Source organism: Paraglaciecola marina (assembly GCF_004360155.1).
GTDB classification, from domain to species: Bacteria; Pseudomonadota; Gammaproteobacteria; order Enterobacterales; family Alteromonadaceae; genus Paraglaciecola; species Paraglaciecola marina.
In genome coordinates, this window is sequence record NZ_SAIS01000001.1 from 288,358 (window position 1) to 403,700 (window position 115,343).

Annotated in this window: 90 protein-coding genes (2 of these 90 only partly in view); 44 read left to right on the forward strand and 46 right to left on the reverse strand. The window is 39.0% G+C overall.

Annotation, left to right across the window (positions count from 1 at the left end):
• The 8 genes from EOK74_RS07415 to EOK74_RS07450 all read right to left on the reverse strand — a co-directional run.
• A protein-coding gene (locus tag EOK74_RS07415) for a CPBP family glutamic-type intramembrane protease (protein WP_133469348.1) crosses the window boundary here: on the reverse strand, positions 1-410 show its 5' portion. It extends 253 nt beyond the left edge of the window; only the first 410 of its 663 coding nucleotides appear in the window; it begins with the start codon at positions 408-410; its stop codon lies off the left edge, out of view.
• Positions 411-426: 16 nt separating this feature from the next.
• Positions 427-726: a YciI family protein gene (locus EOK74_RS07420; protein WP_133469349.1), complete on the reverse strand. Its 300-nt coding sequence runs from the start codon at positions 724-726 to the stop codon at positions 427-429.
• A 55-nt stretch (positions 727-781) separates the two neighbouring features.
• Positions 782-1,600 carry a tryptophan synthase subunit alpha gene (gene trpA / locus EOK74_RS07425; protein WP_133469350.1) on the reverse strand — a complete coding sequence of 273 codons (819 nt, stop codon included), beginning with the start codon at positions 1,598-1,600 and terminating at the stop codon, positions 782-784.
• Positions 1,593-2,795 carry a tryptophan synthase subunit beta gene (trpB, locus tag EOK74_RS07430; RefSeq protein ID WP_133469351.1) on the reverse strand — a complete coding sequence of 401 codons (1,203 nt, stop codon included), beginning with the start codon at positions 2,793-2,795 and terminating at the stop codon, positions 1,593-1,595. The genes trpA and trpB overlap by 8 nt, the downstream gene beginning before the upstream one ends.
• Positions 2,796-2,860: 65 nt before the next feature.
• Complete coding sequence (gene trpCF, locus EOK74_RS07435; protein WP_133469352.1) at positions 2,861-4,246, reverse strand: bifunctional indole-3-glycerol-phosphate synthase TrpC/phosphoribosylanthranilate isomerase TrpF; 1,386 nt, start codon at positions 4,244-4,246, stop codon at positions 2,861-2,863.
• A 16-nt stretch (positions 4,247-4,262) separates the two neighbouring features.
• Positions 4,263-5,276 (reverse strand): anthranilate phosphoribosyltransferase, encoded by a 1,014-nt coding sequence (gene trpD, locus EOK74_RS07440; protein ID WP_133469353.1) that lies wholly within the window; start codon positions 5,274-5,276, stop codon positions 4,263-4,265.
• A 5-nt stretch (positions 5,277-5,281) separates the two neighbouring features.
• Positions 5,282-5,923 (reverse strand): aminodeoxychorismate/anthranilate synthase component II, encoded by a 642-nt coding sequence (locus tag EOK74_RS07445; RefSeq protein WP_133469354.1) that lies wholly within the window; start codon positions 5,921-5,923, stop codon positions 5,282-5,284.
• Complete coding sequence (locus EOK74_RS07450) at positions 5,923-7,521, reverse strand: anthranilate synthase component 1 (protein WP_133469355.1); 1,599 nt, start codon at positions 7,519-7,521, stop codon at positions 5,923-5,925. Before EOK74_RS07450 ends, EOK74_RS07445 begins: the two co-directional genes overlap by 1 nt.
• Positions 7,522-7,838: 317 nt before the next feature.
• On the opposite strand from EOK74_RS07450, the gene EOK74_RS07455 reads away from it, so the two are divergent.
• The 7 genes from EOK74_RS07455 (at position 7,839) to EOK74_RS07480 (ending at position 13,419) form a co-directional block, all read left to right on the forward strand.
• The gene (locus tag EOK74_RS07455) at positions 7,839-8,693 is read left to right on the forward strand and encodes a PHP domain-containing protein (protein WP_133469356.1); all 855 of its coding nucleotides are present in this window, start codon (positions 7,839-7,841) and stop codon (positions 8,691-8,693) included.
• Positions 8,694-8,748: 55 nt separating this feature from the next.
• Complete coding sequence (locus EOK74_RS07460) at positions 8,749-9,369, forward strand: L-threonylcarbamoyladenylate synthase (RefSeq protein ID WP_133469357.1); 621 nt, start codon at positions 8,749-8,751, stop codon at positions 9,367-9,369.
• Positions 9,370-9,383: 14 nt separating this feature from the next.
• The gene (locus EOK74_RS07465; protein WP_133469358.1) at positions 9,384-10,250 is read left to right on the forward strand and encodes a segregation and condensation protein A; all 867 of its coding nucleotides are present in this window, start codon (positions 9,384-9,386) and stop codon (positions 10,248-10,250) included.
• The gene (gene scpB / locus EOK74_RS07470; RefSeq protein ID WP_133469359.1) at positions 10,243-10,914 is read left to right on the forward strand and encodes an SMC-Scp complex subunit ScpB; all 672 of its coding nucleotides are present in this window, start codon (positions 10,243-10,245) and stop codon (positions 10,912-10,914) included. Before EOK74_RS07465 ends, scpB begins: the two co-directional genes overlap by 8 nt.
• On the forward strand, positions 10,914-11,774 hold the full coding sequence (gene rluB / locus EOK74_RS07475; RefSeq protein ID WP_133469360.1) for a 23S rRNA pseudouridine(2605) synthase RluB: 861 nt from the start codon (positions 10,914-10,916) through the stop codon (positions 11,772-11,774). The genes scpB and rluB overlap by 1 nt, the downstream gene beginning before the upstream one ends.
• A 416-nt stretch (positions 11,775-12,190) precedes the next feature.
• Complete coding sequence (locus EOK74_RS20820) at positions 12,191-12,367, forward strand: hypothetical protein (RefSeq protein ID WP_166638730.1); 177 nt, start codon at positions 12,191-12,193, stop codon at positions 12,365-12,367.
• 86 nt (positions 12,368-12,453) lie between these two features.
• Positions 12,454-13,419 carry an acyl-CoA desaturase gene (locus EOK74_RS07480; protein WP_133469361.1) on the forward strand — a complete coding sequence of 322 codons (966 nt, stop codon included), beginning with the start codon at positions 12,454-12,456 and terminating at the stop codon, positions 13,417-13,419.
• 121 nt (positions 13,420-13,540) lie between these two features.
• Here the strand turns inward: EOK74_RS07480 and EOK74_RS07485 are convergent, their stop codons facing one another.
• The 5 genes from EOK74_RS07485 to EOK74_RS07505 form a co-directional block, all read right to left on the reverse strand.
• Entirely contained in the window at positions 13,541-14,773 is a 1,233-nt protein-coding gene (locus EOK74_RS07485) for a PQQ-dependent sugar dehydrogenase (RefSeq protein ID WP_166638731.1), read from the reverse strand.
• An 89-nt stretch (positions 14,774-14,862) separates the two neighbouring features.
• A complete protein-coding gene (locus tag EOK74_RS07490; protein ID WP_133469363.1) occupies positions 14,863-15,492 on the reverse strand; it encodes a YiaD family glycine zipper/OmpA-like lipoprotein in 630 nt (209 codons plus the stop codon).
• A 256-nt stretch (positions 15,493-15,748) separates the two neighbouring features.
• On the reverse strand, positions 15,749-15,931 hold the full coding sequence (locus EOK74_RS07495) for a ketopantoate reductase family protein (protein WP_133469364.1): 183 nt from the start codon (positions 15,929-15,931) through the stop codon (positions 15,749-15,751).
• A 364-nt stretch (positions 15,932-16,295) separates the two neighbouring features.
• A complete protein-coding gene (locus EOK74_RS07500; protein WP_133469365.1) occupies positions 16,296-17,957 on the reverse strand; it encodes a lytic polysaccharide monooxygenase in 1,662 nt (553 codons plus the stop codon).
• A gap of 145 nt (positions 17,958-18,102) precedes the next feature.
• Positions 18,103-20,253 (reverse strand): cellulase family glycosylhydrolase, encoded by a 2,151-nt coding sequence (locus tag EOK74_RS07505; protein ID WP_239024042.1) that lies wholly within the window; start codon positions 20,251-20,253, stop codon positions 18,103-18,105.
• Positions 20,254-21,188: 935 nt separating this feature from the next.
• Here EOK74_RS07505 and EOK74_RS07510 point away from each other — a divergent pair.
• Positions 21,189-24,272, forward strand: a complete 3,084-nt coding sequence (locus EOK74_RS07510; protein ID WP_133469367.1) for a glycoside hydrolase family 9 protein — start codon at positions 21,189-21,191, stop codon at positions 24,270-24,272.
• Positions 24,273-24,379: 107 nt separating this feature from the next.
• Here the strand turns inward: EOK74_RS07510 and EOK74_RS07515 are convergent, their stop codons facing one another.
• From EOK74_RS07515 to EOK74_RS07525, 3 genes are read right to left on the reverse strand one after another with little or no spacing between them, the layout of a single operon-like run.
• The gene (locus tag EOK74_RS07515; RefSeq protein WP_239024043.1) at positions 24,380-25,279 is read right to left on the reverse strand and encodes a ketopantoate reductase family protein; all 900 of its coding nucleotides are present in this window, start codon (positions 25,277-25,279) and stop codon (positions 24,380-24,382) included.
• A 2-nt stretch (positions 25,280-25,281) separates the two neighbouring features.
• On the reverse strand, positions 25,282-25,983 hold the full coding sequence (locus EOK74_RS07520) for a TIGR01621 family pseudouridine synthase (RefSeq protein WP_133469368.1): 702 nt from the start codon (positions 25,981-25,983) through the stop codon (positions 25,282-25,284).
• 22 nt (positions 25,984-26,005) lie between these two features.
• On the reverse strand, positions 26,006-26,551 hold the full coding sequence (locus EOK74_RS07525) for an Hpt domain-containing protein (RefSeq protein WP_133469369.1): 546 nt from the start codon (positions 26,549-26,551) through the stop codon (positions 26,006-26,008).
• A 365-nt stretch (positions 26,552-26,916) separates the two neighbouring features.
• Here EOK74_RS07525 and gshA point away from each other — a divergent pair, with 365 nt between their 5' ends.
• From gshA to EOK74_RS07545, 4 genes are all read left to right on the forward strand, one after another.
• Complete coding sequence (gene gshA / locus EOK74_RS07530; protein WP_133469370.1) at positions 26,917-28,500, forward strand: glutamate--cysteine ligase; 1,584 nt, start codon at positions 26,917-26,919, stop codon at positions 28,498-28,500.
• Between the two features lie 93 nt (positions 28,501-28,593).
• On the forward strand, positions 28,594-29,238 hold the full coding sequence (locus EOK74_RS07535) for a transglycosylase SLT domain-containing protein (RefSeq protein ID WP_205964546.1): 645 nt from the start codon (positions 28,594-28,596) through the stop codon (positions 29,236-29,238).
• Between the two features lie 304 nt (positions 29,239-29,542).
• The gene (locus tag EOK74_RS07540; RefSeq protein WP_133469371.1) at positions 29,543-30,085 is read left to right on the forward strand and encodes a heme NO-binding domain-containing protein; all 543 of its coding nucleotides are present in this window, start codon (positions 29,543-29,545) and stop codon (positions 30,083-30,085) included.
• Positions 30,082-31,599 (forward strand): sensor histidine kinase, encoded by a 1,518-nt coding sequence (locus EOK74_RS07545; protein WP_133469372.1) that lies wholly within the window; start codon positions 30,082-30,084, stop codon positions 31,597-31,599. The genes EOK74_RS07540 and EOK74_RS07545 overlap by 4 nt, the downstream gene beginning before the upstream one ends.
• Here the strand turns inward: EOK74_RS07545 and nosR are convergent.
• From nosR to EOK74_RS07565, 4 genes are read right to left on the reverse strand one after another with little or no spacing between them, the layout of a single operon-like run.
• Positions 31,580-32,887, reverse strand: coding sequence for a response regulator c-di-GMP phosphodiesterase, NosR family (nosR, locus tag EOK74_RS07550; RefSeq protein ID WP_133469373.1), 1,308 nt, complete (start codon positions 32,885-32,887; stop codon positions 31,580-31,582). The genes EOK74_RS07545 and nosR overlap by 20 nt on opposite strands.
• Positions 32,877-34,541 (reverse strand): sensor histidine kinase, encoded by a 1,665-nt coding sequence (locus EOK74_RS07555; RefSeq protein WP_239024044.1) that lies wholly within the window; start codon positions 34,539-34,541, stop codon positions 32,877-32,879. Before EOK74_RS07555 ends, nosR begins: the two co-directional genes overlap by 11 nt.
• A gap of 11 nt (positions 34,542-34,552) precedes the next feature.
• The gene (locus tag EOK74_RS07560) at positions 34,553-35,380 is read right to left on the reverse strand and encodes a phosphate/phosphite/phosphonate ABC transporter substrate-binding protein (RefSeq protein ID WP_133469374.1); all 828 of its coding nucleotides are present in this window, start codon (positions 35,378-35,380) and stop codon (positions 34,553-34,555) included.
• A 24-nt stretch (positions 35,381-35,404) separates the two neighbouring features.
• Entirely contained in the window at positions 35,405-35,968 is a 564-nt protein-coding gene (locus tag EOK74_RS07565; RefSeq protein ID WP_133469375.1) for a response regulator, read from the reverse strand.
• 153 nt (positions 35,969-36,121) lie between these two features.
• On the opposite strand from EOK74_RS07565, the gene EOK74_RS07570 reads away from it, so the two are divergent.
• Positions 36,122-37,153: a hypothetical protein gene (locus EOK74_RS07570; protein ID WP_133469376.1), complete on the forward strand. Its 1,032-nt coding sequence runs from the start codon at positions 36,122-36,124 to the stop codon at positions 37,151-37,153.
• 24 nt (positions 37,154-37,177) lie between these two features.
• Complete coding sequence (locus tag EOK74_RS07575) at positions 37,178-38,932, forward strand: EAL domain-containing response regulator (protein ID WP_133469377.1); 1,755 nt, start codon at positions 37,178-37,180, stop codon at positions 38,930-38,932.
• A gap of 20 nt (positions 38,933-38,952) precedes the next feature.
• On the opposite strand, the gene EOK74_RS07580 is transcribed toward EOK74_RS07575, so the two are convergent.
• The gene (locus EOK74_RS07580) at positions 38,953-39,114 is read right to left on the reverse strand and encodes a DUF2986 domain-containing protein (protein ID WP_133469378.1); all 162 of its coding nucleotides are present in this window, start codon (positions 39,112-39,114) and stop codon (positions 38,953-38,955) included.
• Between the two features lie 40 nt (positions 39,115-39,154).
• The gene (locus tag EOK74_RS07585; RefSeq protein ID WP_133469379.1) at positions 39,155-39,661 is read right to left on the reverse strand and encodes a DUF3087 domain-containing protein; all 507 of its coding nucleotides are present in this window, start codon (positions 39,659-39,661) and stop codon (positions 39,155-39,157) included.
• A 245-nt stretch (positions 39,662-39,906) separates the two neighbouring features.
• Between EOK74_RS07585 and EOK74_RS07590 the strand changes: the two genes are divergently transcribed.
• The 11 genes from EOK74_RS07590 to EOK74_RS07640 all read left to right on the forward strand — a co-directional run bounded on the left by EOK74_RS07590 (position 39,907) and on the right by EOK74_RS07640 (position 56,980).
• Positions 39,907-40,803 (forward strand): sterol desaturase family protein, encoded by an 897-nt coding sequence (locus tag EOK74_RS07590; protein WP_133469380.1) that lies wholly within the window; start codon positions 39,907-39,909, stop codon positions 40,801-40,803.
• 351 nt (positions 40,804-41,154) lie between these two features.
• Positions 41,155-43,428: a CehA/McbA family metallohydrolase gene (locus EOK74_RS07595; protein WP_133469381.1), complete on the forward strand. Its 2,274-nt coding sequence runs from the start codon at positions 41,155-41,157 to the stop codon at positions 43,426-43,428.
• 343 nt (positions 43,429-43,771) lie between these two features.
• Positions 43,772-46,138 carry a TonB-dependent receptor domain-containing protein gene (locus EOK74_RS07600; protein ID WP_133469382.1) on the forward strand — a complete coding sequence of 789 codons (2,367 nt, stop codon included), beginning with the start codon at positions 43,772-43,774 and terminating at the stop codon, positions 46,136-46,138.
• A 74-nt stretch (positions 46,139-46,212) separates the two neighbouring features.
• Positions 46,213-47,253, forward strand: coding sequence for an alkaline phosphatase D family protein (locus tag EOK74_RS07605; protein ID WP_133469383.1), 1,041 nt, complete (start codon positions 46,213-46,215; stop codon positions 47,251-47,253).
• Positions 47,254-47,277: 24 nt separating this feature from the next.
• Positions 47,278-47,868 (forward strand): transcriptional regulator BetI, encoded by a 591-nt coding sequence (gene betI, locus EOK74_RS07610; RefSeq protein ID WP_133469384.1) that lies wholly within the window; start codon positions 47,278-47,280, stop codon positions 47,866-47,868.
• A gap of 1 nt (position 47,869) precedes the next feature.
• A complete protein-coding gene (gene betB / locus EOK74_RS07615) occupies positions 47,870-49,333 on the forward strand; it encodes a betaine-aldehyde dehydrogenase (protein WP_133469385.1) in 1,464 nt (487 codons plus the stop codon).
• On the forward strand, positions 49,333-51,003 hold the full coding sequence (betA, locus tag EOK74_RS07620; protein ID WP_133469386.1) for a choline dehydrogenase: 1,671 nt from the start codon (positions 49,333-49,335) through the stop codon (positions 51,001-51,003). Before betB ends, betA begins: the two co-directional genes overlap by 1 nt.
• 133 nt (positions 51,004-51,136) lie before the next feature.
• Complete coding sequence (locus EOK74_RS07625; RefSeq protein ID WP_133469387.1) at positions 51,137-52,354, forward strand: BCCT family transporter; 1,218 nt, start codon at positions 51,137-51,139, stop codon at positions 52,352-52,354.
• A gap of 433 nt (positions 52,355-52,787) precedes the next feature.
• Positions 52,788-54,902 (forward strand): polyribonucleotide nucleotidyltransferase, encoded by a 2,115-nt coding sequence (gene pnp / locus EOK74_RS07630; protein WP_133469388.1) that lies wholly within the window; start codon positions 52,788-52,790, stop codon positions 54,900-54,902.
• Positions 54,903-55,248: 346 nt separating this feature from the next.
• Positions 55,249-56,004 carry a hypothetical protein gene (locus EOK74_RS07635; protein ID WP_239024067.1) on the forward strand — a complete coding sequence of 252 codons (756 nt, stop codon included), beginning with the start codon at positions 55,249-55,251 and terminating at the stop codon, positions 56,002-56,004.
• Positions 56,005-56,191: 187 nt separating this feature from the next.
• Positions 56,192-56,980, forward strand: coding sequence for an enoyl-CoA hydratase (locus tag EOK74_RS07640; protein ID WP_133469390.1), 789 nt, complete (start codon positions 56,192-56,194; stop codon positions 56,978-56,980).
• A 99-nt stretch (positions 56,981-57,079) separates the two neighbouring features.
• On the opposite strand, the gene EOK74_RS07645 is transcribed toward EOK74_RS07640, so the two are convergent.
• On the reverse strand, positions 57,080-57,919 hold the full coding sequence (locus EOK74_RS07645) for a D-hexose-6-phosphate mutarotase (RefSeq protein ID WP_133469391.1): 840 nt from the start codon (positions 57,917-57,919) through the stop codon (positions 57,080-57,082).
• A 96-nt stretch (positions 57,920-58,015) separates the two neighbouring features.
• On the reverse strand, positions 58,016-59,011 hold the full coding sequence (gene gap / locus EOK74_RS07650; RefSeq protein WP_133469392.1) for a type I glyceraldehyde-3-phosphate dehydrogenase: 996 nt from the start codon (positions 59,009-59,011) through the stop codon (positions 58,016-58,018).
• A 244-nt stretch (positions 59,012-59,255) separates the two neighbouring features.
• Here gap and malQ point away from each other — a divergent pair, with 244 nt between their 5' ends.
• The 11 genes from malQ to rluF all read left to right on the forward strand — a co-directional run bounded on the left by malQ (position 59,256) and on the right by rluF (position 75,159).
• The gene (gene malQ, locus EOK74_RS07655) at positions 59,256-61,451 is read left to right on the forward strand and encodes a 4-alpha-glucanotransferase (RefSeq protein WP_133469393.1); all 2,196 of its coding nucleotides are present in this window, start codon (positions 59,256-59,258) and stop codon (positions 61,449-61,451) included.
• Positions 61,452-61,508: 57 nt separating this feature from the next.
• Positions 61,509-63,701: a 1,4-alpha-glucan branching protein GlgB gene (gene glgB, locus EOK74_RS07660; protein WP_133469394.1), complete on the forward strand. Its 2,193-nt coding sequence runs from the start codon at positions 61,509-61,511 to the stop codon at positions 63,699-63,701.
• Between the two features lie 3 nt (positions 63,702-63,704).
• A complete protein-coding gene (gene glgX / locus EOK74_RS07665) occupies positions 63,705-65,777 on the forward strand; it encodes a glycogen debranching protein GlgX (RefSeq protein ID WP_133469395.1) in 2,073 nt (690 codons plus the stop codon).
• 37 nt (positions 65,778-65,814) lie between these two features.
• On the forward strand, positions 65,815-66,213 hold the full coding sequence (gene msrB / locus EOK74_RS07670; RefSeq protein ID WP_133469396.1) for a peptide-methionine (R)-S-oxide reductase MsrB: 399 nt from the start codon (positions 65,815-65,817) through the stop codon (positions 66,211-66,213).
• Between the two features lie 310 nt (positions 66,214-66,523).
• A complete protein-coding gene (locus EOK74_RS07675) occupies positions 66,524-67,981 on the forward strand; it encodes a glyceraldehyde-3-phosphate dehydrogenase (RefSeq protein ID WP_133469397.1) in 1,458 nt (485 codons plus the stop codon).
• 98 nt (positions 67,982-68,079) lie between these two features.
• Complete coding sequence (locus tag EOK74_RS07680) at positions 68,080-69,207, forward strand: M14 family metallopeptidase (protein WP_133469398.1); 1,128 nt, start codon at positions 68,080-68,082, stop codon at positions 69,205-69,207.
• Positions 69,208-69,267: 60 nt separating this feature from the next.
• Positions 69,268-70,938, forward strand: coding sequence for an alanine/glycine:cation symporter family protein (locus EOK74_RS07685; protein WP_133469399.1), 1,671 nt, complete (start codon positions 69,268-69,270; stop codon positions 70,936-70,938).
• Positions 70,939-71,006: 68 nt separating this feature from the next.
• Positions 71,007-71,333 carry a zinc ribbon domain-containing protein gene (locus EOK74_RS07690; protein WP_133469400.1) on the forward strand — a complete coding sequence of 109 codons (327 nt, stop codon included), beginning with the start codon at positions 71,007-71,009 and terminating at the stop codon, positions 71,331-71,333.
• Between the two features lies 1 nt (position 71,334).
• Positions 71,335-71,628: a YeaC family protein gene (locus EOK74_RS07695; protein ID WP_133469401.1), complete on the forward strand. Its 294-nt coding sequence runs from the start codon at positions 71,335-71,337 to the stop codon at positions 71,626-71,628.
• A 22-nt stretch (positions 71,629-71,650) separates the two neighbouring features.
• Positions 71,651-74,425 carry a DUF349 domain-containing protein gene (locus EOK74_RS07700; RefSeq protein ID WP_239024045.1) on the forward strand — a complete coding sequence of 925 codons (2,775 nt, stop codon included), beginning with the start codon at positions 71,651-71,653 and terminating at the stop codon, positions 74,423-74,425.
• A complete protein-coding gene (rluF, locus tag EOK74_RS07705) occupies positions 74,425-75,159 on the forward strand; it encodes a 23S rRNA pseudouridine(2604) synthase RluF (RefSeq protein WP_133469403.1) in 735 nt (244 codons plus the stop codon). The genes EOK74_RS07700 and rluF overlap by 1 nt, the downstream gene beginning before the upstream one ends.
• An 11-nt stretch (positions 75,160-75,170) precedes the next feature.
• On the opposite strand, the gene EOK74_RS07710 is transcribed toward rluF, so the two are convergent.
• The 8 genes from EOK74_RS07710 to putP all read right to left on the reverse strand — a co-directional run bounded on the left by EOK74_RS07710 (position 75,171) and on the right by putP (position 84,065).
• Positions 75,171-75,593, reverse strand: a complete 423-nt coding sequence (locus tag EOK74_RS07710; protein ID WP_133469404.1) for a BLUF domain-containing protein — start codon at positions 75,591-75,593, stop codon at positions 75,171-75,173.
• Between the two features lie 89 nt (positions 75,594-75,682).
• A complete protein-coding gene (locus EOK74_RS07715) occupies positions 75,683-77,413 on the reverse strand; it encodes an SLC13 family permease (RefSeq protein WP_133469405.1) in 1,731 nt (576 codons plus the stop codon).
• A gap of 19 nt (positions 77,414-77,432) precedes the next feature.
• Positions 77,433-78,839 carry a sulfate adenylyltransferase subunit CysN gene (gene cysN / locus EOK74_RS07720; protein WP_133469406.1) on the reverse strand — a complete coding sequence of 469 codons (1,407 nt, stop codon included), beginning with the start codon at positions 78,837-78,839 and terminating at the stop codon, positions 77,433-77,435.
• A 2-nt stretch (positions 78,840-78,841) separates the two neighbouring features.
• Positions 78,842-79,630, reverse strand: coding sequence for a 3'(2'),5'-bisphosphate nucleotidase CysQ (cysQ, locus tag EOK74_RS07725; protein WP_133469407.1), 789 nt, complete (start codon positions 79,628-79,630; stop codon positions 78,842-78,844).
• A complete protein-coding gene (gene cysC / locus EOK74_RS07730; protein WP_133469408.1) occupies positions 79,630-80,226 on the reverse strand; it encodes an adenylyl-sulfate kinase in 597 nt (198 codons plus the stop codon). The genes cysQ and cysC overlap by 1 nt, the downstream gene beginning before the upstream one ends.
• A complete protein-coding gene (gene cysD / locus EOK74_RS07735) occupies positions 80,226-81,140 on the reverse strand; it encodes a sulfate adenylyltransferase subunit CysD (RefSeq protein WP_133469409.1) in 915 nt (304 codons plus the stop codon). The genes cysC and cysD overlap by 1 nt, the downstream gene beginning before the upstream one ends.
• Before the next feature lie 132 nt (positions 81,141-81,272).
• Positions 81,273-82,496, reverse strand: a complete 1,224-nt coding sequence (locus EOK74_RS07740) for an EAL and HDOD domain-containing protein (RefSeq protein WP_133469410.1) — start codon at positions 82,494-82,496, stop codon at positions 81,273-81,275.
• 57 nt (positions 82,497-82,553) lie between these two features.
• Positions 82,554-84,065: a sodium/proline symporter PutP gene (gene putP, locus EOK74_RS07745; RefSeq protein WP_133469411.1), complete on the reverse strand. Its 1,512-nt coding sequence runs from the start codon at positions 84,063-84,065 to the stop codon at positions 82,554-82,556.
• Positions 84,066-84,169: 104 nt separating this feature from the next.
• Between putP and EOK74_RS07750 the strand changes: the two genes are divergently transcribed.
• Entirely contained in the window at positions 84,170-84,601 is a 432-nt protein-coding gene (locus EOK74_RS07750) for a GNAT family N-acetyltransferase (protein WP_133469412.1), read from the forward strand.
• A 121-nt stretch (positions 84,602-84,722) separates the two neighbouring features.
• On the opposite strand, the gene EOK74_RS07755 is transcribed toward EOK74_RS07750, so the two are convergent.
• The 8 genes from EOK74_RS07755 to EOK74_RS07790 all read right to left on the reverse strand — a co-directional run bounded on the left by EOK74_RS07755 (position 84,723) and on the right by EOK74_RS07790 (position 93,104).
• Complete coding sequence (locus tag EOK74_RS07755; protein WP_133469413.1) at positions 84,723-85,430, reverse strand: DUF3379 family protein; 708 nt, start codon at positions 85,428-85,430, stop codon at positions 84,723-84,725.
• Positions 85,423-85,980, reverse strand: a complete 558-nt coding sequence (locus tag EOK74_RS07760) for a sigma-70 family RNA polymerase sigma factor (RefSeq protein WP_133469414.1) — start codon at positions 85,978-85,980, stop codon at positions 85,423-85,425. The genes EOK74_RS07755 and EOK74_RS07760 overlap by 8 nt, the downstream gene beginning before the upstream one ends.
• Positions 85,981-86,054: 74 nt before the next feature.
• Positions 86,055-87,782 (reverse strand): BatD family protein, encoded by a 1,728-nt coding sequence (locus tag EOK74_RS07765; protein WP_133469415.1) that lies wholly within the window; start codon positions 87,780-87,782, stop codon positions 86,055-86,057.
• A 2-nt stretch (positions 87,783-87,784) separates the two neighbouring features.
• Positions 87,785-89,686: a vWA domain-containing protein gene (locus EOK74_RS07770; protein WP_133469416.1), complete on the reverse strand. Its 1,902-nt coding sequence runs from the start codon at positions 89,684-89,686 to the stop codon at positions 87,785-87,787.
• Positions 89,683-90,681, reverse strand: a complete 999-nt coding sequence (locus tag EOK74_RS07775) for a vWA domain-containing protein (protein ID WP_133469417.1) — start codon at positions 90,679-90,681, stop codon at positions 89,683-89,685. Before EOK74_RS07775 ends, EOK74_RS07770 begins: the two co-directional genes overlap by 4 nt.
• Positions 90,674-91,171 carry a DUF4381 domain-containing protein gene (locus tag EOK74_RS07780; protein WP_133469418.1) on the reverse strand — a complete coding sequence of 166 codons (498 nt, stop codon included), beginning with the start codon at positions 91,169-91,171 and terminating at the stop codon, positions 90,674-90,676. Before EOK74_RS07780 ends, EOK74_RS07775 begins: the two co-directional genes overlap by 8 nt.
• On the reverse strand, positions 91,168-92,121 hold the full coding sequence (locus EOK74_RS07785) for a DUF58 domain-containing protein (RefSeq protein WP_133469419.1): 954 nt from the start codon (positions 92,119-92,121) through the stop codon (positions 91,168-91,170). Before EOK74_RS07785 ends, EOK74_RS07780 begins: the two co-directional genes overlap by 4 nt.
• Positions 92,122-92,147: 26 nt before the next feature.
• Positions 92,148-93,104, reverse strand: a complete 957-nt coding sequence (locus tag EOK74_RS07790) for an AAA family ATPase (RefSeq protein ID WP_133469420.1) — start codon at positions 93,102-93,104, stop codon at positions 92,148-92,150.
• A 339-nt stretch (positions 93,105-93,443) separates the two neighbouring features.
• On the opposite strand from EOK74_RS07790, the gene fadI reads away from it, so the two are divergent.
• Together fadI and fadJ are read left to right on the forward strand one after the other, a co-directional pair.
• On the forward strand, positions 93,444-94,754 hold the full coding sequence (fadI, locus tag EOK74_RS07795) for an acetyl-CoA C-acyltransferase FadI (RefSeq protein WP_133469421.1): 1,311 nt from the start codon (positions 93,444-93,446) through the stop codon (positions 94,752-94,754).
• A 10-nt stretch (positions 94,755-94,764) separates the two neighbouring features.
• On the forward strand, positions 94,765-96,909 hold the full coding sequence (gene fadJ / locus EOK74_RS07800; RefSeq protein WP_133469422.1) for a fatty acid oxidation complex subunit alpha FadJ: 2,145 nt from the start codon (positions 94,765-94,767) through the stop codon (positions 96,907-96,909).
• Positions 96,910-97,402: 493 nt separating this feature from the next.
• Here fadJ and EOK74_RS20825 read toward each other — a convergent pair whose 3' ends face one another.
• From EOK74_RS20825 to EOK74_RS07810, 3 genes are all read right to left on the reverse strand, one after another.
• A complete protein-coding gene (locus tag EOK74_RS20825) occupies positions 97,403-97,558 on the reverse strand; it encodes a hypothetical protein (RefSeq protein ID WP_166638732.1) in 156 nt (51 codons plus the stop codon).
• Positions 97,559-97,760: 202 nt separating this feature from the next.
• The gene (locus tag EOK74_RS07805) at positions 97,761-102,269 is read right to left on the reverse strand and encodes an EAL domain-containing protein (RefSeq protein ID WP_133469721.1); all 4,509 of its coding nucleotides are present in this window, start codon (positions 102,267-102,269) and stop codon (positions 97,761-97,763) included.
• A 186-nt stretch (positions 102,270-102,455) separates the two neighbouring features.
• Positions 102,456-105,218 (reverse strand): insulinase family protein, encoded by a 2,763-nt coding sequence (locus EOK74_RS07810; protein WP_133469423.1) that lies wholly within the window; start codon positions 105,216-105,218, stop codon positions 102,456-102,458.
• Between the two features lie 125 nt (positions 105,219-105,343).
• Here EOK74_RS07810 and sixA point away from each other — a divergent pair, with 125 nt between their 5' ends.
• A complete protein-coding gene (sixA, locus tag EOK74_RS07815; RefSeq protein ID WP_133469424.1) occupies positions 105,344-105,817 on the forward strand; it encodes a phosphohistidine phosphatase SixA in 474 nt (157 codons plus the stop codon).
• A 259-nt stretch (positions 105,818-106,076) separates the two neighbouring features.
• Here sixA and EOK74_RS07825 read toward each other — a convergent pair whose 3' ends face one another.
• Both EOK74_RS07825 and EOK74_RS07830 read right to left on the reverse strand, forming a co-directional pair.
• The gene (locus EOK74_RS07825; protein ID WP_133469426.1) at positions 106,077-107,369 is read right to left on the reverse strand and encodes an HlyC/CorC family transporter; all 1,293 of its coding nucleotides are present in this window, start codon (positions 107,367-107,369) and stop codon (positions 106,077-106,079) included.
• 58 nt (positions 107,370-107,427) lie between these two features.
• Positions 107,428-108,219: a cytochrome C assembly family protein gene (locus EOK74_RS07830; protein WP_133469427.1), complete on the reverse strand. Its 792-nt coding sequence runs from the start codon at positions 108,217-108,219 to the stop codon at positions 107,428-107,430.
• A 245-nt stretch (positions 108,220-108,464) separates the two neighbouring features.
• On the opposite strand from EOK74_RS07830, the gene ffh reads away from it, so the two are divergent.
• The 3 genes from ffh to EOK74_RS07845 all read left to right on the forward strand — a co-directional run bounded on the left by ffh (position 108,465) and on the right by EOK74_RS07845 (position 112,928).
• Positions 108,465-109,841: a signal recognition particle protein gene (gene ffh, locus EOK74_RS07835; protein ID WP_133469428.1), complete on the forward strand. Its 1,377-nt coding sequence runs from the start codon at positions 108,465-108,467 to the stop codon at positions 109,839-109,841.
• A 108-nt stretch (positions 109,842-109,949) separates the two neighbouring features.
• A complete protein-coding gene (locus tag EOK74_RS07840; protein ID WP_239024047.1) occupies positions 109,950-112,169 on the forward strand; it encodes a putative bifunctional diguanylate cyclase/phosphodiesterase in 2,220 nt (739 codons plus the stop codon).
• Positions 112,170-112,172: 3 nt separating this feature from the next.
• Entirely contained in the window at positions 112,173-112,928 is a 756-nt protein-coding gene (locus EOK74_RS07845) for a molybdopterin-synthase adenylyltransferase MoeB (protein ID WP_133469430.1), read from the forward strand.
• Between the two features lie 73 nt (positions 112,929-113,001).
• On the opposite strand, the gene EOK74_RS07850 is transcribed toward EOK74_RS07845, so the two are convergent.
• The gene (locus tag EOK74_RS07850; protein ID WP_133469431.1) at positions 113,002-114,294 is read right to left on the reverse strand and encodes an NAD(P)/FAD-dependent oxidoreductase; all 1,293 of its coding nucleotides are present in this window, start codon (positions 114,292-114,294) and stop codon (positions 113,002-113,004) included.
• A 302-nt stretch (positions 114,295-114,596) separates the two neighbouring features.
• Between EOK74_RS07850 and EOK74_RS07855 the strand changes: the two genes are divergently transcribed.
• Positions 114,597-115,343: the 5' portion of an aminotransferase class V-fold PLP-dependent enzyme gene (locus EOK74_RS07855; RefSeq protein WP_133469432.1), read on the forward strand. It continues 579 nt past the right edge of the window; only the first 747 of its 1,326 coding nucleotides appear in the window; the start codon lies at positions 114,597-114,599; the stop codon falls past the right edge of the window.

The window sequence follows — 115,343 nt, forward strand, 5'->3', positions numbered from 1 at the left end:
AAGAATACCCTATATAAAAATTCTTGTGGGTAAACTGAACACACAGCATAAAAAATACAGATCCCAAACCATAGGAAAGGGTTGCCAGTTACCACAGAAAATAAAGACTCAGGCATAGTTATGGTGACTAAAATTAATGAAACGATGACGAATATTAAAAAACGTAACCAAATCATCAAGGAGCCTGAGTAATGGCCAAAGTGCAATAAATGTTGCCCCTTTAATAACCCCATATTTTTACTTTGATAGATACAGTAAAAAATGCCACTGAGTACTAAGCAGAGTTTTAACCAAGTGGATATTGGTAATAATAATGAAGCTGGTAAACAAACAAATAACCAGCCTAACTCTAACCATAAAAAAGTATTAGAGGCGCAATTGTTGTTAGCCATTGCTACTGTATCTTTCAAGAGAGCTCAGATCCCCTTAGGGTAAAACTACTTTATAAGGCTTAACTACGACTTTTTCATAGACACCAGCTAGGGCATAAGGGTCAGTGTCAGCCCATGCTTTAGCTTCTTCTAAACTTGGGAAGTCGACTATAACTACTGATCCTGTAAAACCAGCTTCGCCGGGATCGTCGCTATCTATTGCTGGACATGGACCAGCCACAAGGACTCTTCCCTGGTCTGCTAATACTTGAATACGCTCTAGGTGGGCAGCTCGTGTTTTTTTACGTAGAGGTAGACTGTTTTCTACGTCTTCAGAATATATGACGTACCACATAATATTTCCTTAGTGTAAGCCCTTGAAGGTTTTATATCCTTAAGGGCGAGATTGATTATTTACTTGTTGCAGCTTTCATATTTGAAACAAAGGTTTTGAGCTTTTCTAACATCACTTCAGGTTGCCCTAAGTTTTCTGCAATAATATTTACCGTTGCTGAGCCAGAAATTGCACCTGCTGCGCCAGATTTTATGGCATCTGCTACTTGCTCTGGTGTTGAAATACCAAACCCAAGTAATGGGGGGGCAACCTTGTACTGGGCTAGCTTATTGATGAGGTCACTGGCAGGTATACTCACCGCGGTTTCAGCGCCTGTCACCCCAGCTCGTCCTAGTAAATAGGTGTAACCTTGTGACTTTTTACCAATTTCAGCTAGGGTTTCATCGCTGGCATTAGGCGGTGCAATTAATATTTGTTTAATACCAGTTTGCTCTGCAACGGCAATAAAACGGTCAGCTTCTCGTAGCGGTACATCGGCAATTAAAATGGAGTCAACACCCGCATCAGCAGCATCTTGATAGAACTTCTCGATGCCACGCTTGAGTACTAGGTTACTGTATAAAAGCAAACCAATTGGGATCTCTTTATCGGCTTCTCGCACTTTTTTAATCACCTCAAAACATTCTGTGGTTTTGATTTTGTGACTCAAGGCACGGATAGCTGCATTTTGAATGGTTGGGCCATCTGCAATGGGATCTGAGTAGGGGAAACCTAGCTCTAAGGCGTCTGCTCCACCTTCGATTAAGGCGTTGATAATATCGACTGAGGTATCTGCATCAGGATCACCTACCATTACGAAAGGAACAAAGGCACCTTGCTTATCTTGGTCTAACTTTTTAAACATATTGCTGTAGCGATCGATTGTATTAGTCATTATCTGCTCCTCCCGTAAAAGCATCGCCCAAGATACTGTGAACATGGGCTAAATCTTTGTCGCCTCTTCCTGATAAGTTGACCACAATTATGGTGTCGTCTTCTGCTTCATCAGCCATATTCAAACCATGTGCTAGAGCATGGGATGACTCAAGTGCTGGGATTATCCCTTCTTTACGTGACAATATTTGAAACGCAATTAAGGCCTCTTCGTCTGTTACCGACACATATTCAGCACGGCCAATATCAGACAAGTAAGCGTGTTGTGGCCCTACAGCTGGGTAGTCTAAGCCAGCAGATACAGAGTAAGACTCTTCTATTTGGCCGTCTTCATCTTGCATTATGTAGCTGTAAGCACCGTGTAAAATACCGGTAGTACCTTTCCCAAGTGCCGCGCCGTGCTCTTTGGTATGCACACCTTTACCAGCAGGCTCTACGCCAACTAGTCTTACGCTTGGTTCGTCGATAAAGTCAGCGAACATGCCAATGGCATTTGAACCACCGCCGACACAAGCGACAACTGCATCTGGCAAGCGACCTTCTTTCTCTAAAATTTGCGCACGGGTTTCTTCACCAATCATGCGATGAAACTCTCTTACTATGGTCGGGAATGGGTGAGGGCCCGCTGCCGTACCTAATAGGTAGTGTGCTTTGTCATAACTTGCAGACCAGTCACGCATCGCTTCGTTTACAGCATCTTTAAGAGTGCCAGAACCCGCAGTGACGGGAATAACTTCAGCGCCCATTAATCGCATTCTAAATACGTTCGGGGCTTGACGCTCAACATCTTTAGCACCCATATAAATACGGGCTTTTAAGCCCATTAAAGCACAGGCTAATGCCGTAGCTACACCATGTTGTCCCGCACCAGTTTCGGCAATAACTTCAGTTTTACCCATGCGTTTGGTAAGTAATGCTTGGCCTAAAACCTGATTGGTTTTGTGGGCTCCACCATGTAATAAGTCTTCACGTTTGAGGTAAAGTTTTACTTTAGGGTTGCTGACTAAATTACGGGTTAAGGTCATGGCTGTTGGGCGGCCAGCGTAATCTTTTAATAGGCCCATAAACTCAGCCTGAAACTCAGGATCTTTTTGAGCGTCAATAAAAGCTTGTTCAAGCTGGTCTAATGCAGGAATAAGTAACTCGGGCACATACATGCCTCCGTATTCCCCAAATTTACTATCTAAATGATTCATCTATTACTCACTTTAAATTTTGTAGTTTTTGAGACTTTCGCTTTGGCTACAGTCACAAATTGCACTTAATATTTTCTTAATTCACTAAACGCTTGGTCAATTTTTGTTTGCGCTTTAATACCCGGAGTGGTTTCAACTCCTGAGTTTAAATCAAGCATGGCAAGTCCATAATTAGCTGCTTGTTTTATATTGTCTGGATTGATGCCACCGGCTAAAACAATTTTAGACTTGTCGGTGATCCCATCTAACAATTGCCAACTAAATGTTTGGCCTGTGCCCCCAGATTGCTCTCCCACTTGGCAATCTAACAAGAAATAGTCGACGTTTTTTTCATGCATGTCTGGCAAGCTATCTTTTACCCCTTTAGCTATCCATATTTGGCAATTAGGATTTAATTGAACGCCTAATTGATCAATATACTTTTGGTCTTCTTTACCGTGTAACTGCACAGCTGCTAAGTTAAATTCTTTGGAATAACGCACCACTTTTTCTATTGGTGCATCTACAAATACCCCAACGTAGTTAAATGGCACAGCGTAAGTGATTTGTCTGGCCTGCTCTAAGGTAACGTAGCGCTTAGATTTTTCAGCAAATATTAAACCGGCATAGCTTGCTGGGCTGTCTTTTACCATTTTTGCACCCGACAAGCTGGTGGTACCGCAAATTTTTACTTTGCCATAAATCAACTGTTTAGTAGCTAGCTTTACATCCGCTTCTGCCATTAATGAGCTACCCACTAAAAAGCCATCAGCGATAGGAGCAAGTCTCAATACGTCTTGATGAGTGTAAATTCCAGACTCTGAAATGATCACATGATCATGCTTTGCATGTTCTTTGATAAGCGGAACTAAGCGTTCTGTGGTTGCTAAATCTGTACTTAAATCTCGTAAGTCGCGGTTATTAATACCGATGATTTTGGCTTTTAGTTGGCAGGCTCTTAGTACTTCTTCTTCGTTACTGACCTCTGTTAACACGTCTAGTTGGTAACGTTCAGCTAGGGTTGCAAGGCTGGTGTAATCTTCATCGCTTAAAACGGATAACATCAATAAAACTGCATCGGCATTATGATGACGAGCTAAATAAATTTGATAAGGCTCAATGAAAAAATCTTTGTTAATAACAGGTTGAGTAACGTTAGCACGGACATATTCTAAGTACTCAAACTTACCTTGAAAATACTTTTCATCTGTTAGTACTGAGATACAGGCCGCATAAGGACTGTAAGCCTGGATAATTTCATCTAGATTAAAGTCTTTACGGATTAATCCCTTTGAAGGAGATGCTTTTTTACACTCTAATATAAAACCAGCATTGGGCTGGGCTAGGGCATCATAAAAGCTTCTATCTGATGGGGTTAAATCATCAATAAAGGTTTCTAGAGGTAAATCTAGCTTACGTTGTGCAATTTCTTGTTGCTTGTCTAAAACGATTTTTTCTAATACGTTTGCCATCTACTTAAGTATCCCCTTACAAATTTTGGCTGATATCAGCAGATTGTTTAATGGTGGCCAATGGTAACTTTTGCTCCATGGCAGTTATGGCCATTTGCGCACCTAGGGCAAAGGAGTCTGCTTTACCGCAAAGTTTAAGTAGCGCACCGGTATTCATAGCTACGGCGGCTTGATGTGCTGGCTGCCCTTTACCGATTAAAACGTTTTCGATTAAGGTTTTGTTTTCTTTTGGGTCTCCACCTTTAATGGCCTCTAGTGGGTAGTTTTCAAGACCAAAATCTGCTGGTGATAAGGAATATTCAGATAATTCTACCCCGTTTACTTCTACCACCTGAGTATCGCCATGCAAAGCAAATTCATCTAAACCGCTACCATGGACAACAAGGGCTTTTTGGTAACCCAGTAATTGTAGGGTTTGCGCAAAGGGCTTTAATAATTCCGGAGCGTAAACACCAATTATTATATGGCTTGGCCTAGCTGGGTTTACTAAAGGCCCTAGTAAGTTAAATAAGGTGCGAGTTTTAAGTGTGGTTCGTACTGGCATGGCATGACGAATACCAGAGTGATAATTGGGGGCAAACAAAAAGCACAAGTTTGATGCATCAAGGCATTTACGTGCAGTATCTGCAGACATGGTGAGTTCAACATTAAAGGCTTTGAATAAATCGGCAGAGCCAGACTTGCTCGATACACTACGATTACCATGCTTTGCTACAGGTAAGCCACAACTTGCAGCAATAATTGCAGAGGCTGACGAAATATTAATGGTGTTATGACCATCACCGCCTGTGCCAACTATGTCGGCAAAGTCATAATCTGGACGAGGAAAAGCTCCAGCATTTGCGATTAAGGCATTAGCAGCACCAGCGATTTCGCAAGGTTGTTCACCTTTTATTTTTAGGGCGGTAAGCAAAGAAGATAAAACAATATCGTCCACTTGGCCTGTGACTACCTCTGAAAACACTTGGGTAACGTCATCTTGCTTTATATCTTGGCCTTTATATAGCTGTTCAAGAATAGTGTTGATCATCTGTTTTAAGCCTTTTCTTGAGTTAAAAATTGTATACTTTGCATAAGTAGTTGACTGCCATGGGAGGTCAGAATTGATTCAGGATGAAACTGAAACCCAAGCATTTTATCTTGTAAGTGCGCCACTGCCATAGGGATCTCTTCATAATTTGCTAATAGGGTAAGCTCTTCTGGCATTTCGCTGGCCATCAATGAATGATAACGAGCTACAGGCAATGGTTGCGGCATATCTGCAAACATTTTATCACCGCAGTGTTCTATAAAAGAAGACTTGCCGTGCATAACTTTATTGGCACGAATAATTTTACCGCCATAAGCTTCAACAATTGCTTGATGCCCTAGGCAAATCCCTAGCACTGGAAATTGACCCTTTACTAAATTAAGTAAGGTCAGCATTGAACCGGCTTGGGCTGGATTACCAGGCCCTGGAGAAAGCATTAACATAACTTGTTTGGTGTTGCCTTGTTGATCTTTTTCAAGAGCCTTTTGTTGCATTTTTTGCAAGATAAGTTGTGCTGGCACTGAGTTACGGTAAACGATCAACTCCAAGCCTAAGGTTCTTAGTTCATCCACTAGGTTGTAGGTAAATGAGTCAAAGTTATCTAATAAAAATACGCAAATTGGTTTTTGTGAAGTTGCAGTATTCATTACGCATCTCCTTGAGTCTGTGAGCTAGAGATAATAGCGCTAATAACGGCTTGTGCTTTGCCTCTGGTTTCATCTGCTTCAGATTGGGGATCTGAATCAAACACCACTCCTGCACCTGCTTGAATATATGCGGTGTTATTTTTAACAAAGGCGGAACGTATAACAATACAGGTATCCATATCACCATTGTTATTCAAATATCCCACAGCACCGCCGTAACTGCCTCGGCGCTCTTGCTCAACTTCTCGTATTAAGCTTGCAGCACTTACTTTGGGTGCACCCACTAAGGTGCCCATATTCATACAAGCTTGATAAGCGTTAAGGGCATCTAAATCGTCCCGTAATTGGCCAACCACTCGGGAAACTAGATGCATGACATGTGAATAACGGTCAACTTTAAGTAAATCAGTCACGTATCGAGTGCCAGGCTTTGATACCTTAGCCACATCATTACGGGCTAAGTCCACCAACATAATATGTTCGGCTCGCTCTTTTTGATCTTCTTGTAGGTTTAATTCCAAGCGGCAATCTAAATCTAAATCGATACTTCCATCGGCACGTTTTCCCCTTGGGCGCGTGCCTGCTATAGGATAAATTTCTACTTGGTTGGTTTGCTTGGTGTACTTCAACGCTGACTCAGGCGATGCACCAAAAATACTAAAGTCATCATCCTGTAAAAAGAACATGTAAGGACTAGGATTCTGCTTTTTTAATTCTCGGTAAGCGTCATGTGGATGAGGGCAGGGTAAACTAAAGGTACGAGACGGAACCACTTGGAAAATGTCACCGGCTAAAATATCTTCTTTTAAACGTATTACATCTTGCTTGTATTCTTCGTCAGACTTATTAACCCTTAAGCTGTTGGTGTCTATGGGGGCTTTAACCACCTCGGCAAGAGGCTTGATAGTGCTGAGCTTATGTTTAATCTGTTCTAAACGCTGACTAATCGTAAAAAAGTTATTACCAATGTTTTTACCACTAAAAACACTGCCAATAATATCGGTTTGTTTAGTTTGATGGTCGATTACCACTAGGCTTTCAGCAAGATAAAACACGAAATCAGGACAGGTATTAGCGCTGCCTCTTACATCGGGTAATTTTTCAAAGCTAGCGAGTAAGTCGTAAGCTAGCGCGCCTCCTAAAAATACCGCATTAGGATGGTTACGAATGGCAGTAATTTTATTGGTAATTAACCTAAGTACATCAAATACTGCAGGGGCTTTTAGGCGACTGTCTTCATCTAATTCAGCGTCTGCTTCGGGAAAGGTTAACGCCACCACTCCCGCTGCTGGGTCATAGTGATGGTTCACACCCACTGGGCAGTATTCATCAAACATGGGTAAAACGGCGTGGCCGTTATCTGTTAATGCTCGGCAAGTTACTACCGAACCATTGCACTCAAGTTTTACTGCTGCATCGACTAACAGTAAACTTTTTAGGTTGTCTTTACTGTTAATTTCGGCTGATTCAAGCAGAAGGTTATTCGTTTTTCCTTGGCACAAATACTGATACGCATGGAGAGGGTCAGCAATATAATCTGCTTGAATGACTAGGGTTTCTACTTTACCTGTCTGCTCTGTTAACTGGGCTAAACTCATTTTTTTAATTCGCTCTTAATTAGGCTTTACGATTTTTCTTGGCGAGCAGATGTAAAAAAGCCCGCATATTATACGGGCTTTCTTGGAAATTTATTTGCAAAAATACAAACACTCACAGCCCGTTAGTTCAGGTTGTGCCACCACCAAATGATTTGTGCTTGAATATTTTTCATTTATATCAGTTCTCTTACTGTTAAGTCTGCTAATCAAAGTCGAATCAGTGTAATATAACAATCTCGACGGGCTATAGAAGAAAACAAAAAGGCTTCTGTGTCAACACCCTAATTATTCTTTAATATAAAAAAGTTAATCACTCCATGAAAATCGACCTGCATAGCCACACTCATTATTCTGACGGTAAACTCTCCCCAGAAGAGCTCATTACCCGTGCTCATACCATGCAGGTGAACGTTTTGGCGATTACCGATCACGACACAGTTGACGGTATAAACCAAGCTATTGATTACCAAGCTCAACAAAAAAGAGAGATGCAAATATTGCCCGGTGTAGAGATTTCTACCTCTTGGCATAATTTTGATATTCATATTTTAGGATTAAATGTTGACCATACTGACCCACAATTTTTAGAGCGTTTAGAGCTCCAAAGCCAAGAGCGAGATAGACGAGCTCAAAAAATGTCAGACAAACTGGCTAAAGTGGGCATAGATAATGTATTGCAAGATGCCAAAACATTAGCTGGAGTAGGGCAGCTCACACGGGCTCACTTTGCTCGAGTATTAGTTGAACGTAATGTGGTTAAAGATTTTGATAGCGTATTTAAAAAGTATTTAGGCAAAGGTAAAAAAGCCCATGTAAAACCCCAGTGGATAAGCATTCAAGAAGCTATTCAATGGATACATGACGCAGGAGGCAAAGCCGTACTAGCTCACCCAGGTCACTATGACATGACAAGCAAATGGTTAAGGCGCTTAGTAGAAGACTTCACTCAAGGTGGCGGTGATGGTATGGAAGTGACCCATTCCCATCTTTCACGGGATAAAAAAGCGCTGTTAACTAGCCTTGCCGAAGAGCATAATTTACAAGCTTCAAGTGGTTCTGATTTTCATTATCCGAATCGTTGGACCGAATTAGGCAAAAACCTTTCGCTTCCCGAGCACCTTGTGCCAATATGGCATGATTGGGCGTTAAATAAACAACAGGCGGCCAGCTAATTAGGCTGTTTATCAACTAAGCAATACTGCTGTGATAGTAGAATAGGAGTTACCCATGAGTCAGTTTTTTTATATACATCCAGATAATCCTCAAGCACGTCTGATCAAGCAATCTTGTGAACTAATACACCAAGGCGCTGTGGTGGTGTACCCCACGGATTCTGGCTATTCAATTGGATGCCATATGAATGATAAGGCTGCCCTAGAGCAAATTTGTCGTATTCGTCAAATCGGTAAAGATCACAATTTCACGCTTATGTGCAGAGATATGTCAGAACTCTCGGAATATGCCCGAGTCGATAATACTGCATTTAGGATGATCAAAAATAATACCCCAGGACCTTACACCTTTATTCTTAAAGCGACTAAAGAGGTTCCCAAACGGTTACAAAACCCTAAACGTCGAACCATAGGTATTCGGGTACCCGATAATAAAATCGCCCTCGCTTTATTAGAAGAATTGGGAGAGCCCATGATGTCTACCACCTTAATTTTGCCAGATAGATTAGTTGCAGAATCAAACCCAGATGACATTCGAGACGAGCTTGAAAAACAAGTGGGATTGATAATCCATGGTGGATTTTTAGGGGAGCAACCCACCACTGTGATTGATTTATCTGAAGACGAAACCACTATTATCCGTGAAGGTAGTGGTGATTTAGCGCCTTTCATTTAAGACGCTTTTTATTTATGTCTGCTGATAACTCTTCATTTTCAAACCCTGATGGTGCAAATGAGCCTGTTCAACAGCCCTTGCCCCTTGCATTTATTAATGGCGAAGCCTTAGTTGAAAAACCGGAAGATTTATATATTCCGCCAGATGCCCTTGAGCTGATTTTAGAAGCATTTGAAGGGCCGTTAGATTTGCTGCTGTACTTAATTCGTAAGCAAAAGTTCGACATAGTGAATTTACCTGTATACCAAGTTACTCAGCAATACATGGAATATGTAGAGCTGATGAAAGATTTGAAGCTTGAACTCGCTGCTGAATATTTATTGATGGCTGCTATTTTAGCTGAGGTTAAATCACGGCTTTTATTGCCCAAAAGGCCTGATGCAGAAGACGACGAAGACGATCCAAGAGCTGAGTTAATTCGTCGTTTAAAAGAATACGAAAAAATAAAAGGTGCAGCACAAGAGTTAGATAATATTCCTCGCCAAGACCGAGATCTATTTAAAGCTAGCGCAAAGGCGGCAGAGTCTATTGAGGCAGTTAAAATACTGCCAAAGGTGAGTTTGCAAGAGTTGGTACTGGGTTTTCAATCAGCCATGCAGCGGGCCGAGGCTTTTGAACATCATCAAATAGAGAAAGAAACCCTATCTACCCGTGAACGCATGAGCTTTATTTTAGAAAAAATATCCTCAGACCATTACACAGGGTTTGATGAGTTATTTTACGCTAACGAAGGCAAAGCGGGTGTAGTGGTGACATTTTTGGCTATATTAGAATTAGCAAAAGAAAGCTTAATTGACCTAGTACAAGCTGAGCCTTATGCCAACATACATGTAAAAATCAGTACTGGTTCAGGGCAAATACAAGAAGGTGAACATGGCTAAAATATCCCGAGTACAACTTAAACAACTGGTTGAATCAGCCATATTTGTAGCCGAACAACCTTTGTCTCAAGAGCGTTTACAGCAAACTGTTTTAGAGGGTTTAGCCGTTAGTAAAACTATGCTTAAAGATGTGTTAGCCGAACTCAAGCTTGATTACCAAGCTAGAGGAATTCAGCTGGTGGAAGTCGCCACGGGTTACCGCTTTCAATCTATGGATAGTTTAAGCCCGTGGTTGAGTAAGTTGTGGCAAGAACAAGCGCCGCGATACTCAAGAGCTAGCCTAGAAACCCTGTCGTTAATCGCATATCGCCAGCCTATTACCCGGGGTGAAATCGAAGACGTGCGCGGCGTGTCTGTTAGTAGCCATATTATGAAAACCTTAAGTGAACGAGGTTGGATTAAAGTGGTAGGTCGAAAGGAAGTTCCCGGTAGGCCATCCCTATATGCCACCACTAAAGAATTTCTGGATTATTTTTCACTTAAAAGTTTGAGTGAGTTACCCAGTAGTGACGAATTTATCGCTTCACCAGAAAGCGAAGAACAGCGTAAGCAACTCTTAACCATGACCGAAGAGTCAAATACTGAAGAGTTGCCCCCAATAACTTCTGAAGACCCAGCAAAAGATTTGTCGGATGGATCAGAACAACCAGAGCAATTACATTAATGAGTGATAAATTACAAAAAGTCCTAGCCAATGCTGGCTTAGGTTCGCGCCGTGAAATGGAGCGTTGGATTGAAGCTGGCCGTGCTTCGGTAAATGGCAAGTTAGCCACCTTAGGCGATAGGGTAGAGCCCACAGATAAAATACGCGTTGATGGTAACCCAGTTAATACAGTGAATAACTCGCCAATTTGCCGCGTGCTCATGTACAACAAACCAGAAGGGGAGTTGTGTAGCCGTAAAGATCCTGAAGGGCGAGCCACAGTATTTGACCGCCTGCCTAATATTAAAAATGGCCGTTGGATAGCTGTAGGCCGTTTAGATATCAATACCAGTGGCTTATTGTTGTTTACCAATGATGGCGAACTTGCCAATCGCTTAATGCACCCTAAACACGAAGTTGAAAGAGAGTACTCGGTACGTGTGTTTGGTGAAGTAGAAGACATGATGTTAAAGCGTTTAACCGATGGCGTAAAACTAGAAGACGGTGAAGCCAAATTCACTCAAATAGTGAAAAAGCCCAGCGATGAAGAAAGCCAAAATAGTTGGTATAACGTGAGTTTATCAGAAGGGCGTAACCGTGAAGTTCGTAGACTTTGGGAGTCTCAAGGTTTGCAGGTTAGCCGTCTTATTCGGGTGCGTTATGGTGAGCTTGAGCTTAAAAAACGCTTGCCTCAAGGTGGATGGGTCGAATTGCCTTTACCTGACTTAAACACTTTGCGTAAAAGTGTGCAGCTACCAGAAGAAAAAGAAACCCTTATTAAAGTCGAGGCTGATAACAAGCTTGACCATGTTAAGTTAAGCCGTATGCGTAGGTCAGTTAAAAAACATCGTGTTAGGCAGGCTAATAAAAAACGAGGATAAGTGGTCTTTTACTTTTCGTAAGAGTAAAGCATTTGCTTTGCTCGCGGCAATCTCGGTAACTGTCCCTTAATTACCTTATCTTCCACCATCCATGTAAACCGCGATAGCTAATAATGCGGATAACAGTAAGATCTTGGTACTTTTCCGTTTTCCCCCAGCACGTTATTTGTAAGGAGGTAATAACTCTAGCCTGTACAGTAGGTTAGATAATGTGCTAAAAAAAAGTCTCATGTAGAAAGCAGGGGAAAAGCCGTGTTTAAACACGAAACTTTTCCGGATTTAAATATTGTTAGGTGCCGAGCATGCTTGAGGAGTTTCGATAAATTCTTTCAGAGATTAAGGTAGCACTAGCTCCTAAATGGGGAGCATGTGTTGAGCTAATTTACTATGAACATAGAGACTATATTGAAGATGTAATGATTGAAGTATTCGATACCGAGTACTCTTTTTCGAGTTATTATGAAACAACAGGAAAGTATTCTTTATATTTTGAAAGAAATGCGTCTTTTGAACAAGTAGCTAAGATAGTTGAACAAATAAATGAGTATCACAAAAAGCACAATGTTGATTTTGTATTACCCAGTGGCACCTAACAAATGCATTATTGAGGGAATTTTACTCACTGGTAAAGCGCTCTTAAAATCCCCATATGCAAAGCATTAGCAGCTTTGGGGTAGTCATGCACAATACGGATAGAGTTTATTCAAATGATGAACAAAATGCTATTAGTGGCGTTGTAAAATGGAAGCCAATTAAATCTATTTGGTTTTTGACTCATTTCTTAGTAACTATTTTAATTGCTCCATTTGTCTTATCTCTTTCTGCATTTTTAGTTTTTATAGTCCTAACTGCAATCACGTTATGTTTTGGGCATTCTCTAGGAATGCATCGGTTACTTATCCACCGCTCATATGAATGTCCGAAATGGATGGAGTATCTGTTCGTATATTTAGGTGTGTTGGTTGGCATGGCTGGCCCAATAGGAATGATGATTCAACATGACCTTCGTGATTGGGCGCAAAGACAAACTCAGTGTCATGATTATTTATTGCATGGCTCAAAAATACTAAAAGATGGATGGTGGCAATTAAATTGTGATCTTGTACTAAAACACCCTCCCGAATTTAATATAGAAAAATCGGTATCCTTAAATAAATTTTATCAATTCATAGAAAAAACATGGATGCTTCAACAATTAGTTTTAGCCATTCCCTTATTTCTTATTGGCGGTATATCTTGGTTAGTTTGGGGCGTTTCTGCACGAATTGTAATATCTGTCGGTGGTCATTGGCTCATTGGTTACTTCGCCCATAATAAAGGCGATAAAACTTGGGAAGTTGAAGGAGCTGCAGTACAAGGTCACAACATTAAAGTTGCGGGCTTCCTTTCAATGGGAGAAGCATGGCATAACAATCATCACGCATATCCAGGTTCAGCAATGTTGGGTTTGTATTGTGATGAACCTGATCCTGGTTGGTGGGTACTAAACGCTCTATATAATCTAAGAATAGTTAAAAATATTAAGTTGCCGAAGCAACTACCTGTTCGTTCAGAATTAGTGGCGCTTTCTGATAGTATAGATAATCGCGTTGAACGAGTACCTGAAGACTGCGAGATTGCAAAATTCATACGAAATGACAGCTAACATGCTAATTCAGCAGGACAAAAAAACAGGTGGTTTTGCTTCTGCGTCACTAATTTTAACCATTTTTTTATTGCTTCTGATTGGGGCGTTGCAAATCTATTGGAACGACCTATCGTATTTTTTAAGGTATAATTTGGTAGATAATGCCTTTGCTAAAGCCTGCCACATAAAGCTCTCCTTGATTATCTAGTGCAAACGTTGAGATATTACCTTGATCGGATAACAATTTAATGGGAGAGGTTAGGGCTGGGTACTTAGCAGCCCAGATACTGCCAGAAACAAAATCAGCATATATATAATGATTTTTGAGCTTTGCGTTTATATTGCCCTGGTATACATAGCCTCCGGTTATCGATTGGCCCTGTGAGCGTCCGTATTCAAGTTTAGGTAAAATTAGCTGCTCAGTGTTACATCGCGTTTTAGGCTTATAACAGTGACTTGCTTCCATTGTATTCCATCCATAGTTTTGTCCTTTGTCTATTATAGAAATTTCTTCATATTTATGTTGACCTACGTCGGCAACAATTAAGACGTCTTTCGCAAAAGAATAGCGCCATGGATTTCTTAAGCCATAGGCCCAAATCTCTGGTTTAAAGTTTAAATCGTTAACAAAAGGGTTGTCTTTAGGAATGGAATAGGGAACATCAATTGGTGTGTTTATATCAATCCGTAACATGCTACCTAATAAGGTTTGAGTATTTTGGCCATGCCCTTGAGGGTCGCCAGCAGAGCCGCCATCACCCATGCCAATATATAAGAAGCCATTTGGGCCAAATGCAATTTGGCCTCCGTTATGATTACTGTATGGCTGCTTTATTTCTAGAATAATTTTTTCGTTTAATAACTGATAACCTAGGTTAGTTTGGGTTAGTGAAAAGCGAGAAATTCTTGTTTTACGCTCTCCTTTTTTAGGGAAGTAATTAACAAATAAATAATCATTTTTATCATCGTTCACTTTATTGGTGAGATGAGAATAATCTGGATGAAAAGCCAAACCCAACAACCCCATTTCAGAGCCACTTCTCACATTAAATTCATGCACCAAATAGTTTTTATTCTGTTGTAGGTGAGTATACGTTAGCTTGCCTTTCTTACTTGCAATCAATAATTCGTTGTTTGAATTAGGGAAAAATTTTAGATCTACAGGCTGTTCGAGATTGGTTACTATTTTTTTTAATTGGATAGCTTGGGTTGTAAAGGAGAGCATTAGTATAAAAAGAAGTGTTATTTTCATGGCAGATGGATGAGTATTGGAAAGAGTAACTAGAATCTTACTCTTAGAACAGTCTAATTCAAGGGGATTTTTGGGCCTAAGCACTCCGGTAATGTGTCGATTAGGACGTTTCTTTTTCATTAGTCTCACTAACGGTAGTGTGTAATCCATAGACATCCAGTCACTTTGTTTTGGGGCTATGGATCACATAAATGTGAGCTTATCTGGGTTTAGCTTTGTAGTGGAATTACACGAAGTTCTACTCGTCTATTTTGCTGACGACCTTGAGCGGTATCATTACTTGCTATAGGTTGACTCTCTCCCATCCCCAGGGTTTGTAAACGATTCGTCGCCACCCCTGTACCTTGTAGATAGTTAGCAACACTATTAGCTCTTTGTATAGATAACTGAGTATTGTAGTTTGCATCTCCTACTGAGTCTGTGTGGCCTTCGATGCTTAACTTGGTTTTCTCATAGCGATTTAGCACTTTTGCAACGTTCTCTAGCACAGGATAGAAGTTAGTTACAATGGCTGCACTGCCCGTGGAAAAGGTAATATTACCGGGTATAGATAATCTAATGTTGTCACCTTCTCGGTACACTTCTACGCCACTGCCAGCGAGTTCTTCACGAAATGCTTCTTCTTGGTTATCCATGTAATTACCAATGGCACCACCTGCTAATGCTCCTAAGGCGGCTCCCCATACATAACGGCTTTTATCATTATCGCCAGTGCCTTTACCGGCTAAAGCGCCAATTACTGCGCCTATACTCGCTCCTTTTTGACTATTACTAGCATTTGATGCACAACCCGAAATAATTAAACTAGATAGTGTCACTGCGATGATTGTCTTTTTCATGTTTACTCCTGAATAACATTTAATAAATTGACTTGTAAGAGATAGCACAAACTATTCCAAAAAGATCAATATCAAGAGCATTAATTATTTTACTGAAATCAATTGGTTAGGCTTTGATAAGGTCAGGGCAGTTAGAAAGAGAACAGCAGTATTTACACATTATGTGTAATCTTTACTAAAGGTATGAAATTTCTTATTAGTGTGAGTGCTGGGCTAGTACCAGTTGGTAATGAACATGGTTTAAAAAATGGGGGATCTAATCAGCTTCTAACGCTTTAATTTTGACAAAAAGCCCCTGATTTTTTGGAGTTGAGATGTTTAGCTCTTGACTTTTTTTACCTACATAGCCGTTTATAAATTCTATTTCACTCTTACGTTTAAAGTTTATGTCTTGATGCATAGATGAGTAATTATTAGCAGTAGCCTTGAAGACTTTCATTACCTTTTTGCTGATAGCCTAACCTACTGGGTTCTTGGTTCTTGGCAACCGCTTAAAGAAACAAGCCCTCTTTTCGTTCGTAATGTAAGTAGGGATAACGTCCTTTCGTTTATGGGATGCGACCAAAGATGATAGTCAATTAGGCCAAGTAAATGTTGGAAGCTTGTAGTGTGCCATTCTACTTTGGTTGATCAGAGGTGGTTCTTGTAAGTCTTTTGCCTTAAATATAGAGGTTGATAGGTTGCCTACTACGGGGTGGCATTTTAAAAACAAAAAGCTGAGTCGCGATATTTTACGACTCAGCTTTTTTTATTTTACCGAGCCGAAGAATGATTTAGACCTCAGTAAGTATTTGTATAGTAAATTAGTTACAAACATTACCTGTAACAATAGGCACTGCAGCCGCGTTATCGACTACATTTTTACTAGCACCAAATCCAAATTCAATGAATTGACCTGGCTGAATTGTACTATTCCATCCTAGATTAGATGCAGTACTGGTTGTATCGGCAGTCAAATTGGCATTCCATATGTTGTCTATCGTACTGTCTATCATAGTCCAATTTACCTCCCAGCCTTCAATTACAGTGTTGCCATTGTTGGTGATTCGGATATTAGCAACGTATCCATTGTTCCACTCATTGTCGATAATAAATTCACAATTAGCACTGGCTGGAGGGTTAACTATATTGGTTTCAATATTGAGAAATGCGCCTGATACTTCTGCACCAATACGGGTATATATATTGTTAGCCGTGGCATCTATTACTGGAGTAACTGAGCCCTCTGCGTTTAATACTCCAATGGCAACATCGCCACTGGTACCAACTGCTTGTGCGAGTTCATAAGGCCAAACATCGGCAGCGTTATTTGCGCTATCGATTTCTATTCCTGTCGCTGGTATATAGGTATCTGCACCGCTGGTATCCACCACTCTTAAGCTAATGGTGTCGCCAACTTCTAGAGTACGTGAATCAGTTAACGTGCTGTTCAAAATCCAAGTCGCTGTTATGGTTTCAGGAAGGTGCTCTAGGCTCAATATTTCGCTGTCAGTATTAACACCATCAGTTACCGTTAACGTCAAGGATATAGTTGAAGCAACACTAGGCTCTGGATACGTTAATGTCGCTGTTGCTGATGTTGTGTTAGTTAGTTCGTATTCAGTATCAGAGGTGCTCGATACGCTCCATTGATAGCTTAAGTTATCCCCAGTAGACCCTGAGGCGTCTAAAACCAAATTACCAGCGCCGATTAATGTTGTGACAGCCGGAGTTGCAACAATATCGGCTACGACGTTGTTATCGATGACTGTTCCGCTAAATTGTGCGTCAATACAGCCATGAAAACGTTCATAGGTGTAGAGATTCCGTCCCCATTCTCCATAAATAACGTGGCGGCCGGTTCTTTCTGGCACGTCGCAGTATGTATAAAACAAAGTGTTATCTTTGTCTGGTACAACGTTAGGATTAGCGTTAGGTGTTGAGTCATCGTATGTTAAGTCACAAAAGGGAGTGGCTTCAAAGTCATCCCAAGTGAGTGGCACACCTACTTCAAACACAAAGTCTTCTTTGGTGATGTAGTAAACGAACTCTTCACTGTCATCAAAGTGCGGGCCCCAGCTGATATTCCATACAATTTCATTGGTACCCGATTGCATGGTGTTGGTTGGCCAATCTATGGCTTTATCCCAAGGGGTTGCACCACCTTGCCAAGTTTCTGAATCAAAACCACAGACATTATTAGTCAGTGGCGTGACAACTTTGCGTCCTTCTGCGTGGGTTAATACGCTCATGAAGCTGTAACCCCCGTTGAAGTCGTCAGCAAATGCTTGTAAACATGTTTCGTTGTTTAAGCCTGTGCCATTTGCTGCTTGATCTGGCTTGGTTAACACGCCACAGATTTGGTTCCTAGACGCTGGACTTTCCATCAAGCCATGGGCTAGTAAAGATGGGGATAAAATCGATAGCGCTAAGTATGCTGTGATTAGAGCTATAGTGTTCCTATGTTGTGAGGGTTTTGTATTCATAACAATTCTCAACCTTTAGTTTGTGGAACAGCCTTGAATAACAATTATTCAAGGTTGTTCATTATGTGTAGTATTTTATATGAGGATTAATCCTTTAAAGTAATACGGGTGCGGGATCCTGCCCGCACCTTACTCTTTAAGTTAACTAGTTTGCTGTACAACTTGGCTGCACAAAGGTACCGCTGTATGTTGCTTGCATGCCAAATGTTACGCTTTGACCTGGGCCTATAGTGTTGTTATAGGGCATATTAGACGCGACTATGCTGTCGTCTTGAGTGGTGAAGTTAGCGTTCCAGCCATTGCTTAGTAATGCGTCTCCACCTAGAGTTAATGTAGCGCTCCAGCTTGAAACTGTTTCTGAGCCATTATTGGTTAATGTGATTTCGCCTAACACGTAACCTGTAGACCAAGTATTAGCGCTGCCTATATCGCAAGTTAACTCGTCACTAGCTGTGATTGGTGTTACAACAATGTTGATTGATTCAGAAGCATCTAATGGGTTTTGTGCTTCGTCCAAAGCTGTTACTTCTAGTGGGTAGGTGCCTTCAATACTCGGAGCGGATAACTGCACTAGTGCAGCGTCAAGTACTACACCTGATTGGCCATCAAATTGCCAAGCAAAACCACCGGCATTGTCATAATCAACGGTGACGGTAATGTCTTCTGATGGTGCAAAGCTGCTTGCATTGGCAGGTGAAGTTATTGATATAGTCGCAGATGGCACCATATCTTCCTCTACTGACAGTAAGGTCACTTGATCTTGAATGTCGGTTTCGGCCCCTCCAGCGTCTAAGCCAATAATGCTTACCGTGAATTCACCTAACTCAATTGGGGCGGTTAAGGCTAAAGAGCCGGAACTTTGGTCAGCTCCTACAAGCGTTTCGTTAAGGTAAATATTTACACCTGCTAGGTTGCTAAGATTGTAAGCTATTGTAAAGTCATCGCCTTGGATTACTTCGCTGTTAGCTGATGGAGATGTAATAGCTGTACTTGGCGTGATGGTTATGTCGCCGTAATATTCGCTAACTGTGGTACCTGTCGCTGAGCTACCCAAGGGTATTTGATGGTCAAGGCCAACAAATTTGTTGTCACTATCCTGCCACAGGGCTGGTTTCAAGAGGGCATATTTATCTTCGTCCCATGTCGTCCAATCATTGTTGAGCAAGCCTCCGGTGTCACCCGAGTTAGGATTAACTACCCAAAATGTGTGGTGTAATTGATGCTCTACGATTAAGTCACGTAAAGCAAACATCCACTTTTCGTTGTCTGCACCATCCATAAAACCACCCCATTCGCCAATTAAAAGTGGTGAGATACCTTGTTCGTGAATGAACATCCAGTTGTCTTTCCATACATCGTTGTACAAAGAGTCTTTGTCAAACCCAGCGTAAAACCAATCTTGTGCAAAAACTAAAGGGCCGTAATCATGGGGTGAGTAGATGAGCTGGTCTTGGTTTGCACCTAAATCAATTGGATAGTCTATGACGCCGCGGAGGTTGCCGCCCCACCAATTACTGTGATAGTCATCTGAATCAGTAGAAGTCCAAGTGATGTTATCGATTGGGAATGACTCAATCCCTTCACATAACACCAATAAGTTAGGGTTAATGGCTAAAATGCGATTAGATGCAGTTTCGCAGGCGTATTTGAAGTTGTTGATGTCGGTAGAATCGTCCCACTTTGCAAAATCTTGACCTGACCAAGGTTGACCATGAGGTTCGTTTTGAATATCCATAGCAATTATGGTGTCGTCATTTACATACCTCTGAGTTACCCACTCCCATGATTCATAGAAAATTTCAGTGGTAATAGTATCTTTGTACCAAAGAGGGTATATATGCCCAGAGTTGTCAGCTTCAGCACTATGTACATCTAGCATTACTTTTAATCCAATGCTTTTAGATACCTCGATAAAGCGGTCAAATACCTCGAGGTTATTCAAGCCTATTAAGTTTGGGTTGGTAGACGTATTGACGTTAGGGGTGCTAAATTGGCCATTGCTCCATTCCCATAATAACTCCGTCGAAATAGGCACTCGTAGAATGTTTATTCCGCGATCGGCAATTGACTGTAAGGTAGTTTCTAAATTTACTGACCATAGGCCATGAAAGGTACGTTCGGTTGCGTTAAAACCAAACCAGTTTGCACCTGTTAGCCATACAGGATTACCGTCTTTGTCGACAACTTGGTTACCTTGAGTATGAAGCCAATCATCCCCTGAAAGTGCTTCTTGAGCACTTGCTGAAAGAGAAGAGCTCATAGCTATAATAGAGATTGCAGCGGCAATTTTTTTCATTTTATACATCCTTTACTTTGTTAAAAATACATTTGAAAAATACGTTTTCAATAGCCGAAGCAAGTAAAAGCTTTTGATTCTGGCTAATATAAGGTTTGCTTGTAAATATTCGTTTTCTATTAACAATTCAGTGAGTGTATTGTTTGGTTTTTTGTCCGTTTTTATTTTCTATTGAATTAATCTAAGTGATTCTAAATCGAGACACATCCAAATTGGGTTTCGACTTGAATAAAACAGACCTGTAATAATGTAAAAACAATGCCACCTAGTAAAAGGAATAAGTTTTATAGACTAAAATCCTTATTTAACAGGGTCTTAGGTTTTGTTTTTGCTTTTATTTTGCATTGTGAACGTAAATTTCATGTCTTAGCTTTACCACTTATATCAAACTGCAAAGAGCAATTTATATACCATTCTATACTTTTTTGTGGATATATTTTTTACCGTTTGTTGTTGACGAATCCGTCCATTAAATAGTAGTGTAATCGTTTACATTTAAAGTTAATTAAATGTGACTAATATGTTTTTTAGTATAGGTGGGATTTTAATTTAAGTGTAATTAAATTACCCTTAAATTTGGTGGGTAAACGGATTCTCAAAAAGAGGAAGCTTAAAGTGTATTGCTTATGGGTAAGATGGTAAGGCCATTTGTTATGTGAAACAGAGTTTTGGTTATTTTGTGCAAGCTTCACGTAAATTAGTACATATGTAGATCACATACTTCACTACCTGAATTCAGTGTTCATTGGCTTAATTTATTTTTTGACTACTAGAAGTTAGGGGTCGTAGTTTCTTATTTTTGGGTAAGTTGAAGGGCCGTTAAAATAAAAGGTTAACCCGTAAATTGTTTGTTTTAGAACTAAGCGTGGTTAATTTAAATGTTGACCACCAATGTTCCGAAATTTTTTATTTCTTAGCTAATTAGGATTTTTCGTATGATAAAGTTTACAAAAATAGGAGGCGTATTATTAAGTACGCTCAGTGTTTTTAGCGCCAACGCCGTAGACGTAAATTATGGTGAGGCATTGCAAAAATCTATTTACTTTTATGAGGCTCAGCAAGCAGGTGTATTACCTGATTGGAATCGCGTCGAGTGGCGCGGAGATTCTACATTGGAAGATGGTACAGATGTTGGTGAAGATCTATCTGGTGGTTGGTTTGATGCTGGTGATCACGTTAAGTTCGGTTTTCCTATGGCGGCTTCGGCTACTATGTTGGCATGGGGGGTTATAGAAAACCCTGAAGCTTACTCTCAGACTGGCCAATTAGTACATATCAAAAATAATCTGCGTTTTGTTGCTGATTATTTTATCGCAGCCCATCCAGAACCAAATGTCTTGTATGGTCAAGTAGGCTCAGGTAGTGCCGACCACTCATGGTGGGGACCTGCTGAAGTGATGCACCTTACCTCACGAGCCGCCTCTACTCGGCCTTCCTATGCGATAACAACAACGTGCCCAGGATCAGATTTAGCAGGTGAAACGGCTGCCGCTTTAGCGGCGATTGCTATGGTGTTTGAGTCTTCGGACAGCGCCTATGCGAGTACGTTACTTACTCACTCTGAAGAGTTATATACCTTTGCCAAGACCTATCAAGGTAAATACAGTGATTGTATAACTGACGCATCTGCATTTTATAACTCTTGGAGTGGTTACGCTGATGAGTTGGTATGGTCAGCTGCTTGGCTGTATAAAGCTACGGGCAATCAAAGTTATTTAGATGCAGCTAAAGCAGATTACGCTAACCTGGGCACAGAAGCGCAAACTGGCACTAAATCTTATAAATGGACCCATGCCTGGGATGATAAAAGCTACGGTAGTTATGTGCTAATGGCCCAGCTAACAAACGAAGCCCAATATAAAGAGGATGCAGAGCGTTGGCTGGACTATTGGACCGATGGTTATAACGGTGAAAAAATAGAATACACTGCTGGTGGACTTGCTCGACTCGATCAGTGGGGAGCTTTACGCTATACCGCGAACACATCGTTTATTGCTTTGATTTATTCTGATTATTTGGCTGGTGAAGACGCTACAAATAGCCGTGTTAGCACTTATTATAATTTTGCTGTAAGCCAGATTGAATACATAATGGGTGATAATCCAAATGGGATCATTTATCAAATTGGCATGAGTGAAAATGGGCCTAAAAACCCTCACCATCGTACCGCTCATGGTAGTTGGGCTGATAGTTTAGATGAGCCAGTTGAAAGCCGTCACTTGTTAGTGGGTGCCTTAGTTGGTGGGCCTAGTGCTGGTGATATTTATGTTGACGACCGAGGTGACTACATTTCTAACGAGGTAGCAACTGACTATAACGCCGGTTTTACGTCTGCACTTGCTCGGCTTTACTTAGATTTTGGTGGCGACCCTATTGATGACAGTCTATTTCCGGTTGCTGAAGTACGTGACTTAGAGTTTTACGTAGAAGCCAAGGTAAACTCTGAAGGTCCTCGATATGTTGAAATTGGCACAAATATTTATAATCACTCTGCTTGGCCTGCTCGTAATGGTAGTGATCTTAAGTTCCGTTACTGGGTTGATTTAACAAGCGAAATGGAAAAAGGATATAGCGTCAGTGATGTCACTGTATCTGCCGCTTATACACAAGCAAGCAGCATATCGCAGCTGCAAGCTTGGGGTGATGCCAGCGATAATATTTATTACACTGAAGTATCTTTTGAGGGAGTTGATATATTCCCCGGTGGTCAATCAGACTCTAAAAAAGAAGTGCAGTTTAGATTGAGTCTGCCTAATACTAATGATGATGCTGATTGGGATAACTCAGATGATCCTTCTTGGGCAGATTATACAAGTGCTTTCGCTGTTAGTTCAGCAATCGCTGTATATGAGGGCAATGAATTAGTGTGGGGAGAAGAGCCAAGCGCATCATGCGGTGGGGATTCAGGCATCAATTGCGCGCCAACTGTGGATAATCTTACTACTTTGACTGCCTTTGAAACTTCTGTGGATATAGAGTTAACTGGTACTGATAGCGACGGGAGTATTGCATTTTATACTGTGTCTTCTCCGTCTAATGGCAGCATAAGTGGTGCTGGTGATTTCAGAACTTATACGCCAGATGATAACTTTTATGGTACCGATAGTTTTAGTTACACAGCAACAGATAATGTGGGGGCAGAGTCTAGTGCTGCCACCATTGCTGTGACAGTTGCAGAGCCACTTGTACCTAGTGTAGTGATTACCACTCCTAGCGATAATACTGAGGTATATGTAGGTGAAGAGTTTGCATTATCATTTAACTATAGCAATGCCGCTGGGGTAAGCGTGTTAGTTGAAGGTACTGAAGTGGTCGCAAGCACCACAAGTGCATCGGTAATAGTTATTGCGCCTACTACCGCTCAAAGTTTTTTAGTTGAAGTCATAGCCTTAGATGAAAATGGCGAAGCAACAACCGCATCTGATAGTTTGAGCTTGAGCGCAATTGAAAAGCCAATTAATGGTGTGCCGACGGCCGTTATCTCCTCTTCTGTAAGTGGCTTAACCGTTAACTTTGATTGTGGGTTGTCAACCGATCCAGATGATGATGCCCTAACTTGTAGTTGGGACTTTGGCGGAGGAAATGTCGCGACAGGCAACATGATCAGTCACACCTTCATTGCTGAAGGTGCATATACAGTTAGCTTAATGGTGAGTGATGGTATCGATACAGATACGGCAACAGAAACTGTTACTGTTTTAGAGCCAATAGCCAGTGCCAATTGCGAATATATTCTTAGCAATGAATGGAATACTGGTTTTGTGGCTAACATTCGAATCTCTAATAACTCAACAGAAGTAATTGATTCTTGGCAGGTATCTTGGGAATACGCTGCGGGCACTGTTCGCACAAGTGGCTGGAATGCAGTTGTAACAGGTGCTAACCCTTATATAGCGACACCACTGGCTTGGAATAGTCAAATCAACCCTGGTGAATATGTAGAGTTTGGTATCCAGGGGAGTAAACCAACAGACCAAGCGGCTTCTATTCCTGTAGTAGTGGGTGATGTTTGTGACTAATAATTAAATTATTTTAACTTCAACACATTAAAGCCTGTGACTTCTATAGAGTTCACAGGCTTTTTATTTGGCTATAAAATCATAGTCAAACTCTATTGTTAAATGAGCTAACCTTCTAACTCTTTAATTTTCGTAAAAAGCTCCTGATTTTTTGGAGTTGAGATGTTTAGCTCTTGACTTTTTTTACCTACATAGCCGTTTATAAATTCTATTTCACTCTTACGTTTAAAGCTTATGTCTTGATGCATTGATGAGTAATTATTAGCGGTAGCCTTAATGACTTTCATTACATTTTGCTGCAGCGCTTCAGTGCTGGTAGCGTAACCAACTGCATTCATTACCTGAGCGACTTCTGAGCAAATAGCTTGGATATCTTGCTGATATTTCTTGTCTGCTAACTCGCCATTCTTTATATCGTTGATGGCTGTGAGTGGGTTTATCACTGAGTTGATGGTGAGTTTGCTCCATAACGCTAGCCGAATATCTTGATGCCAAGTATTTGGGGGGAGTAACTTAGACACGCTTGATTCTATTAAGCTGGCATTGTCATCAGGTTTTGTAATCCAACCAAGGTGGGTTTCACCTAAGCCTGTTGCTTTTACACTTGTTTCAGTGGGCTTATACGCACCATAACTGGTGGTGCCAGCAATTATAGGGTTGATAGGGTAGAGTGCTTTTACTTGTTCAATTGTGCCCATGCCGTTATGCAATAAAACTAAGGTGTGCTTAGGTTTAATTTTTTTACTAAGTTGTTGTAGCGCGCCGAGCACTTGGTACGCCTTTATAGGTAAAACTACAACGTCAAAGTCTGATGCGCTTTTTATATCCGAGGTATGCGGATTGATAAGCGCTTTGTCTCCGTTAATAGTTTCAATATCTAGGGTAATAGCTATTGAGGTTTTTAACAGAAGTTGGTAATCAAGTTTTTGTTGGTGGCATGAATAAGCAATTAGGCTACCTATTGCCCCTTTGCCTAAAATCGCAATTTTAAGTGTTGCTGTACTCACTATTAACTTAAGGAGTTCATTGCAGACTTTGGCCAATTCAATGACCAAGGTTGCTTGTGGGTTTCTATTATAATTTGAGTTTCGACCTGCGTGAAATTTTCACCTTCTGATGGTGGGCACATTATCGATATAGGTGTATCTTGATACACAAACTGAATCCCATAAGCGTGTAGATAAGTTCTATCTGAAATCTGTCCACCATAGAGCTTATCTCCTAAAATAGGAGCACCTAGGCTTTTTAATGCGACTCTTATTTGATGAGTTTTTCCGGTGAGAGGTTTAATTAAGTACAAGCGTAGACTTGGCGACACAGAAAAACTGAAAAACTGGGTGGCAGCTTGTTGAGTTTTACTATTGTCAAGGATCCACTTGCCATCTCTAACTTTTTTCATGCCGCCTTTTATTGTGCCTTGTTTCTTTTTTGGCTTTTTAGTGGCTAAAGCTAGGTAATATTTCGCGATTTTTTTCTGCTCGAAAAGCGTCCCAAATATAGCCGCTGCTTTAGCCGTTTTTGCCAGTATCAGAATACCAGAGGTAACTTTATCTAAACGATGAACTAGCCATAGTTTTTCAATATTAAGTTGCTTACAAATAAGTGGTAAAATACCTTGTTGAGATATTTCGTTTTGAACCGCTAGATGGGGCGGTTTGTTTATCACGATAAAGTCAAAGTGGTCATATAAAACTTGAATCTTGGCGGGCACGGCGCACACTCTTTTCTATTTGTTATTGAAGCAGCTGCAATGCGCGAGCGTAGTCAAAATCATCAATTGAATTTTTTAATGCGTTTTTTACATCTGGCGCCAAATCTAGTTTTTGCATAAATTTTTGCATTTTGACTTCAGAAATAAACTCATTGCGTTTTAATGCGGTAATCAACACTTGTTTACTGTCAGATTCGATTGCAGGCTTTGCTTCTGGAGTGTCATTGCTATTAGAAATGAAACCTGTAACTGTGGTTAACGTGGTACTAAGTAGCTCTAAATATTCAACTATTAATCGCTCTTCTAAGTTTACCGTTAATTTAGGTTCAAATTCTTTTGAAGCATGGTGTAATGCCTCCATACCTAAATTGCCACTAATTCCTTTCAAAGTATGTATATCTCTTTGTAAGGTGTCAGTGTCTCCCTGCAGCATGAGTTCAGTAAACTTTTCATTAAAGTTAAGGTATTCCAGCACAAATTTATTTAGAATTTTTATGAGTAATGGGCAACTACCGTTAAATTGACGAAGTGCAAATTCACTATTGAAAATATGTGTATTAGCGTCCATTTGTTACTCTTTGTTTTTATTGGTAAGTAATCTTAGCAGTTTGGCACAGGAGATTAATAGGCAATTGATAATGATTTTTATCTAAAATATAACTTTCTTTTGATTATCATTGGTATGTTTAATAATTATTTATGTGAATATTATTGCATTAGTCTCTGGTTACTTTATCTGTCATCTGAGGGTAGACTAACAAAATAGTTGGAATCAAAACTCAAGAAACACGTTCTTTAGTAATTAAGAATAAGGTGTTAATTATTATCGCCTACGAACTTAGGGCCTAGATGGGCTTTCGATCGTGATAAGAACTTTATAATAGTTTAATAATCAGGTTATAGAGCCCATACATTTTTATATTGGATATTATTTTGCAAGTAAATGAAACATCTTTTTCTGCGCGTTTAGCAACTTTACAGAATCCGTCAATCATGAAGACTTTGACGGGTATAAAACATGGGGTAGAGCGAGAAACCTTGCGTATTAACCCAAATGGAGGCCTTGCACAAACACCACACCAAGAATCCTTAGGTGCTGCTTTAACCCATGAGTTTATAACAACGGACTTTTCTGAGTCATTGTTAGAATTTATCACCCCCCCAGAAACGTCTATTGATAAAACAATTGGCCAATTGAAAGATGTTCACAAGTTTGTAATGACAAACATTGGCGAAGAGCGCTTATGGCCGATGAGCATGCCTTGTTTTATTGAGAACCAAGAAGCTATTCCTATTGCTAATTATGGAACGTCTAATGTTGGCAAAATGAAGAGTTTGTATCGGGTTGGATTAAAAAACCGCTATGGCAGTATGATGCAAGCTATATCAGGAGTGCACTTTAATTTCTCCTTGCCTGATGAGTTTTGGGGGAAATGGCTGGCTGATGACTCTAATGTAAAAGCAGATAAAGACTCTATTTCTTCAGCTTACTTTGGGCTAATACGGAATTATCGACGATTTTGTTGGGTAATTCCCTATTTATATGGGGCTTCACCTGCTTTATGTCGTTCGTTTATCAAAGGTAAAGAAACGGGTTTACCATTCAAAACATTAGGTAAAGGTACTTACTATTTACCTTATGCTACCTCTCTTAGAATGAGTGACTTAGGTTATACCAATAGTGCTCAATCAGGGTTGAATATTTGCTACAACAAAGTAGATAGCTATATAGCTTCATTACGGGCAGCAATCAATCAGCCTTCTGAAAACTATGAGATGTTTGCGGGTAAAAAAGATGGAAAATACCAGCAACTTAATAGCAATGTATTACAGATTGAAAATGAGCTTTATTCTCCTATTAGGCCCAAGCAACCTACTCGTTCGTTGGAAAAACCAACCGATGCATTGGATGAAAGAGGCGTCAGTTATATTGAAGTTAGAGCACTAGACGTTAATCCGTTTTCAGCCATAGGGATAGAGCGTAATCAATTTTATTTTTTAGATGTGTTCTTACTTTATTGTTTAGTTAAGCCTAGTAGTTTCATGAATTCAGATGAATATCATGAAACAGAAGTAAACTTAAATGCGGTAGTTGAGCGAGGCCGTGACCCCAAACTAAGACTAACTAATGCTTCAGAGCCAGTTGAAATGAAAACTTGGGCATTGCAGCTATTTTCTGAAATGCAAGAAATCGCCAATATTTTAGATCAAGCAAATGATACCCAAGATTATTCCTTGGCATTAGCAGCTGAAAAACAAAAGATACTGGATCCAAGGTTAACACCATCGGCTCGTATCCTAGAACATCTAATAAATGAAAATATCGATAATGGAAACTTAGGTTTAAGCTTAGCAGAGTCTTTTAAAAGTGAGTTGATTAGCTCGGATTACGAGTTTATGAATGCCGAAGATTTAGCTACACATGCGGCATTGTCAATAGAAAAACAGCGAGTAATAGAACAGCAGGAACAAGTGTCTTTTGATGATTTTCTAGTAAGTTATTTTTCTGATAAATAAATTTGGCGAAAAAAAAAGCCTGACTAATGTCAGGCTTAAAGTCACTACTAGGGAAACACACAATAATAAAAACACGTTAATTAAGAGTAGACGATGATACAAAAGTTCACCAAAAAAATTTTATTGTTAAAAAACGGAATGAGCTTTTTTCTGATTGTTTTATTTTTGAATGGATGTGCCAATACCCCTCCTAAAAATATAAGTAATATTTGTGAGATCTTTTTTGAAAAGCGAGATTGGTATGATGTTGCTGCGGATATGAATAAAAAGTGGGGGGTTCCTATCCACGTGCCTATGTCTATGATGTATCAGGAAAGTTCATTTAAAGCCAAAGCCCGACCACCCAAAGATTACATTTTTTTTGGCTTAATACCTTGGGGGAGAGTTAGCTCAGCTTATGGTTACTCTCAAGCTAAAACACCTACCTGGTCTGACTATAAACGGGAGACAAAAAACTCTTGGGCTGATAGAACTGACTTTGATGACGCTATGGATTTTATGGGGTGGTTCATTACAAAAACTCATAAAATGAATGGAATCTCAAAATGGGATGCTGAATTACAATATTTGAATTATCACGAAGGCTGGGGTGGCTATAAAAGGGGGAGTTACAATAGCAAGCCTTGGTTAAAGAAAGTTGCTAAAACAGTGGAGGCTAGATCATTGAGGTACGCCACACAACTTAAAACCTGTGAAGAAGAGTTATCTAGAGGATGGTTTTGGGGGTTGTTTGATTAACTTAAGTTGGATATAGGGTGCCGCGCATTGTTCAAATTCCATTTATAGATGTAAAGTTAAGAAAATATGTAAATTGATTGTTTTTCCTTAGTTAGCCCATACTGCAACAATAAGTTTGGTTTGAAATTCAAGCTGTTTGTGTGAATTGCGACCTGAAAATATACCTATGTGTTGGTTTATATAACTTTGTAAAATATAAGTTAAGATAAAGTCGGGAGTGGTTCAGGTAATACTCTTAAACTTGTACCTGATTGTTAAGTGGATAATCTGTTCATGGCGAATTGGAGGCGAATTGGAGGCGAATATGAAAGGCATAGTTTTTGTAAAGTTTAACGAGTTTATTGAGGAAGTGTGGGGCGATGAGTTTTGGGATGAATTATTAAGTGAAGCTAACCTTGCAAGTGAAGGTGTCTATACTACGGTTGCTACCTATGATGATGAAGAGCTCTTTACATTAGTTGGGCTAGTTGTTGTTAAAAAAGGCATAAGTGCCAAAGATGCACAGTTTGCTTTCGGTAAGTGGGTTTTTAAAGAATTATATAACCTTGCACCTCCTGGGGCACATGACTTTAAAGATGTGTTTGAATTTTTACATGCAGTACAAGACTTTATACATGTAGAAGTGAAAAAATTGAATCCTGATGCTTTACTTCCAGAGTTTGAATTCTTATCCGAAACATCAAACGTATTAACTTTTAAATACCTATCACCTCGCAAGCTTTGCTATTTCTGCGAAGGTATTATCCATGGCCTTGCAGAGCATACGGGGCAAGATATAAAGGTCTCCCAGCCTGAGTGTGAGCATGAAGCCGGAGAACAGTGTGTTATAGAGGTTGAAAAAGTTTGAGTTCTACTGATAAACCAGTTTTAGAAGTTGATGAGTTAGAAAAAAGGGTTGCCGTGCTAGAGCGGAAGATAAGCCGAGAGAAAAAAGCGAGAAACATAGCGGAGAATAAGTTAGAACAGTACTCACTAGAAATTTATCAAACTAATGAGTCTTTAAAAAAAGCGTTAGCGTCATCTACGAAAAAACAAAAGGAGCTAGAATATTTAGGGCGTGCCTCTAGTTATGTGGGGTCAGAAATGAAACTCAACGAAATAATTGACAATGTTGTTGAGCTTACAGGACGTTTTTGTGAGGCAGATTTCGGGTTTTATCTGGTTGCTAAAAAGGGAAACATCATACAGGAAGGACTTAACAAGGTTTGGTGTCTGAATAGGGGGTGGCAAGATAACGCTGTTTTAATAGAAGTTATTGGTAAACTCCTACCATTAGAAAATACAGAGTTATTAAACTCTTGGAACGTTTTAGATATTGACTACTTTCCCAGCAACGCTGGACAAGCCCTTAAACAAGTTTGCTATACCAATTTTGCTCTCGCTGGCGGCAAAGTCGGTTGGTTGGCAATACTAAATAGCCATAGTGTTGTAGAGCCTGATGTTCTATCTGTACTCAATACAGCTAGAGAGCATTTGTTAAGTGGTATCAGCAGGCGGTTGACTGATTTGCGTATTTTAAAACGAAACTTGCAACTTCAAGAATCCTTAGAAAAACTAGAGAATGCACGAAAGCAATTGATCCAGTCTGAAAAAATGGCTTCTCTAGGGCAGCTGGCTGCAGGGGTAGCCCATGAAATTAATAATCCTGTTGCTTTTATTCGCTCAAATATGGAGGTGCTTCAAGATTATTTAAAGGACTACAAGTTATTGCATGAAGATTTGAAAAAGATTACATACAGCAGTAAAACTTTAAGTACTGAGGTGTTTAAAGAGGCTTTTGAAAAAATTGATATAGATTACATAGATGAAGACTCAGTCGAATTACTCCAATCAAATATTGAAGGTTTAATAAGAGTTAAGGATATAGTTGATAACCTTAAGAGCTTTTCCCATTCAGGTAGTGAGGAGTTAACACCTATATATATTGCTGAGTGTGTTGATGCCGCATTAAAAGTAACCGGTAATGCTTTCAAGTACGAGCATCAAATTGATAATCAGGTAAGCGAGTTGAATCTTACTGTTCTTGGGAATCTCGGCCAATTACAACAAGTGTTTGTTAACTTGTTTGTTAATGCCGCTTATGCGATGGAAGCAGGGGGGGAATTGACTATTTCTCATTCCAGTTCAGAGGAAAAGGTTGTCATTCATATAACTGATACAGGCCAAGGCATGGACAAAGAAACAGTTAGTCAACTATTTACTCCGTTTTTTACCACTAAGCCCGTCGGTGTAGGAACCGGGTTGGGCTTGTCTGTATCTTACGCTATTCTCGAAGCTCACAATGCACAAGTCACAGTAGATTCTGAGGTTGGGGTTGGGACTACTTTTAATTTGTCATTTCCTACAATAACTCAGCAGTAGCGGTTTGACTATCTTCAACTATTAAAGACAAAGGCTCGGTTTGACTTTTTTCGAATTGTACCAACTTGGTTATGGTTTTTTCAGTAAAAACGTGACCTTTAGGTAAGACTAAAATATGAGCATCATTAAATATATTACTTTTTAATGTCATACCAACTTTTAGTGCATGTGAAGGGATAGGCTTTTCGATAAACTCATCAGAGGCAATGTTAGGGGTATTTAATAAGACTTCTAAAATTTGAGGGTCATATCGCGTACCTAAAAACTTCTTCATACTAAGTCTAACTTCCGTCTCTTCCATTTTTTCTGGTGTAATACGACCCATAGAGTATCGCCAATAATCTCTTGCCACAGATAGTATCTTTGCCCCAATTGGAATTTGAGTGTCAACCAGTTGGTTGGGGCCACTGCCATTAAAATACTCAAATTGACAAGTAATGATATCTGATACTTCTTGCAGGTGAGTGGCTGGACTAAGAATTAACTGGGCTATCTTTGTCTGGTCAATATATTCTTTTTTCTGGTTGAAATTAAGTTCGTCAAAAGGTTTACTGTAGATGGCTGTATCTAAACCAAGCAAGCCAATTTCACACAGCAAGGCTGCAAACGTTACGTTTTCTACCTCTTCTTTCGATAGCTTAAGGTGCTCCGCTAAATTTTTTGCCAACAAACTAACACTATTAGCAAAACTTCCACTTAGGTTAGGGTTGATACTAATTAAATTGTATAGCACTTTCTGGGTGGCTTCGTTGTTATGCTCAATACGTTTCAAGGCTAGTTGTATTTGCTTCGTCCTTAATTGAATCTTACCTTCTAAGTTTTGATTCTGCTCTTTGAGTTTCGCATTTTGTAGCTTAATCAGTTTCTCTAATTTAGCATTTTCGTTTTTAAGCCTAACGTTAGACAAACCTTCATCTATGGCTTGAATTATTTCTTGGTTTTCCCACGGTTTTTGAAGGTATCGGTGTATTTTTCCTTTATTAACAGCCTCTATTGTGGATTCCATATCAGAGTAACCTGTTAACAGAATGCGGTAAGTCTCTGGATACTTAGTAGCGACTTTTTCTAATAAAGCTGCGCCTGACATCTCTGGCATTTTCATGTCAGATATAATTAATTGGACTTTGTGCTTTTCCATTAATTCTAAAGCTATCGAACCACTTTCAGCTAATAATAGTTGAAAGTTTTGCTTGTATAGTAAGCGTTTCATCGACTTAAGAATATTTAACTCATCATCCACACATAGCACAGTCATAGGCGGTGTTTCTATTGCTTTATCATTGCTCATTGGATGTCTCCATCAGTTGTTTATTTTTGTCATCTGTTGGCAGTATGATGTTAAAACAACTGCCCTTATTGAGTTCACTATCAACAGTTAACTCGCCTGCATGGTCTTGTATTATTCCGTAAGAAATTGAGAGTCCTAAACCGGTCCCTACGCCTTCTTTTTTAGTTGTAAAAAAAGGGTCGAATAGTTTGTCTATGTGTTTGGGTTCAATACCTGAGCCATTGTCCGCAATAGATACTATTACATAATTATTTTTATAAAGTGAGGTGACTGTTATCTTGCCATTCTCATGAATTGCTTGCCCTGCATTAATCAATAAGTTTGTAAGGACCTGTATGATTTTCCCCACGTTAATGAAGACTTTCGGAACAGAGTTCAATTGTTTTTCAATAGTGCAATGGTATTTGAGTTGACCGCTCACCATGTTTAGGGTCGTGTTTAAGCATGTGTTTATATCAAACCACTGTTTTTCATCTGAGCCAGCCCGTGAAAACTGCTTTAAATCCTTAACTATACTTTTAACTCTTGCTAGCCCCTGAATTGACTCATCTATAAGGTCCTGAGTATCTTGGTTTATATAAGTGAGCTCCGCATCTTGCACAGACGTTAGCAGTTTATTTATTTGTAATACATGTGTTTCAGAGATTGAGTTAGGTGAAAGAGTCAATAATTGCTCACTTATAAGTCGGTATGTTTCAATATAGTCTTTAAGTGTATTTAAATTGCTGGTAACAAACGCAATAGGGTTGTTGATTTCGTGTGCAACGCCTGCGGCGAGTAATCCTACTGATGCCATTTTTTCAGCTTGAATAAGTTGCTGTTGGGCTTCGTGAAGTTCTTGGTTGGACTTTTCTAACTGATTGTTGCGTTCATAAAGTAATGATGTACGTTCAATCACTTTTCCTTCTAACGTACGATTGAGTGTTTCAAGTTCATATTGATATTTTTCTTTACGTTTATGTTCCCTTTCTAAACTTGTCACTAGTTTATTGAAAGCCTCTGCAACTTCACTCAATTCATCATTGCCGGTTACCTCTATCTTAGAGTGTGAATATTCACCACCAGTAACATTTTTAGAGATGCTTCTTGCGGCTTGCCTTAAACCTTGCAATTTTTTGGTTAGATAAGTTCCTAACACGAAAGAAAACAGTGAAACTAAAAACATTTCAATTAAGGCAATACCACTGGTCCATTTTTGAATTTTTTGAATTGACTGTTCTATGCTACTAATATCAATACCTAGTTGTACTTGACCGTATATATGTTCTGCTTCGCTAATTAATGTGTAGCTATCAAATATACCATCAGAGACTAAATCTAACTCTTCGTCTACACTGAATTTAGAGGATAGTAGTTTTGCTCTCCCAGCTTGTGCCAGTATTTGATTATCACTGTTTATTACTCTCACGTAACCAATATCAGGATTTTTTATTAGTTCGTTGCAATAAACCTCGAGTGAAGCCAGATCATAGGATAACACTGCGTCTTTTGCTGTGGTTGCAAATAGGGTGGTGATAGTCGACGCTCGCTTTACTAGCCCATCGTTCAATGTCGTACGCATAAAATCAACGGCTGTTAATACTAGAAGTAGTAATAAACTTGCTTCAATAACGGCAATACCTAAGATTGTTTTGTTACGTAATGACAGTTGCATTATCAGTCCATTTATTTCGGTACATTTGTACCCATAAGTGTTTCAAGTTTTAAGGATCTTACATCGTCCCAGTCATCATTTGTTGCGGTATCAATACCCTTAAAATTAATAGACTTTAGTAACTCTTTACCTTGAATATTATTGTTTAACTCCAATAGCGCACTGAGTATTTTTTGCTTCGATGTGTCGCTAACTTTTGGGTTAACGGCAATTGCATGAGGGGTATAGCCTTGGGTTTCCCAAATAGTGATTAGTTGCGATTTTACACCTTCAGACATATTGTTTAAGGTGCGTTTTATTCCCCCTCCTGCTGGGAAAAAGCCTTTTGATACGTTGAGATAGACCGAGTCATGGGAAGAGACATAGCTAGGCGTAAATGAAATTCCATGCCTTTTTAATTCGGCTATGGGTAAAATGCTTGCTGCAAATGCTGCAGGAGCAGGAAAAGCTAAATGAGCTCCCTCCAAATCTTCAATTGTATTGATATTGCTACCAACTTTAGCAACGATCACACCTTTAATTGTTTTTCCCTGTTGTTTCGCGATGGCCAAATATCCTGATTGTTTATTAAATACTACATAATGATAGGGATTCATGTAGGCGATATCATAAGCACCCTCTGCTAGCCTTTGCTCGAAAGTTGGAATGTCTCGTGCTGTAATAAACTTAACGTTAATGCCACTCGTTTCGCTAATTCGTTGTAAAATGGGTGTCCATAAAGTAGCGAGTCGTTTTGCAGATTGCTGAGGTACAATACCAAATGTCAATGTCTCTCCATGAGCTATGGTGACAAGGGGGCTGCTAACTAATAAGCTAAAAAGTAGTAAAATTTTCAACATATTGGTACCTCTTTTAAGAAATAGTTATTGGGTGAGCTGATTTACAATACTTAATAAGTGTTCTTTATCAAAAGGCTTAGATATTGCTGCATTGGCGCCGAGTGTTATGGCTTTATCTAGGCTGTCTTGATTAAGTGCAGAAATCACTAATATTTTTAAATGACTAAACTCTTCTTGTTTTCTTAGGTGCTGTAATAATTCAAAACCATTTAGGCCAGGCATACTTAAATCTAAAGTCATTAATGCGGGTTGTCGCTGCATTAATTTACTACCCGCTAAAAAGCCATTAACTGCTGTATCACATTCAAAACCAGCATTTTTCAAAACACGTTTAATGGCACTCGCCATATTTTCATCATCGTCAACAACTAAAATCGTTTTGTTATCTGGTAAGAAGTCTTCAGGTATAGGCATGTTATTCTCTTTGAGAAATATCAAAAAGTCTTCAACTGTTACTCGGTTATTACCTCTACCTGGTAGTTTGTAACCTTTTAAACTACCTTTATCTATCCATCGAATGACTGTTCGCAAATTGACGTCGCAATATTGCGCTATGTCACCTGTTGTTAGTGATTTAGCCTTGGTCATGAATACTACTCCTAAATTTTATTTGATAATTATAACATAACGTATAATTGAGACATATATGACTAAAGTATAATATACGACATTTGTGACAATTGCTATATTTGCGTCATCCTATAAAACTCCTTCAATACAACGGTTGAGACGGTTAGCGAAATGAAGAAACTTTATCTATTGATTGCTTTAAGTTTTTTGTGTGTACAAAGTACACAAGCCATAGAGCTGTCTACCAATGTACTGTTGCGGTATGAAAATGAAACGGGTCAAACTAACTTAGCACCAAGAAAAAGGTTACGAATGATTGCTTCTGTAGGCGCAAACTACAGACTAAATAATAATGTTATATTCATGAGTCAGGTAAGAACTGGCTTAAAAAATAATCAGAACGTTCCTGCTATAACCTTACATCAAATTACGAATAACCCCAGTGGCGACAAAGATATATATGTGTCACGAGCATTTACCAAATTTACTTTTGATAAAGTGTCTGTAATTGCAGGGAAAATTCCGTGGAAGTCCAAACAAGTAACTGATTTATTTTGGGATAGGCACTTAAACCCAATTGGGGTGCACTTTGATTATGATTTTGCAGAAAACCAGCGCTTAACCTTTGCCACCTTTAAACCTTTAGATGGCGCATCAAGTACAGTCGGCCATATGTCACTTATTCAATATTCGAGGCAATTATCTACTCACCTAGGAAAAATCACTTTATCGCCCTGGCTAGTTGATTACAGAGGCGAGGCTGGCGCTAGTTACGCTACCAAAGATACGCAGTTTAATAATCAGTTTATCCGCTTTTCTGGCGCTATGACGTTCAATGATTTTCAAATCGGAGCCGACTTGGGATGGTCAACGAAGCGCGTACCAAATTCTGTATATGAGCAATTTTCTAAGCAAAGGTTCAGCTATGTATTCAAGTTTAGTAAAGGCGCATTACAGCATGTAGGTAGTTATTTAACGGAACTCAAATATTTACATGTTGAGCGCTTTTCTGTGGTGACTGAATTTGCACAAAATGCGTCTAGTCGATTCGCTACAGGCAACTATAAAGGATGGGATTTGCGGATTCGACATAGACTGACAAATAACCTTTGGATTGGTTCTCGGCTTTCGAAAACCAAGCGTTTAGTTGGATCGCCTGAGCAGAGTGTGCGATTCAGAATAGAAACAAAACTTTCATTTTAGTATTCATTTTTTGGAGCATTTTTGATGTTAAATATGTCACAACAACCAGCCATATATAACCCTGTGTTACAAGACCGTAGCCTACTTGTTGTAGATGATGAAGAAAATATATTAAAGGCAATACAGCGTAGCTTTAAACATACCAAATACCGAGTATATACTGCTAGTAGTGCTGAAGAAGCTCTAAAGATGCTGGAATTACATGATGTACAAGTTGTTCTTTCTGACTTTAGAATGCCAGAAGTTAATGGTGGAGCTTTAGTGAAAGATGTTCAGCTACAACACCCAGATATTGTTTCTATGATTTTAACTGGACAAGCTGACTTCCACGCTGCTGTCGATGTTCTGAACTCAGGAGCAGCCTACAAATTTTTGTCCAAGCCATGGAACAATAAAGAGTTGATTGAAGAAGTTGACCAAGCTTTTGATGAATATCAACAGCGTTTTATAGCTAAGTCAAAAGAACATATAACTCAGCAATATGTAAAGCCTGAGCGTGTACTGTTTGACCGAGCAGCTGAACACTTATTGCTTCAGAATGAAAAGTTTGCTGTAGCTTCTATTATTGTATCGGACTTGTCTTTACTTGATTGTTATTGGCAGCAGCATGAACCAAACACCTCCATCCTTAGTTCAGTTGAGAGTATTATTAGCACTTATTTATCACCAAGCTGTGAAGTCTTTGAGGTGGATGTTGATCAACTTCTTGTAATCATTCCCGAAAGTGAATGTAATGCTAATTTACATGATAGTTTAGTTGTCTTAGGCGAGGCTTTGTCTTTAACATGTGGGGTTGACAAATTACATCCTAAGCTTGCTAGTCAGCTAGCTTATGCTGAATCTCCGTTTGAGGGCTCTAATATTGCTCAGTTAGTGCATTCAATTAGAAACATATCTAACAGTGATTACGTTGAGCATTTGACTAAAGGTCAAAACTCAGATGTCATTAGGTTAGATGCCGCGCACTTGGCCCAAAAGAAACGTAAACAAACTATTCAAAACAGTATTCAACAGGCTATTAGTTCCAATCAATTTTGCTTGTATTTCCAACCTAAAGTGAATTTAAGTAATGGAATCGTTGAGCGAGCTGAGGTGCTTATGCGCTGGGAGCATTCATCTTTAGGTTGGGTGTCACCTGAGGAGTTTATTAGTCTTAGTGAGTTAGATGGGCAAATTGAAAAAATAGGTACTTGGCTATTTAAAAAGAGTATTGCGGATTTAGTAACCTTGCGTAAACAATATGGTGATAAGGTGAGTCTGGCAATAAATGTTTCGCCTCGACAGCTACAAACTAGCCAGATAGTAGAAGAGTTTACTTATTTGCTCCAAGAAACAGGCCTTTCCCCTGAGTGTATTGAACTTGAGATCACTGAAGGCTGTGTAATTGATGACCTTGAACAGACAGGAAAAATTCTTTGGGAACTCAAGGATTTAGGTTTACGAATTGCTATAGATGATTTTGGGTCTGGTTATGCTTCATTCGCTTATTTGTCTAAGTTACCAGTGGATGTACTTAAGTTGGACAAGGTTTTAATCGATGATTTAGAAACAAATAACGATATGACTGATATGCTAAAAAGCATAATAGATTTATGTGGACGTATGCGAATAGAAGTCGTGGCTGAAGGAGTAGAAAACGAGAGACAAGTTAATATGCTTAAGGAACTTGGATGTCATTATATTCAAGGTTATGTGTATAGTCGTCCAATTACTAGAGAAAATTTTGAAAAAATATTAATAAATCAGCCTTTCATATACCCAAAAGAAGCTCACCCATAGGCTAGTAAAAGACACTTGTTTTAGGCGTCTGATATTGGTTGAACGGGTTCTATAGTTTCCGCTATTAATTTGGCACGCTCTGCTTTACTTATGTATTTAGCTTTGTTTTTAGGGGCGAGTTTTGCCTTTGCTTTTTTGGCTCTTGCTTTGAGGATTTGATTGCCTTTTTTACGACGATTCATAGATACCTTCCTTTTTCATTATTTTTAATTTATGAACAGCCTAAAACTGTTTTAAGATATCATCGCTGTAATTACTGATATCTAGGTTGACTTGGTACTGCTTGGCCAATTTATCTAGTTCCGCTTGAGCTATTGCGAGCTCTTCCATTACAATGGTGTTGTCGTCTAATTCCCATAATAAACGAGAGCCTGCATAACTATATTGCATGGCAAGTAACGCATCTATATTACCTTCAGCCGCTGTCGACTTTAGCTTTAACATCTTTCTGTTTATTTTATTGAGTGCTTGTTTAAGCTCCCAGACATATACCACTTCAGTCATAAAGTCATGGTTACGGTATCGATTGAGCATCCAAGCAATGATGACACCGCTGATTAATACCCCAAGTAAATTCCAGTGAAAATGGCTGCCATTGGCATCAGGGAATAATGCGATAAGAATTTGGGAAATCCCTAAGCTTCCTATTATCAATCCACTTGCACACCCCGCAATGACAATATTTAGATGTTTACGGTAACGTACTTTATTAATTTTAATGAGTTGCATTAATGGACCTGTTTGAATTTTAAGTTCTATTTTACCCAAGGAGTAAACCGCAAATTTTTTGTTGGGAAATAAATAGCAGTACATATTGTACTGTGTTTGGAAGTTTTAGGCAGCTTGTATGTGAATTTCATGGTGCAAATCCAGTCTTTTTTACCATGTATTTGTTATCGTTGAATTCCAATTCGTAACCACTTCATTAACCTCGTATAATCACGACAACTCTACTTAGCTGTGAATAAGAAGCAATGCGACAACTCACTAGACATGATTTTTTCTTGTCACTTCCACAGCCATTGTTTATTTTAGGCTGCGTTATATTAACGGCTAGTAGTTATACTTATGGCTGGATCAGCCCTAGTTTGGTGTTGGCTGTTATGATTTTACTGCCTGTCCCTATGCTTTTAGTACTTGAGCGATTACTTCCAAAACGTAAAGAATGGTTGCTGAACTGGAAAGACTTAGCGAGCGATTTCTTTTGGCTGTTTGGAACTTATATTATTTGGCTACCTTTGTATGCTACCTATTACGACGCCCCAATGTCAGATGTTTTCAGAGCATTGAGTCTCTGGGTAGATTTCCCATATAAATTACAGGCGTACTCTGTAGTCGGGACTCTTATTATGGCTCTCATTGGCATTCTCGCCATAGAATTTATCGGGTATTGGGTACATCGTTTACAACATAGATTCATGTTCTTATGGCGAATGCATGCTACTCACCACCACGTAACAAAAATGAGCGTAGCCCGCACCGATCGCACACACCCTCTTGAGTTTATAGGGTTAAACTTAGGCTCTATAATTGTATTAGCCTTTATGGGAGCCAGTGCCAATGTGGTGGCCGTGATATTAGTATTTAGAATGATATCCACTCATATCAATCACGCTAATTTACCTTTGACTTCAGGCATCTATGGTTGGCTTTTTACAACCCCAGAAATGCATCGAGTACATCACTCTATTGATTATGATGAAAGTAATAGCAACTTCGGTTGTACTGTTATTTTCTGGGATAGGTTATTTGGTACCTTCTCAAGTAAGGAAAACATTGTAGTTGTTGGCAATGGCACTGGAAAAAGTTTGTCTTTATGGACCCAGTTAAGCTTGCCATTTTATTCAAATAAGGCGATTCGAAAATTGTAGAATATTACTTTTCTATAACTCTTAATGAAGGATTACCCCAATTACCCGCCCATCCATAACCTTTGGATTCATCTACCTCTACTCAAGTTAGTTTGTAATGCTTAATATCATCACTTAATTTTAACTTAGAACACTTTGACCGCTGACTGTTTTTTAACCTTGAATAGTCAGCTCCATTACCTTATTCTTTATTTTTATTGATCGTTCAATTAATAAAAATCCGAAGGTGTAAGCAAAGTTATTCTTCGTCAGTCGTTAATAGACTCAGGAACTGTGCTTTGATTACAAGTAATTGTTATTAATAGCATTGGCAAAAAAGCAGGCTACACTGTCTGCATAGGGTAAATAGTAATGATAAGACCGATCCGCAGACTCCCTTTCTTGAGTGCAATTTTGTTCGCTTGTGCATTAGTTAATTCGGTACAAAGCTATGCAGCCGTCAGTATTATTCTCGGCAAGACTATCATCCCAGGGGGCAATGCCACTTCTGAGAAAGATTTAACCATCAGAAATGACAAACTGGCATTTTCTATAGCTCTAGGATCTGCGCCCCCTTGGGGGGTCGCTCGAGGCTGTATTGTGGATATTGCTAACGTTCAAAATGATGGTTCTTTAAGTCATGATCGTGTTGCATTCGCAGATTTCATACCGAACAACTGGTCAAGCTGGCCAAATACTTATCAAGAACTCGATATCATTAAAGACACTAAGAACGAGGCTGTCGTTAAAATTACTCGGGATTTCGGTAAAGTGATCATTAGTACTGTTTATAGCCTCACAGATGGCTCTGATCTTATTCATGTTAAAACTACAATGACTAATGAAGGAGAAGCATTAGTTGACTTGTTATCCGGTTATGCATTGTGGCCCGATGGTGGTTATAAGTTTGCTGTCCCCGGTTATGCTGGGAAAACAGAGGCGTTATTGAGCAATCGGTTGGCGGATCGTTTTGTTGGATATGGCGCTGACTGGGCGGTTGCTTTGCATGCACCTTATATGACAGAACTGAGATATCAATCACGGGATCTCTATACAAAACATACCCTGAAAAAATTTCAATCAATGTCATTTGAAGGTGACTATCAAGTCCTTGCCAGTGGGGACCTTGCGCCCGTGGTTAGGGCAGAAATTGAGCGTAAAGATCTGCTTTCCGGAACATTAATTGGCAAGGTGAAAACACAGCTAGGTAAGCCTGTAGATGAACCCGCACTTGTCGTGCTCAAAGATGGCGTACCTTACATTTGGGCATTGGGTAAGCATGGCGAGTATAAGCTTGATTTACCTGTTGGGGATTATCAAGTATACGCCACCAGTAAAGGTTATTCAGACAGTGAAAAGCAAGCTATAAGTATTAAAAATGGTGTCTCTCAAAACCTTTTATTTAACGATCTTTTAGCGCCTGGTGAAGTAAATGTTCAGGTCACAGACTCCAATAAAAAATTGCCATTAGACGCTAAAATTCAAATTGAAAAAGGTACTAAACCTTTGATTGAATTTTTTGGCGCAAAAACCTTTTTCACTGAATTAACTAATGTTGGCCAAGCAACATTTACTTTGGCTCCTGGCGATTATCAGCTTAAAGTATCTGCCGGAGGCAATTTTTTAGCGAAACCTGCATTACTTGATGTTAGCGTTGTTGCAAATAAAATAAGCCATCTGGCCAGCGCAATACCGGTCACTACTTATCCAACACAACATGGCTGGTATGCCGGTGATTTGCATCATCATTCAGATGTGCTGGAAGGTTCAACATCACCAGAATATCTGGTGCGTTCGCAACTGGCAGCGGGTTTAAATGTTACTTTTGTTAGTGATCATGATTCAACTAAGAACAATGCAGTAATTAAAGCACTATCGGATAAACGTGGCATTCCTTTTATACCATCAATAGAGTTCTCTCCATCGTGGGGACATTTTAATGCTTTCCCCATTGATATTGGCGCTCAACTATCGGTAGATCCTGGGGTGGATGATATCCATAGCATCATTAAAGATGCACGATCTATGGGGGCGACAGTTGTCGCTTCTAACCATCCTTATATTCCTTATGGTTATTTAAGCAGTCTAGAAAAAAATACTGCCGTGGGTGGTTTTGACCCAGCCATTGATCTGCTCGAAATAAATGCAGTAGTCGACTATAGACAGGTGGTTGAGAAAGCTCGTCAATTATGGTCTGCAGGCCTTCCTTACTACTATACCGCCGGTTCTGATACCCATGATGTGTGGAATCAAACCAGCGGCCTTAATCGTCTTTTTGTATATACTGGAAGTAAACCAAACTCAAAAGCCTTTGCTCAAGCTATCAAACATGGTCGCTCATACGTGTCGTTTGGGCCAATAATATATCCGCAAAATGTAATGTTTGGCGACACCATAAAGCAGGCTAAAAATCAGCAACAATACATCAGTTTTGAACTGTTATCAGTCAATGGACTAAAGTCGGTGCAGTTAATTGGCAATGATGGTGTGATCATTGAGAAGTCATTGGCTGGCGACAAGGTATCGGTGGTGTTTGAACTCCCGTTAAAATCAGGATGGGTTAGTTTAGTTGTAGAAGATAACAAAGGGTACAAGGCATTCTCGAACCCTATTTGGTTGAAGTTGGTAGACAGTTCACAATTTTAAGAAGCCCTAGGCCTAGATAGTTTTGAAGTGCAAAAAGTCGCGTGTAGAAATGCCTCCTGAAGAAACAAAAATGGCCATGGCCACACATTTCTTTTTAGACAGATGTGTAATACCACTATCATTGAATAAATACCCTTGTCAGTTATTAGTTTAAGATTTTGATTTATAAGTAATAAATTAATTTATTAAGTGCAATTTTGTTTTTTAATTGAACGGTCAATTAACAATGTTTGACATTAATTGAACGATCAATTAATGTCAAATTGGAAATCGAGTTAGACTCATGTATTGAGGATTAGTACCAACACACATAAATAAACGCATACTCTAAACAGGAATTTCTATGAACACTAATGTGCCCGTGAAGCAAAGTTTAATAGCACTCTCCGTGCTTTCTGCAATATCTATTACCTCGTTGCCAACAATGGCTCAAGAGGAACAAGAGCCACAAGCCAAAACTGAAGAAAACCAAGAAACATTGGAATCTATTGTGGTAACCGGCCGCAGTGTTTCTTATGCAAATAGTGCATCTTCTACTGAAATGAAAAAACAGCAAACTCCGATGACAAGTGCTTTGGCATTGATTGATAACCTGCCAGGTGTATTGGTTACTGAAGGTGACCCCTTTGGTTCTGATGAATGGTCAACAAGTATTTCAATCCGCGGCTTTGAGTTGAACCTAGCATCTCAGCAAATCGGTATGACAGTGGACGGTATATCTAATGGTAATTCAAATTACGGTGGTGGAACTAAAGCTAGCCGCTATATTGATACCGAAAATTTACGTGCCACAGAAGTATCTCAAGGTACCGCCGACATAGGCAGTCGCTCAAATGAAGCACTAGGCGGTACGCTAGATTTCACTACTATACTTCCAGCATTAGATGAGCAACTGACTGTCAGTACCACTCTAGGTGAGTACAATGCCAAAAAAGTATATGTTCGCTATGATACCGGTGAAATCGCTCAAGACACTTTTGCTTGGTTTTCTATATCAAGTCAGCAGAACGACGACTATATGGGTGGATCAATAACGAACTCAAGGGATCATGCTGAAGGTAAAATCATCAGTACCATTGGTGAAGTTAATCTAACTGGTTATATTAGTTATGATGATGCCCAAGAGTATACTTATCAACGGATCTATGGTTTAGCGCAGTATGAGCAGAACCCCGATTGGGACGGATTAACTGAAGATTGGACAGGCATACCTTATCAAGATCAAGTCTGGCGTGAAGGATGGGTTACTGAGCGTGAAAACCTATTTACTTACCTAAAAGCAGATTTTACCATAGGTGATGTAGACATTAGCTCTAATGTCTATTACCACGAGAACGAGGGCGTAGGTAAATGGATCCCATATTATATGGTGGATGTTATTGATGACGGAGCTGGTAACGCAAATTCAGAGCTAGATGCTTCTAGCACCATATATGGTGGTGAATCCCTAGGTCTAATTTATTTTGTAGACCGTGCAGGTCAGTCACTTTCACCAATTGAAGGTTGTGTTAGTTCTATCGGCTTTCCTTATGGGGGGGCTGGAGCTGCACTTGATCCCGGTTGTTACGAGCAAGGCGCAATGCCTGTCAGTTCTAATCGTCACACTCATTACAACAAGAAACGCTATGGTGTGAACGGTGACTTTAAATGGAACACCACTATCGCAGGTATGGCCAATACTGTGCGCGGTGGTTTCTGGTATGAAGATTATCAGCGTGATGAATACCGTGACTGGCATAAAACTATTGATGCCGCATCTAGTCCTCGCGCAGAAAACAATCCTTACTGGGTCCAGTATGACCGTGAGTTTCCGGTCGAGACATTGATGTACTATGTTGAAGACGAAATAGATGCCGGGTTTGCCACGTTCCGTCTAGGTGCAAAAAAGTTTAACGTCGAAGTAATTAAAGAAGATCAATTTACCCCTGCTAATGACTTGAGAGTATCCTCAGACTCTGACGCCTTGTTATCAGCTGGTTTTGTTGCTCCTTTGCCGTTATGGGGTCTAGAAGTGTTTGGTGGTTATGCAGAAAACTTTGCAGCCATTAAAGATGCTGTGTTAGAGCGTGACGATACTGATTTGAGTTTAGTTGAACCTGAAACTGCGGATAACATTGACCTTGGTCTACGTTATTCAAGCCCAGGTTTTAACGCCAGTCTAACTTATTACAATATCAAGTTTGAAAACCGTATTACTTTTGTGAGTAATGAAGATGTTAATGGCATTGACTTCTTAGAAGCCGCTGCTGGAGGATACATCAATGACGGTGGTATTGAGTCTGACGGAATCGAAGCTTCTATTGATTACAATTTTAACGATAATTTTGGTATTTACGTTTCTTACACAAAAAATAATGCTACCTATACGGACGAAGATTTCCGCGGTAATACTGTGTTGGGCAGTGCTGAAGACATGGCTGTGATTAGTTTTGATTACAGCAAAGGTGACTTATACGCTGGTTTTAGCACTAAGTACGTAGGTGAGCGTTATTTAGACCAAGCCAATACCCAGAAAACTGACTCTTACATAGTAAGTGATCTTTATGTTGGTAAAACAGCATACGACATTGGTGGAGCTATCGATAGTATTGAATTCAGCTTCACAGTAAACAATGTCTTTGATGAGGATTACCTTGGTTCTATCGCGCCAAGTGCAGGTTGGATTGGTGCACCGCGTATTGCTGCGCTCAACGCTAAATTCGTCATGTAACAATAAGTTAATAGGTCACATGTAATAATATTGTGTGTGACCTACTTTATGTTTGGCAAAAAAGGCAATCGTCCATGCTGAGATTATTAGTCATTTCTACTTTATTGTTTAGCGCTGTACTCTGCGCCAAGGCTCCAAGCCGTATTTTGTTTGGTTCCTGTTCTCATCAAGATAAAGACATGGCAATTTTTAATAGCATTATCAAAGACAGCCCTGAGGTGTTTATTTTTCTTGGGGATAATATTTATGGTGACACCCAAGACATGCAAGTGTTGGGAGACAAATATCAAAAATTGGGCGCGAAGCCGGGTTTTAAAAAACTAAAAGAGCAGGCAGAATTAATTGCTACCTGGGATGACCATGATTTTGGAGCTAACGACGCGGGTAAGGAATACCCCATGAAAGACGCCTCTCGAAAGCTTATGTTGGATTTTTGGCAAGAGCCTGAAAACTCGTTACGCCGTAGTCGTGAAGATGGAATTTATACCTCATATCTTTATGGAGAAGGGCAACAAAGTATTCGTGTCATTTTACCAGATCTGCGCTGGAACCGTGATCCTCTGTTTCATGTATCTGCTGAAGAATATGCGAGTGAACGTAAACCCCAAAAAATGGGTCCTTATAAAGCAAACAGTGATACAAACGCCAGTATGTTGGGTGAAAAGCAATGGTTATGGCTAGAACAAGAATTACAAAAACCAGGTCGGATAAAAGTTATCGGCTCTAGTATACAATTACTGGCTGACTTTACTGGTTGGGAATCTTGGGCAAATTTCCCTGCCGATCGCCAGCGTTTGTTCAAGATTATTAAGCAGCATAAAGTAAATGCTGTTTTACTCATAAGTGGTGATACCCATTGGGGTGAAGTTAGTTATTATAAGCAGGACCTTGATTATCCGCTATGGGAAGTTACTTCTTCAGGATTAACAGAAGAATGGAAAAGCGTCAGTCCCAATAAAAATCGTATTGGTCAGTTTACCAATAACGTAAACTATGGGGCGCTAAATGTGAATTGGCAAAAACAAGATCCAATTATCACCCTAGGCCTTTATGATGAGGCGGGTGACGTAGTAAACGAACATAGGTTTAGGCTGTCATTACTTGAACCCTATTAAAAATAACAACTGTGTAGGAAATATATGCCAAAAGTAGGAATGGAACCGATGCGTCGTCAGCAGTTGATCGACGCCACAATTGAAGTTATTGCAGATGTCGGTCTGCGTGGTGCCACAATTACCCTTATATCCCGTCGCGCAGGAATGTCATCAGGTATTATCAGTCACTATTTTGGCAGTAAACAGGCTCTTATTGAAGCAACTGTGCGTTATCTATTAACTGGCTTAAAGAACGAATTGATTACACGAGTCACCCCCACGACGACACCAGAGCAACGATTAATGCTGATTGTTGAAGCAAATTTTGCACGGTTACAGCAATTAAGTCATACCACAAAAACCTGGTTAAGCTTTTGGTCACGGTCAATGCACGACCTTGAGTTGCATCGCTTACAGAACGTAAATAACAAACGGCTTTTAAGTAATTTAGTCAGTTCATTTAAAAAACTAATGAGCGAAGATGACGCCAAGCTTGCTGCTGAACTATGCGCGGCCATGATCGACGGCTTATGGTTGCGGGCTGTGTTAAGTAAGTCTGATAAAGCTCAATTTGCCCACAGTGAGAATCTTGCTAAAAACTATGTGACTACTCTAATCAAACAGTATGGAGCTTAAATTGACGAAACCTGTTTACCAAAATTTTATTAATGGCCAGTTTTTAGGCAATCAAAGTGGCGCAACCTTTGCGGTCAAAAACCCTGCCACCGATGAGGTGATTTATCATGTTGAAGTCGCTGATGAATATATTCAAAACGCAGCCATTAAAAGTGCTGAAAAAGGCTTTGCTCATTGGTCGACATTGACCCCTATTGAACGTAGTCGTATTTTATTAAAAGCTGTGAATTTACTCCGTACACGCAATGATGAATTGGCAAAAATTGAGGTGCTAGATACAGGTAAGCCCTGGCAAGAAGCAGAGTGTGTAGATGTGCAAACCGGTGCCGATGTGATTGAATACTATGCCGGGCTTGCTCCTTCACAAGTGGGGCAACAGCAAATGGTTGCGGAAGATTTTTACTATACCCGCAAAGAACCCTTAGGTATTTGTGCCGGTATAGGAGCTTGGAACTACCCATTACAAATTGCCTGCTGGAAGTCAGGCCCTGCATTAGCTGCGGGTAATGCCCTTATCTTTAAGCCTTCAGAAGAAACACCTTTAGGGGCAATTAAATTAGCAGAAATCTACATCGAAGCAGGTGTGCCAGCTGGCGTATTTAACGTTGTGCAAGGCGCCGCTGAAGTAGGGCAGTGGTTAACCCACAGTCCTGATATTGCAAAAGTATCTTTTACTGGTGAAGTAGGCACAGGTAAAAAAGTCGTTGCCAGTGCCGCAAGCTCCCTTAAAGAAGTCACTATGGAACTTGGCGGTAAGTCTCCACTACTGGTGTTTGATGATGCCGATGTATCACAAGCAGTTAGCGCAGCTATGTTAGGTAATTTTTACACACAAGGTGAAGTTTGCACTAATTGCACCCGTATTTATTTACATAAAAGCATCTATCAGCAATTTATTGAAGAGCTTAAAACCCGTACAGAACAAAATGTTATTGCTGGTGACCCGCTAGATCCTAAAGTGAATTTTGGTGCGTTAATTTCAAAAAAACATCAAGATTTAGTCATGAGCTATATCGATAAAGGGATAGCACAAGGCGCGACACTTTTAACCGGTGGTAAAACCTTGAGCCCAGAATCTGCACCCAATGGGTATTTTGTGGCACCAACTGTGTTTATCGACTGCAGCGATGACATGACGATAGTCAAAGAAGAAATCTTTGGCCCTGTTATGAGTGTTTTGGTGTTTGAAGACGAAGAGGATGTTATTCAACGTGCTAACGACACCCATTTAGGCTTGGCGGCTGGGGTGTTTAGTCAGGATATTAAACGGGCTCATCGCGTTATCCATAAATTACAAGCTGGTATTTGTTGGATCAACAGTTATGGTAATTCACCAGCTGAAATGCCAGTAGGCGGTTATAAACAGTCTGGTATAGGCCGGGAAAACGGCATCGAAACCCTAGACCACTACACCCAAACTAAATCAATTTATGTAGGCATGGGCAATATAGAGAGCCCGTTTTAATGGCTGTAGAAACTTATAATTACATCATAGTTGGCGCCGGCTCTGCTGGTTGTGTATTGGCCAATCGACTATCTGCAGACAGCAGTAATAGTGTTTTATTACTAGAAACGGGAGGAAGCGATAAAAGCATTTTTATTAAAATGCCAACGGCCTTATCTATTCCGATGAATTCTCCTAAATACGCGTGGCAGTTTCATACACAAGCTGAGCCCTATTTGGATAATCGTAAAATGCATTGCCCTAGGGGCAAAGTGTTAGGTGGTTCTTCGTCGATAAACGGCATGGTATACGTCCGTGGTCATGCTAAAGATTTTGATCAGTGGCAGCAACATGGTGCCAAGGGATGGGATTATCAGTCTTGTTTACCCTATTTTCAGAAAGCGGAATCCTATTATCTAGGTAAAGACAGTTATCATGGTAGTGACGGCCCTTTAGGGGTGAATAATGGTAATGAAATGGTCAACCCACTTTATAAAGCCTTTATTAAAGCTGGTCAGCAAGCAGGTTATTCCAGTACAAACGATTACAATGCGGCGCAGCAAGAGGGCTTTGGCCCTATGTATATGACAGTAAAAGACGGTGTACGCAGCTCGGCAAGTCGCGAGTACCTTGATCCGATTAAGTCCCGCAGCAACTTAACCATAGTCACTGGTGCTTTAGCTGAAAAAGTCGCTTTAGAAGGAAAAAAAGCCGTTGCTGTCGAATATAGTGTCAGTGGCAGGAAAATAACTGCGAAGGCGAGTAAAGAGATCGTGTTAAGCGCAGGGCCGATAGGTTCTCCGCACTTATTACAGCTTTCAGGCATTGGTGATAGCGATACGCTAAAAGCCGCCGGTATTGATGTGATACATCATTTACCTGGGGTTGGGCAAAACTTGCAAGATCACTTAGAGTTTTACTTTCAATATAAGTGTAAACAGCCTATCACCTTAAATGGCAAACTCGGTTTAATTTCTAAAGGCTTGATTGGTGCTCGTTGGTTATTAACCCGCAGTGGCCTAGGCGCGACTAATCACTTTGAGTCCTGCGCTTTTATTCGCTCAAAACCTGAGGTTGAATGGCCTGATATTCAGTATCATTTTCTACCAGCGGCGATGCGTTATGACGGTAAAAGTGCTTTTGCCGGCCATGGTTTTCAAGTACATGTGGGGCATAACAAACCCAAAAGTCGCGGGGCGGTCACTATTCAGTCTGCCGATCCAAGTGTGGCACCAAAAATTCAATTTAATTACTTACAACATCAAGATGATATCGAAGGGTTTAGAGCTTGCGTGCGTTTAACCCGTGAAATTATCGAGCAAAGTGCCTTTGATGAATATCGTGATGATGAAATTCAACCAGGTAAAGAAATACAGACTGATGAGCAAATTGATGCTTTTGTTCGCCAGTCCGTAGAAAGCGCATACCACCCATCATGTTCATGCAAAATGGGTGAGGACGATATGGCTGTGGTTAACTCTCACACCCAAGTCAGAGGACTTAAGGGTTTGCGAGTGGTGGATTCGTCTATATTTCCCACCATACCTAACGGCAATTTAAACGCACCAACCATTATGGTGGCAGAAAAAGCGGCAGACCTCATTTTAGGGAAGCCAATACTGCCTCAATCGCAAGTGAAGGTTGCCATTGCAAATGATTGGCAAAGTGAGCAACGCAGTTCGAATATTTAACCTGCCACCCACAGTACTTAGATACTGTGGGGCATACAGTGGTGCACCCCTAAATTGTTTATGGGCTGTGAATACGAGATAAAAAGCACGGGGAAACAATGAAGTATTATTATTTATTAGGGGGCAGGGGACTATGACTTTATGGCTTAATGCTGGCATCATATTCACCCTATTTACAATAGTGGTTATTTTATTCAAGTGGGGAAGTATTCGCTGTGTAGGGGTCACTCCTGTAAGAACTTTTACTTTAATAGCTATTTTATTTACCTCAGGTCTAGATGTTGGCTTGATTATGTTCCCCCTTACTGAGTTTGCCGGTTATGCTGACTTAAAGAGTAATCCAGAATATAGTTTTGCTAATCCACTGGCCATTGAATTTGCCTATTGGGGCTTTCTTATCTGGGGATTCTATTTTGTAACCTGCTTCTATTTTTGTGTCATAGAACCTAAGGTAAAGTTTTTCGACATCCTATGGGTGAAATTAATCAATAATGTGGTCATTATTGGTACCTGTGCCTTTACTGCCTTCCTTTTACTCTCTAATTTACCTTGGTATTTACCTATCATTGGTGATGGCGAGTCAATTGTTCCAAGCTTCTATTTAATTGTACTTGCTGTCATATGTTTTGCAGTGTACTCAAGCACCGACATTAAATACGTGCGTTTTCTAAGTATCTCTACCACCTGGTTATTTATCGCATTAATTGGCTTTATGTGGTTTGGTGCCTTTATGGGCAGCGACAGTCAGCTATCAGCATTTACCGATAATTTAGCGCTGATAGGTAACTACTTTGGCAATATCAATGACTTTGTTTTGCCGCTGAATGCCTACCATGAGTTTTATTTATTTTGGTGGTTTGCATGGAGCATTATGATTGGTCAGTTTACATCACGCTTTGTGGGGGGCTTAAAAACCTATCAGTTGTTGGGCGCTATGTTGATTTTTCCTTCCATTCCCATTGCGGTTTGGTTTAGTGTTCTTTACCAATATCACGAAGCTGGTATTCCCACAGAGGGCTTGAAAAACTTTGCTATGGCCTTTGTAGGGATAGTGTTTGTGATCAATTCACTGGATTCGCTGATCCGTTTATACACAGATAACTTAAATATGACTGTTAAACGCCTTGGCAAATTAAATTATTTTGTGGTAAATGTTGTCGTACTTGGATTGTTAACACTGTTATTTAAACTGGAATTTATAGAAATTCAATGGGTAGGCGCATTAGTGATTGGATTGTTCTTTGCTTGCGCCATATTTATTGCTTACAGAAAATATAAAACAGTACGTAACATAGATAGCTCTCCTGAAGGCAATAAAGTCGACTACACAAAAATCGAAAGAGCTAATTAAAATATTATGTTATTAAATAGACGCGACGACTGTAATAAGCACTCTGGGTCAAATGTAAATTAACTCTGGCAGCCCCTGTTAGGGGAGAAAGACCGCTCATTAAAAAATGGGCAGTAGTAAATCGCCCAAATATTTTTTCTCCCATAAAACGATACCACTTTACTAGCATTATGCTTTCAAAACTGATGTCTCTTAACGGGGTTAGTGGTTTTTGAAAGGGATTTATTCCAACAATTAAGTGCCATAATTGCTATTTAAGAATACAGCCTAACTCTCAAGAGACCTGCCCACCCAAATTACTTAAAATTCCCCGTGATTTGTGTATTTTTAAGGGATTTGAGTATACAATGTGCGCCGCATTTAAAAGCGATATATAAAGAAGCAAAATGTATTGCCCTCAGTAGGGCAGTTTATAATTATTTAAAGGAAAAAAATGACTCCTATTACTAAATCTTTTCAGTATGGTCAGCATACTGTTACTCTTGAAACTGGCGTAATTGCTCGCCAAGCTACAGCTGCTGTATTAGCTAGCATGGATGACACATCTGTATTGGTATCGGTTGTTGGTAAAAAAGATACTAAACCTGGGCAAGACTTCTTCCCACTTACCGTTAACTACCAAGAGCGTACATACGCTGCTGGTAAAATCCCTGGTGGATTTTTCAAACGTGAAGGTCGTCCTTCTGAATATGAAACCCTTACATCACGTTTAATTGACCGCCCAATTCGTCCTTTATTCCCTGATGGGTTTATGAACGAAGTTCAAATTATTGTCACTGTGGTTTCTGCAAATCCAGAAATCCCTACAGACATTATCTCTCTTATCGGTACTTCTGCAGCTTTAGCTGTTTCTGGTATGCCATTTAATGGTCCAGTTGGCGCAGCACGTGTTGGCTATAAAGATGAACAATACATTTTAAATACACGTACTTCTGAGTTAGAAGACAGCCAACTTGATTTAGTCGTTGCTGGTACTGAAGGTGCGGTATTAATGGTTGAGTCTGAAGCTGAAATTCTTTCTGAAGAAGTGATGCTTGGAGCTGTTATGTATGGCCATGAGCAAATGCAAACAGTTGTAAATGCTGTGAATGAATTTGCAGCTGAAGTGAATACTCCTAAGTGGGATTGGCAACCAGAAGCTGAAAACACTGAGCTTAAAGATAAAATCAAAGCATTGGCTGAAGCGGGTATTACTGATGCTTACCAAATCTCTGACAAGATGGAGCGTAAAGACGCCATCACTGCTTTGACTAATAAAACAGTTGAAGAGTTAGTTGCTGCTGATGAAAATCAAGATGCTAAAGAAGTATCTGAATTAGTACATGAACTAGAAAGTGACGTTGTTCGTTCACGTATTCTTGCTGGTCAGCCTCGTATCGATGGCCGTGATCCTGCGATGATCCGTGCTCTTGATGTGGCTACTGGTTTGTTACCTCGTACTCACGGTTCTGCTTTGTTTACTCGTGGGGAAACTCAAGCAATCGTTGCTGCTACTCTAGGTACAGAGCGTGATGCCCAAATGATTGATGGCTTAAACGGTAAAGTAGATAGTCGTTTCATGCTGCATTATAACTTCCCTCCATATTGTGTAGGTGAAACTGGTTTTGTTGGATCTCCTAAGCGTCGTGAAATTGGTCACGGTCGTCTAGCTAAGCGTGGTATTCAAGCGGTCATGCCGTCTGAAAAAGACTTCCCTTATGTTGTACGTGTTGTATCTGAAATCACTGAATCAAACGGTTCTTCTTCAATGGCCTCTGTTTGTGGTACATCACTCGCTCTTATGGATGCAGGTGTTCCAATTAAAGCGTCTGTTGCTGGTATTGCTATGGGTCTAGTGAAAAACGACGAAAATTTCGTGGTTCTTTCAGACATATTGGGTGACGAAGACCATCTAGGTGACATGGACTTTAAAGTAGCCGGTACTACAGGTGGTATTACTGCTCTACAAATGGATATCAAAATTGAAGGTATCACTAAAGAAATCATGCAGGTAGCACTTAAGCAAGCTAAAGAAGCTCGTTTGCATATTCTAGGCGTAATGGACCAAGCTATTTCTGGCCACCGTGAAGAAATGTCTGAATTCGCTCCGCGCATTTATACTTTGAAAGTAGATAAAGACAAAATCCGTGACGTAATTGGTAAAGGTGGTGCGATGATCCGCGCTATCACTGAAGAGTCTGATTGTAATATTGAAATTGAAGATGATGGAACGGTTAAGATTTTTGCAACTGAACGTGCTAAAGCTGAAATTGCAATTTCTAAGATTGAGCAAGTTACCGCTGAAGTTGAAGCCGGTAAGACATACTCTGGTAAAGTCACTCGTATCGTCGATTTTGGTGCCTTTGTAGAAATTTTGCCAGGTAAAGAAGGTCTAGTTCATATTTCACAAATCGCTCATGAACGTGTTAATAAAGTATCTGACCACCTTGAAGAAGGTCAAATATTAGATGTGAAAGTTGTTGAAATTGACCGTCAAAATCGTGTTCGTTTAAGCATTAAAGATTTACTAGAAAAGCCAGCTGCTCCAGATGCATCAGGGAACGAATAAGTAATTAGTTTTTAACTAATTTTAAAAGGAGCCGCAAGGCTCCTTTTTTGTATCTATACCTAACACACTGTCGCACCTGCTATTAGTATTTGAATCAACAAATTAAAGTTGGTTTTTTAAGGAAACTCGTTAGTAACCTCCAGTAATTCTCCAATCTGTAAATAAAAATCGAGATAAATTTATTACTCGTTACACTCTTTAAGGTATTTCAAGCAACACCACAATATCCATCTAGATACTTTGGCCAGATTCAAAATGTGAGAAAGTAAATGCCTTATTGATTTTCAGTTCTAGAGGGTTAAGTGCCACCCATCAATTTATGCAAAAGGAATATTCAGTGAAAACAATGTTAAAAACGAAACTTGATTTGGGACTAATTTGTTTACCATTTATTTTATTTACACAGCAGAGTATTGCTCAAGATGATGTTCAGGACATATCAGCTGATGGTGGTGGTTTGGCTATAATTGCAAAAGTCGGTACTTTGGGGCCAGGCCTAGAGTTAGATTATAGTTTCAATGAAAGTTGGAACATTCGTCTTCAAGCTAACGGCTATACCTATTCAGATACATTCGAAGAAGATGATATTGATTACAATGGTGAAATTGAACTATCTACCTATGGAGTATTGGTTGATTGGCGCCCATTCGATGGTGTTTTCCATATTACTGGTGGTGCATACATTAATGGCAATGAGCTACGAGGAGACGCTATTAGCTCGGGTAGTGAAACCTTTGAAATTGGAGATTTGGAATACCGTGGAACGAGTAGCGATCCACTGACCCTTGATACCGCTATCGTTTTAGGGGATGAAACAGCGGGGTACTTGGGGTTTGGCTGGGGGCAAAGTTATGAAGATGGCTTTATGTTTTCATTAGAAATAGGCGTGCTATTTTCTGGAGAGCCAGATGTACAACTTGAAGTTGCCGGTACGGCAGAAGTAGTAGGTTACCCAGGATATCAATTCAATGTAAACGGTACATCACCTGAAGCCATTGAGTTTCAAGCTAACGTTGCCGATGAAATTGTTAATTTAGAAGAAGATATTTCTGATTTCGAAATATACCCTGTTATAGCTTTAGGGATTGGTTACCGCTTTTAATAAATCAAAAGTGAGTATTTTAGGGCTGATTCTTTTATTAAGTAGAAGGCCTGTCAGCCTTCAACTTGCTACCCATAATACTCCCATCATTGCTATTTATACTTTTATATCTATGGATTTGTTTTGATTTGCTCTGGTGGGGATGTTGATAATAGCCTTATTCATTTATCCTTTTTAACGGTTACCCATGCCCCAAATCAATGCCAACTCTAGTAACGTTATTCTATTCGATGTACAAGAAGGTGTGGCTGTAGTCTCCATTAATCGACCTGATGAGCTCAATACATTTACTACTGAAGTTATCAATGGTCTAACTAAGGCCTTTTCTTTAATTGCCAATGATGATGCCATAAAAGTCGCGGTGTTAACGGGAACCGGCCGAGCCTTTAGTGCTGGGTTAGATTTGAAAATGCTCAGTGCAGAAAGCGATGTGTTTCAACAGCATAATCAAGGGCAGCACACGGCATTCATTAAAGCTATTTCAGAATGCCCCAAGCCCGTTATAGGTGCTATAAATGGTGTGGCTGTGGCCGGTGGACTGGAGTTGGCATTATGTTGTGATTTTTTATATGCCTCAGATAAAGCGAGCTTTGCTGATACTCATGCCTTTGTTGGAGTAATACCAGGTTGGGGGTTATCACAAAAATTTCCTAGGTTGGTTGGGATTAATCGTGCTCGTGAATTAAGTTTTACTGGGAGGTTCTTTAGTGCTATTGAAGCAAAAGAGTGGGGCTTGATTAACGAAATTTACCCTAGAGATGAGTTGATGAATACGGTCCTTGATTTAGCATTAAAAATAGCGGAAGCAGATATGCCTGCCTTAATGAAAATAAAAGCCTTGATGAATCAAGGTTGGAATATGAATTTAAAAAATGCTCTTGAGTATGAGACTCAAATATCTGTCCCATACAGTAAAGCCATAGATATGACTCAGATGGAACAAAGGTTAGAGGTGTTGAAAAGTCGCAAACGATAAGTCTTATTTTTACAAATATTGAGTCTTTTTCTTAAATATAATCCCAAAGAGCTGCGTCAGTTACCATGCAACTCTTTGGGTGATAGGTGGCATAGCTCGCTATGCAATAATTTGTTGTAAGGTGTGAGTCTCTTTTGGCGCAACCATTTGTCCTTGGGTTATGGTGCTCTCTACACACAACATAGTGACATAACTGTCATCTGCCATGTCTACCATGCTTATAGATTTTTCCCGCCAAGGATTCCATACTACTATGCTATCGTGACCAGAAGATATCACGTCAGTTTTAAGCTGTTTGTCGATAATGGTTAATTTTTCTGGTTTATCAAAGTGCACTCTGTCAGTTTCTTCAGTAAATTGATAAGGCTGTGGAGTTTCGAAGCTCTTATAATTGCGAGTTTTATCTTCATAAGTACCTTTTAAGCCTAAAAGCTTACATTGCCTGATATCTTCAATTGTAAAGTAACTATGCAGGGCGCAATTATAGCTTAAAGGTTTCTCACCTAAATTAGTCGTCTTGAGTTGAATACTTAGCTGCTCGCCAATTTGAACTACTAAAGTGAGTTGTGCGTATGCATCGAATCCTTCTCCATTACTGGATATAGGTTGTAACTCTATTGTGGTTCCTGATTCAGAATCTTCAGTGGTAATGACTTTCCACCCCTGTTGGCGTACATAACCATGGCTAGGTAAGGTTTTATCTGAAGGATGTTCGCCAAACCATGGCCAGCAAATAGGTACACCTCCGCGGATGGCTTTTTGGCCATTGAATATCGCTTCTTTACTTACCCACAAACGCTCACGGTTATCTTTTTTAGGGCAGAAGCTTAATATATGACCGCCAAACAATGCTATTTCAGCAGTAGCGAATGAATTGTCTATTTGCAGAGCTTGAATGTCGTCACGGTTAATTAGTGATATTGAGTTTGCTAGTAACATAGAGGATCTCTGTTTATGGAAGTTAAGGATCATAAAAAAGGCGGTAAAGAACTATTTCTTTACCGCCTTTTTAATACAAAATTCAACAATAGTAGATTACTTACTAATGTGCGCCACTAAATCTAATACTTTATTTGAGTAACCAATTTCGTTGTCGTACCAAGATACTAACTTGACGAATGTATCTGTTAATGCAATACCAGCTGTAGCATCAAAAACAGATGTGCGTACGTCACCAATAAAGTCTTGAGATACAACGGCATCTTCTGTGTAACCCATAACGCCTTTCATTTCGCCTTCAGACGCAGCTTTCATTGCTGCACAAATTTCTTCATAGCTGGCTGGTTTTGCAAGGTTAACTGTTAAGTCTACAACTGATACATCAGCTGTTGGTACGCGAAAAGCCATACCTGTAAGTTTACCGTTTAATTCAGGAATAACTTTACCTACGGCTTTTGCTGCACCTGTAGAAGATGGAATGATGTTTTGAGAAGCGCCACGACCACCACGCCAGTCTTTTGAAGAAGGACTATCTACCGTTTTTTGTGTTGCGGTTGTGGCATGAACCGTTGTCATTAAGCCGTCTACTATACCAAAGCTGTCGTTTAGTACTTTAGCGAGAGGAGCTAAACAGTTGGTGGTACAAGATGCGTTTGATACTACGTCTTGTCCTGCATAAGAGTCTTGGTTAACACCCATTACAAACATAGGAGTCGCATCTTTAGATGGAGCTGACATCACAACTTTTTTAGCACCAGCTTCAATATGTTTACGTGCAGTTTCATCGGTTAAGAACAAACCAGTAGATTCAACCACTACATCGGCGCTAATCGCATCCCATGCTAAATCAGCAGGGTTGCGTTCAGCAGTTACACGAATAGTTTTTCCATTAACAATAAGTTGGCCATCTTTAACGTCAACAGTGCCGTTGAATTTGCCATGGGTAGAGTCATACTTAAGCATATAAGCCATGTATTCTGCATCTAACAAATCATTAATACCTACTACTTCAATATCACTGCGTTCACAGGCGGCGCGAAATACGAATCGACCGATACGGCCAAAGCCATTGATACCTACTTTTATTGTCATGTCTAAAATCCTCTGCGAGTTAATTTAACTGCTTGCCTAAAAAAGCTGTTAATGAAGGGTGTAATAAACCCTACTGAAATATTATTACAAAATTATGGACTAAATAAGCATGTAAGGCAAAATATTCCCGCTAAAATGTTATTTAATTACATTATTTGTAACATAAAAATATTTGGTATTATTTGTGTACTATTTACTAAGGGTAGCTCCTTTTTTAGACAGTCTTTATAGGAATTAAAATTTAATGACGGCTTCATTGATTGAATATTTAGTTGAGTACCGAGGAATAGAGTCAAATTATAATGACGCGTGGGGTAAACCGACTACTATTGCCCGCGCTACCAAAGAAAAGTTGTTAAAAGTGATGGGGTATGATGTTGACGACTCAAACACTTTACAGCAACAAGCTGAAGATGAAGCCAATCAATCTTGGTTATCGCCATTAGGCCCAGTTCAAGTTATACGTAGCGGCAATGATTTTCATATTGCTGTTAGGTTACCTATTGAGTTGGTTGATGATGAGTATGAGGCAGTTGTTACTACTGAGCATGGCGCCACTGTCGGCTGTCGTTTTATTCCTATAGAAGGACAACTCACAAATGTTGCTCATATTGAAGAAATTGAATTTCAAGAATATGTGGTGAAATTAGAGGTTTCTTTACCACTAGGTTATCACTCTCTATCTTTGCAAGCTGACAAAGATGAATTGGCTCGTATGAGCATTATAGTGGCGCCTCAATCTTGTTATAAACCTCAGGCGATATTAGATGGTCAAAAAGTCTGGGGGCTGAGCGTTCAGTTATATTGTCTACGTAGTGAAAACAACTGGGGGATTGGTGATTTTAGCGATTTAGCCTTTCTCCTTGAAAGTGCCGCTAAACAGGGTGCTCAATTTGTAGGCTTGAACCCAATACACGCATTATATCCTGCCCAACCTGACGTTTGCAGCCCATATGGGCCATCATCTCGCCGGTGGCTAAATTTTATCTATATTGATGTCACTAAAGTCGATGGTTTTGAGCAAAATTCAGTTCAAAACGTCGTCATTACCAATGAATTTATAGAAAAACTAGCAACCGCTCGAAACACAGATTTAGTGGATTACACAACAGTAAGCTATTTAAAGTTGACTGCTCTTAGCTGCATATTTGAATATCAAAACGCAAAGTACCTTTCAAAGAACACTAAAATGAATAAGGTGTTCAAACAGTTTGTAGCAGATGGAGGGGAGAGCTTACAAACCATAGCTACATATGACGCATTACAAGAATACCTTTCGAGCAAACAAGTGCCTTCATGGGGATGGCCGGTATTTCCTGAAGAGCTTTCTGATTTTGATAAGCCAGCGGTAAAAGCCTTTACTAAAAAACATAAAAAACGAATTAAGTTTTTCATGTGGCTGCAATGGCAGGCTGCTATACAATTAGAGCAGGCAAATCAAGTTGCTATTAATAATAATATGAGTATCGGTTTATACCGTGACTTAGCCGTGGGAGTGAGTGAGGGGAGTGCAGAAATTTGGGGAAATAAAGACTTATATTGTGTGAATGCAAGTGTTGGAGCTCCCCCCGATGAATTAGGGCCTTTAGGACAATCATGGGGCTTACCTCCTATGGATCCTGAAAAACTTTATCAACAACAATATCAACCTATTATCGATTTGTTTCGGGCTAACATGCATGCCACGGGAGCACTTCGTATTGATCATGTTATGGCATTATTACGTTTATGGTGGGTTTCAAAGGGGGATAATGCTACTGAAGGCGGGTACGTGTATTACCCCGTGGATGACTTGTTAGGCATTTTAGCTTTAGAAAGTCATAGAAATCAAAGTATGGTGATAGGTGAAGATTTAGGGACAGTGCCGCCAGAAATTAGAGAAAAATTGGCTGAAAATGGCGTGTATTCATATCGTGTATTCTTTTTCGAACAAGCTAAAGATGGCGGGTTTTATTCTCCTGCACATTATCCTGAACAATCTATGGCCACGCTAACAACCCATGACATGCCCACTTTAAAGGGGTACTGGAATTGTTACGACTTAGAGTTAGGTAAAGAGCTGAGTTTATATCCTAACTCAAGGGTATTAAATGAATTGTATAATAGTCGCCATAGGAATAAACAGGCTATTTTAGATACTTTGCATGGACATAATTCTGTTACTGAGGAAGTAGGGTATGATGTGAATTCTGTTGGTATGAGTAGAGCTTTAAATTTTGGTATGCAATTACATATGGCTGCTGGCTCAAGTGAGTTATTAAGTTTGCAACTTGAAGATTGGTTAGAAATGGACAAACCTGTGAATATTCCAGGGACATCTGATGAATATCCTAATTGGCGACGAAAATTGACTCAAGACCTGCAATATATCTATAGTGATGACGCATTAAATAAATTAGCCCTAGATTTAACAAAAATAAGAAAAAGAGTCTCAATTTGATTTAAATTTATCTGTGGTTTGACCTTAACGTTAAACCACACAACCCAAGGCGAAAATATGCAGTTAGAAACCATATTGTCTCAAGCTAAATGTACCTTTCCTTTTTCTCACCTAGGTGCCGACTTTCAAAATTCGAATTCAACCTTTTTCATCACAACATGGCAGCCTCATGCTGAAAAGATCGTTGCCATCGATTTAGGTACAGGTCAGGCTATAGGAGAACTTATACAGACCCCTGATAGTTACTTATTTACCGGAGCATTTAAGCTTGCTGAGCCCCCTAAGGCTTATGCGTTTTTGGTCAGTAACGGCGAGGCTGATTATCAGGTTATCGACCCTTACCAGTTCAAAGAGCAAGCCTTTCATGCTGTGCATTATGTCGATCATTTACCAGAAAATATATATAACCAATTAGGTGCCCAATTAATAGATTTAGATGTTGGGCTACCGACAACTATTCAAGCAACTCGATTTGCAGTGTTTGCTCCTAATGCGTCTGCAGTATCTTTAATTGGTGATTTTAATTATTGGAATGGTTCATGCCTTCCTATGCAAAAAACTGATTTTGGTTATTGGGTGCTCGTTGTCCCTGGTATTACTGCTGGCGCTAAATATAAATATCAAATTAAGGATGCGCTTGGTAATGAACTGCCTCACAAAGCAGATCCTGTTGGCTTTATGGCTGAACAATATCCGTCACATGCCTCAGTAGTGTTCGATCATAAAAAATACAAATGGAAAGATGAAAAATGGAAGACGCGAGCTCATAAAGATAAATATCAACAGGCTATGAGTATTTATGAATTGCACCTTGGGTCTTGGAAAAGGCCGGGCTCAGACTCTGAAAAACAGTTTTTAACTTACCGTGATTTGTCGACAGATTTAATCCCTTACATTAAGGATATGGGATATACCCATATAGAGCTTTTACCTGTATCTGAGTTTCCATTTGATGGCTCTTGGGGGTATCAACCAGTAGGGTTGTTTTCTCCAACCAGTCGTTTTGGTGGGCCTGATGATTTCAAGTATTTTGTCGATCAATGTCACCAAAATGGAATTGGGGTAATTATCGATTGGGTTCCTGCGCATTTCCCTGAAGACGGTCATGGCCTTGCACGTTTTGATGGCACTCACGTTTATGAATATGAGGACCCTCGCAAAGGTTGGCACCCAGATTGGAACTCATGTATTTATGATTTTGGAAAAGAAACAGTACGACAATTCTTAGTGGCCAATGCTTTGTTTTGGATGGATAAATATCATATTGATGGCCTAAGGGTCGATGCTGTAGCGTCCATGTTGTACTTAGATTATTCTCGAGAGGATGGTGAATGGATACCCAATATTGATGGGGGTAACCATAATTATGAGGCAATAAGCTTATTACAGTGGATGAATAAAGCGGTATACGAAAAGTTTCCAGAGGGCATGACAATAGCAGAGGAGTCTACGTCTTTTCCAAAAGTATCTAGACCTGTTTTTGAAGGTGGCTTAGGGTTTGGTTTTAAATGGAATATGGGGTGGATGAATGATTCTTTGCACTATATTTCTAAGGATCCTGCCTACAGGCGCTATCACCATAATGAAATTACTTTTAGTATGGTATATGCCTTTGATGAGAGTTTTATTTTGCCTATTTCCCATGATGAAGTTGTACATGGAAAAGGCTCGTTACTTCGGAAAATGCCCGGAGATGAATGGCAACAAGCAGCCAATTTACGTGCTTACGCAGGTTTTATGTATGCCCACCCGGGTAAAAAATTAAACTTTATGGGGAATGAAATAGGCCAGGCTGAAGAGTGGAACCATGACAGTTCAGTTAATTGGCATTTACTCGAGTTTGATAAGCACAAAGGGATCCAATCTTTATATCGTGATTTAAATAAACTATATGCTGAATATCCAGCACTGCATGAATTGGATCATAGCCATAAAGGGTTTGAGTGGATTGAACATGGTAATGCAGGCCAAAGTGTTCTTTCTGTGTTAAGAAAGTCTAATGACGCTAAACAGAAAATTTATTTTATCGTTAATTTCACACCGGTACCCTATGAAAAGTTTAGGCTAGGGGTTCAAGATAAAGGTGAATACCAGCTACTTCTAAATTCAGATGACAACAAATACTGGGGTAGCGGGTATAAAGTTAAAGAAAAATATATAAGTGATCTTGAAGCTTGGAACGGCCAACCTTACTCTATTTCTTTAAGCCTACCTCCATTGGCTAGTCTATATATCTTATTTAAAGGTTAAATCATGTCTAACTATCAGATTTTGGCTGGTGCTCCTCATCCATTAGGCGCGACATCAAGTGGCTCAGGATGTAACTTTGCTGTGCATTGCCCAAACGCTGATGCTGTGGAGCTGTGTTTATTTGACAGTATGACTGAAAAGCAAGTTGCTGTTATTACTCTACCCGTTAAAACGGGTAAAATTTGGCACGGTTTTATTGATGGTTTACAAGCAGGGCAACTTTATGGATACCGTTTACAAGGTAATAACAATGCAAGTGTTGGTTTAGTCTTCGATAGTCAGAAATTATTAATTGATCCCTACGCTAAAGTACTAAATAAAGCACTAGTTTGGGATGCTAAAAAGTACCAAGGAGACAGTCAAGAAATGGTCTCTAAGGCTGTAGTTACTGAAGCGTCCAGTAATCTAGGTGCGCCCAGCAAGCCAAATACCCCTCTTGAGCAAACTATATTATACGAAGCTCACGTCAAAGGTTTAACACAGCTTCATCCAGACGTGCCGGATGAATATAAAGGTAAGTTTTTAGGCGTTTCTCAGCCAGCTATTATTGAACATTTAAAATCTTTAGGGGTAACTGCTGTTCAGTTGATGCCGGTTTTTGCGTTTATGCCAGAGCCTTTTATTACCAACAAAGGTTTGACAAATTATTGGGGATATAACCCAGTTAATTACTTTTGTCCTGATCCTAGATACGTTATTAACGATGCTATTGGCGAGTTTAAAACCATGGTTCATACTCTGCACCAAGCAGGAATTGAAGTGATACTTGACGTGGTGTTCAATCATACTGCTGAAGGTGGGATTGAAGGGCCTACCTTATCGTTTAAAGGGTTTGATAATATTTCATGCTACCTATTTGAGCGTAATGATTATGGCGCCATTGATTATCAAAAATATGTTAATAACTCTGGTTGTGGCAATAGCGTCAATACTGCATTTCCGTATGTTTTAAAAATGGTAATGGACTCTTTACGTTATTGGTTTTCTGACATGGGAGTGGATGGTTTTCGGTTTGATTTAGCGGCAAGCTTGGGGCGTGACCCTTATGAATTTTCAAGTTTAGCTGGATTTTTTAGAACTATAAGACAAGACCCTACTCTGATTGGATGTAAGTTAATTGCTGAACCATGGGATATTGGTTATGGGGGTTACAGATTAGGTCAATTTCCTTCTAATTGGCTAGAGTGTAATGATAAATATCGAGATACAGTAAGAGCATTTTGGAGAGGAGACAAAGGTCACACAAGCGATTTTGCTACCAGGTTGTTTGGATCCAGAGATGTCTTCCCAAAAGAAAATCGCTCAATATCAACATCGGTTAATAATATTACCTATCATGACGGTTTTACATTGCAAGACTTAGTCAGTTATGCAGAAAGGCATAATGAAGCTAATTTAGAGCAAAACCGGGATGGCCATGGTCATAATTTATCTGCTAACTATGGTGTTGAAGGCCCTACATCAAACAGTAAAGTCATGCAATTAAGAGAGCGCCAAAAACGTAACTTATTTGCAACTTTAATGCTGTCACAAGGCACTCCCCATGTGTTGGGTGGTGACGAATTGAGTCGCACACAAAATGGTAACAATAATGCTTATTGTCAAGATAATGAAATTAATTGGATACATTGGGATATTGATACAACTCAACAAAAGTTCTTAAGATTTTGTCAAGCCGTTATTGCTTTACGCAAAAGTAGTTCAATTCTTAGTAACCTTAACTTTAAAGATGACCATTACTCCACTGGTTGCAATGTAGAAGAGATCCATTGGTATCGCCCAGATGGAGAAAGAAAATTAGATGGGGATTGGCAAGATTATAACAATCAAGCATTTGCCGTTGAGCTTAAAGGACCTGATAATGAGTATCATGAACATTGGTTATTAGTTTTTAATACCAGTGAGCATGATGTTCGCTTCCATTTGCCTGAGCTGAATAAAGAGGCGGCGTGGAAGATAATGCTTGATACTCGTTATGATGATTGGGATAAGCAACCTGATGTTCACATCAAGCATTTGTACCTACAGGGAGCACAAAGTATTTCTGTATTCAAATGTTCCAATTCAACTAACTAATAAACAGTTTTATATTAAAGATTTAGAAGGATTAACAATGAAGCTTACCGATGCTCAATGGCAACAAAAGTTGTCAAATGAAGAGTTTAGAGTGTGCAGACAGAAAGGGACTGAGCGTCCATTTACCGGTGAATTATTAGATTTAAAAGCGAGTGGTGATTTTTTTTGTACATGTTGTGGGCAAAGGCTATTCCACTCAAGTGATAAGTTTGATTCTGGTTGTGGCTGGCCGTCATTTTCGTCACAAAGCTCAGATGGTAATGTCAACTATTTACCCGATAACTCTTTGGGAATGAAAAGAATAGAAATTCTATGTAAACATTGTGATGCACATTTAGGGCATGTATTTGAAGATGGGCCTGCCCCAACAGGTAAGCGCTATTGTGTTAACTCGGTATCTTTGAAGTTTTCTGAAAAGACTAATGGCAAAGTTTAATTAAAATTTTCTTGTCTAAGTTACTTTTCTAAGATTTTAGTCTTAAATTTAAATTATTTTAATGAAAGTTAATTTCATGTTTTTATAGTGTAAAAAGTGTTTTTACACATTTAATTCAACATTTTCATAGTTTTTTGTTTTAGTTTGTTAATTAGAGCTTTTTACCCTAAAAAATGGTGAAAACTTACCTAAAAATTGATGCTTTTCGTCGTTTTTATGACTAAGTCGTAATTTTTCAACAATTTGGTTGTGGGCCATTCCTTCTTTAGAATGCGCCAGAATCTTTTTAAACCATATTGGGATGAGCATTATGAATCAGCAATTAGAGCAGGAATTAATTGGCAGTTGGCAAGAAAGACAAGAGTATGCTGAGCAAATGCAACCTATCTTGGGTAAGTTGTATCGAAATAGGGCGATTGAAATTTTTGTTTATGGGCGGCCTTTGTTGGGCGCCAGTGCGATAGATGTTATCAAAGCCCATCGCTCCGTTAGATTAAAGGAAAAAAATAAGCTTAGGTTGCGAGAAAGCTGGCCGCTATTAGAAGCTCTAAACAAAATGCCACTGGCGCCAGCAAAAATAGACATTGGTAAGTTGGCTTATGCTTATCAATATAATCCTGCTTTTAAAGACGTCACAATTAATGCTTACTTGAATGAACAGCTAAAAACCATTATCAATTTGAAAGATGAGCAACCAGCCCAAGATGTAGTGCTTTATGGTTTTGGTCGCATTGGTAGGCTTTTAGCTCGGTTATTAATCGAAAGGCAAGGTACCAATAACAAATTACGCTTGAAAGCCATAGTTGTAAGAGGGGGCCGTGAAGGTGACCTTGAGAAACGAGCCAGTTTATTAAGGCGAGATTCTGTTCACGGTCCATTCAATGGCAGTATTACCATTGATAAAGATAAAAATGCGATTAAAGCCAACGGATCATATATTCAAGTAATATACGCCAATAGCCCTGAAGAAGTCGACTATACACAGTATGGTATTAAAGACGCGATAGTGGTTGATAATACTGGTATGTGGCGAGACGAAGAGGGGTTAGGACAGCATTTGAAGTCAAAAGGAGCTAAAAAAGTTCTGTTAACAGCACCCGGTAAAGGTGACATCAAAAACATTGTTTATGGTGTCAATGACGCTGATATTTCGGAAGATGATGTAATACTATCTGCCGCAAGCTGCACTACTAACGCTATTACGCCAGTGCTCAAGGCGTTAGATGAGGAGTATGGCATTGATAGTGGTCATGTTGAGACTGTACATTCGTTTACCAACGATCAAAACCTGATTGATAATTTCCACAAAGGAGATAGGCGTGGTCGTAGTGCACCATTAAATATGGTGATTACGGAGACAGGAGCCGCGAAAGCAGTAGCCAAGGCTTATCCGATTCTTGCAGGTAAATTAACGGGAAGTGCAATTAGGGTGCCTACTCCAAACGTTTCCTTAGCGATACTCAATTTACACATGCGCACAGAGACTTCCAAAGAGATACTCAATGATTATATGCGGGATATATCATTGTTTTCTCCTTTACAACACCAAATTGATTTTACTGCCTCTAAGGAAATTGTATCAACAGATTTGGTAGGAACTCGTGCTCCTTCGGTTGTTGATTCTCAGGCTACTATTGTGGCAGGAAATAGAGCGACCCTATATGTTTGGTATGACAATGAGTTTGGTTATAGCTGTCAAGTTATGCAGGTTGTACAACATATGGCCAATTTGTTTTATCCTACTCTACCTCTTTCGCTGCCAAGTTAGTTAATACGTGCTGTTTTTATCTTGATTAAAGGACTCTAGTAGTCCTTTTTTTATGACTGTGATAAATTACTTTGGTCAAAAGTTCATGGGAATAAAAAGTGAGAATTAGTAGTAATTTTGATAGTGGTAATATTCAAGTTATCAGCGCAACGTCACCTCAAGATATCCAGCTTAGTATTTGTAAAGATAATCAATCAGAATTTTATCAATGGTTCCATTTCAAATTAGACACAACAGCTTTTGTTTCTCATGCCATTACGATTAAAAATTTAGCAAAGTCAGCTTATCCAGATGGTTGGCAAAATTATCAAGCGGTTGCGTCTTATGATCGCCAAGAGTGGTTTAGGGTAGAGAGTGAATTTGATGGTGATAATCTTGTCATTCAACATACTCCAGAGTTTCCACAAGTGTATTACGCCTATTTTGCCCCTTATAGTTATGAGCGCCATATGGACTTATTAGCTTGGGCTCAACAGTCTGAGCATTGCAAACCATGTCATTTAGGTGAGACATTAGATGGCCGAGATATGTCACTACTTGTAATTGGTGAGCCTGCTGAGGGTAAAAAATCTATTTGGGTGACGGCAAGACAGCACCCAGGTGAAACCATGGCAGAATGGTTAGTAGAGGGCTTTTTACATCGCCTTTTAGATGAAGATGATGGGTTAGCTAAGTGGTTATTAGATAAGGCCGTTTTTTATGTGGTGCCGAATATGAATCCCGATGGTTCTGCCCGTGGTCACTTGAGAACAAACGCCAAAGGGGTGAACCTAAACCGTGAATGGCAAACTCCATCGATAGAAAATAGCCCCGAAGTCTATTTTGTAAAACAAAAAATGCAGGAAATAGGTGTCGACATGTTTCTAGATGTGCATGGCGATGAAGCGTTACCCTACAACTTTGTGGCAGGGTGCGAAGGAAATCCAAATTATGATGAAAGATTAGAAGGGTTAGAGAGCTCTTTTAAGCAAGCATTGTTAACCGCTACGCCAGAGTTTCAAGATATCTATGGCTATGAAAAAGATAAGCCAGGAGAAGGTAATTTGACGGTGGCCGCTAATGCTATTGGTCATGAATTTGACTGCTTGTCTTATACCTTGGAAATGCCATTTAAGGATAATATTGAGTTACCTGATTCAGTTTACGGATGGTCGCCAATACGTTGTAAACAGCTTGGTGAGGATGTCATGGTTGCCATGCGCTCGATAGTTGATATGCTGCGTTAAGTACAGAAACTAAAATTATAAAAAATATATAACTATAAAAATTAATAAAGGGGAAAAACGTTGGAAGCATTTCATAATATATTGAAATCTATGGATGGCATGTTAGGGGGAGCTTGGTGGTTTCCATACGTGTTGTTAGGTACAGGCCTATTTTTTACTATTTACCTAAAATTTCCGCAAGTTAGATACTTTAAACATGCATGGAAAGTGGTAACTGGAAAGTATGATAAAGCTAATTCCCCTGGGGATACCAGTCACTTTAGGGCATTAACTACCGCCTTATCTGGGACGGTTGGAACCGGTAATATTGGCGGCGTGGCTTTTGCTTTATTTTTAGGTGGCCCAGCTGCATTATTTTGGATGTGGGCAACTGCATTCTTCGGAATGACCACAAAGTTTGTTGAAGTGACTTTGTCTCACAAATATCGAGATAAAACTCCAGACGGTTCAATGGCTGGTGGTCCAATGTATTACATGGATAAACGTCTGAATATGAAATGGTTAGCTATTGCTTTTGCAATTGCTACGGTAATCAGTTCATTTGGTACAGGAAACTTACCCCAAAGTAATGGTATAGCTACCAGTATTGAGTCGACATTCGGTTTCGACCCATTAATGGTAGGGAGCATATTAGGTATTTTATTAGCGTTAGTTATTCTAGGTGGTATAACTCGTATAGCAGCGGTTACCTCTAAAATTGTTCCTTTGATGGCCTTAATTTATGTAGTTGGTGCATTTGCGGTAATTTTTGCAAACCTAGAAAACGTGGGCCCTGCCTTTGTCTCTGTTTTTTCGGATGTATTTACTGGTTCTGCGGCAACAGGCGGTTTTTTGGGAGCCACTATAGCTTACGCTTTTAACCGGGGCGTAAACAGAGGGTTGTTCTCAAATGAAGCGGGACAAGGTTCTGCGCCAATTGCCCATGCTGCAGCAAAAACTGATGAACCCGTATCTGAAGGTATGGTATCCATTCTTGAGCCATTCATTGACACCATCATTATTTGTACGATAACAGGGTTAGTAATTCTTTCTTCAGGAGTATGGAAAGAAAAGCATATGAACACCTTCGATCGTTCTGATATGCATATTCTTGCTGGCACTTACGTTGAATCGGATGCCGCAGATAAAGAGACTTTATTTGCTTACATTAACGACTTAGATGGACACGGTGTTACTGATTACACTGGTGATATACAAGTAGTAAATGGTAAAGCAGTAAATGCTGGCTTTACTATTATTAATGCTAGGTCATTTGCTGAAAACGTAACTTTCTCAATAGGTGAACCTGTTGATAATTACACTGGTACGCTTCAAGTGATTGACGGTAATCTAGTAAAAGATTCCATTATTGTTACAGGCGAATCTTTAATTCACTCAGCTAGTTTAACCGCCCTCGCATTTACCAAAGGCTTCTTTGGTGAGTCAGGTAAATATATTGTATCTATTGGCCTATTGCTGTTTGCTTTTTCAACTGCCATTGCGTGGTCATATTATGGTGATAGAGCGATGACTTATTTGTTGGGCCCTCGCTCAGTAATGCCATATAGAGTTGTTTATGTAGCAGGTTTTGTTTGGGCTGCGGTATCAGATACCACACTCGTTTGGACTTTATCAGCAGTGGCTATAGTTGTGATGACCTTGCCTAACTTGTTTGGAATTTTCTTACTACGCAAAGAGATGAAAGATTCCGTTGCTGAGTATTGGGAAAGATTTAATAAAGAGAATAAATAAAGTTTTTAATTAACCGATTAAAAAGGCGCGGCTATAAGCCGCGCTTTTCAGTGTAGTAGGAGTGTAAAATGGCATTAATAGATTGCCCTAGTTGTGGTAAAAGAATTTCTGATAAGGCACAAAGTTGTCAACATTGTAATTTTACATTAGGCGAAGCGACTTCAGAAGATATTGCTCGTAAGCAAAACCTTAACAAATACCTAAAAGGTCAACGTATTCAAACTCAGTCTATGGTGGCTATGTTATTGTTTGTTGCAGGGTTTGGATTTATGTACTGGGGCTGGGCTATTCCTGGTGAGCTGCAGCATACTATCGCCATAGGTGCAACAATCATTGGATTTGTTTGGTACATAGTTAACAGAGTGCGTTTAGTTTTCCTTAAAAGGTCTGATTAATATGGACAGTGCAATGCTATTGCAAAATATGTCTGAGCAGGTGTATCAAAAGTTACTACAGAGTGTAGAAACTGGAAAGTGGTTAGATGGTTCACCATTGACTGAGCAGCAAAAAGAAATAAGTATGCAGGCGGTAATGATGTATCAGGCTAAGGTCTTGAAGTCAGAGCAACATATGACTGTGGGCGCAGATGGTGAGATTGTCCACAAAAGTCGCGAGTCGTTTAAGCAAGAATTTAATCAAAAGGCTGAGAAAGGCCAAACAATAGCACGGTTTAGACAGGATGATATTTAAGAATTTATTTCGGGCTAAATATTTGAGCCCAGACCCACAAGTAAGAATTAAAGCTATTGAAACTCTCGATAATCAAGCATCGGAACAAAAATCTGTTTTACATGAACTAGCATTTAACGATGCAGATTCAAAAGTGAGTTTAGCTGCATTATATAAGCTAGATAGTTTTGTTTTATGGTACAAAATGTCTGAAATAGCTAAAGATGAAATAGTGAAGCGTAAATCTTTAAAGTTAGTAGAAAGCGTTTTATTGTCGGACTCAGATACTACTTTAACGAGTGTTGAAAGACGTAAATTTATATTGGAATTAAAAGACATTAGCTTGCTTGAAAAGTTACTTGCTCAAGCTTGGGTACAGAAAGATGCTGAGTTATCTATGAAAATACTCAGAAAAATTGATAAACCTTTGTTTAGAGATAAAGTTTTTGTTACTACCTCTAACGAGGCTTTACAGCTTACTATTTTAGATTCTCTAGAGGATGCTCCTAGCAATCGTAAGTTACTTAATAAATTTATCAAAAGGTCACCCCCAGTAGCGGTGCAAAACAAAGCTGAAGAATTATTATCTTTATGGTTTAAAGTTGAGCAAATTCCCTTGGAACTAGAGCAGCAGATGAAGATGTTGCTATCTAGGTTATTAACATTAAAAGACCATCAAGATTTAGAATACATAGAAAAGCTGCGGACGGATCTTGATTTCGAATATCATAAATTAAGTGACAGCTTTAATTATTTAGATGAGGTTAGACGTACTGAAATACAACAAAAGTATCTAGACATTAGCAACAAGGTAAACCGAAACATTGAGCTTTTAAAGCCAGTTTGGATTGCTCAACAGGCTAAGTTGGTACTGAATAAATCAATCGTTACCGTTAGTCAAAATATAGAAGATTGTTTAGGTGAAGTTCACACCCAATTAGATTCTAGACTAGCTGAATTGGCCAAAGATGAAGTGGATGGCTTTAAGTTTAAGCTAATGCAATTTGGTAATGAGCTCATTCAGCTTATTGGAGACGTTCCTGTTACCGAAAAAAAACAGCATCAATTCCTTGAGCAGCTCAACAATAGAGTGAATCAAAGTGTTCATACCTTGGCTAATTTCTCTGGCTTACAGGAGGCGGTGCTTGCTGCCCAGCACTTAGTAGAGAAACTAGAAGCTCAACCATTGCCTAGCAGCCCAAATGATCTTGATGGGGCTCAAGCCCGTCTAGATGATTTAAAGCAAAATTGGCGTTCCGTTATTGGCCAGTGCGCTAGTTTTCTACCTCAAGAGCTATACGAACGTTGGAATAAGCAAACCAATGTATGGAAAAAAGCAGTTGCAGAACATAGAAAAGAGCTTAATGCTGAGCTTAGTCGCTGTAGAAATAAACTTAAAACCGTGGATAGTTTAGTACATCAAGGTAAATTTAAAGCTGCCATGGGACTATATAAGAAAGTACAAGTTTGGTTTGATAATCTAAATGAAAAGCAGCAAGCACAATTACAAAAGACTTTTTCTAACGTTCAGCAACAAATTGAAAACCTAAAGGACTGGCAAGATTATATCTCTGCGCCACGTAAACCCGCTTTATTAGACGAGGTAGAAAGTTTAATTGCTAAACCATTAGCTATTGAAGCTCAGTCTAAAGCGATAAAAGTGTTACGAAGCCAATGGAATAGTTTAGGTAAAACAGGCACAGAATCAGACCAAGCTCTCAATAATGCCTTTGATGTTGCGATTGAAGCTGCGTTTGCCCCATGCAGAGAGCACTATGAACAGCAGCAGAAATTACGAGCATCAAATTTACTACTCAAAAAGCAACTACTCGAAGAAATTCAAATATTGTCTAATACTGACATTCCTATTATGGAGCTGGCTAAACAATTAAAGCTATTGCAACAAAAGTGGAGAAGTAGTGGAGAAGTGGACTTCAAATTACGAAGTGAACTCAATGAGAAATTTCAGACATTAGTCGAGCCCCTTAAACAAAAAATCAATAAGTTTTATAACAATAACGCTTTGCAAAAACAAAGATTGTTAGACCAGGCTAAGTTGTTGATTGAACTTGAACCCATTTCAGAAGCCATTGAAGAAGCCAAAAGTTTGCAACTAAGATGGAAAAGCATAGAACATGCTGGAAGAAAAGCTGAGGCTGATTTATGGCAGGCATTTAGACAGGCTAACGATAACCTATTTGCTAAAAGAGCTGAATTAAATCAACAGCATAAGCTTGAAGTTAAACAACAAGTTGAACAAGTAAAGCTAAAAATAAATACGCTTAAATCGAATCTAAATAATGCCAAAAACAAAGGTGAATTAAAGCAAGCTTTACAAGATACTCCTGCAGTTCAAGATTTACTTAAATCCCTACCAAGTGGGATCCGCATAGAATTAGAGCATGAGGTCAATGGTTTATTTGAGAAGCAAAAGCAAAAAGTATCTGAACTATCAAAGAATGAAAAATCTAAAGAATATATTCAGTTGTTTGAGGCATTACGTAGATGGGAGCAAGGGGCTAATAAACCTGATGTTACTGAATTGCGTAAGCAATGGCAGTCTGGGTTTTCAAATGATTCACCCACAATCGATCGTGATGACATTACCTTAAAAATGGAAGTTATCGCTGACAAGCCTTCTCCAGTATCAGAACAAAATAAGCGTAAACAAGTACAAATGCAGTTGATGGCACAGAAACTCCAGTCAGGAGATAGTCTGGAATTAAATACTTTATTACTGGATTGGATTAAAGGTGGGGAATTGAGAGCTTCAGATAAACAGCTACTTGAGCGAGTTGAAAGAGTATTTGTATCTTAATGAGTACTCTAATTCGATTAAATAAATTTATTAGTGATTCGGGACATTGCTCACGTAGAGAAGCTGATAAGTTAATTGAACAAGGGCGAGTGAATATAAACGGTGCAATACCTGAACTTGGGACTAAAGTTGCAGAGGGAGACATAGTTACTGTAGACGGTAATCCTATTAGTGCCAGTGCTAGTGATAAAACAGACCGTATATACATCGCCTACCATAAACCGGTAGGTGTGACTTGCACCACTGAGCGCCATGTAAAGGGTAATATTATTGATGCTATTGGGCACAAAGAAAGAATTTTTCCCATTGGGCGGTTAGATAAGCCTTCTGAAGGGCTTATCTTTTTGACCAGTGATGGGGATATTGTAAATAAAATACTAAGAGCCGAAAATGCCCATGATAAAGAGTATGTGGTCACTGTGAATCGGCCCCTTACAGCTAATTTTATCGATAAAATGTCTAAAGGTGTCCCCATTTTAAATACTGTGACTAAGCCATGTAAGGTAACCATGCAAAGTAAAATGGTGTTTCGGATCATTTTAACCCAAGGGTTAAATCGTCAAATTCGTCGTATGTGTGAATATTTAGGTTATGAAGTCACCAAGCTCAAACGTAATCGCATTATGTCGGTAAGACTAGCTGGCTTAAAGTCCGGTCAATGGCGGAATTTAACTCAAGAAGAAATGGCAGATATAAATAGAGCAGTGTTAAGCTCGACTAAAACGGCTGTCTAAAAAGTTAAAATTTAATATGTCTTAGATGTTGGGTTAAGGCTTTTTAATAAGAGTTTTAAACTGTCTATTTGTATGTTGGTAAAAGTTTGTTTTCGAACAAACTCATTTGCTATATGTATGGTGTCTTGGATAACCTCTAGGTTTAACTCGCCAGAAAACCCCATAGACCAATCGCCAAACTCTTGTAACATTACAGTCTGCTTGTATATGCAACGAATATTGCAGTGCCTAATATCGTCACTAATCTTCGTAAAAATTGACTCTACATTATTTTGAGTACCCTCGAGAACTTGAATGAAGTGTTCAGGCAAGTCTAATAAAAGCCCAGATACATTGAGTAACTCATTGTTTATCCTAGCAATGTGTAAAATGCGGGGAATGTCTTCTAGTTCAAAGTGTCGAGATTTCTCGCTAATATATATCAGTTGATACATGAAGGTCTCACAGCAATCATCCTCATAGTGGACAGCTAAACGTTTTAAAAAGGTAGATTTATTTAATTGCGTCTAAACCTAATCTTAAACTAGTTCAATTGATAGTTATAACTTAATAATACAAGAACAATTGTCGAATAACAGGCTGATATAGGTAGTCCAAATTTTATAAAGTGCTTGAATTTATAATTACTAGCGCTAAACACTAAAAGGTTTGTTTGATATCCATAGGGAGAAATGAAGCTGGCACTAGCAGCAAATGCAACGGCTAAGGCAAAAGGCATTAGTGGCACTCCTAAAGTTTCAACTAATCCATAGGCCAAAGGAAACATAAGCGCTGCAGCAGCATTATTAGTTACTAATTCAGTTAAGAGTAGAGTTAGTAAGTAAACTGTCACTAAAGCCCACACAGGGCTGACTGATAACGCCCAAGGACCCACTAAGTCCATTAATATTGCTATGACACCCGATTTTTCCAAGGCTGTGGCAAGACTCAGTGCACCTATAATAACAACTATTAGGTTTAAAGGAATATTGCGCTTTATTTCGTTGTTTGATGTGACACGGCTAACAACTAAGGTTGATATGAAAAATAGTAACCCTGTTGCTAAATTTAAAACAGATGTTGCAGCTAGGGCAACCGTAACTAAGAACCCGCCTAGGGTGATCCATTCTTGACGCTTTGTTAGTTTTGTTGGGACCTTTTTTTCAGACAGAATAAAGAAGTTTTTAGTTAAATTATGTCTTTGCATAAAATCAGGGCCTGTTGCCAACAGTAAGAAATCGCCAGCTTGTAGCTTAATTTCACCTAGCTTTCCTGATAGTGTTTCTCCATCTCGCCTAATTGCCACTACTGCTGCATCAAACAGCGCTCTAAATCCAAGAGCTTTAATGGTTTGCCCAATGATTTGAGCTCGATTAGAAATAATGACTTCGGTAAGGTTGTCTCTCAATAAGCCATCGGATTCAGCAAAAAGTTTTAAACCTTTTATATGACTTAAGTTATCAACTTTTTGTATATTTCCAGAAAATATTAGTTTGTCACCTGCATCTATTACTAAGTCGGGATTGACTGGAGATATGAGTTTTCCATTTCGTACGACTTCAATCAAAAAAAGTTCTGGCAAATTTCTTAAATGGTTTTCTTCAACTGTTTTTCCTACTAATTCTGAATCTGTATTAACATCAGCTTCTATAGAGTAGCTATTATACTTGGAGTTTTTATTACTAATTTCTGGTAAAAATGGCGTTAGTAGAAACATTAATAAACCACAACTCAATCCTGCAACCAAACCGTATACAGTAAAGTCCCAAAATGCAAAACCGGGGTGTCCGTGCTCTATCAAAAAACTATCTACTATTAGGTTTGTTGAGGTTCCTATGAGAGTAACGGTTCCTCCTAAAATGGCGGAATAAGATAGGGGGATTAGTAGGCGTGATGCATGATGATATTGATTTTGTTTAACAGGGCCAATCAAACTAGCCACAATCGCAGTATTATTAAGTAGTGCTGATGAAGTGAAAGTTAAGCCAAACAATCGCCAAAAACTGCCGTTGAAACTTGCTGTTACTAATGTTCGGCCAAGTCGCTTTATGAGGGAGGTTTTATCTACAGCTGAACTTACTAGCAACAGCAGTATTAAAGTAATTAAACCTTGGTTAGTAAGATTATGAATTACATCTCTTATTACTAGTTGCTGACTAGCAATAAGAGCCAATAACGATGCCGCAAAGATAAGGGATGGGCGCGCGTTAGTGGTAACGAGCGCCAATATAGTACCGGCAAAAATAGCTAATACCAGATACTGGTTAATATCCATATTGTCTTATCTTGCTTGTTTAGAGTTTACTGATGTCAGTAGAGTTCCAGTGCGGAAAGTGCTTTCTGACCAGCTGATTAAATTCTAATTCAAACTCGGAAAATTGACTTTCATTAGCCTCTTCTGCCGCATCTATAATCATACCTGCGCCTACAGTACCATTGGTTAGTCTATCAATTATGATAAATGCGCCGGTGGCTCGATTGCGGGTATATGGGTCACAAGCAACAGGTTGTGTAAGCTTTATTGTTCCCACTGCAATTTCGTTTAAAGCAAGCCTAACGGTATCCTTATGTTCCATAGAGTTGACGTCAATTTGATATTCAACATTAGTCACACTACCTGGTACGAATTTAGTGGCGAACTTAAAGCCATATTGCTTATTAGGCATCATAGGCTCTTCGTCCATCCATACTAAATTGGTACGGTAGGTATTACTATGTAATGGCAAATTATCGCTTTTTACAATCATGTCGCCACGTGAAATGTCTATTTCATCTTCAAGTGTAATCGTGGTTGTAAGTGGTGCATAAGCGACTTCTTGTTCACCTTCAAAATTAACAAGTGCTTTAACTTTTGAGGTTTTACCAGAAGGAAGAGCGGTTATTTCATCACCCGGTTTTATTTGACCTGATACAACGGTACCTGCAAACCCTCGGAAGTTTAAATTTGGACGGTTCACGTATTGCACTGGGAAACGGAAGTCATCTGCATTAATGTCGTCATTAATTTCAATATTTTCCAGCATGGTCATCAAGGTTTCACCCTTATACCAAGGTGTATTTTCACTTGGGTTTACTACGTTATCGCCATCTAATGCAGATAAAGGAATAAACTGAATGTCAGGTATATCTAACTCTTCAGAAAAAATTAAGTAATCTCTTTTGATTTCTTCATATACAGTTTCACTATAGTCTTTTAGATCCATCTTATTGATTGCAACTATGACATGCTTGATCCCAAGTAAAGAAGCTAAAAACGAGTGACGACGGGTTTGGGTTTTTACACCACCACGAGCATCAATCAAAATTATAGCAACATCACAGGTTGAAGCGCCTGTTACCATGTTTCGTGTGTATTGTTCATGCCCTGGGGTATCTGCAATGATAAATTTACGTTTATCTGTAGAGAAATAACGATAGGCAACATCTATGGTAATGCCTTGTTCTCGTTCAGATTGTAGTCCATCTACTAAAAGCGCTAAATCAACCTTTTCGCCTGTTGTACCAACTTTTTTACTGTCTTTGGTAATAGCTGCTAACTGATCTTCAAAGATCATTTTCGAGTCGTGTAGTAAACGACCAATTAAGGTGCTTTTGCCATCATCAACACTACCGCAAGTTAAAAAGCGCAGCATGTCTTTCTTTTCGTGTTGTTCAAGATATCCCAAGATATCTGATTGTAATAAAGTATTTTCGCTATTCATAATTAGCAACTCACTAAGAAATAAGGGTTTAAAACGGAATCTTTTTGATTGTACTTAAGAGGGGCTGCATCAGCTTTTAAGGCATCTGCTGAGTCTTCAATAATTGTGACTTTACCACCTGCAGCTTCAACCACAGCTTGTGCAGCACCAGTGTCCCACTCGGAAGTTGGGCCTAAGCGAGGATATAAATGCGCAGCACCTTCAGCAACTAAGCAAAGCTTCAATGAGCTCCCCATCGCAACTAGCTCAGTCTCACCATCTAAAGAGTCAAGCAATGCTTTGATCTCTGGACTTTGATGAGAACGACTTCCCACTATTTTCCAAGTTTCACCGGTGGCTCTAACAGTAGGAGTAATTGGAACTTGTACACCTGCAGTGATTTTATAGGCACCTTTACCTCCAACTCCCACATAGGTCTGTTCTAGCACGGGTGCAAATACAACACCAAAAACAGGAACGCCATCTTTTATCAGAGCTATATTAACGGTGAACTCACCATTTTTCTTGATAAATTCTTTAGTGCCATCTAAAGGATCAACTAGCCAATAACTAGACCATTGTTTGCGTTCATCCCAAGGTATATTTGCAGACTCTTCAGATAAAATAGGGAACTCAGAAACGGATGTTAAACCATCCACAATGCAATTGTGGGCAGCAAGGTCAGCCTCCGTTAATGGGCTTTCATCTGACTTTTCGTAAATGGCAAAATCTCTTTCATATATTTCCATAATTTTATCACCTGCTTTGTGGGTGATCTCAATTATATTTTGAATAAGCTTTTCATCTAACATCAGTCAATAATTCCTTTTTCTGTAAGTAAATCAAAAAGTTGCTCTGCAGATTCTGCAGCGCTTTGGCCAGTGTAGGTCAAGGCTATTTCAGGTGACTCTGGCGCTTCATAAGGGGAGTCAATTCCTGTAAAATCTTTAATTTCACCTTGTCTAGCTTTTTGATATAGCCCTTTAGGATCTCGTTTTTCGCATTCCTCAATAGGAGTATCGATAAATACTTCTATAAATTCATGTTCTTCAAGTAAATTACGACAAAATTCACGTTCACTTTTAAAAGGTGAAATAAATGCGGTTAATACTATGATACCTGCATCAACAAATAACTTTGCGACTTCACCCACACGACGAACATTTTCAACCCTGTCTTTATCACTAAAAGTTAGATCGCCACATAAACCATGACGAACATTGTCTCCATCTAGCAAATAGGTATGTTTGTTATGTTCTGCTAATTTTTTCTCTAATAAGTTGGCTATGGTAGATTTACCTGAACCACTTAATCCAGTTAGCCATAAAACACAAGGCTTTTGGCCTTTTGCCGTCGCCCGCCGCGCCTTGTCAACATCATGCTGATGCCAAACAATGTTGGTTTCCATTAGAAATACCCTTCCATCTTTTTCTTCTCCATTGAGCCAGATGAATCATGATCAATAACCCGACCTTGTCTTTCAGATGTTTTTGTTAAAAGCATTTCTTGAATAACTTCTGGTAAAGTTGCTGCAGTTGATTCAACTGCACCTGTAAGAGGGTAACAACCTAAGGTTCTGAAGCGCACAGATTTCATTTCTGGTGTCTCGCCTTCTTCTAATGGCATACGATCATCATCAACCATTATCAATACCCCATCTCTTTCTACAACAGGGCGTGGTTTCGCCAAATAAAGTGATGGAATTTCAATGTTCTCCATGTATATATACTGCCAGATATCTAATTCGGTCCAATTAGACATAGGGAATACACGGATACTTTCGCCTTTATTTACTTGGGAGTTATATACGTTCCATAATTCAGGGCGTTGGTTTTTAGGATCCCATCTATGGTTATCATCACGAAATGAATATACTCGCTCTTTAGCTCGTGATTTTTCTTCATCCCTTCTTGCACCACCAAAGGCAGCATCAAACTTGTAATGATCTAAAGCTTGCTTAAGGCCTGCAGTTTTCATGATATCAGTATGCTTAGCACTACCATGAGAAAATGGTCCCACATTCATTTTTAGGCCATCTGGGTTGATATGTACTAATAAGTTCAAGTCATGTTTTTCAGCCATTTCATCACGAAAGGCAATCATTTCTTGGAACTTCCAGGTTGTGTCTACGTGTAATAATGGAAAGGGGATTTTACCAGGAGCAAACGCTTTTCTCGCTAAATGCAATAGTACTGATGAGTCCTTTCCGACAGAATATAGCATCACTGGATTATCAAATTCAGCTGCTACTTCACGGAATATATGAATACTTTCCGCTTCAAGTTGTTTTAAATGTGTCACAGTAGGTATCGAGGTTGACATAGATTTCTCACGCTAAAGTTTGAGGGTTTATATTAATTACTTCTATAGTTAGAACCATAACAAAAAAAAAAGTAAAATTGTATTTATTATTAAAAATAATAGTGTTTTGTGCCTTTTTAAACTTTCGATTTATCAAGAGTGTAGGGCGTCCATTCTTTCTGAAGACCACTTTATAGATTCTTGGAACATTACAGCAGATGCATCGTAATCAATTTCTACTTCTGAGCAAAATTTTTTGATACTTTGCCATTCAGCTTTTTCATATAATTCACATAGCTTTAAAAAATTTGCATAGGTTCCAGTACGATAAACGATTGCTTCTTTGAGCTCTTTAGATAGGGGTAACTTATCAATTAATTCCTGTAAATCTCCATCAACCATGGCATCTAACAAAGACAGTAATCCCATTAAAAATGCTGATGATTCAGAGCCTAGAGGTAAACTTTTTATAACCATCAATTCACAGAACCTTGCTCTTACAAGTGCCATCACTGTTAACTCTTTAGGCTTTTCTTGAGAAAATTGAGCACTAAATAGTAATGAAATAAACCTTTGTAGCTCTTGCATTCCTAGCACTACTACAGCTTGTTTGATGCTTTCTATTGTAATACTCCGCTTAAATATTGGAGATTGTGCATAGCGAAGTAGTTTATAAGATAAGTTAGCGTCACCTTCGAATATAGAGGTAATAACACTAATATTTGGGTCACTTTTATTTGACTCAGACATTAGATTTACAACAGATAATTGTGTTGGGTTAAACGCCACTGTTTTTACAATTTCGGGTTTGCTAAAAAAATACCCTTGAAAGTAGTCGCATCCTATCTCTATTGCGTGTAGGTATTCTTCATAGGTTTCTATTTTTTCTGCTAGTAGTCTAATTTGTGGATAGTCTTTTACTATCTTCACTATTTGCTCAAATTGAAGAGGCGATGTTAGAGAGTAGTCAATTTTTATAATGTCTACATAGGGGAAAAAATACAACCATACTGGCTTATGTTCATAATCATCTAAGGCAATGGTGTAACCTTTTTCTTTCAACTCAATACAAGCTGCGAGCAGTTTCTTACCGGGTTTAGCTGTTTCTAAAATCTCAACAACAATAAGCTCTTTTGGTAGTAATAAAGGGTAACGTTTTATCAATGACTCGTGGGTAAAATTAATAAAGGCCAGTGAACCTTCTGTTAGGTTATTCAGTCCTAAATTGAACTCCAACCCCTCAATAAGTTTCGCAGTAGCTTCGTTATCATTAATATTGGGAAAAACATTATCTAAACTATCCCTAAACAACAATTCATATGCATACAAGTCTTTAGACTGGGTTAATATTGGTTGACGTGCAACATAAAAATTCACCAATTATTCCTCTATTACCAATGACTTATGGCTTGAACTATTAAGCTGATACACATACTAAGCTTGTTGCAACGCTTTTTCTACTTCATCAAATGTCGCTAGTAATTCTGTATCGGTTTGTTTCTCTAATAAGCTAACTAAAACAATTGTTGCACTACAGACTATAAAACCAGGAATTATTTCATACATCCAACTACTTAGACTTTGCCCATAAACTGTGACGGGTAAATAAATCCAAAGTAATACCGTTATGGCACCAAGTAGCATACCTAAAATTGCGGATAATCGAGTCATGTTTTTCCAAAACAGACTAATTAAAATTACGGGGCCAAAAGCAGCTCCAAATCCAGCCCAAGCGTTACTCACTAAGGTCAAAATACTGCTATCTCTATCATGAGCCAAGTATATTGAAATCATTGCAACTAAAGCTACTGAAACTCTCCCCGCTATTATTAACTCTTTTTGACTAGCACTGCGTCTAAAGAATGTTTGGTAAAAATCCCCTGTTAATGAGCTCGATGTCACTAATAACTGTGAAGATATAGTGCTCATTATGGCTGCTAATATTGCACCTAACAAAAATCCCCCAATTAATGGATTAAACAACAATTGTGATAAATAAATAAACACTGTTTCAGGGTCAGCTAGAGCCCCATTATTTGCTGTGACATAAGCTAATCCCATTAAGCCTGTAGCTAATGCTCCGATTATTGACACTATCATCCAGCTAATACCAATTCTACGGGCTATTTTTACGTCTTTAACTGAGCGAATTGCCATAAAACGCACAATTATATGGGGTTGTCCAAAATAGCCTAAGCCCCAAGATAACAATGAAATTATCCCAATTACACTAACAGCTTGTCCGTTAGATGCGTCTTGAAATATAGCCAGGTAATTTGCTGGTAGGGATTCTAGTTGGTTTATAGTTTCACCAATTCCACCTAGTTCAGTTAAGACCACAACTGGGACTAAAACTAACGAAACAAACATGATGCAACCTTGCACGAAATCAGTAATGCTTACTGCTGTAAAGCCACCTAACATGGTATAAGCCACGACTACGCCTGCTGTGATATATAAACCGAGTTCATAATCTAAACCAAATGAGCTTTCAAATAATTTTCCACCGGCTACCACTCCAGAGGATGTATACAAGGTAAAAAATATCACAATAACGATAGATGAAATGAGTCGCAAGGTCCGGCTGGTATCATTAAAGCGGTTTTCAAAGTAATCAGGGATGGTAATTGCATTTTTAGCGTATTCTGTATACACCCTTAATCTTGGAGCTACCCATAAATAGTTTAGATATGCGCCGATAACTAAGCCGACAGCAATCCAAGCACTAGATAAACCTGAAACATACATAGCCCCTGGTAACCCCATTAGCATCCACCCACTCATATCAGACGCACCTGCAGATAAAGCGGTAACCTTAGGACTCAAGTTTCTACCACCTAACATATAGCCCTCAACATCAGTGCTAGACTGCTTAAACGAATACAAACCTATCCCTAGCATGACAACAAAATATAGACCTAGAGATACAAACGTGAGGGGTTCCATTAGCTATTCCTGAATTATAAATTGCTCTTGTTGAGCTTATCATTATGATATTTATTTATGCTAACAACTGAATGATAGATATTCTAGCCACATCAAGAGTTTATATGAAAAGAAAGACCTTTAAAGAACTTGACATCGATGATTTGTATGCCATTTGTAAATTACGACAAGATGTTTTCATTATTGAACAAAATAGCATTTATGCAGATTTAGACGGTTTAGATCAAATTTCAATACATTACCTAGATACAAATCAAGATGATGAACTGAAGGGATATGCAAGGTATCGAGAGACCGAAGAGGGGCATTTTAAAATTGAAAGGGTTGTTCTGAAAAGAGAAGCTAGAGGAACAGGCGTCGGAAAATCTATTTTAAACGCTATCTTGAAAGATATAAAACGAATATCGAACGATGCAAAAGTCAGCCTTTCAGCACAAACCAACGCACTTAGATTTTATCACTTGCTTGGTTTTCAGGAAGTAGGAGAGGCTTATGATGATGGTGGCATAGAACACATGACTATGATTTTAAAATAGCTAGTTTACTAGTAATCGATTGACGCAATCAGAGTCACTGACACAGAAAATCGGGCAACCTCATAAACAATGAGGTTGCCCAACTAGTAAGTTGAAGTAGCTCTGTGCTACTCGTTCAGCTTTAAGCTGAAAACTTAAACTTTTTACTAAGAGTTTGCTTTGTTTTAGTAACATCAGACCCGCTATCACTAACAACAATGACACTTGCGCGGTTAAACTCCATTGCCTCACCCGAGTAATTCTGGTCTTTAGATACACTGTGACTATCAAAATGACTTTCATTGGGAACAACAAAAACAGTGACTTTTTCACCGCCCACTTGCATTACCATGTGTAGGCTTCTCACTTCATCAAAGTCACAGAAATTTGCATAATAAATTTGGTCTACACTTTCTGTTAATTGACCACCAAAACTGGCTAATTTTGCGTTCACTTGTTCCAAGGTAATATTTTCATGTGCACCCAAAGCATAATCACCTTCTGCTCTTACATGGGCAATAGCATTCTCAGAAATGTTAATTAGATTTGACGACTGCCAAAGTGTAAAACTAATGCCCATAACAAATGCGATAGATGCCACCATGGCAAACTGAAAAATACTGCGCTTTTTAGATTTAGCATGAGTGTCCATAGTTTGCTTTAGCAGCAGTTTATGCACTAAGTCAGCAGGTACATCAACTTCAAAAACTTGTGCCATTTTTTGATCGAGTTGCTTGAGCTCTTTGCAAAACTCCTGTTTTTTAGGATCAGCTAACATTGCCTCTTTTAGCTCAATATCTTGACTATTAGGGTCTCCATAAAGAGTGCGACGAAATTCTAAATCATCCATTTTTACGCCCCATATCTATATTACTTTTTTCTAGTGCTTCTTTTACCTGATTACGCGCTCTAAATAACCGTGTCATAACAGTGTTTTTATTAAGCTCAAGTTGTTTAGCTATTTCATCACCGCTATAACCAAACATTATTTGTAGCATTAAAGGTTCTCTATATTCATCACTAAGTGATGCCATGATTTCTCGTAACTCTTTATGTTCAATAACCACTTCGTTAGTTAGTTGATCGTCAATGACAGAAACATCATCAATATCAACTAAATCAAATTGTTTACGTTCAAAGCGCCTAGCATTTTCTCTACGTAATATTGTAATTAACCACGACTTCGCTGCTTTTTCGTCTTTTAGTGAATCTAAAGACTTCCAAGCTCGAAGAAAGGTTTCCTGTACTATGTCTTCCGCAACTGCTTTGTCTTTTACAAGCCAATACGCATAACGGTAAATATCGGTATGTAATGCCAGTACGAGCACTTCATAGCGTTTTTGTTTATTTGCCATGTCATTAGAGACCGAGGCTTGTTTATTTTCCTTTCGAGAAAACATTAATTTTTTCGCCTTTGTTTTGAGGGATAAGCACCCCAATGAATTTTCATTCTAGCAAATCTGTAAACATCAACTTAAGTATTTGGATATAAAGGCGTTAAATCCGTATTCGATTGCGCTTGCTTCATACCTTTTTGGTCTTTACGAAGTTTACGTAAAACTCTATGCAAGTCGTTAGCGCTCCAATTTGTTCGATTTTGAGAATATCTTGAAGCTAATAGCTCATTAACTAGGTGTTCGAGTACAGGATCGTTTAACTTAGCAACGCAAAGTGATAAAGAAGCACTTCTATCTTTTGTGATATTCCTTAGCCATTTCTCTAAGTATTGTTGGGTGGCTAAAGCATCATTTTTATCTAAGGCTTTTTCTAATGCTCGCCAGCTAGATTGTTCACTCTCATTAGTTCTGGGGGCCGATTGTGAGGGGGAGCTAGAGATAGAGTCTCGAGACAGGATTTTAGAATGATACCACCAAGCAAATACAGTTACTCCCCATAAAATAGCTAACCCTAAACATAACCATTGCCAATAACTTGTGTGTATTTGAGCTGGAGTGTCTACCACCAGTGCGGATTGGGTGGGCGCAGCTTTCTGAGGTCCAGCAACTTCTGGAGTCGTTACCGTATTTGATGCTGGTTGTAAAATGGCTGGCTTAACCTGAATTGTCTTTGCAGGTAAAATTGCATATTCGGTTTTTTCGGTCACTATATTAAACCAAGGAACTTTAACTTCAGGGAGCAGTAATTCTCCTACTTCATTTGGAATCAATGCGATACTTTCTTTGCGTTGTGCAATTAAAGTATTGTCTTTTTCTAGGGTGGCCGTTTCTGCCTTATCTGGATAGGTTTTTACTGAGCTTGGGTAGTTACTTGCTATCTCAGGTAATTGCTCTTCAACCACACCAATGGCAGTTAAGGTTATGGTTCGAGTTACGGGCTCACCTGCGATAAATTCATTCTTGGCGTTTTGCCATTCGTCGTTTATTTGCACATATTCGCTGGGGAGCCAGTTTTCTGAATAGCCATTCGGGATAGGCTGTATTTCTATAGTTTGCTCTGGACCTACTCTGTTGACAATTTTACTACGGTTAAAAAATCCAAAATTTTGTTGACTGTTGTCAATTAACTCACCTTCAAATAGAGGGCCGTTAATAGTAAAAGTACCACTTTTTTGGGGGATAATAGCGAAAGCTCGCTCGATAATACGATACCTTCTGTTTTCTACTATTTCATTATATTCTTTATCTTTACCTATTTGACGTATGTCAGCATTTTCTAAAGTAGGGCTAGATAAAGTGCCTCTTTGTAAATCCCTACCAAGATGCAATTTAACCGTATATTGAATTTGTTGTTGCAAATAGGCTTTATCAAGGTCGACTTCAGTAGTAATAAACAGGTCTCTTCCATTTGTTGTTTTAGAGGTCGATTCTGGTATGACAACTACATCAAAAGATTCGGTTTTATTACCGTTCAAATCGAAAGAAGGAATAGTAAAACGGCCTTGTTTTCTCGGTATCAAAACTGTTGACCAAGTAGTGTTTTTGGTGGTTTTGAAGTTAATCATCTTAGTTTGAGAGCTGACGGAGGTGCGGCCAACAACAAAGTCCTTCATTAAAAATGAAGAATCAAAAGCATTGGTATCTATATCGCCATTAGCAACCACACTTAAAATGAAAGACTCATCAACCATGACTGGGTTTTTATCTACAGAAGCCTTGACTTCAATACTTTGTGCAAAGCTCAACTGGCAAAAAGTATATAAACACAAGCCGATTATAATTTGGATGATTTTTGACTTTATCACTACTACCAATTCCTCTGTATGTTAGCCGGTAACCGTTCTCTTTTTCTTTGCTGTGACTCAATCAACATTTTACGTTTTAATAAAAATGCTGGGTCGTCTGGTATCTTATTTAATAAGCTTTGCATACGTTGCATTTGCTCTCTTTGCTCGTCTGTTAGCTCTTCTTCATTTACCTCTGCCATTTTTGCTTGCTGTTCTTCGGTTTGCTTTTGCTCTTCTTTATCTTCCTGCTGTTGAGCATTTTGATCTTGTTGCTCTGAATCTTCAGCATCTTGTGATGGCTCTGAATCACTTTCAGATTGTTCAGAGTTTTGTTGTTCACTTTGATCTGACTCTTGTTGATCCGCATTTTGCTCTTGTTGTTGATCTGAATTTTGACTTTCTTGGTTTTCGGAGTCTTGCTGGTCAGATTGCTGTTGATCATCAGTGTTATCGCCATCTTGCTGCTCGGACTGATCATCTGACTGCTCTTGCTGATCTTGTTGTTGCTGCTCCTGCTGTTCTTTTAACTTCTCAATTAAGGCTTTATTTGCCGCCGCATCTTCATGATCGGGTTGCGATGCTAATACCTTATCGTAAGCGGCAATTGCTTGGTCCAGCTCACCTAATTGTGCTAATGCGTTGCCAGCGTTATACATAGCCTCTGGATATGCCTTATCTGTCGGCGATACTTCTGAAAAAGACTCTAATGCACCTTGATAGTCTTGACTCTTATACTGGGATGTACCACGCCATAATGGATCTTCAAAAGTACTTGCCGCTTCTTCAAAGCTATTTTGGTTAAAGGCTTTTAAAGCTTGTTGATCCTGCGTCTGCCACATGTCTTGCCACCAGTTGGCTTGGGCACTTGGGCTATATGCAGGTAGTAAGCAGGTCAGTAGAGCCACACTGATAAGACCTCTTCTAAAGCTGTAAGCTGCAAAAGGTAATAATAGTAATAATAAGTATGGACCCATTTCTTGCCATTTATCACCAAAGTTATCTTGTTGCTCTTGATCTTCTTTTGAAGAGCTGCGGTCAATTACATCTTGCTCCATCAAATAATCAATATCGTTGTCGTTACTTTTCATTGACACATATCTGCCCCCAGCACTCCTTGCTAATGATTTTAAATTGGCAGTAGTAAGCTTAGGAATGACAATGGCCCCGCGGTTGTCTTTTAGTAATTCTCCATCAACAAGTTTTATTGGTGCTCCTTCTTCTGTACCAACAGCTAGTATGGATAACCTAAATGACGAACTGTTGAAGACTTCGCTTACCTCTTTCATTTGTTGATTTGATACTCCATCGGTGATCCAAAAAATTTCACCCTGTTGATATCCTGCACTGTTTAGCAATTCAATAGCGGCTTCGATACCCAATACTGGCTCACTTCCAGCAACGGGCATAATTTCTGGCGTTAAACTTGGAATAAGCGTCGTTAGGTTTTGGGCGTCACTGCTTAGTGGGCTAATTGTGAATGCATCACCCGCGTAGGCAACTAAGCCAGTTTCACCTTCAGTAATGGTATTTACTAAATCAATCGCTTTGTATTTTGCTCTGGTTAATCTATTTGGAGTAATGTCTGTGGCTCGCATAGACAAAGACATATCAATTAGCACAACCTTACCTGTGTTGAGTTGATAAACAGGCTGAGGCAGCCTTTCCCAAGTGGGGCCAGCTAATGCCAAAGCAGTAATTACCCAGCAAAACCCTAGCAAAAAAAGAGGAGGGCGGGATTTTTTAACGCCATCTGTCGTTATCAAATGTTGATATAAATGGCTTGCTAAAACACTTTGCCAACCAGATTGTTGCCTATGAAGGTGGCGTAACAGACCCACCACGATAATTAGCGGTATGATAGCCAATAGCCAATAAGGCCTGATAAAATGAAAATCATTTAAGAGGGTTAGGTAGTCTGTCATTGTTTAGCCCTCGGGAATATATATTGTTTAGCTAAAGGAAATAACGCCATTAATAAAGTCAATAAAAGTGCTATACCTAGAGGGTAATAGAATAATGCTTGCAGCGGGCGCATCTGGCGAGTTTCTCGAGCTATAGGCTCTAGCTTATCTAAGGTGGCGTATATTTGTCGCAGAGATTCTGCATCTCTGGCTCTAAAGTAACGCCCTCCTGTTGATGTAGCTATGTCTGTTAGCATATCTTCGTCTAAATCTTGAGAAGGGTTGACTTGGCGTTTGCCAAAAAAACTCTGCACTAACATTTTGTCTGCACCAACACCTATGGTGTAAATCGTGACTCCGTTATTTATCGCCAACTCGTTGGCTTGCTCTGGGGTAATATTCCCGGCGGTATTTTGACCATCAGTTAGTAAAACTAATACTTTGTTAGATTCTTTTTTGGTTTCAAAGCGTTTTATTGCTAAACCAATTGCGTCTCCAATAGCAGTTTGCTCACCTACTAGTCCAATAAGGGACTCATCGAGTAATTGTTCAACTGTTTCTCTGTCATAGGTAAGGGGGGCTTGTAAGTAAGCTGTGTCTGCAAACAGAATTAATCCGAGTCTATCGCCCACACGACGCTCAATAAAGTCCCCTAACACAAACTTAATCATTTTTAATCTGTCGACTTGCCTACCATTAACTTCCATATCGTCAATCTTCATGCTACCCGATAAATCTACGGCAATCATCAAGTCTCGGCCTTCTGCAGGAATACTGATTGGCTCACCTAGCCAAAGTGGTTTAGCTGCCGCTGTTATCAAAGCTATCCAAGCTAGACTTGCAAAAAGTAAACGCCACTTTTTAACCCCTTTGGTATGAGTTTGGGCTTCAATTCCTGCGGTTAACTGTGGCACTTTTAGTGCAGCTTCTTGGCCTTGTTTTTTATTTGGCAATAAAAGTGCAAGTAGCGGAAGCGGTAATAAATAAAAAGCCCATAACCATTCAAACTCAAGCATGTTCTTGCTCCAGTTGCTTTATTACAGACTTTTTCGGTGGCAATGCAGTACGTAACCAATCTGAGGTATGCTTTTTATAACTATCAAAATTATCAGTAGAGGCTTGTTGATATAAAGATTGCTGTAACCCTGTTATGTTTTTTACAAATTCTTTGTTTTGTTTTTTATTAATGCTGGTACTTAAAAACTTTATCCAATCTTCGCCATACATTTGATGCACATTTATACTCGTAAAATAGCGGATTGCTGCTCGTTTAAGTAGCTGGTTTAGTTTTGCTAAACCATCTTTATCTTGGCGGTCTATCAAGGCTAGTTCTTGCAAGGCTTGGCGTTTTGCCGCTCTTACATTGTAAGATTTAATCGCCCATATCGACGTCAATACGATAGCTACCAGTATCAACATAGCGAGTATCCACCATCCGTATGCAGGCGGCCACACATCGATTGCTGAAGGGGCATGTATATCTTTTAAATTATCCAACGGATTCATTTTTTCTTTCTCCCAGAAAATCGATCCAGCTGGACTTCTAAGGGTAAACCGGCATCAATGGGCAGAACCTTTGCTTTGCATTGTTTCAAAGTCTGTTCAATTTTTTCAAAGTGTGCCTGATGCTGATTGATATAGGCCTGCTCAGTACTCTTTTCTCCTAAATTTATTTGTTGTCGGTTAGTTCCATCACTTAGGGTAACGCGCTGGCTAACTTTTATATTGGGTAATTGATGTTCAAATGGGTCACTTAAAGGATAAGCGATCACTTCATTATGTTTACTCAACTGAGAAATATGCTGTTTAGCTAACTCATTTAGTTGGCTAAAATCACTAATAATAAAAATTAGGCTTCCCGGGTGAGCCAAGCGCCGTAATCTGGCTAATGCATCGGCTAATGTAACTTGTGTATCGCCAGTGTCTTCCGTAGTTTTCTGTATTTTTATCATGCTATTTAATAAGGATAACACTGCTTTTTGCCGCGTAAATGGTTTGCATTCCAAATGTTGATACTGGTTGAAAACTAAACCACCAATGCGGTCTCCGCGTTTTCTTGCTGACCAAGCTATCAAAGCACTTAAATGTGCTGCTTGAATGGATTTAAAAAGTAACTGGGTTCCAAACTGCATATTGCTAGACATATCGGTGAGAACAAAAACCGGACGTTCTTTTTCCTCTCGATATAGCTTAGTATGGGTTTTTCCGGTACGAGCGGTTACCCGCCAGTCAATAGCCCGAATATCATCACCTGGCTGATAATGGCGAGCTTCATCAAATTCCATGCCTCGGCCTTTGGTTTTGGCAATATAGCCGCCAGATAACTTAGCCTGAACAGCTTTGCGAGGAGTAAGGTTCAATAAACTGGTTTTACTTTGATAGTGTAAAAGCTCTTTAATACCAAGATTTACGCCATCACTGTGAACCTGTGCTAACCATTTAGAATTGTTTTGCATAGCGCTTCCTTCAACTAACTGTTTGTTTAAGGAACAGTGACAAGTTGCAGTATTTTGTCTAGAACTTGGTTTCTACTTACGCCTTCGGCTTCGGCTTCATAACTCAGTATTATTCTGTGGCGCAACACATTATGAAATACCGCCTGAATGTTATCTGGTCCAACAAAATCTCGGCCCATTAGCCAAGCGTGAGCGCGGGCACATTTATCCAAAGCGATTGTCGCTCGCGGACTTGCGCCAAATTCCAGCCAATTAGCAAGATCTGCATGGTATTTTTCAGGTTGTCTTGTGGCCACAATAAGCTGCACTAAATATTGTTCAAGAGATTCATCTAAATGAATTTTAAGCAGATCCTGTCTTGCTTCAAAAATATCGCCTTGAGTCAAGTTTGGTGGCGTAACAGGCGTTACGTGCAAGGCTTCTTTACGGGTTAAACGTAAAATTTCTAATTCGGTTGCAGCACCAGGGTAATCAATTTCTAAATGCATCATGAAGCGGTCAAGTTGAGCTTCGGGTAAGGGGTAAGTTCCCTCTTGCTCAATAGGGTTTTGGGTTGCCATTACTAAAAATAGCTCAGGCAATGTATAGGTTTTGTTTCCTACCGTAATTTGCCTTTCAGCCATTGCTTCTAATAAGGCTGACTGCACTTTAGCTGGCGCACGGTTAATTTCATCCGCAAGTACAAGATTGTGGAATAATGGACCTTTTTGGAAAACAAAATTGCCAGTTTCAGGTCTGTAAATGTCGGTTCCCGTTAAATCTGCGGGTAATAGATCTGGTGTAAATTGAACTCGATGAAAATCACCTTCAACCCCTTTAGCTAATGCATTTACTGCTCTAGTTTTAGCGAGCCCTGGTGGCCCTTCAACTAATAAATGCCCATCAGCTAACAAGGCCAATAATATGTTCTGAGTTAGCGTTTGCTGGCCAACAACTTGGCTGTCTAAGTAAGTACGTAACTGTATAAATTTTTCAGCAGTCATATTGTTAACTCTTCCTTCTTATGGGGAATTTAATGCTTTTGATGATTGAAATTTGCACAAAAGCTAATGGTTTGTGATTTTTGCCACAGGTTACTGACAATGCAATCTATATAGGGTTCCATAGCTGAAATACAATGTTACAAAGGGGCAAAAATAAAGTTTTATTTAATCTCTCATTTTCTTTTCGTATTTAGTGGTTTTATATGGCTATTATTATTTATAAATAATAATAGCCATAGGGCATAAATGCACCTAGCTTGCAGTCACTATAGTTACTCTGTACAATTCATTTATTACAGGTCTGACCACTTGTGCTAATTTATTTAAAAGGATCCATAGATGACAACGAACCAAATAGTGAAAACAAGAGATGGCGATAGAATAGCCATAGTAGCAGGCTTACGAACTCCCTTTGCTAAAATGGCAACATACTTTCATGGTGTGCCAGCTGTTGATTTAGGCAAGATGGTTGTTAACGAAATGCTGGTCCGTAATAATGTTGATCCGAACCTGATTCAACAACTAGTTTACGGCCAAGTGGTGCAGATGCCTGAGGCACCAAATATTGCTCGTGAAATTGTTTTAGGCACTGGTATGAATGTGCAAACCGATGCCTTTAGTGTATCCAGAGCTTGTGCCACTAGTTTTCAATCTACAGTGAGTATTGCTGAGTCGATGATGGCGGGGAATATCAATGTTGGAGTTGCAGGTGGTGCTGACTCTACTTCTGTATCGCCAATTGGTGTGTCAAAAAAATTAGCCCGAGCATTAACCGACCTTCAAAAAACTAAAACGCTTCCGCAAAAGTGGAATGTATTGAAAAAGCTTGGTCTGAAAGATCTATTACCCGTGCCTCCAGCAGTTGCTGAATATTCTACAGGTTTATCCATGGGGCAAACTGCTGAGCAAATGGCGAAAAGCCACGGTATAAGTAGAAAAGATCAAGATGCTCTAGCTCACAGATCACATAGTCTTGCTGCTCAAAGTTGGGAAGAAGGCAAGTTAGCTAATGAAGTTATGACAGCATATGCAGAACCATTTAAAGGGGCTTTAGAGAAAGATAATAATGTACGGTTTGATTCAAAACTTGAAGGCTACGCCAAGTTGAGGCCCGTATTTGATAGAAAGCACGGAACGGTCACTGCCGCTAATGCTACACCTTTGACTGATGGCGCTTCAGCCATTTTGATGATGACTGAAAGCCGAGCAAAGGAGCTTGGTTATAAACCTTTAGGATATATAAAGAGCTATGCTTGGGCAGCAATTGACGTATGGGAAGATATGTTAATGGGCCCTTCGTACGCGACACCTATGGCTCTTGAAAAAGCAGGTATGACACTTAATGATTTAACCCTAATTGAAATGCATGAGGCTTTTGCAGCACAAACATTAGCGAACATTAAAATGTTTGCCAGTGATAAATTTGCCCAAGAAAAGCTAGGCAGAAATAAAGCCACAGGTGAAATTGATATGGACAAGTTTAATGTAATGGGAAGCTCTCTGGCTTACGGCCACCCATTTGCTGCAACTGGCACGCGAATGATTACACAAATGCTAAATGAGCTTAATAGAAGAGGAGGTGGTGCAGGATTACTAACGGCTTGTGCTGCTGGTGGTTTAGCCGCTGCTATGATCGTAGAAACTGAATAGGGTGAATAACATGACTATAAGTAATGATACCAATGAAATAAAAAGTGCCTTCTCCCTAGATGTTCGCGATGATGGTGTGGCTATATTGACAATGGATGTTCCAGGCGAAAGCATGAACACTCTGAAAGTCGAGTTTTCAGAGCAAATAGAAGACGTACTATCTCAAATTAATGCAGATAGCAGCATTAAAGGTGTAGTGTTAGTTAGTGGTAAAGATAACTCATTTGTAGCCGGAGCTGATATCAGTATGTTGGCCGCTTGTGAAAATGCGGAAGATGCGACAAGTATTGCTAAAGGCGGTCAACAAATGTTTGACCGTATTGAAGCTATGCCAGCTACTTTTGTCGCTGCTATCCATGGGCCTGCATTAGGAGGTGGTTTAGAATTGGCATTAGCCTGCCATTATCGAGTGTGTAGTGATGATGCGAAAACGCAACTTGGCTTACCTGAGGTGCAATTAGGCCTCCTTCCAGGAAGTGGTGGAACACAGCGATTACCGAGATTAATCAGCGTGCAACAAGCCATGAAAATGATGCTCACTGGTGGGTCTGCTCGAGCTAAACAAGCACTCAAATATGGCATAGTCGATGATATGGTTCCTAAATCCATATTGCTTGATGTTGCCATCGAAATGGCTAAAAAACCTAAGCCCAAACGTAAAGGTCCTAAACTAGACGTTATGGGTAAGTTTTTAGAAAAGACTAATGTTGGTCGTAACATTATGTTTAAACAAGCTCGTAAACAAACCGCTGCTAAAACCCATGGGAATTACCCTTCTCCAGAACTGATCATCGATTGTATTGAGACTGGGTTAAGTAGAGGCATGAAGAAGGGCCTTGAAGTAGAGGCATCGCATTTTGGTCAATTAGTAATGAGCCCTGAATCTGCTTCTTTGAGAAGTTTATTCTTTGCTACTACTGACATGAAGAAAGAGTCAGGCATTGAAGGTGTTAAACCTGAGGTTGTGAATAGAGTAGGGGTGTTAGGTGGTGGCTTGATGGGGGGAGGAATTGCCTTTGTTACTGCCAGCAAAGCTGGTATAGCTGTTAGAATTAAAGATATCCGTACCGACGGCATTGCTAACGCCATTAAGTACAGCTATGACATTTTAAATAAGAAGTTTAAACGTCGATTTATTAAAAAGTCAGAAATGCAGAAACAATTGGCATTACTAACTGGAAGTGTTGATTATACTGGGTTTAATGAAATTGATGTGGTGATCGAAGCCGTTTTTGAAGATCTAGAACTTAAGCAACAAATGGTCGCTGATGTAGAAGAAAACTGCTCAGAGAGTACTATATTTGCTTCTAATACATCCTCCATTCCTATTGGGCAGATTGCGGCCAAAGCTAAAAGACCGGAGAATGTAATAGGTTTACACTATTTTTCTCCTGTAGATAAAATGCCCCTCGCCGAAGTGATTGCCCACGATAAAACCTCAGACAAAACAATTTCGACTACTGTTGAATTAGCTAAAAAACAAGGTAAAACTCCTATCGTTGTAAAAGACGGTGCAGGGTTCTATGTGAATCGTATTTTAGCGCCCTACATGAATGAAGCTGCGGAAGTTCTGCTAAGTGGTGAGCCCATTGAACATATTGACAAATCATTAGTTAAATTCGGATTCCCAGTGGGGCCTATTAAGTTACTTGATGAAGTTGGAATAGATGTTGGTACAAAAATAGGGCCTATTTTAGAAGCCCAATTTGGTGATAGATTTGTATCAAATCCTGACTTTAATAAAATATTAACTGATGGCCGAAAAGGTAAGAAGAACGGCAGAGGCTTTTATGATTATTCAGGGAAAAGTACAGGTAAGAAAGTTGATAAGTCTTTGTATGATTTGTTAGGTATTACACCAACAATAAAACAAAGCCAAGAGCAAATTTCTGAGCGTTGTGTATTACTTATGTTGAATGAAGCTGCCATGTGTTTAGATGAAGGGGTCATTCGTAATGCAAGAGATGGCGATATTGGTGCAATCTTTGGGATTGGCTTCCCTCCTTTTTTAGGCGGACCATTCCGATATATGCATAGTTTAGGTTTAGAATATTTGGTTAATAGGCTTGAACATTATCAAAGTGTTTATGGAGATAAGTATACTCCCGCGGCATGTTTGAAGCTTATGGTTGGTGAAAAACGTTCTTTTTACTAGCCAAGATATTTGATATACCCAGCCGAGCTGACTTATACCTAAGCTCGGCTTTTTTTTGTTTGAAACCCATGTAAACTAGCGGCAATTTCAATACAAAGGCAAATTATTACCGCTTATGTATTTTAGGACATAACACTTGTTATGAGTCTTACTTTAATTTGGTGAGGTGGTTATGATATTGCTTATTTTAAGTTCTGTAGTTTGTTGTTGTGTGTTTTATGTGCAATCGTTTAAGACCGGGTTAACGGCAAAGAATTGGGCTTTAGCTGGGTTGTTTTTGGGGCCTACGATTTATCCACTTTTTAGATCGCGCCAACGAATAAAGTTACAGAAGGCTAGAGGGTATGCTAGCTATTTATTTCTAGCATAAAAAAAGAGGGTTCCCCCTCTCTTTATCTGTGCTTCAATAAACTTATATTGAGCCTTATTGATTATCCTTAAATTATTAATATATTCCATTAAGGTTACGTATCCTTACGTAGATGACTCTTTTTTACCAATTTCTACCATTTTTTAAACCATTTTTACTGGTATCTGTAGTGGTTACTGGTGCCTTGTTTTGGCTTGGTGCTTTAACTGCTTCTTCAGATTTAATTGCTGCTGGAGCGGCTGTTGCTAGTACTAGTGCTACTGCATATGATTTTAACATTTTTATTTCCTCGTATATTTTATTGACGTTTATGCCGACATTATATTGCCGGTCAATTTAATATTAGCGAGAAGTGTGCCAAAGTTTATGAGTGAAGGATTTTTACCAGAAAAAAATATTAGTGTTACCTAAGTGGTTGAGAACTATGGGTATCTGTTAAGCCTTTAATTTCGGGCTTAAGAAGTAATCTAGTGTGTTTAATTTAAATAGTGTTCTTTTGAATTACTTTAGATAATTGTTGGTTTTCAGATAATAAACGTTCAAATCTCTGTGAGTTTAGGGGTTTACTATATAAATAACCTTGTAACATTTCACACTTGTAACGACGTAAAATTGACAGTTGACTTTCATGCTCAACACCTTCGGCCACTACTTTTAGCCCTAAATTATGGGCGATTGTAATAATTGCCTGTGTCATATGCCGATCTTCAGCCGCTGTTGCGATATCATCAATAAAAGCTTTGTCTATTTTTAAAGTGTTAATTGGGAAGCGTTTTAAATAAGCTAAAGAGGAGTAACCAGTACCAAAATCATCAAGTGCTAAATGAATACCTCTCTCCCGTAAACGTAACATCATACGTAGGGCTTTTTCGGGGTCTTGCATCAAGGTCCCTTCAGTAATTTCGCACTCTAGATGCAGTGGTGAAAGACCAATTTTTTGCAATATATTAATGATACGTTCGTCTAAGTCAGGAATTTGAAATTGCCTAGCTGAAATGTTAACCGCAACACGCCCTGTAAATAAGCCCTTATCAACCCAACGTTTGGTGTCTTCACAGGCTTTTTTAAGTACCACTTCTCCAATATCTACTATTTGTCCTGTTTGTTCAGCTAAAGGGATAAATTGAGCAGGGCTAACTATGCCCTTATCTGGATGTTCATAGCGAACTAAGGCTTCCATACTGGTTAGTTTACCGCTGGCTATGTCAACTTTAGGCTGATAAAAAACTGTAAATAAGTCTTCTTTTAAACCGTGGCGGATTAAATTCTCGATTTGTAACTGACGCACCGCGTTTTGGTTCATTTCGCCACTAAAGAATTGATACTTATTGCCACCAGCATTTTTTGCAAAATACATAGCGGTATCAGCATTTTTTAGTAACTCTTGTGGAGAACTTCCATCCTCCGGATAAAAAGCAATACCTAAACTAGCCCCTAAAACAAACTCCTGTTTATTGATTATAAATGGGCGGGCCATATTATCTAAAATAGTTTGAGCAAAATGGGTGATGTAATGAATATCGGTGGAATTATCTACTAATATACTAAATTCATCTCCCCCTATGCGGTAACAAGTTGCCTTGGTTCCTGCCATTTTTTGCAGTCTTTTGGCTATTTGTTTTATTAAAATATCACCCGTTTGGTGCCCTAAAGAATCATTAATCTTTTTAAAGTTATCCATATCCAAACAAATTAAGGCATGAGAGGTATCTCTCCTTACAATATTACTGTGGCTCGCTAAGAAAAATGAACGATTAGGTAAGTCGGTAAGGGGGTCTGTATTAGATAACTTTAATAATTCTTTTTCTGTGCCTTTTCTGGCCGTAATATCGGAAAATACACCTACATAATGACTTATTTTGCCGTCTTCATCGGTAATCGCATCAATATTAAGTTCCATCTCATATTTTTCGCCAACCTTTCTTCTTGATTCAACCTCACCAAACCAATTTCCTTTTTGCTGTAGGCTCTTTTTAACTTCTTCAGTAAATACACCTGGGTATTGATGAAAAGCTAAATAACTGGCTAGAGCTTGTTCTCTAGTTTCCCCTGTGTATTTACAATAAGAGTTGTTCACTGAAATAAATCTAAAACTAGTATCAGTAATAAATACCCCATCAGATATTGTCTCAATTGAACGTTTAAACAGCTTTAACTGTTCTTCTGCTTCTTTTAGGTGGCTGATATTTTTTAAGGTGCCTGTCATTCGCTGTGGTTGATGATTGTTATCCCTTGCAACGACTTTACCTCTGTCTAGTATCCATAACCAATCACCCTTGTAGGTTTGTGCTCGGTACGCTACTTCATAATTTTCTGTTTTTTCATCCAAATGCTCCTTTAAAGAGTACTGCACTCTTTCTATGTCATTTGGGTGGATATTCGCTTCATAGGAACTATTGACTCGAATGTCGTCTTGAGGGAAGTCTAAGGTTCCCCAAGTATTTGACCTAAAAACCTGCCCCTTATAGATATCCCAATCCCATAATTCATCGCCACTGCTCCATAAAGTTAATTTTAGGCGTTCTTCATTTTCCAAGATTGCTTGACGTATGGCATTTCTAGCTCTGATCTGTTTTATCCAATAAAACAATATCAATAATGTTAAAGCGGCAAATAAAATTAAGGCATTTTTATGTAACCAAAAAGGTGGTGCAATGTTAATTTGAACCTGCTTAGAAGGTGACCATTCATTAAACGGCGCTCTACTTTGAACAACAAATGTATACTTGCCAAAATCTAAGTTTGAAAAGTCTGCTCGTCTAGGGGATTCACTATCAGTCGTAATCCATTTATTTGATAACCCTATAAGCTTGTATCTGTACTCTATAGCTTCTGGTACCACAGGGTTTAGCTGAGCAAATTTCAAGCTAATCATGCTTGATTCATTAGGGAGGTCGATACTTGTAGCCATATTAATTGCTGAGGGTAAGGGAGAGTTTTTTGAATGTATAGAAACAGGGAGATTGAAAACTCTAAATTGCGTTAAAGTTGGTGAGTGGTAAGAATTAATATTGGCTTGATTAGCTCTCTTTTCTAATTCTGTATATGATACTTGCTTAGGATGAAAAGTCAGAATGCCGTTGGTGCCCCCAAGCATAATTTCACCAGAACTTGTTTGTAAACCCCCACCTTCATTTAATTCATTATACAACAACCTTTCAGGGACAATGTTTTGTAATACCTTTGACTCTTCGATTGAAACTTCATCTATTCCGTCGCTTACATAAGCCAACCACAAACTACCTTCGTGGCTAATTGTTTCTATAATTTGGTTGCTAGCTAAACCATTTCCTTGGCTCAAATGCGTTTTGACTTGATAGGTTATTTTATCTAATTCAATAAGACCGTGGCTTAAGGTTGATAGCCAAAACGCATTGTCAGTCTCAATTACAGAATTAAACAGCCTCACTGAATCATCAAAGTTAATTATTAGTCTTTCTAACGTTTGAGTATCTGTATTGTATAGAACGAGTCCTAGATTAGTTGCTAGCCATAAATTTTTGGATGAGTCGTAGTAAAGAGGTACTACATAATTAATATTTTTATTGGGCAGTTCAATGTTTGTTATTTTGAGAGTTTCTGTATCGACAGAGCTAATGATACCCACTTCTCTTCTTAGCCAAATTTTATTAGAAAACTGACTGATATTTTGGGTGTCCATTCCTGCGAAAAGTGTTTTCACATGTTCTAGTCGACCTTCTGGAGTCTGTTTATATATAAATAGCCCACCTGAGCTGGCTACCCATATCTTATCTAAGGCATCAATTTTTAATGCCCAAATATTATGTTTGAAATCTGTTAAAAAATGTTCAAAAGTAAAATTATCTGAATCAAATTTATTCAAACCATTAGATTGTGTAGCCGCCCAAATTTGATCTTTAGAGTCTTGAGATATTGCCCAAACTACATCGCCAGATAATGAATTTACGTTATTTGCATTTTTCTTAAAAAACTTAATTTTCGAGCTTTCTAAGTTATAACGGTAAATGCCACCTGAATAAGTACCTAACCAAATTGTATCATTCGAGTCTTTAAAAATTTTTAAAAGGTGTGTGCTTTCTAAACCAAAATTATTACTATTTTGGGTATGGTAGTAAAAAACTTCGGCAAAATTTTCATCAATAATACTTATACCAGAGCTTCCACCTAACCAGACATTTTCATCTTTATCCTTTGAAATGCTTCTGACTTCATCTCCAACAATGGCGGGGGAGCTATGTGTATTAATTTTGGTTACATCAAAAGTATCCCTATTAACCACATATGCACCTTGTTCAGTGCCTAGCCAATAGTTATTACTAATTAATTTTAAATCAAATAGATAATCAGCATCTATAGATATGTCCCAAGGATTAGCTCCTTTTAAACTAAACAAGGTATTTGTTGCATGTTCGAGGAGGAATAACCCCTCACCTAAGCTACCGATCCATGTTTTATCTACTTCACTAAATATTACTTTGATGTCTGCAGGTAACGCATCTCCACCTACTCTATAGGGCAAAAATGTATCGGTATGGTTATCATAAATATAAAGGTTTTCACTAGTGGTGATCATCAAACGGCCATCGATGCCTAGCGCTAAAGAAAATATTTCGTTATCGCTTAATTCACTATTGCTATTGTTATAAGTTTTAAAATTATCTAGTTTTGGATTGTATTTTGCTAAGCCGTTTCGGGTACCTATCCAAAGAATACCTTGAGAGTCCACCAACATTTTTTTAGTAAAGTTTGCGGGTAAAGAAGATTCATCTTCTGGGACATGTTTGTATGTTTTAAAGTCGTACCCGTCAAAACGACTGACGCCTTCAAAAGTTGAAAACCAAAGAAAGCCTTGTTGATCTTCAACTATATCGGTGACTGTACTCTGGGCGAGTCCATCTGATTTTGAGTATTTAAAAAAGACATTATTTGAGGCATACACAGGGGTAAGGAAGTTTAATCCAATTGATATCAGAAAAACGGACAAGCATGTTATATATAATTGGTGTATGCGCACTTTGTACCCAAAGATGGTAGACTACCTTTTCATTATTAGTATTAGTTAGTGGTATGTCCTTATCTCCTGTCACTAAATATGCCCAATTTCAACGCGGGCTACAAGCATTTATAATAGAAAAGTGCAGGAGTTAGCTTAAAAAAGCTGATTCGTGCGGTTTTTATGCAGCTAAGCGGTGTTTTAAAGGTAATTTATCTCTGATTTAAATCTCTGAATATTAGATACGTTTGCGGTTTTAATGGTGGCTGGGTAATCACTTAAGTCACCACTATATAACAAAAATTCTCCAAAACTTTGTCTTGACACCATATCTTGTAGGTAATTATTTAGGTCGCTTAATTCAAGCTCTATAATTGATTTAACCATTTTTTCATTGTGATTAAATGTCAAATTTCCGTTACCTATTGCCATCCATAAGTGTTGACTTTTCATATTTAAATTGGTGTCTTCTTGCATTAACTGCTTGATGACCCCGTTTTTGATCATTTTCCAAACATTCTGATACTCTTTAATGTCTTCTAGCGTTGTAATTAGGAACGTATTAATCGCTTCTATAAGGTGACTAACACTTTTATGGGGAGACTGAATGTAAAAGCTGATCCCTGGGTGATTATTATAGGGTACGTATCCAGTCCCTACTAAATAGCCTAGCTGTTGCGTGGTGCGCAATTTATGGAAAAACGGCGTAGCCAATAGTTGCTCTGCTAAAATAGTTAAAACTGTGGTCTTAATGCTTGAGTCTGGGGCTTGAAAATATAAAACCACTGCAGAATCTGGATGTTCGCAGTTGACTTGGTGTATTTGTGTTGCTTGCTTACGTATGTCAGCTACCCCTCTGTTAATTTTGTCAGCTGTAGGGTATGCATTTCGGAAGCTTTTTACATCTTTCACAACTTTAATCGTATCAGAATACGCCCAGTCACCGTACATTAGGCCTTCTAAATGAAAGCAACTAAGTAGTTGTTCTTTCGTGGTTTTTATATCGTGTAATGCTAACTTATTGACATTAAATGCCATTTGTTCCGGTGAGTAATTTTGTTGTTGCATGAGAACCGCTAGCCTTGAAAATATTCGGTTTATTGGCTTGTTAAGAAGGGTATTTGATAAGCCGTTGAGTTGTTTATTCTTTACCTGTAGAAAGCTGTTTTCAAAATTATCATGGACTATGATCTCAGTTAAAAGATTACTACAAAATTCGAGTTGTGGATTGCTAAATCCACTGGTTTGTATAGAGAACCCTCCTTGATGGGGATAAAAATGGAAGTGAATTCCAGCCATGTTAGCTTGGTAGTATTTCTGATTTAGTCTTTCATTTAATAACGCAATCCATAGTCGCTTACCCGCAACTATTTCAATACCTTGGTTAACAATTGGACAATCAAATGTTAAAAAACAATGTCCTTTAGGTTGTTTAAATTTATCATCTTGCCCATACCAAATATGAAGTCCGGTTTCGCTAACTATTTTTTGGGGTAAGTGATAGTCATGATTTATGTCATTAAGTTTTGAAAGTGGCTGAATGAACTTGTTTACATCGGGTAACTTCAAATTAGCCATGTATCTAGATTTAATAATGTCTAAATCAAAGTTTAGATTCAAATTTGTAACATCATAAGGGGTGTTATACCACTTAGCGATTAGATGAGTGGAGGCATCTGGCGTTACCACTTTTAACCTTAGATTCTCTGGACTGAAGTAATCTAACATCTGAAGTGTAAGCGCTGGGCTAGGCTTATCGAGTATATAATCTCCACAAAGTAGATATTCTTCAGGGTATTCAAATATGGCGATACTTAACTCTTGGGCTTCATCTATAGGTTTAGCGTGGTCAGTAAAGTCCCACATTAATTGATTGAGAGTAGAGATTTCTTGAATGCGCCAGCTGCTAATGCCTTCTTCCTTAATAAGTTGAATAAACGCGAATAATGCGTAAATTATGTTGTCTTGATTTTTAATTCCTTCATTGGTTAATTGCAGATTGATGTTAAAGTCTTTAAAACTGCTGCCTTCAATTCCACCACCTGCACTTAGGCTAGTGGCCCAATTTTTTTGTTTGTAAAAGCTCAGTAATCCTCCATCTCCCTCATCACCTATTATATGGCTTAGTACACTTAAAGGCTTGCTTCTGAAGTACTCTCCTTGTCCGGGTAAAGGAAACGTAAAAATCATTCTTTGAGCTTGTTGAATAGGTTTTATATTAATCTGTATTCCCAAATGTTCAGGTAAATACAAACTAGGGTGCTTATCAGCTGATGGTAATTTTTTAGCGTCCCATTGACCGAAATGTTCCCGTACTAGCTGCTCAGAACTAGTGATATCTTGTTTGCTTATTAGACAAAAGGAGGTGTTTTGTGGTTGATAGTAGCTTTGATGGAAGCGTTGGAGTTTTTCCTTTAGTTCTATAGCTGAAAATGCGGAGAAGGTTTCCAAATTACCCACTGAAAACTTGCTAAAGGGATGGGCGGGGTTGCAGGTTTCCTTATGTACTTGGTATAAACGTCTTAAATCATCTTTTTGCTTTAAAGAAAACTCTGCATCAATTGCGTTTATTTCTTTTTCAATCAGTGTTTTATCGAATTTAGGCCGTAACATCATCGCGCTTATATGTGCTAAGGCGTTATCTTCATTCTGAATATCAGAGTTTAAATCGTAAAAAAAACTTGTAAACTCAGAGCCAGTAGAAGCGTTAATACTGCCATTGTGGCTGGCTAAAAAATTTGAGAAGTCATTGGCATTAGGGAATATATCATTTCCTAAAAAAAGCATATGCTCCAGTAAATGACTGATACCAGGGCAATCATTATCGTCGTTAAAGTGACCTGCATTCACTGTTATAGAGCAAGCGCTTTTGTTGGCAAGTGGATCTTGAACCAATAAAATTTTTAAACCATTGGGTAATTCTATGAATTTATATTGGCGTTTATCATAGGCACTTTTGAGCAAAATATATTTTCCTTGACGTTACAACTAGTAAGCATAAACCAATTTTTTATAGATAATCACTTTCTAAACATTTTTCGTGGTATTTTTATTGTACTATTAAGAAAAATACAAATTAAATCAATAATATGAAGTTAGCAATAATGCGTCACGGACAAGCCGAGGTGCTAAGTGAGCCAGATGAAACTAGGGCTTTGACGGTTTTAGGTAAGCAGCAAGTATCTGATGCAAGTAATTGGTTAGCAAAACATTTAGGTGAGAATAGCAAAATTGACTTAGCATTGGTGAGTCCATATTTGAGGACCCAACAAACCTATGATGAGTTAACTTCAGTTGTGAATGTTGGTAGAAAAATTGATACATCTGATATTGTCCCAGAGGGTGATCCTGCTCTCTTTCACGACTATTTAGATGCCTTAATATCGCAAAGCCCCTCTTATAAAACCGTTTTGGTGATAAGCCATATGCCTTTTGTGTGTTATTTTTTAGAAGAAATCAGTAAAAGTAAAAAATCAATGCTATTTGATACATCTAGTACTGTTATTGTTGAATATGACCCTATCGATAGAAATGGTGACGGGGGAGAAACATTTCACCCGTAGCATAAAATACATGTTTATCTCAGCTTGTATGTATTCTAGTCTTAAGAATTTGCTGGGCTAACCGATATTATTAATATGATGAATAAAAGTTTGCCCGCATATTTACAACAGGTGCTAGAGCATCAGGTTGTGGAATCAAACCTGACTCATGATGATGAGCTTCAGGGGATCATGGATCGCCTAACAAATCTAAATGATAAAGTTGAGCTTTTAAAAACAAAAATTCATCAAAACCGTCAAAAAAATAGCGAAGACAATACTAATCAGACGTGAAAGTTGGCTCTTCGCGGTAGTACTCTGGTAAAACACGCACTGTTTTAACCATATTATCTTTCATTTCAATTAGCTCTATAGGATAGCCAGCGATTCTTAAACTGATATTGGTCTCAGGTATATCTTCGAGATATTCCAATATCAAACCGTTTAAGGTTTTTGGACCTTCAGTTGGAAAGTTCCAATCTAATTCTTTATTTAACTCTCTGATATTCGCGCTACCATCAATTAAAAAGCTGCCATCTTGTTGTAGGTTGGCTTCTTTACTATGGTCGGGTAAAAAGCTAGTGGTGAAGTCACCAATAATTTCTTCAAGAATATCTTCCAAGGTTACTAATCCTTGAATGTCACCATATTCATCTACTACTAAGCCTATTCTTTCTTTAGCAGCTTGAAACTTATACATCAGCGTATGCAGAGGCGTTGATTCTGGCGTAAAGTAAATATCTCTAACCGCCCTAAGCAAGGTCGCTTTTGTAAATTGGTCTTTTGACAATAATCTTAATGCATCTCGAACATGCACAAATCCTACTGCGTCATCTATGCTGTCACGATAAAGTAAAACTCGGGTGTGTTGAGCGTTGACTAACTTTCGTTGAATATCTTTCCACTCATTATTAATGTCAATAGCAACGATATCACTGCGGGGGACCATAATATCTTCAGCGGTTACTTTTTCTAAATCTAAAATACCTACTAGCATGTCTTGGTGCTTTTTAGGTATGAGCGTCCCAGCTTCGTGTACTACGGTTCTCAACTCTTCCCGGCTTAAATTTTCGCCATCGTTATTTCTAGGGTTAACTCGTATTATGGCTAATAAGCCATTACAAATACCATTTATCAAGTACACGAATGGGTAAAGAACGAACATCAGAGGAAGTAAGACAATGGAGCTAGGGAAAGAGATTTTTTCAGGGTAAAGTGCCGCTAAGGTCTTTGGCGTAACTTCTGCAAAAATCAAAATTACAATGGTTAAACCAATATTTGCAGCTATCAGGCCCCAAAACTCACCAAACAACCTTAAGCATAAAATTGTCGCGACTGACGCTGCTGCAATATTGACCAAGTTATTGCCAATCAGTATTAAACCAATCAGTCGGTCAGGTCTTTGTAGTAATTTTTGTACGCGAATAGCGCCTTTGTGACCTTCATTTTCAAGGTGTTTCAGACGGTATCGATTAATGGACATCATGCCCGTTTCAGAGCTTGAGAAATAAGCTGAGAGTAAAATTAAAACGCCGAGAATAATGAATAAACTACTAGTGGCGATGTCGTCCAACTATGAAAATCCTATAAAGATATTAAGGCTGCAACTTTAAGGGCAATTAAGCCTCTAATCAAGAGTTAAGTAAGACTTCTCTGACAAAACGACTACCAAAATATCCAAGGGTTAATAGTGCTGCTGCTAATATACTTGTAGTGATAACCCACCTACCTCTCCAACCATAAAGCCAATGACCAATGACTATGACGCCATAAATAACCCAGGCTATCAATGCTAACACTGTTTTATGAGCCTGTTCTTTGGCGAACATGTCATCTAAAAACATAAAGCCTGTAATGAGAGATAATGTGAGTAAAACCGTACCCACTAGTAGTAACTTAAATAGAATGTTTTCTACCGCCATAAGAGGAGGTAGAGACGAGTGGAGTAGGGAGGCTTTCTTTTCTTTTAGGCGCAGGTTGATATATGACAACTGCAAAGTATATAAAAATGCAATGGATAAGCTTGCATAGGCAAAAAGAGAGAGACCGATATGAATAAGTAACGTAGGTTTTATACCAACATTCATCATATGGGCACTCGGTAACTGACTATTGGCTATAACAATTAAGCCACTAAAACCATATATTACCGGTAATAGAATAGTGTTAGGTAATTTGAATGATGTCACCAACATGGTGACACTGATTAACCAACCAATGAGAGACGCTACATTGAGCATGCTCATGTTTTGCCCAGGAGATAAAAACACTCCCAGTTTTAGAATATATGCATGTAATACTATAGCGATGACAACGCTAACCGTGGCTAACGTTTTGTTTGGGCCTTTTTTATCAAACATACCAGCAACGACTATTGCTGATGCTATCAGATAAAACACAAAACAAAGTACATCTAGTAACATCTTAAACTCTCTGGCTTATTCAATTGATTGTAACTTCAGTGCATTGTCAGCACTATGACTTAATAATATTTTAATAAAAATCTAACTCGTTAAAATTAACACTTATTTTGCTTACATGACATAGCTTTGAGATCATTTCAAAGGTTACAATTAATTTCTGTGATGAGAAATGTCTTTGAGCATTCTTATCTGTAACTATCTTCTATATAATACAAGTAATTAGCAAATTTTAGGTAATACGAAGCATGTTTGAGAATCTAAGTGACAGATTAGGTAAAACGCTAAAAAATATAAGCGGTAAAGGGCGTTTATCAGAAGATAATATTAAAGATACTTTACGCGAAGTGCGCATGGCATTACTTGAAGCTGACGTGGCCTTGCCAGTAGTGCGTGAATTTATTGCTCAGGTTAAAGAGCGAGCAGTTGGTACTGAAGTTAGTAAGAGCTTAAACCCCGGCCAGGTATTCATTAAGATTGTTCAATCTGAACTAGAATCAGTGATGGGGCAGGTGAATGAGTCTTTAAATCTTGCTGCTCAACCTCCAGCTGTTGTTTTGATGGCCGGTTTACAAGGTGCTGGTAAAACTACCAGTGTGGGGAAATTAGCTGCTTTATTAAAACAACGAGAAAAGAAAAAAGTCTTAGTTGTTAGTGCTGATGTGTACCGACCTGCGGCAATCAAACAGCTTGAAACGCTAGCTAATGATATAGGTGTTGAGTTTTTCCCTTCAACCGCTGAACAAAACCCTATTGATATAGCCAATGCAGCAATTGATTTTGCACGTAAACAATTTTTTGACGTATTACTTGTTGATACTGCTGGTCGTTTGCACGTTGATGGCGAAATGATGCAAGAAATTCAAGCATTACATCAAGCTATTAACCCTATCGAAACCTTATTCGTAGTTGATGCCATGACGGGGCAAGATGCTGCCAATACAGCAAAAGCATTTAACGATGCTTTACCTCTAACCGGTGTTATCTTAACTAAAGCGGACGGAGACGCGAGAGGTGGTGCCGCTCTATCTGTCAGGCACATTACTGGTAAACCCATTAAGTTTATGGGTATGGGTGAAAAATTAGACGCACTAGAAGCTTTCCATCCTGAGCGTATCGCATCTCGTATTCTAGGGATGGGAGACGTACTAAGTTTAATTGAAGAAGTTGAACGCAAAGTCGACAAAGACAAAGCTCAAAAACTAGCTAAAAAAGTTCAAAAAGGTAAGGGGTTTGACTTACAAGATTTCAAAGAACAGTTAGAACAAATGCGAAACATGGGCGGTATGATGTCTCTTATGGATAAAATGCCAGGTATGGGAAATATGTCCGCACAGATAAAAGACAAAGCGAATGACAAATCTTTTAATCAGATGGAAGCAATAATCAATTCTATGACACCCGGCGAGAGAGCAAGGCCAGATGTTATAAAAGGCGGGCGTAAGCGTCGAATTGCAGCAGGTTCGGGTACTCAGATTCAAGATGTGAATAGAATGCTTAAACAGTTTACCCAAATGCAAAAAATGATGAAAAAAATGTCAGGTGGAGGCATGAAAAAAATGATGCGTAATATGAAAGGTATGATGCCACCGGGTGGGCCAGGAGGCATGTTCCCACCGAGGTAACTAGTACAGTGTTACGCCCGAAAGTTTAACCTTTAATTTCTATTTTTTGGATTTGATATTTTGTTAGTAAATGCTGCTAATCAACGTTCTAATTTTCTAGTTAATATAATGTTTTCGCTCGTTTTAACTTTAGGTGTGGTTGTTATTGCGGTGGTTTACTTTTACGGTGAAAGTATTGCCGAAAAAACAACTAACTTAATATCAGATGACCTCCCTACTTATGATTTATTACATAAGTTAGATAAAGGTTTAATTGAGCAGGAGCGATACCTGTATGAATTTTATATAAACCAGCGTGAAAGTGATTTTAGCCGAGGTTACACAAATAGTTTTCAACAAGGACTCGATACCCTAGAAGAATTGCAGCACAGGTTGGGAAATGTTCAACCACTATATGTTATCCGGGAAAATCTGACTAGTTTGAATAAAGTAGGTAATGAATTTTTTCTGAATATAATAGACCCCGAAACAGATTGGGATTTCGCTATGGAGCAGTTACGTTTAGTTAGCGAAATAAGACGAGATACCGCACATCAAACTCAATTTTTAATCCATCAGACGGAACGAAAAGTAAATGTCTCTGAACAAAAAGTTTTAACAGGGCTGAAAAGTGTTAGGTTTTTTGTTGTGTTGTACAGTGGTATTACTCTCCTAATTGCATTTGTTGTAACTAAGGCTATTAGGACTTACTTGGTCAATACGGCGAGTAACCAACGTTTATCACTTTTTCCGGCACGCAACCCTAACCCTATCATTAGCCTAGATCATAAGAGCAACGTAACTTATAGCAATCCAGCCACAGACAGCTTACTGCAACGACTAAATTTGCCTATAGGCAAGACCCATTTGTTGTTAGATAAAAACATTCGTCTGCATCAAGAGAAAATACTTTCAGATACAAGTATTCGTTCGACTATTTTTGAATACGAAATAGATAATTTATATTTTCAATGTGACTTGCATTGGGTAGAAGACCAACGCCAATGGGACATACACTTAACTGATGTGACTGAGCGTAAACGAGTCCAGCAGGAATTGTCCTACAGAGCTACCCATGATCCTGAAACAGGCTTGAGAAACCGTTATGAATTAGAGAAATCATTTACCGAGTTGTACGCCAAAACCGATGCTTTTGTACTTGGGTTAATCGAAATTCGCTCTTTCAATCAATTACTTACCATTAGAGGTCTAACTGTCGCCTCAACCGTTGTAAAAGAGGTGGCCTTAGCTATTAACGAGGTGGTTTCTCACGCAAACTTAACTGGATTTAAGGTCTATCATACAGGTGAGAAAAGCTTTGCAATAACGAATACCGAGAGCCTTAGTAAGAAGGATATTTATTCGTTAGTAAAACAGATTGAGGCGAAAATTTCATCGACGATATTTCATAGTCAAGATCAGGTCCGGTTAGACTTTGGATTTGCATGCTTTCCTGAACATGGAAACGATTATACAAGGTTACATAAAAATGCCTTAGCAGCGCTAGATAAGTCTGCAAGTAGCGAGGATAAATCTCATATTTTATTTACGTTAGAGTTAGGTACTAAGTTAGCGTATGAACAAAAGTTAATCGATGATATGCGTGTCGCTATAGAAAAGGTTGAATTTGAGTTATATTTCCAACCCCAATTAGAGTTGCACACTGGAACTATTATTGGGGCAGAAGTACTCATTCGTTGGCAACGAGACGATGAATGGGTTTCTCCCGGAGAATTTATTCCTTTGGCTGAAAAGGCTGGCCTAATTGATATTTTAGGTGATTGGATATTACACACTTCTTGCCAAAAGGCGCGAAAATTAGTCGATTTAGGGTTCCACGACTTAGTTGTGGCGGTCAATATATCCCCCCTGCAATTTGGACGTAAAGATTTTCTAGATAAAGTAAAACAGGCATTAAAAGATACGCAATTATCAGCTAAAAACCTTGAGTTGGAAATTACTGAAGGGGTCATCATATACAATGAGCAAGAAACTATAGCAACATTAGAATCTTTAAAATCACTGGGTGTAAAACTCGCAATTGATGACTTTGGAACCGGTTACTCATCATTGAGTTATTTGAAAAAATTTAATATCGATAAGCTTAAAATAGACCAATCTTTTGTTCGCAACATTCAGCATGAAAGTGCAGATCAATCCATAGTAAGAACTATTATCGAACTGGGTCGTAACCTTGGCCTAACTTTGATTGCCGAAGGAGTGGAAGAGCAAGAGCAGTTAAACATATTGAAACATATGGGATGTGACGAAATGCAAGGTTATTTCTTTAGTCGTCCATTACCAGAGCAGGAATTTATTGAGTTTGTTCAACAGCAGAGCGGAGTTTAGTAAGTGCTCAAAAGGATCTCCTCAGAGAACGCTATCCGTTACAGTAGGCAAATATTGTTATCAGGCTTTGATTTAGAAAAACAAGAAATATTACTCAATAGTAGCGTGTTACAAATTGGAGTGGGTGGGCTTGGGTGTGCTGCGGCTCAATATCTCGTAGCAGCTGGTGTCGGTCATATTACATTGGTTGATGACGATAAGGTTGATGAATCCAACTTACAACGGCAAATCTTGCATACTGAAGCCAGTGTTGGGCTAAACAAATGTGAGTCTGCAAAACAAGCATTAACCGCATTAAATAGTGACGCTAAGATCGATATTATCCAACAACGATTATCAGACGACAAACTAAGTGAACAAGTCAAAGCTCATGATATCGTAATTGATTGTAGTGACAATATCGAAACACGTAATCAATTAAATAGAATTTGCATTAAACAGCAAAAACCTTTGGTTTCAGGGGCTGCTATAAGAATGGAAGGACAGTTATCTAGCTTTCTACCTAGCGCTAACAACCCTTGTTATGAGTGTCTAAGCACTATGTTTACTGAGCAAAGCCTAACTTGCGTTGAAGCCGGAGTTATGTCCCCAGTTGTTGGAATTGTTGGAGCTATGCAGGCTTTAGAGTGCATAAAAATATTGACTGACTTTGGCAAACCATTGACTAACAAATTAATGATGTTTGACGGAAAAAGCATGGAATGGCAAACCTATACTATTCCTAAAAGCACTACTTGTTCAGCCTGCTCTGCGCTGTAATTCGCTGGTCAAAATCTAAAAGGCTTACATCGGTAAGCCTTTTTTAATTAAACCAATATTTAATTTACATGTATCAATGTAATTTCAACTTCTGGCCCACAATATTACTAACTTTGCGACTCAATAAAACTAACGCACCTTTGAACCAGCCATGTACAGCAAACTGGTGCATATTGTATAGGGAGATATAAACAAACCGCGCGAGCTTACCTTCTACAAACATACTGCTATTACTCAGGCTACCCATTAAACTGCCCACAGTGCTGTACTTACTTAAATGAACTAACGAGCCGTAATCCTTGTATTGATAAGACTTTAACGGCTTAGACTTTTGTATGTTAATAAAGTTTGTTGCTACTAGGCTTGCCATTTGATGGGCTGACTGTGCTCTTGGCGGCACCCAAGAACCATCTTCTTGTTGAAAACCACAACAGTCGCCTATAACGTAAATATTATCGATTAAGGTACTTTGTAATTGTTTATTAACAAGGATCTGTTGTGCTCGGTTAGTTTCAAAAATATTTAACTTTTGAATAAAGTCAGGGGCTTTGACTCCTGCTGCCCATACCATTAAATCGGCTTCGATTAGGTTAGTATCACTGGTAATAAAGCCTTCTTTTTGAGCGCTTGCTACTCGAGTGTTTTCTAACACTTTAATGCCCAGTTTGTGCAAAGCAGCTCGAGCTGAATTGGTTATGCGCTCGGGTAGGGCAGGCAATATACGAGGGCCTGCTTCAATGATGGATATTTGTAAGCGCTCTGCCGACATTTTTGGCATACCATAAGAGCGGGCTAAATTAGCCACATGGTGTAATTGTGCTGCAAGCTCGGTACCTGTGGCTCCACCACCCACTATAGCTACCTTTAAGCTAGAGTCAGAATCACTTAACTGGTTAATTTTAATTAACTGATTAAGCAAAGCTTTATGAAAACGCTCAGCCTGTTTTAGAGAGTCTAGTAAGTAACAATTTTCAGCTACGCCAGGGGTGCCAAAGTCATTGCTGACACTGCCAATAGCTAACACTAATGTATCGTATGTCAGGGTGCGCTCTGGCAATAAAACATCACCATTGTCGTCTGGTAACGGATCAAGATGAATCGTTTTGTTCTCATGATCAATATGACTCATGTTGCCTAATTGGAAGTCGTAGTGATACCGCGCAGCATGAATAGGATAGTCGACGCCATCTGAATTTTTATCTATCACCCCAGCCGCCACTTCATGTAGCAAGGGTTTCCATACATGGGTACGGCTACGATCGACTAATATGATTTCAGCTAGCTTGTTTTTACCTAGCGTTTTACTTAACTTGGTAACTAGCTCAAGGCCACCCGCACCTCCGCCTACAACGATTATTTTTTGCATGATATTTCCTAAAGTTTAAATAAATCTGGGACGCACTTGCGAGTGGGGTAGAGAGGCTACCTAAGGTGTTGACAAGAAAGAGTAAGAAAAGAAAAAACACAGCTATCGCAAGTTGTTATGCTATGTGAAAATTGTGACAAAAAATGCGACTTTTGTCTAGAATAGGGCGCTATATACTGAGCATAATCTCTAGATATTTTACTGGTCAAAATTGCTTATGGATCGAGTTGTGCAAACGCCGCTGTTTAAAACAAACAATAATTAGAAAAGTCTTATCATTAACCAATTTAGAAGGTGCAGTAATGAGTTCAGAATCATCAAGTTTCAACCGTAGAAGTATGCTCAAAACCCTTACCGCAGGGGCAGTGTATTCGCTAGCTGCATCAGAGCTAGTTCAAGCTAAATCACTCGCTAACACGCCTGCATCTTTGCAAGTCCCTAAAGGTGTCACCCCTGAAGCCCTAGCTAAAGATGAGTCATTTTGGGCTAAAGTTGCACTTTTTTATGACAAAGCAGAAGGCATAGTTAATCTCGAACATGGCTATTGGGGTAAAATGTCGCGCCCAGTGCAAACTGCTTACCTTGAAAATACTGAAATGGTGAACACTCAATTATCCTATTATGCCCGTAAAGAATACAACCAAGATTTAGTCGATAGTGCTAATAAAGTTGCTGCAGCTTTAGGGGCTAATGATGGCGAAGTGGTGTTAACCCGAAATGCTACTGAGTCTATCCATAATCTGTTAAGGCAATATAACGACTTTAAACCCGGCGAAACGGTTTTATTTACTGATATTGATTACCCGAGTTTTAAAGAAACTATGCAGTGGCTAGCCAAATCACGTGATGTTGAACCTGTAGAAGTGATTATTCCGCCCCAAGCAAACCAGCAACAAATACTCGATTTATACATTAGGGCGTTTGATAGTAATCCTAAACTTAAATTGATGTTACTGACTCACGCAAGCAATCAACATGGGTTAATACTTCCTGTGGCTAAAATTGCTGACGCAGCCAAGCAAAGAGGCATAGATGTAGTGTGTGACTGT

Coding starts and splice junctions, on each gene's coding strand:
- EOK74_RS07570 (WP_133469376.1), top strand. CDS start 36,122: ATGAAGAAACTTTATCTATTGATTGCTTTAAGTTTTTTGTGTGTACAA.
- nosR (WP_133469373.1), bottom strand. CDS start 32,887: ATGAGCAATGATAAAGCAATAGAAACACCGCCTATGACTGTGCTATGT.
- EOK74_RS07555 (WP_239024044.1), bottom strand. CDS start 34,541: ATGCAACTGTCATTACGTAACAAAACAATCTTAGGTATTGCCGTTATT.
- msrB (WP_133469396.1), top strand. CDS start 65,815: ATGAAGCTTACCGATGCTCAATGGCAACAAAAGTTGTCAAATGAAGAG.
- cysC (WP_133469408.1), bottom strand. CDS start 80,226: ATGGAAACCAACATTGTTTGGCATCAGCATGATGTTGACAAGGCGCGG.
- gap (WP_133469392.1), bottom strand. CDS start 59,011: ATGACAATAAAAGTAGGTATCAATGGCTTTGGCCGTATCGGTCGATTC.
- EOK74_RS07715 (WP_133469405.1), bottom strand. CDS start 77,413: ATGGATATTAACCAGTATCTGGTATTAGCTATTTTTGCCGGTACTATA.
- EOK74_RS07480 (WP_133469361.1), top strand. CDS start 12,454: ATGCACAATACGGATAGAGTTTATTCAAATGATGAACAAAATGCTATT.
- EOK74_RS07500 (WP_133469365.1), bottom strand. CDS start 17,957: ATGAATACAAAACCCTCACAACATAGGAACACTATAGCTCTAATCACA.
- EOK74_RS07750 (WP_133469412.1), top strand. CDS start 84,170: ATGAAAAGAAAGACCTTTAAAGAACTTGACATCGATGATTTGTATGCC.
- EOK74_RS07850 (WP_133469431.1), bottom strand. CDS start 114,294: ATGCAAAAAATAATCGTTGTAGGCGGAGGTGCGGGTGGCCTTGAGCTA.
- EOK74_RS07420 (WP_133469349.1), bottom strand. CDS start 726: ATGTGGTACGTCATATATTCTGAAGACGTAGAAAACAGTCTACCTCTA.
- EOK74_RS07675 (WP_133469397.1), top strand. CDS start 66,524: ATGAATCAGCAATTAGAGCAGGAATTAATTGGCAGTTGGCAAGAAAGA.
- EOK74_RS07445 (WP_133469354.1), bottom strand. CDS start 5,923: ATGAATACTGCAACTTCACAAAAACCAATTTGCGTATTTTTATTAGAT.
- rluB (WP_133469360.1), top strand. CDS start 10,914: ATGAGTGATAAATTACAAAAAGTCCTAGCCAATGCTGGCTTAGGTTCG.
- glgB (WP_133469394.1), top strand. CDS start 61,509: ATGCAGTTAGAAACCATATTGTCTCAAGCTAAATGTACCTTTCCTTTT.
- EOK74_RS07635 (WP_239024067.1), top strand. CDS start 55,249: ATGTTAAAAACGAAACTTGATTTGGGACTAATTTGTTTACCATTTATT.
- cysQ (WP_133469407.1), bottom strand. CDS start 79,630: ATGTTAGATGAAAAGCTTATTCAAAATATAATTGAGATCACCCACAAA.
- EOK74_RS20825 (WP_166638732.1), bottom strand. CDS start 97,558: ATGTTAAAATCATATGCAGTAGCACTAGTACTAGCAACAGCCGCTCCA.
- trpA (WP_133469350.1), bottom strand. CDS start 1,600: ATGACTAATACAATCGATCGCTACAGCAATATGTTTAAAAAGTTAGAC.
- scpB (WP_133469359.1), top strand. CDS start 10,243: ATGGCTAAAATATCCCGAGTACAACTTAAACAACTGGTTGAATCAGCC.
- EOK74_RS07465 (WP_133469358.1), top strand. CDS start 9,384: ATGTCTGCTGATAACTCTTCATTTTCAAACCCTGATGGTGCAAATGAG.
- EOK74_RS07460 (WP_133469357.1), top strand. CDS start 8,749: ATGAGTCAGTTTTTTTATATACATCCAGATAATCCTCAAGCACGTCTG.
- sixA (WP_133469424.1), top strand. CDS start 105,344: ATGAAGTTAGCAATAATGCGTCACGGACAAGCCGAGGTGCTAAGTGAG.
- EOK74_RS07840 (WP_239024047.1), top strand. CDS start 109,950: ATGTTTTCGCTCGTTTTAACTTTAGGTGTGGTTGTTATTGCGGTGGTT.
- fadJ (WP_133469422.1), top strand. CDS start 94,765: ATGACTATAAGTAATGATACCAATGAAATAAAAAGTGCCTTCTCCCTA.
- EOK74_RS07590 (WP_133469380.1), top strand. CDS start 39,907: ATGCGACAACTCACTAGACATGATTTTTTCTTGTCACTTCCACAGCCA.
- EOK74_RS07525 (WP_133469369.1), bottom strand. CDS start 26,551: ATGGACGCTAATACACATATTTTCAATAGTGAATTTGCACTTCGTCAA.
- EOK74_RS07580 (WP_133469378.1), bottom strand. CDS start 39,114: ATGAATCGTCGTAAAAAAGGCAATCAAATCCTCAAAGCAAGAGCCAAA.
- trpD (WP_133469353.1), bottom strand. CDS start 5,276: ATGATCAACACTATTCTTGAACAGCTATATAAAGGCCAAGATATAAAG.
- EOK74_RS07605 (WP_133469383.1), top strand. CDS start 46,213: ATGCTGAGATTATTAGTCATTTCTACTTTATTGTTTAGCGCTGTACTC.
- EOK74_RS07770 (WP_133469416.1), bottom strand. CDS start 89,686: ATGACAGACTACCTAACCCTCTTAAATGATTTTCATTTTATCAGGCCT.
- putP (WP_133469411.1), bottom strand. CDS start 84,065: ATGGAACCCCTCACGTTTGTATCTCTAGGTCTATATTTTGTTGTCATG.
- EOK74_RS07785 (WP_133469419.1), bottom strand. CDS start 92,121: ATGCAAAACAATTCTAAATGGTTAGCACAGGTTCACAGTGATGGCGTA.
- cysN (WP_133469406.1), bottom strand. CDS start 78,839: ATGAATAGCGAAAATACTTTATTACAATCAGATATCTTGGGATATCTT.
- EOK74_RS07575 (WP_133469377.1), top strand. CDS start 37,178: ATGTTAAATATGTCACAACAACCAGCCATATATAACCCTGTGTTACAA.
- EOK74_RS07645 (WP_133469391.1), bottom strand. CDS start 57,919: ATGTTACTAGCAAACTCAATATCACTAATTAACCGTGACGACATTCAA.
- EOK74_RS20820 (WP_166638730.1), top strand. CDS start 12,191: ATGATTGAAGTATTCGATACCGAGTACTCTTTTTCGAGTTATTATGAA.
- EOK74_RS07755 (WP_133469413.1), bottom strand. CDS start 85,430: ATGGATGATTTAGAATTTCGTCGCACTCTTTATGGAGACCCTAATAGT.
- EOK74_RS07560 (WP_133469374.1), bottom strand. CDS start 35,380: ATGTTGAAAATTTTACTACTTTTTAGCTTATTAGTTAGCAGCCCCCTT.
- EOK74_RS07450 (WP_133469355.1), bottom strand. CDS start 7,521: ATGAGTTTAGCCCAGTTAACAGAGCAGACAGGTAAAGTAGAAACCCTA.
- EOK74_RS07565 (WP_133469375.1), bottom strand. CDS start 35,968: ATGACCAAGGCTAAATCACTAACAACAGGTGACATAGCGCAATATTGC.
- EOK74_RS07830 (WP_133469427.1), bottom strand. CDS start 108,219: ATGTTACTAGATGTACTTTGTTTTGTGTTTTATCTGATAGCATCAGCA.
- EOK74_RS07640 (WP_133469390.1), top strand. CDS start 56,192: ATGCCCCAAATCAATGCCAACTCTAGTAACGTTATTCTATTCGATGTA.
- EOK74_RS07780 (WP_133469418.1), bottom strand. CDS start 91,171: ATGAATCCGTTGGATAATTTAAAAGATATACATGCCCCTTCAGCAATC.
- malQ (WP_133469393.1), top strand. CDS start 59,256: ATGACGGCTTCATTGATTGAATATTTAGTTGAGTACCGAGGAATAGAG.
- EOK74_RS07505 (WP_239024042.1), bottom strand. CDS start 20,253: ATGAAAAAAATTGCCGCTGCAATCTCTATTATAGCTATGAGCTCTTCT.
- betI (WP_133469384.1), top strand. CDS start 47,278: ATGCCAAAAGTAGGAATGGAACCGATGCGTCGTCAGCAGTTGATCGAC.
- betA (WP_133469386.1), top strand. CDS start 49,333: ATGGCTGTAGAAACTTATAATTACATCATAGTTGGCGCCGGCTCTGCT.
- trpB (WP_133469351.1), bottom strand. CDS start 2,795: ATGAATCATTTAGATAGTAAATTTGGGGAATACGGAGGCATGTATGTG.
- trpCF (WP_133469352.1), bottom strand. CDS start 4,246: ATGGCAAACGTATTAGAAAAAATCGTTTTAGACAAGCAACAAGAAATT.
- pnp (WP_133469388.1), top strand. CDS start 52,788: ATGACTCCTATTACTAAATCTTTTCAGTATGGTCAGCATACTGTTACT.
- fadI (WP_133469421.1), top strand. CDS start 93,444: ATGACAACGAACCAAATAGTGAAAACAAGAGATGGCGATAGAATAGCC.
- EOK74_RS07600 (WP_133469382.1), top strand. CDS start 43,772: ATGAACACTAATGTGCCCGTGAAGCAAAGTTTAATAGCACTCTCCGTG.
- EOK74_RS07695 (WP_133469401.1), top strand. CDS start 71,335: ATGGACAGTGCAATGCTATTGCAAAATATGTCTGAGCAGGTGTATCAA.
- EOK74_RS07535 (WP_205964546.1), top strand. CDS start 28,594: ATGATACAAAAGTTCACCAAAAAAATTTTATTGTTAAAAAACGGAATG.
- EOK74_RS07585 (WP_133469379.1), bottom strand. CDS start 39,661: ATGCAACTCATTAAAATTAATAAAGTACGTTACCGTAAACATCTAAAT.
- EOK74_RS07540 (WP_133469371.1), top strand. CDS start 29,543: ATGAAAGGCATAGTTTTTGTAAAGTTTAACGAGTTTATTGAGGAAGTG.
- EOK74_RS07490 (WP_133469363.1), bottom strand. CDS start 15,492: ATGAAAAAGACAATCATCGCAGTGACACTATCTAGTTTAATTATTTCG.
- EOK74_RS07595 (WP_133469381.1), top strand. CDS start 41,155: ATGATAAGACCGATCCGCAGACTCCCTTTCTTGAGTGCAATTTTGTTC.
- EOK74_RS07625 (WP_133469387.1), top strand. CDS start 51,137: ATGACTTTATGGCTTAATGCTGGCATCATATTCACCCTATTTACAATA.
- cysD (WP_133469409.1), bottom strand. CDS start 81,140: ATGTCAACCTCGATACCTACTGTGACACATTTAAAACAACTTGAAGCG.
- EOK74_RS07495 (WP_133469364.1), bottom strand. CDS start 15,931: ATGAAAGTCTTCAAGGCTACTGCTAATAATTACTCATCTATGCATCAA.
- rluF (WP_133469403.1), top strand. CDS start 74,425: ATGAGTACTCTAATTCGATTAAATAAATTTATTAGTGATTCGGGACAT.
- EOK74_RS07760 (WP_133469414.1), bottom strand. CDS start 85,980: ATGTTTTCTCGAAAGGAAAATAAACAAGCCTCGGTCTCTAATGACATG.
- EOK74_RS07510 (WP_133469367.1), top strand. CDS start 21,189: ATGATAAAGTTTACAAAAATAGGAGGCGTATTATTAAGTACGCTCAGT.
- ffh (WP_133469428.1), top strand. CDS start 108,465: ATGTTTGAGAATCTAAGTGACAGATTAGGTAAAACGCTAAAAAATATA.
- EOK74_RS07775 (WP_133469417.1), bottom strand. CDS start 90,681: ATGCTTGAGTTTGAATGGTTATGGGCTTTTTATTTATTACCGCTTCCG.
- EOK74_RS07485 (WP_166638731.1), bottom strand. CDS start 14,773: ATGAAAAAGAAACGTCCTAATCGACACATTACCGGAGTGCTTAGGCCC.
- EOK74_RS07710 (WP_133469404.1), bottom strand. CDS start 75,593: ATGTATCAACTGATATATATTAGCGAGAAATCTCGACACTTTGAACTA.
- EOK74_RS07455 (WP_133469356.1), top strand. CDS start 7,839: ATGAAAATCGACCTGCATAGCCACACTCATTATTCTGACGGTAAACTC.
- EOK74_RS07690 (WP_133469400.1), top strand. CDS start 71,007: ATGGCATTAATAGATTGCCCTAGTTGTGGTAAAAGAATTTCTGATAAG.
- EOK74_RS07790 (WP_133469420.1), bottom strand. CDS start 93,104: ATGACTGCTGAAAAATTTATACAGTTACGTACTTACTTAGACAGCCAA.
- glgX (WP_133469395.1), top strand. CDS start 63,705: ATGTCTAACTATCAGATTTTGGCTGGTGCTCCTCATCCATTAGGCGCG.